The organism is Nonomuraea sp. IBHARD001 (assembly GCF_056106265.1).
Map to the genome: position 1 here is coordinate 6,709,872 of NZ_JBWBBW010000002.1, position 115,343 is coordinate 6,825,214.

Below are 115,343 nucleotides of genomic sequence, written 5' to 3' on the forward strand. Positions count from 1 at the left end.
CAGCTGGACCCGCCGCTATCCCGAACAGCCGGAGATCCTCGCCTACCTGCACCATTGCGCCGACAAATACGACGTCAGGCGAAAAATCCGGTTCGACAGCGCCGTCACCGCCGCCACCTTCGACGGCTCCCGCTGGCAGGTCACCACCGAGCACGGCACCGAACCCTACGATGTCGTCGTCACCGGCGTCGGCCAGCTCAACCGCCCCGCCCTCCCCGAGATCGAAGGCCGCGACACCTTCGCCGGCACCGCCTTCCACTCGGCCCGATGGCGGCACGACCACGACCTCACCGGCCGCCGCGTCGCCGTCATCGGCAGCGGCTCCTCCGCCGCCCAGCTCCTCCCCCGCGCCGCCGCGAAGGCCGACCGGCTGACGCTCTTCCAGCGCACGCCCAACTGGGTCATCCCCAAGCCGGACGCCGCCTTCGGCCCCGCCGCGAGGCTGGCCATGAAGCACGTGCCCGGCCTGCGGCGCGGCTACCGCGAATGGCTCTACAGGTACGCCGAGGCCACGCTCCTCCCGGCGCTGCGACGCGGCTGGTCGTCGGGGCCGCTGCGCCTGCGGGCGCTGGCCCACCTGCGCGCCCAGATCGACGACCCGGTGCTGCGAGCCAAGCTCACGCCCTCCTACCCGCCGGGCTGCAAACGCTTGATCGTCGACAGTGCGTTCTATCCGACCCTGACCAGGCCGAACGTCGAGCTCGTCACCGACCCCATCGCCAGGATCACCCCCGAAGGCGTCCGCACCACGACCGGCGACACGCACGAGGCCGACACGATCGTGTACGCGACCGGCTTCCACTCCACCGCCTTCCTGACGCCGATCGAGATCACCGGAAGGAACGGCCACACGCTGGCCGAGCGCTGGAAGGACGGCGCCGAGGCCTACCTCGGTCTCGCCGTGCCCTCCTTCCCCAGCCTGTTCCTGCTGTACGGGCCCAACACGAACCTGGGGCACAACTCCATCGTCTTCATGCTGGAGTGCCAGGTCCGCTACATCCTGGGCTGCCTGCCGTACATCGCGAGCAGAGGACCGATGGAGGTGCGCCAGGCGGCGATGGCGGCCTGGCGGGAGCGGCTGGAGGCGGAGCTGGCGGGCACGGTCTGGCAGGAGGGGTGCGCGAGCTGGTACAAGACGGCGGCCGGGCGCGTGACGAACAACTGGCCTGGTCCGAGCACGCTGTACCGGCGGCTCACCGGAAAGCCCCGGCTTTCTTCCTTCGCCTTCCCATCGGTAACGTCTCGGGGATAGCCCGACGTTCGAAGGGGAATTCGTGCTGCACCAACGCGCGGTCGTCGCCGACACTCACAATGACCTGCTCATGGCCGTCTCGGCCAGGCCGCCCGCGTTGTGGGCGAGTTTCTTCAGGGAGCAGTGGCTGCCCCAGCTCCTGGTCGGCGGTGTCGACCTCCAGGTGCTGCCGGTCTTCATCGACGACCAGTACCGGCCGGAGGGATCGCTGCGCCAGACGCTGCGCATGATCGAGTGCGCCCACGTCATCGCCGAGGGCAATGCGGACGCGGTGCGGCTGTGCCTGGACGGCGAGCAGATCGAGGCCGCACTGGCCGACGAGAAGATCGCCCTGGTCCTGGCTCTGGAGAGCATGCCTGGCCTCGACGCCAGCGTGGAGCTGATCCACACCCTGCACCGGCTCGGCGTGCGCGTGGCCTCGATCGCGCACTGGGGCCGTACCCCGCTGGCCGACGGCAGCGGCGAGGACGCCACCGGCAGCGGGCTGACCAGCTCGGGCGTGCTCGCACTGATGGAGTTCGAGCGGCTCGGCATCGTGTTCGACGTCTCGCACCTGGGCGCGTCCGGTGTCGCACACGTCCTTGAGCTGGCCACCAGGCCGGTCATGGCCACCCACTCGTCGGCCAGGGCGCTGCGCGACCACCACCGCAACCTCACCGACGAGCAGCTGCGCGGCGTGGCCGCGACCGGCGGCGTGGTCTGCGTGAACTTCGTGGCCGCCTTCCTGGCCAAGGACGCGCGCTCGGCGACCGTCGACACGCTGGTCGACCACATCGAGCACATCGCGAGCGTCGCGGGCATCGACCATGTCGGGCTCGGCCCCGACTTCATCAAGGAGGTCATGGCCGACCTCACCCCGCCGTGCTGCGAGGGCTTCAGCTTCAGCGGCATCGACACCGAGGCGGCGATCGAGGGGCTGGACGGGCCTTCGGGGCTGCCGCTGGTCACCGAGGGGCTGATCAGGCGCGGCTTCGAGGAGAAGGACATCCTGAAGATCCTCGGCGGCAATGTGCAGCGCCTGTTCGCCGCCGAGCTCGGCAGGCCCTCGTGAGCCTGGACGCGATGCTCGCCGACCTGGAGGAGCTCGTCTCGTGCGAGTCATACTCCAGCGACCACGCCGCCGTGGCCCGCAGCGCCAAGCTGGTCGCCGCCCTGGGCGAGAGGATGCTCGGCGCCGGGCCCGAGGAGATCGTCATCGAGGGCGCCACCCACCTGCGCTGGACGTTCGGCACGCCGAGGGTGCTGCTGGTCGGCCATCACGACACCGTGTGGCCGATGGGCACGCTGGCCACCAAGCCGTGGTCGCTGGTCGACGGCGTGGCCAGAGGGCCGGGCGTGTTCGACATGAAGGCGGGGCTGGTGATGATGTTCCACGCCCTGGCCTCGGTGCCTTCGCTCGACGGGGTCTGCGTGCTGGTCACCGGCGACGAGGAGGTCGGCTCGGTCACCTCGCGCGGGCTGATCGAGGAGACGGCACGCGGGTGCGCCGCCGCCTTCGTCCTGGAGGCGAGCGCCGACGACGGCGCACTCAAGATCGCCCGCAAGGGCACCTCGATGTACGACGTCACCGTGTACGGCAGGGCCTCGCACGCCGGTCTGGAGCCGTGGAAGGGCCTCAACGCCGGGATCGAGCTGGCCCACCAGATCCTCGCCATCTCCGGCATCGCCGCACGCACGGGCGAGGAGGGCGAGCACGGCACCACCGTCACGCCGACCGCGCTGTCGGGCGGCACCACGCTCAACACGGTGCCGGGCCAGGCCAGGGTCAGCGTCGACGTGCGCGCGGCCACGGTCGCGGCGCAGGAACGCGTGGACGAGCTGATCCGGGCGCTGCGGCCGGTGCAGGAGGGCGTCAGGCTGGAGGTGAACGGCGGGCTGAACCGGCCGCCGCTGGAGCTGTCGTCGTCGGCCGAGCTGTTCGAGCTGGCCCAGCGCATCACCGCCGAGCTCGGCCTGCCGCCGCTGACCGGCACCGCGGTCGGCGGCGCCTCCGACGGCAACTTCACCGCCGGAGCGGGGGTCCCGACGCTCGACGGCCTCGGCGCGGTGGGCGGCGGCGCGCACGCCGACCACGAGCACGTGATCGTCGCCGAGCTGCCGGGCCGCACCGCACTGCTGGGCGGCCTGGTCACCGCCGTACTGGAGCGCACCCGGTGACCACCGGGCAGGCCGACGCCGAGGCCGAGCAGGCGGCGCTGCGCAGTGGCGTGCGGATCCGCGAGCTGAGCACGTTGCGGGAGTTCGAGGAGGTCGTCGCCCTGTTCGACGACATCTGGCATCCGGACCCGGCCAACATGCCGATCACGGTCGAACTCATGCGCGCGCTCACCCACGCGGGCTCCTACGTGTCGGGCGCCTACCGCGAGGACGAGATCGTCGGCGCCTCGGTCGGGTTCCTGGCCAAGGACCGTGGCCTGCACTCCCATGTGACGGGCGCATCGGCCGGTCGTGGCATCGGCTATGCGATCAAGCTGCATCAGCGGGCGTGGGCGCTGGCCAGAGGGCTGGACAGGGTGACGTGGACGTTCGATCCGCTGGTGCGGCGCAACGCCTACTTCAATCTCGCCAAGCTGGGGGCCAGGCCGGAGGAGTACCTCGAAGGCTTCTACGGGTCGATGGCCGATGCGATCAACGAGGGCGACGAGTCCGACAGGCTGCTCGCGGTCTGGCGGCTCGACGCGCCCGCCGTCGGGCCGCCGCCGTACGAGGGTGCGGCCGAGGTGCTGGGCGAGGACGGCGACCGGCCGGTGCGCCCGGCGCTCGGGCCGCCGGGGCGGGGCGAGGTCGTCCTGGTGGCGACGCCCTCGGACGTCGAGGCGTTGCGTCAGCGCGATCCCAAGGCGGCGGCCGAGTGGCGGCTGGCCATGCGTGAGGTGCTCGGGTCGCTGCTGGCCGAAGGGGCGAGGGTGAGCGGCTTCACCAGGGAGGGGCGCTACGTGGTGGAGCGGGGGTGAGCCCCGCGTCGCGTGCCAGTACGGCCGCCTGCACCCGGTTTCCGGCGCCGAGCTTGGCCAGCACCCTGCTGACGTGCACCTTCACCGTGGCCACGCTCATGTAGAGCCGCTCGGCGATGTCGCCGTTCGACAGGCCGTCGGCGACCAGGACGAGCACCTCGCGCTCCCTGCACGTGAGCGTGGCCAGCCGTTCCCTGTCGCCGGGCGCCACCCTGGGCGCCTGCTGGTGCAGCTGCTCGACCACCCTGCGCAGGATGGCGGGCGACAGCACGGCCTGGCCGCTCGCGACGGCTCTGACACCCTCGATGATGTCGGCGGGCGCGGTGTCCTTGACCAGGAAGCCGATCGCCCCCGCGTACATGGCCTCGTCGACATAGTCGTCCAGGGCGAACGTGGTCAGGATGATCACCTGAGGCGCGTCAGGCATGGCGGCGATCTCGGTGGTGGCGGCCAGGCCGTCCTTGTGCGGCATGCGGATGTCCATGAGCACGATGTCGGGGGCGAGCGCCCTGGCCCGCTCCACGCCCTCGCCGCCGGTCGCGGCCTCTCCCACCACGTGGATGTCGCCCGACGACTCCAGGATGGTCCGGAGGCCGTGCCTGACGATGGCCTCGTCGTCGACGATGAGCACGCGGATCATCGCGCCGTCCCCGTGGCGAGCGGGAAGCGCGCGAAGACGCGGAAGCCGCCGCCCGGCAGGCCGCCCGTGTGGCAGCGCCCGCCGAGCAGGCGCACGCGTTCCCTGATGCCGATGAGCCCGTGGCCGCCGCCGGGCACGGGCGCGGGCGCGCGGTCGGGGCCGCCGTTGATGACGCCGATGTCGAGGCTGTCGCACCGGTAGGCGAGCGTCACCCTGGTGTCGGCGCCGGGCGCGTGCCTGACGACGTTGGCGAGCGCCTCCTCGACCACGCGGTAGACGCCCGAGCTCACCGCCTGCGGCAGCTCGCGCACCGGGCCCGAGGTGGTCAGCGTGATCCTGACGCCGAGCGCGCCCGCCTGCCTGACCAGCGCCTCCAGGTCGTCGACGGTGGCGGCGGGATGGCGTGGGCCCGGTTCGTCCTCGTGGGTGAGCACGCCGACGGCGGCACGCAGTTCGTCCAGCGCCTTGATGCCCATGGTCCGAATCTTCCCGATCTCCCTCGCCGCAATCTCCGGCTGCGCCAACCCTGTGACCTGCAACGATCCGGCGATGAGCACGATATGGCCGACCTGGTGCGCCACCACGTCGTGCATCTCCCTGGCGATGCGCCTGCGCTCCTCGGCGCGCACGCGCTCCACCAGCAGCGAGCGCTCCCGTACGGCCCATGCCGAGCGTGCGGCGAGCTGGCCCATGAGGTTGCGGCTGATCGCGGCCGTGCGCCCGGCGAACAGCGGCATGCCGAAGAAGGCCAGCACGTCGAGCACGTCGCCCACGTGCAGCACCGGGACCAGGCACACGACGACGGCCGCCGCCGCGACCGCCCACCGCCTGGGCCGCGACACGCAGTGCACGCCGACGCTGTAGGCGGCGATCATCAGCGCCAGCGGCGAGAACCCGAGGTGGCCGAGCACGAGGTACCCGGCCGCGACCAGCCCGAGCACGAGCACCGGCGCCCTCCTGCGTGCCACCAGCACCAGCCCCGAGAACACGGCGGCGAGCACCGCCGGGGTGTCGGGCGTCACACTCGCCGCGTCCGGCCACAGGATCTGCCCGCTGGCCCCGAACACGGTGTCGAGCAGCCCGAGCAGGGCCACCACCCCCGCCAGCACGATGTCTCCGCCCGGCGGCGGCCAGCCCTTCGCCTCGCTCACGCCGCCTCCTCCGGCCGCCGCCCGCTCTCCTCCGGCGGGCGCAGGCTCCAGGCGAGCGCGCGATCCATCAGGTCGGCCGCCGCACTGACCTCCCGCCAGCACGCCCTGAGCCTGCCCGCCACCCCACCCCCTCGGTACGGCGGGCGCAGCACGGCCAGCAGGGCGCGCAGGAACGCCGAGACGCGGCAGCACGGGCTGACGGGCACGGCGCCCTCGGTCAGCACGCGCATGAGGTCGATACGCCCGGTGAAGCGGCAGGCGTCGTCGACGACCGGCGCGCCGGGTTCGTCCTGGACGCGCAGCCACAGCGCGCCGTACCCCGAGCAGGCCCACACCCGCCGCCACAGCGGCAGCGCGTCGCCCTGCTCGGTCCAGTCGACGATGAGCGCGGAGGTGACGCCGCCCGCCTCGCACACGGGCGCCTGGATCGCGTCGATGTCCATGGCCGCGAGCGCGCCGAGCAGTGCGCTCTCGCCGCCGCTCATCCGCGAGGTTTTCTGTGCTGAGTGAACAAGATGTGAGCCCCCGATCGTCGCCAATGCCGCAGGGCGGCCGTGCCGACGCCGATTCCCCCGACTCGGCGTACGGCAGGCCGCCCGGCCGGGTCGCGGTAACGGGGAGAGGTGCTCTTCCATCCGTCCTGACCTGCGACCGGCCGGTCGCCGGTAGAGCATCGGCCCCCAGCGACAAAACTCAGTCAACCAGCGCACAAAACCTTTCCCGCTCCACCGGTCGGCCATCTTCTTATGCAGCGAAAGGAGTAGAAACTCCCCGCATTTCCATATCGATTGACAAAGCGATATTTCGGGTAATCAGCGGGTCTATGGCTTTCGCGGGAATCAACTGGCCGGCGACCTGGTCCATCGGCCCGCCCGTCAGGTCGTCCCAGCCGCTGTGGCGGGTGGCGGCGCTCGACGCCCTCATCGCCGCGCTCGCCGTCGCCGCGGCCTGGGACAGCTCCACCGTCAAGGCGTACTGCGTGCTGGCCGGGCTGGCACTGCTGCTGCGCAGGCGGCTGCCCGTCGTGGTCGCCGTCGTCGTCGCGGTGTGCGACGTGCTCGACGACGGCGGGGTGGCCAGTTTCGTCGCGCTCTACAGTGTGGTGGCCTTCCGCCGGAGCGGTCCGGTGTTGTGGGCCACCGTGTGCGGCGTGGTGCTCGCGGTGCTCTCGCACCTGGCGCCGTGGGCGGGCGGCGGGGCCGCCTGGGTGCCCACACTGGCCGTCTTCAGCGTCCCGGTGCTGGCCGCCCTGGTCGCGCGGGCCAGGCAGGGGCTCATCGACGGCTACCGTGCCAGCGCCGAGGGCGGCGCCAGGCTGCGGGCGGCGCAGGTCGCCCAGGCCAGGGCCGAGGAGCGACGCCACCTCGCCGCCGAGATGCACGACGGGCTCGGCCACGACCTGCTGCTCATCGTCCTGCAGGCGGGCGCGCTCAGCGTCGCCGACGAGGCGTCCCCGCGCACCAGGGCACGCGCCGAGTCGATCAGGAGCATCGGCAGGCACGCCCTCGAACAGCAGCGCGAACTGGTCGGCGTCATGCGCGGCGACGCCGCCGCCAGGCATCGGCCGAGCCTGGACGGCCTGCCGAGACTGCTGGCCACCTCACGCTCGGCCGGGATCGACGTCCGCCTGGTCGAGGAGGGCGAGCGGCTGCCGCTGCCCGAGTCGCTGGAGAGCCTGGCCTACCGCATCGTGCAGGAGTCGCTCACCAATGCGGGCAAGCACGCCACGGGCGCGGCGGTGACGGTCACCGTACGGCACGTGTGCGACGGCCTGGAGATCGTCGTGCGCAACGACAGGCCGCCCGCCGACGACCGGCACCCGCTGCCGAGCGGCGGCACCGGCCTGGCCGGGCTGGCCGCCAGGGTCAGGCGGTGCGACGGCCACATCGCCTGGCGGGTCACACCGGAGGGCGGTTTCGAGGTCGAGGCCGTGCTTCCGGCCCCCGTCGTGACCTGAGCGCGCTCAGCCGGGCCCGCCCGCCAGGTAGTCCTGCCTGACCTTCGACCGCGACAGCTTGCCGGTCGGCGTGCGCGGCAGCCGCTCGCGGTACTCGATCAGGCGAGGATGCTTGAACCTGGCCAGCCTCGGCCCGCAGTGCGCCAGCAGCTCCTCCGTCAGCGCACGACCGGGCTCGGCCGACTCCACCGGCTCCACCAGCGCCACCACGACGTGCCCCCACTCCTCGTCCGGCACGCCGATCACCGCGACGTCGGCGACCGAAGGGTGGTCGAGCAGGGCGGCCTCGACCTCGGCCGGGTAGATGTTCACCCCGCCCGAGACGATGAGATCGGTGCGCCTGTCGCACAGGAACAGGAAGCCGTCGGCGTCGAGGTAGCCGATGTCGCCGGGGGTGTACCACTCCCCTCGCATGCTGGAGGCGGTCTTGGCCGGGTCCTTGCGGTAGGCGAAGCCCAGCAGGCCGGACTTGAGGTAGATCAGGCCGGGCTCCCCCGCGGGCAGGTCCTCGCCCCGTTCGTCGAGGATGCGGGCCTCGAACGTCGGGGCCGCCCTTCCCACGGTGCCCGGCCTGGCCAGCCAGTCGTGCGGCTTGACGGCGAACGCGATCGCCGACTCGGTCGAGCCGTAGTACTCGTACAGGACCGGGCCCCACCAGTCCATGACGGCCTGCTTCACCGCCACCGGGCAGGCGGCTCCGGTGTGCACCACCTTGGTCAGGCTGGAGACGTCGTAGCGTGCGCGTGCCTCGGCGGGCAGTTGGAGCATGCGGTGCAGCATCGTCGGGACCATCATCGCGTTGTCCACCCGGTGCTCCTCGATCAGCGCGAGGACGCGTTCGGGCTCGAAGCGCGGCGTGAGCACCAGCGTGTTGCCCAGGTGCAGGGCGAACTGCGCGTGGGCGCACGGCGCCGAGTGGTACATCGGCGAGGTGACCAGGTGCGTCTCGGGACCGGGGCGCAGGTCGCACACCTCGCCCAGGAACCACAGGTACAACGGCACGATCGACTCCGGCTCGGCGTTCGCCAGCGGTCGCTGCACGCCCTTGGGGAAGCCGGTCGTGCCGGAGGTGTACCACATGACCGCGCCCGCCGTGCGCTCGGCGGGAGCCGTGCCCGGCCTGCCCTGGGCCAGTGGGGCCGCGCCGACGAGCACGGGGGCCAGGCCCCTCGACGCGGCGATGGCGCGCTCGGCGTGCTCGGGACCGGCCACCACGATCCCGGCGTCGCAGTCGGCGACGATGTAGGCGATCTCCGGCTCGGTCAGATGCCAGTTGACCGGCACGTAGTACAGGCCGATCTGCCCGGTCGCCATCATCATGACGAGCGCGTCGCGGCCGTTGGACAGCACGCCCGCGACCACGTCGCCGGGCCCGAGCCCTTCGGCGCGCAGCCCGTGCGAGACCTGGTTGACCAGCGTGAGCAGCTCGCCGTAGCTGGTACGGGAGCCGTCGGCGTCGACGATCGCGACGCGGGCCGGATCGGCGGCGGCCAGCCGGTAGAAGCCCTGGAGGTCGGCGGCGTCGTCCATCACAGCTCCAGCAGGGCGGCCAGGCGGGCCCGGTGGCGGCGGGGCGGGCCGAGCAGCACCTCGTCGGCCTTGGCCCGTTTGTAGTACAGGTGGGCGTCGTGCTCCCAGGTGAAGCCGATGCCGCCGTGCAGCAGCAGGTGGTCGCGCGTGACCTCGAAGCAGGCCCGGCCGACATAGGCCTGGGCCAGCGCCGAGGCGAGTGCGAGCTCCTGCGGCGCCTCGTCGGCCGCCCACGAGGCGTATCTCACGATCGACTCGGCCTGCTCCAGCGCGCAGTGCATGTCGGCCAGTTTGTGCTTGACGCCCTGGTAGGAGCCGATGAAGCGGCCGAACGCGACCCGGACCTTGCTGTAGGCCACGATCGCGTCGAGCGCGGCCCGCAGCACGCCGACCTGCTCGGCCGCGAGCGCCACGGCGTACAGGTCGTCCACCCTGTCGCCGACCGTGCCCACCCTGCGGGCGGCGACGCCGTCGAGGGTGAGGCGGGCCTGGCGGCGGGTGCGGTCGAGCGTGTCCAGCGGGGTGCGCGTGAGGCCGGGCGCGTCGCCGCGCACGGCGTGCAGCGTCTGGCCCGCCCGCAGCAGGATCAGGTCGGCCTCCATGCCGTTGAGCACGCCGGGCACATCGCCGGTGAGCAGGCCCGACCGCTCGGTGACGCCGGTGAGGGCGACGGTGGCGACCACCTGGCCGGACGCGATGCCGGGCAGCAGCTCCTCGCGTGCGGCCTCCTCGCCCGACTCGGCGAGTGCGATCGCGGCGAACACGGTGGCCAGCAGGGGGCCGGGCAGCAGGGCCGCGCCCGTCTCCTCAAGGGCGACGGCGAGATCGGCGTGACGCCCGCCGGCTCCGCCGTGCTTCTCGGCGACGATCAGGCCGGTGAGGCCGAGTTCGGCGGCGGCGCGGGTGTGCACGGCGCGGTCGTAGCCGTGCTCGCCCTCGATCGCCTCGCGCACGGCCGGGAGCGGCGAGGCGGAGGCGAGGAAGGAGCGCACGGCCGAGCGCAGTTCGCGCTGGTCCTGGTCGAGGACGAGTCTCACTCCTGGGTCCCCACCTTCAGGTCCTTGAAGGGCACGTTCTTGTCCACCCTCGGCTCGGGCGGCAGGTTCAGCACCCGGTCGCCGATGATGTTGCGCATGATCTCGTTGGTGCCGCCGCCGAGCGCGAGGGCGGGCGCCAGGGAGATGGCGTGGGCGAGCGTGCCCTCGCCCTGGCCGGTGACGGCCTCGGGACCGGCCAGCGAGGTGGCGAGGTCGGCCCTGAACAGCGTGAGCTCGGCCAGCAGCAGCTTGGCCGCACTGCCCCGCGCTCCCGGGAACAGCCCCGCCTTCGTCTCCTGCGCCAGGCGCTGGTTGAACAGCGACAGCGCGCGGGTGCGGATGTAGAGCTCGACCAGCGCGTCCCTGACGTACGGGTCGCCGGTGTCGGCGCTCTCGCGCAGCGCCTCGAACGAGGTCGGGTCGTCCTTCTGACCGCTCATGCCGACGCCGCTGGAGATCGACAGGCGTTCGTGCAGCAGGGTGGTGACGGCGGCGTTCCAGCCCTCGTCGACGCCGCCGACGCGGTGTTCGTCCGGGATGCGGACGTCGTCGAAGAAGATCTCGTTGAAGTGCGAGCGGCCCGTCATGTCCTTCAGCGGCCTGACCGTCACACCGGGCGCGCGCATGTCCACGACGAACATGGTCAGGCCCTTGTGCTTGGGCACGTTCACATCGGTCCTGGTCAGCAGCAGGCCCCAGTCGGCGTGCTGGGCGACCGAGGTCCATACCTTCTGCCCGGACACCACCCATTCGCCGCCGTCGCGCACCGCCCTGGTCTGCAGGCTGGCCACGTCGCTGCCCGCGCCCGGCTCCGAGAACAGCTGGCACCAGATCTCCTCGCCGCGCAGCAGCGGCCGGACGAACCTGGCCCGCTGCTCGTCGGTGCCGAGGTCGACCAGGGTGGGCCCGCACATGCCCAGACCGATCGAGAAGAGGTAGGTCGGCAGGGAGAAGTGACGCGCCTCCGCGGCGAAGGCCCGCTCCTCCGCCTGGGTCAGGCCCTGGCCGCCCCACTGCTTGGGCCAGGTGATCCCCGAGTACCCGCCGTCGTGCAGTGCGGCCATGAACGCCCTGGCGCGGGCGAGGGCGTCGGTGTCGGGGGGCGGGACGGGAGGGGCGTGCCCCACCAGCCAGTCCCTGGCGGCGCGCCGGTACTCGGCAAGATCCACATTCGCTCCTCGGCATCAGCGTGCACTTACTCTAATCAGCTGCCCCGGACACGTACAGAGCATTGCTCTGGATGGAGTTTTGTCCTCCTTTCGGGGTGAATCTCCGAAAAGTAGAGGGAACAACACCTAGTGTGATCATCTGATTACCGGGGGGATAGGTGTGATCACACGGTACGCGGGCTCTGTGCGGGTTCGCCTGTCTGTGCTGGCCAGCACGGTCATGGCCGTGCTGTGCCTCGCCGTGAACAGCCTTGTGCTCTACGCCGTGCACGACGCCGCGCTGAACGTGAAGACCAACGAGGTCGTCACCGAAGCCCTGCGCGTGGTCCACCTGGTCAAGCGCGGCGGGCTGCCCGCGGTGATCCAGACCGACATCGACGGGCTGCAGGTGCTCAATGTCGACGGCCAGCCCATCGCCTCCTCCCCCGGCCTGGTCGGCGAGCCGCCGATGAGCACGATCGTGCCCGCCGCCGACAACGCCAACCGCGACCAGGTGCAGTGCGACCTGCCCGCCTTCCCAGGCGAGTGCGAGATCGTCGTCGTCTTCCGCGTCTACCAGCCCGACGGCGACTGGATGGTCTACGCGGCCGACGAGATCGTGCCCTGGTACGTCCATCCGGGCGTGCTGGCCTTCCTCATCGGCATCTCGGTCGCACTCGTGGCGCTGACCTGGTTCGGAGTGTCACGAGTGGTCAGGCGTACGCTCGCTCCTGTGGACGCGATCCGCGGCAAGCTCGCCGAGATCACCGCGACCGACCTCGGCAAACGCGTGCCGGTCCCGCCCAACAGGGACGAGCTGCACGCCTTGGCGCAGACCGCGAACGCCACCCTCGACCGGCTGGAGGCGGCGGTCGAGCAGCAGCGCAGGTTCGCCTCCGACGCCTCCCACGACCTGCGCAGTCCGATCACCGCGATGCGCGCCCAGGTGGAGGAGGCGATGTTGCACCCGGACGAGACCGACTGGCCGCGGATGTCCGGCGCGATCCTCGACAGCCTCGACCGGCTGCAGGCCATCGTCGCCGACCTGCTCACCCTGGCCAGGCTGGACGCCGGGGGCGAGGGCAAGAGCGAGCCGATCGACCTCGGTGTGCTCGTCGCCGAGGAGATCGAGCGGCGCCAGCCGTACCGGCGGATCGTGCGTGAGCTGGAGTACGGCGTGGTGGTCGTGGGCGATCGGCTGCGGCTGGCCAGGCTGCTGACCAACCTGTTGGACAACGCCGAGCGCCATGCCGTCGACCTGGTCACGGTCTCCGTGCGCAGACAGGAGGGCGAGGCGGTGCTGGAGGTGCTCGACGACGGGGCCGGGATCACGGCGGACAAGTGGGAGGTCGTCTTCCAGCGCTTCACCCGCCTGGACGCCTCCCGCAACCGCGACGCCGGAGGCACGGGGCTCGGACTGCCGATCGCCCGCGAGATCGCCAACAGCCACGGCGGCAGCCTGTGCGTCGCCGAGAGCACGCGGGGCGCCAGGTTCGTGCTGCGACTGCCGACCCGCGGGAGCTGAGCCGATGTTCACCAAATGGTCGGTGCGCCGCCGCCTCACCACCCTCGCCGCCCTGGTCAGCATGCTGGTGTGCCTGTCGGGCATCCTGCTGCTCACGGTCGCCGGGCACGCGCTCACCCAGAAGTACGTCGTCGACCAGCTGGCCAGCGCCGCCAGGCGGGTCGCCTTCAACGTCGAACGCTTCGCCCCCGACATCAAACTGCAGACGCCCACCGAACAGGTCGACCTGCTCCAGGTGATCGACAACCGCGGCGACGTACGGCAGGCGAGCAAGGACCTGCTGGGCTATCCCGCGCTCACGTTCGCCCAGCCGTCGGGCGACGACGGCCGGGTGGACGGGCAGTCGTGCGGGGTCTACGACGACGGCTGCCTGCTCATGGTCGGCTTCCGCGTGCACGTGCAGGCCGACAACAGCTACTGGATGTCCTACGCCTACGCGCCCACGGTGCCCTGGTACATCCATCCGCTGTACGCCGCCGGGATGCTCACGGGGGCCGCGCTGCTCATCGGGCTGACGTCCTGGCTGACCTACAAGATCGTCGGCAGGGCGATGGCGCCGGTCAAGACGATCAAGAACGAGCTCGTCGAGATCACCTCGACCGATCTCGGCAGGCGGGTGCCGCCCGCGCCGTACCTCGACGAGATCGGCGAGCTCACCGGCACCGTCAACGAGACGCTCGACCGGCTGGAGGCGATGGTCGAGCAGCAGCGCAGGTTCGCCTCCGACGCCTCCCACGACCTGCGCACACCGATCACCGCGATGCGGGCCCAGGTGGAGGAGGCGCTGCTCTATCCCGACGACGCCGACTGGCCCGAGACGGGCAGGGCGGTGCTGGCCAGCCTCGACCGGCTCCAGGCCCTGGTCACCGACCTGCTCACCCTGGCCAAGCTGGACGCGGGCGCGCCCGCCAAGGCCGATCCGGTCGACCTGGGCGAGATGGCGGCGGCCGAACTGGACGGCAGGACACGCGGCAAGCAGGTGATACGCGACCTGCGGCCCGGCGTCGTGATCACCGGCGACCGGCTGCGGCTCGGCCGCCTGTTCACCAACCTGGTCGACAACGCCGAACGGCACGCGGTCGCCGCCATCCGGGTCACCGTGACCGAGCAGGACGGCTGGGCCGTGCTGGAGGTGGTCGACGACGGGGCCGGGATCGCCAAGGATCAGCGCGAACTCGTCTTCCAGAGGTTCATCAGGCTGGACGCCTCCCGCAGCCGCGACGCGGGCGGCACCGGGCTGGGACTGCCGATCGCGCGCGAAATCGCCCAGTCGCACGGCGGTTCGCTCAAGATCGAAGACTCGCCGCAAGGTGCCCGCTTTGTCCTTCGTCTTCCACTTCGCAGGGGTGACGCCGCACACTAAGGTGTGCCCTCGTGACACGGGCCTACAGCCGCATGCGGCGCGAGGATCTGCTCAGCGCGGCCTGCGAGGTGATCGCGGCCCGCGGGTTCGGACATACCCGAACACTCGACATCGCCAGGGCCGCGGGCGTCAGCCAGGCGCTGCTGTTCTACCACTTCGAGACCAAGGACAAGCTGATGGCCGCGGCGCTCGGCTACGCCGTCCGCTGCGACCTCGACCGGCTGAGCGCGCTCGAACGCTCCGGCGGCACCCCGCTCGAACGCCTGCGCGACCTGCTCAAGCTCTACCTGCCCGCCGGGTCGGCCACCTCCTGGCGGCTCTGGATCGACGCCTGGGCCGAGTCGATGCGCAATCCCGAGCTCGAACAGACCTCCCGCCGCCTCGACCTGCGCTGGAAGCAGGCCTTCCGCGCCATCGTCGAGGACGGCGTGGCGTGCGGCCAGTTCAGCTGCGCCGATCCCGAGGCCACCACCTGGCGGGTGCTGTCGCTCTACGACGGGCTCGCCGTCCAGGTCACCGTGCACCGCAAGGCGCTGTCGCGGCGCCGGGTGCACGACCTGGTCAGAACGGCCGCCGCCGCCGAGCTGGGCGTCGAGGCGGCCGATCTCTGACCCGCGCTCCTCGACCACGCAGCGTCACCGCACGCGACCTGTGCGTGCAATCGCCGTACAAGGCTATTGGATGCTTCATACAATTGCGGCGAGGAGAGGAGTGCACGCGATGTCAGCCGCACCGAGCTCTACCGCAGCCAGGGAGGGCGACGAGAGCGTCGCCGCACGGCGGGCCTACGAGGCGGTCATCGAGCGCCTGTCGAAGGCCTCGGTCGACAAGCACTGGGAGCCGTACGTCGACATCCCCTGGGACGATCCCGACTACCTCATCGACCGCGGCGATCCGCGCTGGGAGCTGCCGCCGATCGATCGCCTGTCCCAGCATCCGTGGTATCTCAGCCGCTCTCCCGCACTGCGGGCGGAGATCGGCCTGTGGCGGATCACGACCGCGATGAAGATCGGCCTGCAGTTCGAGAACCTTCTCAAGCGCGGCCTGCTCAACTATGCATACCGGCTGCCCAACGGCTCGCCCGAGTTCCGCTACGCCTACCACGAGACGATCGAGGAGGGGCAGCACGGGCTGATGTTCCAGGAGTTCGTCAATCGCACGAAACTCCCGGTGCGCGGCATGCCGGGGCCGCTGTCGCTGCTGGCGCAGATCGTGCCGGTGACGCCGCTGATCTCGACGGAGCTGTTCTTCGTGTTCGTGCTCGGCGGCGAGGACCCGATCGACCACGTGCAGCGCCGCACGCTCAGGAACGCGGCCGGACGGCATCCGCTGGAGCAGATGATCATGCGTATCCATGTCGCCGAGGAGGCCAGGCACATCTCCTTCGCCCGGCACTACCTCAGGCGCAGGGTGCCGATGATGCCGGCGCACCGGCGCTTCCTGCTCGGACTGGTCTCGCCGCTCGTGCTCGGGGTGATGGCCAGGATCATGCTCTCGCCGCCCGGGGCGATGATCAGGCGTTACGGGATTCCCCGGAAGGTGGTGGAGGAGATCTACACCGGGAGCCGGGCCGCCAAGCAGGACATCTGCGACTCCATCACCAAGACGCGTGAGCTGTGCGGGGAGATCGGGCTGATCAATCCGGTGAGCAGGCGGCTGTGGCAGGCGATGGGGATCTGGGCGCCGCCCGCGTCACGGGAAAGCGGATCCCAGGTTTGATTTCCGGGTAAAACGGACAGATGTCTGGTATGAGTTCCAAGTCACGGCAGACGCGCGAACAGCACGAGCACAAGCACGAGAGCCAGACGCCCAGCACCGCCTCGCCCCGCTCCAAGGTACGCGGCGCCTCGGGCGCGAAGACGGAGTTCACGTCGTCCGGCGGCGCGACGTCCAAGCGCATCGCCAAGGACTCCCTGCCACTGCGCCGAGGCCAGCGCTCCCAGAGCGGCAGCAGGAACGGCTGAGGCGGCACCCGCATCACTCTGGACGTGCACCGAAGCAGTCCCCGCATGACTTTGCAGGTGAATCCGTAGATACCGGTCCCGAGGCTCTCCTGACCGCCGCCGTGCTGACGACGGCCCGCCCCGGGACCGGTGCTCGCACTCCGGCCTCCCTCAGCCGCCCTCCGCGCTGAGGACGCCCTCAGCCGGTCGCTCGAGAACATGCCCCCTGGCCTCTGCGTACCGCGCGCGGACGCCGGGAGCCGCCTGCGCCTCGTACACCTCGCTCTCGCCGCCCGCCCAGCGTGGAGGAAGCGGCCCGCCCGCCGTCAGCCATGCGGCCTGCGCGGCGGCCCCGTCGGCGACGTACTCCCCCTGCGGTGGCACCACCACCGGCCTGCCCAGTACGGCGGGCGCGACGGCCCGCACGGCACGCGACGCCGCTCCCCCGCCGACCAGCAGCACCCGCCCCTCCAGACCGGGCACGCACCCGGTCAGGGCGTCCAGCGCGTCGGCCAGGCCGCACAGCAGGCCCTCGACCGAAGCCCTGGCCAGGTGGGCGGGCGTCGAGGTGGCCAGGCGCAGGCCGTGCAGCGAGCCGGTAGCGTGCGGCAGGTTCGGCGTGCGCTCGCCCTCCAGGTACGGCACCAGCACCAGGCCACCCGCGCCGGACGGCGCCCGGAGCGCCAGCTCGTCCAGGCGGTCCAGCCCCACGTCCAGCATCGAGGCCGCAGCCTGCAGCACCCTGGCGGCGTTGAGCGTGCACACCAGCGGCAGGAACCGGCCCGTCGCGTCCGCGAAGCCCGCCACCTGCCCGGACGCGTCGGCGCTCGGGCCTTCGGCGACGGCGAACACCGTGCCCGACGTGCCGATCGACACGACCACGTCACCGGCGAGCGCGCCCACGCCGAGCGCCGCCGCCATGTTGTCGCCCGTGCCCGCCGCGATCGGCACGCCGCCGGGCACCTGGCCTCCGGCGGCCGTCAGCCCGGCCTGCCTCGTTGGCCCGAGCACCCTCGGCAGCACCGGCGTGCGCCCGAACGCCGTCCGCAGCAGGTCGAGCCGGTAGGCCCCTTCGGCGGGCGACCAGTACCCGGTGCCCGACGCGTCGCCCCGATCGGTCGTCAGCTCGCCGATCCCCGGCGCCCCGGTCAGTCGCCAGGTCAGCCAGTCGTGCGGCAGGCACACCGCCGCCGTGCGCGCGGCATGGCCGGGCTCGTGCTCGGCCAGCCATCTGAGCTTGGTCACCGTGAACGACGCCGTCGGCACACTACCCACCGCCTGCGCCCACGCCCGCGGCCCGCCGAGCTCGGTCAGCAGGGCTTCCGAGGCGCGTGCCGAGCGCGTGTCGTTCCACAGCAGCGCCGGTCTGACCACCTCGCCGTCCTCGTCCAGGCACACCAGGCCGTGCTGCTGGGCGGCCACACCGATCGCCGCGACGTCGTCGAGGCCGCCCGCCGCCTCGATCGCCTCGCCGAGCGCCGTCCACCAGTGCTCGGGGTGCACCTCGGTGCCCGGCGGGTGTGCGGCGCGGCCGTGCCGTACCAGGGTTCCGGTTGCGGCGTCGCGGATGACGACCTTGCAGCTCTGGGTGGAGGAGTCGATACCGGCGACGAGTGTCATCGCCGTACGCCGAGCAGGTGTTCGACGGCGAGCTGGCTCAGCCTGGTGGCGTGCAGGCCCCTGGCGGCGGCGGTTTCGGCGTCGAAGGTGTCGGCGGCCAGGTCGGCCAGGCTCTCGCCCGGAGCCAGTGTCGGCACGGCCAGTTCCGCCACGCGGGAGTCGGCCAGCGCCTGCCGCACCTCGGGGTCGGCGCGGAAGGCCGCGGCGCGCTCGCGCAGGATGAGGTACGTGCGCATGTTGGCCTCGGCCGATGCCCAGACGTCGGCGGCGTCCTCGGTGCGCGAGGGCTTGTAGTCGAAGTGCCTCGGGCCCTCGTAGCCGCCATTCTCCAGCAGGTCGACCAGGAAGAAGGCGCTCTTGACGTCACCGTGGCCGAAGATCAGGTCCTGGTCGAACCTGGGGCCGTGCTGGCCGTTCAGGTCGATGTGGAAGAGCTTGCCGTGCCACAGGGCCTGGGCGACGCCGTGGACGAAGTTCAGCCCGGCCATCTGCTCGTGGCCGACCTCGGGGTTCAGCCCGACCAGGTCCGGGCGCTCCAACTCGTCGATGAACGCCAGGGCGTGGCCGATCGTCGGCAGCAGGATGTCGCCGCGCGGCTCGTTGGGCTTGGGCTCGATGGCGAACCGTATGGCGTAGCCGCGCTCGACGACATAGCCGGTGAGCAGGTCGAGCGCCTCCTTGTACCTGGACAGGGCCGAGCGCACGTCCTTGGCGGCGTCGGACTCGGCGCCCTCCCTGCCGCCCCAGCACACGTACGTGCTCGCGCCGAGCTCGGCGGCCAGGTCGAGGTTGCGCATCACCTTGCGCAGGGCGTGGCGTCTGACGTCCCTGTCGTTGCTGGTGAACGCGCCGTCCTTGAACACCGGGTGGGTGAACAGGTTCGTCGTGGCCATCGGCACCTTGAGCCCGGTCTCGGCCAGGACCCCGGCGAACGCGGCCACGGCCTTGTCCCGGTCCGGCTCGACGGCCAGCAGGTCGTCGTCGTGGAAGCTGACGCCGTACGCGCCGAGCTCGGCCAGCCTGCGGACGGAGGTCACCGGGTCGAGCGGCGCACGGGTAGCGTCTCCGAACGGATCACGGGCCTGCCAGCCCACGGTCCAGAGGCCGAAGGTGAAGCGGTCGGCGGGCGTGGGGTCGTACATGGAGGCGCTCCCGATTTAGTCTACGTTGTGGATTAAATACTGCGACCGCGTGAGGAGGAGGTCAAGAGGTGCCGTCAGCCATTCGTCACGACGCCATGCGCGCCCGCAACATGGCGCTCGTGCTCGGCCAGGTCCACCGCGCCGGTCCCGCGACCCGCGCCGAACTCGCCGAGGCCACCGGCCTGACCAAGACCACCGTCTCCAAGCTCGTCGGCGACCTGATCGCCGCGGGCGTCGCCAGGGAGACGGGCACGGTACGCGACGGCGAACGCGGCAGGCCCGGCGTCGCCGTCGCCCTCAGCGGGGCCAGGGTCGCCGCGCTGGGCATGGAGATCGACGTCGCCCGCGTGTCGGTGTGCGTCGTCGACCTGACGGGCGAGGTACGGCTGCGCCTGGCCGGCGACGTGGACGGCCGGGCCGAAGGCCCCGTGCGCACGGTCGCCGCGTTGCGCGCGCTGGCCGTCGAGGCGCTGGAGGCCGCCGCTGCCGCCGGGCTCGGCGTGGCCGGGGCCGCGCTCGCCGTACCCGGTCCCGTCGATCCGGCCGACGGCCTGCTGCGCCGTGCGCCGAACCTCGGCTGGCCGCAGGTGCGTCCCGCCGAGCTGCTCGGCCTGCCGTTCGAGGTGGGCGTGGACAACGAGGCGAACCTGGCCGCGCTCGGGGAGCTGTGGTTCGGGTGCGGGCTGCGCGACTTTCTGTACGTGTCAGGGGAGATCGGCGTCGGGGCCGGCCTCGTGGTCGACGGAACGCTGTTCCGGGGCGTCGGCGGCTTCGCCGGTGAGCTCGGGCACGTCGTCGTCGAGCCGTCGGGCCCGGCCTGCCGTTGCGGGGGCCGGGGCTGCCTGGAGCGCTACGCCGGGCTGGAGTCGCTGGCCTCCGGCGGGGTCGCCCGGGCCGGTCGGGCGCTGGGCGTCGCGCTCGCCTCGGCCGTGCACCTGCTCGACCCGGGAGCCGTCGTACTGGGCGGCGGCTACGCGCCGCTGTACGACTCGCTCGGCCCGGCCGTGCGCGAGGAGCTCGGCCGCCGCCTCGGCGCGATGCGCGAGCACCTTCCCCCGGTCCTGGCCGGTACGGCGGGGCCGGACGCCGCGTCGCTGGGCGCGGCGGGCACGGTGCTGCAGCGGGTGATCGCCGATCCGTCCCGGTTGGCGAGGGGCTTGAGCGCGTGAAGGACCTGAACTTGTGAGAGGCGACGGCCCTATCGCACGCTCTTGATCCTCCAGACCAGGCCGCCGCCGAGCAGCACCAGCGCCGCCGACGTCAGGTAGAGCACCGGATACCCACCGGCCCCCGCCACGATCGGCCCGGCGATCGCGGGCCCGAGCACCTGCGGCCCGGTGTTGGCCACATTGATCACCCCGAGGTCCTTGGCCCGTCCTCCGGCCGCGGGCAACACCTGCGTGACCAGCGCGTTGTCCACCGACAGGTACACCCCGAACCCCACCCCCAGCACCGCCGACGCCACCAGCGCGACCGGCCACTGCGGCCAGAACGCCAGCAGCACGGCGGGAACCGCGCTGATCACGCCGGACGCCGTGACCAGGGACCGGCGGCGGCCCAGACGGTCGGACAGCACGCCCGCCGCCACCGTGGTCAGCACGACCGCCGCCGTGTAGAGGAGGATGAGGACCAGCAGCCGGGCCCCGGCCTCGGACTCGGCGAACCCGACCCGGTCGATGAGGAAGTACAGCAGGTACAGCGTCGCCACCGCATTGCCGAGCTGCATGAGGAACCTGGTGATCCAGGCCCAGAAGAAGTCCGGATGCGCCTTCGGACTGATCCAGAACGACCGCAGGAACGACCTCTCCCCCGACGGTCCGGGCGGCAGAGGCGGATCGGCCGTACGCCACACGAAGGGCAGTGCGCACAACGGCACGAGCACGGCGATCAGCAGGTACCCGGACGTGGTGGTCGTGGCCACCGCCGTCACCAGCACGACGCCCAGCACCACGCCCAGCGACTGCGGAACGCCGATCCACCCCGACACCTGGCCGCGCTGCCCCACCGGCACGTGGTCGGGCACGCCCGCCGTCAGGGCGGCCTGCATGGCGTTGAGCCCGGCCTGGGCCAGGCACCAGCCGAGCGCGATGGCCGCGATCGAGCTCTGGAACGCCAGGAACACCAGCGCCAGCGCACCCGCCGACGCCCCCGCGAGCGTCCAGGGATGACGCCTGCCGTACCTCGATCGGGTGCGGTCCGACAGGGCTCCGGCCAGCGGGTTGGCCAGCATGGCCGCCGCCGCGCCGAGGCCGGTCACCAGGGCGAGCGCGGCCTCCTTGTGCTGCGGCGCGACCGCCGCCACCTGCTGCGGGAGCAGCACCTGCAACGGGCCGAAGTAGGCCATCCAGAGGGCCAGATTGGCCAGCGAGATGCCCGCGATCCACCACGGTCCGACCTTGCGGACCGGTTCGGCCAATGCCGCACTGGAGACGCCGCTCATGAGGCCTCGCCGTTCGTCATGGGGGGCTGGGGTGGCTCGGATGCTACGCCGGGTACGGGAGTGATGCATGGGTTTCGCCCTGGTTCACGGCCTCGCTCCCCTGCTGGGGTACGGCGTCGCGCCGCCGAAGTGCGAGGTCATCGGCTCAAGCCCGCCGTACCCAGTGGGACCATGGACAGGCCTCGGAAGGTTCAACGGAAGGTCAGGCTTCGGTGCGGCGGCTTCTCACGGTCCTGGTGCTCGCCTGTGCGGCGGTCGGTCTCGCGGTCGTGCCCGCGCAGGCGCACAACATACTGATCGGCAGCGATCCCCAGGACGGCTCCTCGGTGTCGGCGGCGCCGGCGACGATCACGCTGCTGTTCGACCAGGCGGTCAGGCAGGGCTTCACGGCCGTCAGCGTCACCGGGCCGGACGGGGGCTCGTGGGGGCAGGGCGAGGTCGTCGTCGACAAGGCGAAGGTGACGCTGGGGTTGCGGCCGCTGGGGCCCGCCGGGGCCTATGTGGTGGGCTATCGCATCCTGTCGTCGGACGGCCATCCGGTGTCGGGCAAGATCACCTTCACCCTCACCACGCCCGGTTCCTCCTCCTCGGCCGCCTCCCCGCAGGCCGTGCCCGCGCCGGGCGGCGACCTCAGCGCCAAGGCGGCCGAGGCCGCGGCCAACGGCGGCGCCGGCATGGCCGTGCTGTGGATACTCGGCGCACTCCTCGTCCTCGGCGCCGGCACCGTGATCGCCCTCCGCCGCTCCACACCCCCGACACCCCCCGAGCCCACCGAGCCCACCGAGCCCACCGACGCCATCGCTTCCGATGACGCCTCCACCCCCGAAAGCGCCCGGCGATGACCACCACCGGCCTCCCCCCTGCGCACTCCCCCGCCCCTGCCACCCCGATGCCCGCCAAGCTGCCGGCCGGTGGGTTCGTGTTCTGTGCGGTGCTGGCCGTCGTGGTGGCCAGCACGTTGACCGCGGAGGAGGCGGTGCCGGGGATCGTGCTGCCGGGGCCGATCGTCGCGTACGGGCTGCCGGTCGTGCGGGTGCTGCTCGATGTGGCCGCCGTGGCCGTGGTCGGGCTCAGCCTGCTGCCGAAGCTTCTCGGGTTCGACGACCCGGACGCCACCGAGCCGGTCATGCGCCGGGCACGGCCGCTGGCGGTCACCGCGGCGTGGGCGTGGGCGGTGGCGGCGCTGGTGACGATCGTGTTCCAGGCCGCCGAGCTGAACCCGGGCGGCGTCCCCACGCTGGCGATGCTCGCCGACTACGTCGGTTCGGTCGGCACGGGACAGGGGCTGCTGTTCAGCGCCGCCTGCGCGCTCACGGCGGCCGGAGTCGGGCTGATGGCGGTGCGTTTCGGGGAGAAGGTCCCGGCCGAGCTGCGGCTGATCGTGGCGCTGTTCGGCCTGATGCCGATCCCGGTGACCGGGCACGCGGTCGACTCGGTGTGGCACGACCCGATCATGGTCGCGATGGAGCTGCACGTCATGGGCGCGGCCGCCTGGACGGGCGGCCTGATCGCGGTGGCGGTGTTCGTCGCGCCGAGGCGCGAGCTGCTGGCCGTCGCGCTGCCCAGGTTCTCCAAGGTGGCGACCGTGTGCCTGGTGGTCGTGGGCCTGTCCGGCCTGGTCAGCGGTCTCGGCACGATGCTGCTGACGCCCGGTGTCGAACTGCCGGGGGCGATCCTCACCACGGAGTACGGCCTGCTGGTGGTGGCGAAGGTGGCGCTGACGCTGGTGCTGGTGCCGCTCGCGGCCAACATCCGCTGGCGGCTGCTGCCGGTCGTCGCCAGGGGCGGCGCCACCTCGATCCTGGCCTGGGCCGGAGCCGAGGTGGCCGTGATGGGCCTGGCCTACGGCGTCGCGGTCGCGATCACCCGGGCCTCGATCGGCTGACCGGCGGCCCCGGCCTCGGGCGCCCTGAGCCCGAACCTCCCGGTGAACCACTGCGCCCCCAGCCAGGCGAGCAGCAGCCCGGCCATCGCGTAGGGCGCGGTGGCGCTCGCCAAAGGAGGCGCGGCGAGCAACGCCTCCTGGGCCACCATCCCGCCGTACACGGCTCCGCCGACCAGCAGCGTGCCGCCGATCGCCCGCACGACCGGCTGCCCGACCAGGAACGCCACGTCCACCGCGAGCCCGGCCAGCACCAGGAAGAACGGCACGGCCGAGGGCGGGAAGTCGGCGACGGTCAGCAGCGGCCAGGCCAGCGCCCTGAACCCGACGAGCACCGCGGCGACCGCCGTCGCACTGCCGAACCTGCCGATCATCAGCCTGGCCATGACCAGCACGATCGCACCCGCGACGCAGAAGTACACCGGGTAGAGCGCGTCAGGCACCGGCAGCGCGAAGTTGACGAACATCGTCCTGTCGATCGAGCGCCCCATCTGGTCGGCGGCGAACTGCAGCAGGATCGGCTCGGCGTAGGTCTGGCCCCGGTCCCAGGCGGCGATGCCGAGCACGCCGTACTCCTGGTGCTGTGCGGGGAAGAGCATGTTCTCCAGGAAGAAGGCGAAGAAGCCGCCGAGCACGAGGGTACGGCGGCGTTCGCCGTGCGAGCCGGTGAACCAGCCCCGGATCACTCCGGCGATCATGAAGAACGTGCCGACGTACAGCATGATGTGCGAGGGGCTCCACGAGGTGATGTCGAGCCCGTTGACCCTGTGGTTGATCAGGTCGAGCGGCACGGCCACCAGGAAGATGCCGGTGCCCCACTGGATGAGACGCAGCGCGCTCCTGTCGACCCCGTAGCCGGTGTAGCCGTGGATCACGGTGAGCGCGACCGCCATCGCGGTGCCGGCGGAGTTGAGCAGATGCGGCGGAGCCAGGTCGTCGCGCAGCCACTTGAAGTGCCAGGAGACGTCCCACGCCGACCCGAGCACCTTGAAGGAGAAGGCCACGAGCCACCCGTAGTACAGCACCTTGAACAGCTCACGCGGCGTCTCGCGCCCGGCCTCGCCCCGCGTCCAGTACGGCAGGGCCAGGGCGATCAGGGCGCTCACCCCGCGCATGGCCCGAGGGCGTGGGGACTTGGCTGCTGCTTGTGGCGTCACGGCAGCAAATGATGCCCGCCCTTTACCTTGACCGCAATCGCGGCTCGTTCTGGGCCGAAAATCCGCTATGTCGCCGCCTGTCGCGAACGTGGCGGCGTCCTGCGGGCCACCGCGGTCCGCGCCCGGCATGATGAGCGGACGACTCCCGAAGACGGCGACGCGATCCTGAACGACTACTTCGCCCCCTGGGTAGGCGATCTCGGCCTGCGCGTGCAGGAGGTCGGGCAGCGGCGTGCGGTGCTGCGGCTGCCGTGGTCGCCGCGCCTGGCCAGGGAGGGCGGCGCGCTGTCCGGGCAGGCGCTGATGGCCGCCGCCGAACCCGCCGCCGAGGCCTCGACCGTCTACGCGCTCCTCGGCTGAGGGCCGCGACTCGCCGCGCACGGGCGTCTCAGTTGGCTCTCAGGTCCTGTCGTTAGGCTCCTGACCATGAACGTCAGCGGCGAGGTGCGATGAAGCGTGTGATCGCGGCGGTCCTGGTGGTGGCGGTGGGAGCGGCCGTGTGGCTGCTGTGGCCGTCGGCTCCCGAGGTACGCGGCCAGGACCTGAGAATCCCCGTCGTCGACGGGCCCGCCGACGACCAGAAGGTCGTGCTCGACGCCACCTTCTACCCGCCCGCGGGCGGCGGCAAGGCGCCCGCCGTCCTGCTCGGCCACGGGTTCGGCGGCAGCAAGCGCAGCGTCAGGGACCAGGCCCAGCGCCTGGCCCAGGCCGGATACGCGGTGCTCGCCTGGTCGGCGCGCGGATTCGGCGCCTCGACCGGCCAGATCGCCCTGAACTCACCCGACTACGAGGTCAAGGACGTCAAGCAGCTCATCGACTGGCTGGCCACCCGCCCCGAGGTCCTCCTCGACGCCGCGGGCGACCCCCGGGTGGGCATGGCCGGAGGCTCCTACGGCGGCGCCATCGCCCTGATGACCGCCGCGCACGACCCCCGCGTCGACGCGCTCGTCCCGCAGATCACCTGGTACGACCTGGCCGACGCGCTGTTCCCCAACGCCACGGGCGCCGGGCCGGACACCGGGGTGTTCAAGCGCATGTGGGCCGGTCTGTTCTTCAGCAGGGGCGGCCCCACTCAGGGCATCGAGGCGCTGACCGCGCAGCCGCGCCCGGTGAGCGCCGAAGAGGCCAGATGCGGGCGCTTCCTGCCCGCGATCTGCGACATGTACCAGCAGGTCGCCCAGACCGGCAAGGCCACGCCGTCGGCCGTCGAGACGCTGCGCAAGTCCTCGCCGATCTCCGTACCCGGCCGGATCAAGGCGCCCACGCTGCTCATCCAGGGCCAGCGCGACTCGCTGTTCCCGCTCGCCCATGCCGACGCCAACGCCGCCGCCATCGCCGCGACCGGCACACCCGTGCAGGTCGCCTGGTTCGACGGCGGGCACGACGGCGGCAACGGCGAGGCCGACTACCTGGCCGAGCGCACGCTGGCCTGGTTCGACCACTGGCTCAAGGCCCCCGAGGGGTCGGCCGTGCCCGGCAAGCAGTTCACGGTCACGCGTGACGGCGGGCGCGACCCCGGCACCCGCCAGCGCATCAGGCTGCACCCGGACGCCGACCGCTACCCGGGTCTGGACGGCACCGCCGCCACCTCCGTGCCGCTGGCGGGCCCGGCGCAGAACGTCGCCAACCCGCCGGGCGGCTCCCCCGCCTCCATCTCGGCCGTGCCCGGCATCGGCGGGCTGCTCGGCGGCTCGACCGGAGGTGGCCAGCCCAATATCGGGATCTCGCTCGACATGCCGGGGCAGAGCGCCTCCTTCGAGTCGGCGCCGCTGACCGCGCCGATCCAGCTCACCGGCAGTCCGAAGGTCCAGGTCAGGGTCGAGGGCGAGCCCGGCGAGGTGACGCTGTTCGCCAAGCTCTACGACGTCACCGACCCAATGCAGCCGCCGAACCTGCCCGCCGGGCTGGTCTCGCCGGTGCGCCTCACCATCCCGGAGGGCGCGAGCGGTGCCACCGCCACGATCGCGCTTCCCGCGCTCGACCACCGGTTCGAGATCGGGCACAAGCTTCGGCTGACGCTCACCACGACCGACATGGGCTACGCCTCGACGGCCGCGCCCGCGACCTACCTGGTCGGGCTGGCCGCTCCGGCCCTCTCGCTGCCGACCGACGCCGATCTCAGCGCCCCGGCGAGCGGGCCCGCCTGGTGGACGTGGGCGATGCCGCTCGCGGCCGTCGTGCTCGCCGCCGCCCTGCTGCTGACCGGACGCCGCCGCAAGGACGGCCAGGAGGACGGCGAGCCCGCCGACCCGGCCGTCCCGCTGCGCATCACCGGGCTGACCAAGGCCTACCGCAACGGCGAACTCGCCGTCGACGGGCTGTCGTTCACGGTCGAGCAGGGACAGGTGCTCGGCCTGCTCGGTCCCAACGGCGCCGGCAAGACCACGACGATGCGCATGATGATGGGGCTCATCCACCCCGACGCCGGTGAGATCCGCATCTTCGGCGACCGGGTCACGCCGGACGCGCCCGTGCTGTCCAGGCTCGGCTCGTTCGTCGAGGGCCCCGGCTTCCTGCCGCACCTGACCGGCACCGAGAACCTCGACCTGTACTGGAAGGCGACCGGCCGCCCGGCGGGCGACGCCCATCTGGCCGAGGCGCTGGAGATCGCCGGGCTCGGCAAGGCGCTGGATCGGGCCGTGCGCACGTACTCCCAGGGCATGCGCCAGCGCCTGGCCATCGCTCAGGCCATGCTCGGCCTGCCGGACCTGCTGGTGCTCGACGAGCCGACCAACGGCCTCGACCCGCCCCAGATCAGGGAGATGCGCGAGGTGCTCAGGCGTTATGCCGCCGACGGCCGTACAGTGATCGTCTCCAGCCATCTGCTGGCCGAGGTCGAGCAGACGTGCAGCCATGTCGTCGTCATGCACAGGGGCAAGCTGGTCAGTGCGGGGCCGGTGGCCGCACTGCTGCGCGACGCCACCTCCAACGGGCACAGCGCACGCCTGGAAGATGTGTTCCTCGACCTGATCGGCGACAAGTCATGACCCGAGTTGCGCCAGGAGGCGTTGTGAGCACCGCCGCGCCCGGCTACGCGCCCGGCCGTACCCTTCCGCTCAGGGTGGAGATCGTCAGGCAGTTCAAGCGGCGGCGCACGCTGGTGATGTTCGGGCTGCTGCTGGCGCTGCCGTGGGTGCTGGTGGTCGCCTTCCAGTTCGGCGCGGGCCAGGGGCAGGGGCAGCAGACGGCGCTGCGCATGTCGGACCTGGCGACCGCGAGCGCGCTGAACTTCGCCGCGTTCGCGCTGTCGGTGTCGGCCGGTTTCCTGCTGGTGGTGGCGGTGGCGCTGTTCTGCGGCGACACGGTGGCCAGTGAGGCGAGCTGGTCGTCGCTGCGCTACCTGCTGGCCGCGCCCGTGCCGCGCGACCGGTTGCTGCGCCAGAAGCTCATCGTCGCGCTCGGCTACTCGGCGGCGGCGGTGATCTGCCTGCCGCTGATGGCGATGCTGGCCGGGACGCTGGCCTTCGGCTGGCACGACATCCAGGTGCCGGGCACCGGGCAGACGATCGCGGCGCTCGACGTGCTGCCGAGGTTCGGGATCATCATCGGCTACGCGCTGGTGAGCCAGCTCGTGGTGGCGTCGCTGGCGTTCCTGCTCTCGACCGTGACCGACTCGCCGCTCGGCGCGGTGGGCGGCGCGGTCGGGCTGGTGATCGTCAGCAATATCCTGCAGGCGGTCGAGGCGCTGGGCGTGCTGCGGGAGTTCCTGCCCACGTTCTGGAACACGGCCTGGATCGACGCCCTCGCGCCGGAACTCGACTGGAGCGCGATGATCAAGGGCGCCTCGGTGTCGGTGACCTATGCGGCCATCCTCATCGCGATCGCGTTCCGGCGCTTCCGCAGGCGTGACGTGGTCGCCTAGCGGCGCCTCACAGCGGGGAGGGCCGCTCGGTCAGCACGTAGTCGAAGTTCGGCGGTGCGCCGACGGCCCGCTCCAGGTCACGGATGATCGCCCGCGGCTCGTCGAAGGGGCCGGAGATGTAGAACGGCCTGCCCTCGCGCCCGAACGTCAGGCGAGGACCGCCGTCCGGGCGCTCGCCCAGGTGCGCGGCGGCGGGCGCCAGCTCCTCGCCCGCGGGGAAGCCCAGCCCTTCGGCGTAGGCGGAGCCGCCCAGCACGAGCTCCCTGGCCAGCTCGAACGGCGCCTCCTGCCAGCCCTTGTAGTCGGAGAAGAAGTAGTCGCGAAAGCGCAGCAGCTCGCGCTCGTCCATGACGTCGGGCCCGACGGTGTTGCGCACGCCCAGGCAGTAGACGTCCACCAGGTAGCCGCACACCGACACCTTGTCCCAGCCGTGCCTCCTGGCCACCAGGACGCAGACCGAACCCGTCGTGGGCGCCTGCTCGGGGGAGGCGTCGTGCCAGCCGGAGCCGGGCTCGACGCCGAGGCCGACGCTCCAGCCGGTGCTGACCCAGGAGCCGACCACCTCGGTGTCGGCGGCGGTGGCGCCCCGCTCGGCGGCGACGGCGCGTACCAGTGGCGCGACGATCGAGGGCGCGACGCCCAGGGTGCGGGCGATCTGCTTGGGCGAGTGCCCTTCGGCCCGCAGCTCGCGGACGCGGGAGAGGAGTTCAGCGTTCTCGGTAGCCATAGGCGTGTGAGCCTAGCGGGCGGCCGGGCGCGGGCTCAGCCCCAGTGCGGGGGCCGGTTCTCCAGGTAGAACTCGTCGCCCTCTGGCTCTCGCCACTCGCCCCAGCCCTGATCGGTGTCGTCGGCGGTCTGTTCGGGAAGGTGTTCGCTCACGGCAACCATGCTATCCGGGTGGACAAACGTCACCCCTCGACATGGGCTGGGCAAAGGACAGTCAACGCCGTGCGGGGTACGATGCGGTGGCAGGTGTCAGCTACCCCTCGTAAGGGTGAGCGGGCGTCGGCCTCCTCGTCCGTTTCCGGTGTGACACCGGGTTGCGAAGAGGCACGCGCAGGCTCGCCCCGCTTACATTGTGTGAGGCTGCCCATGGCCACCCCGACAGGTTGGCGCCGAGAAGGAAATCTACCGGCCGAGCTCACGACCTTCGTGGGCCGGACGCGGTTGCTCTCCAATCTCAAGCGCCATCTGCAGGAGTCCCCTCTCGTCACTGTGACCGGCATCGGCGGTGTCGGCAAGTCCCGCACCGTGCTGCGCCTGGCCCACGAGGTGCGCGCCCAGTACGAAGACGGCGTCTGGTTCGCCGACCTCGCCAGGCTGCAGGACGCGGGCATGGTCAAGCACACGATCGCCTCGGCGCTCGGCATCGCCGACCACTCCTCACGTGCCGAGGGCGACTCGTTGTCGGAGTGGGTCGGCGACCGCAAGATGCTGCTGATCATCGACACCTGCGAGCACCTGGTGCAGGGCTGCGCCGAGCTGGTGTCGGAGCTGCTGGAGCGCGCCCCGAACCTGAAGGTGCTGGCCACCAGCCGCCAGTCGCTGCACCTGCCGTTCGAGCACGTCGTGCCGGTGCCGCCGCTGGCCGTGCCCGGCGACGACCCCAACGAGAGCCTGTTCATGAACGAGTCGGTGATGCTGTTCACCGCCAGGGCGGGAGCCGTCGTCCCCGACTTCGTGCTGGACGAGCACCTGGGCGCGGTGGCCGAGCTCTGCCGCAGGCTGGACGGCATCCCGCTGGCGATCGAGCTGGCCGCCGTGCGGCTGCGCGCGCTCTCGGTGGCGCAGATCCTCGGCCTGCTGACCGACAGGTTCAGCCTGCTGGCCGGGGCCAGCCGCACCGCGCTGCCCAGGCACCAGACGCTCAAGGCCGCGATCGGGTGGAGCCACGAGCTGTGCGAGCCGGAGGAGCGCCTGCTGTGGGCCAGGCTCTCGGTCTTCACCGGCGACTTCGAGCTGGAGGCGGCCCAGTACGTCTGCACCGACGACCGCCTGGAGAAGGGCGCGATCATCGACCTGATCCAGGGTCTGGTCGAGAAGTCGATCCTGCTGCCGCAGAGCAGCCCGGCGGGCCTGCGCTACAAGCTCATCGACACGCTGGCCGAGTACGGCGAGGAGTGGCTGGAGAAGCTCGGCCAGACGGCGGCGACCAGGCACCGGCACCTGGAGTACTACCTGAGCCTGGCCCGCAAGGGCGAGGAGGCGTGGTCGGGGCCGAGGCAGGTCTACTGGTTCGTCAGGATGAAGCAGGAGCACGACAACATCCGCGTCGCGCTCGACTACTGCCTGAAGACGCCGCACGTCGCGCCGCTCTCGCTCGAACTGCTGACGTCGTTGTGGTTCATGTGGGTCGGCTGCGGGTTCGTCCGCGAGGGCAGGCTCTACCTCGAACACGCCCTGCGCCTGAACCCGACGCCGAGCAAGGAGCGCTGCAAGGCGCTGTGGGTGCTGTCCTACGTGCGCAGCGCGCAGGGTGACAGCACGGGCGCGATGCAGACGGCCGAGGAGTGCGCGACCGAGGCGGTGCAGGTCGGCGACTCCAAGGCGGTCATCCTGGCCACCAAGATGCAGGGCACGGCCGCCTACCTCCAGGGCGACACCCAGAAGGCGAGCGCGCTGCTGGGTGTGGCGATCGAGTTCAACAGCGGCGGGCGCGAGATGAACCCCGGCCTGCTGCCCGCGGTGGTCGAACTGGCGCTGGTGCTGACGCTGCAGGGCGGTGTGTTCGAGGCCAGGAGCCTGCTGGAAGACTGCCTCAAGACCTGCAAGCAGCGTGGCGAGGTGTGGGTCAGCTCCTACGCGCACTGGGCGATGTCGCTGATCCAGCTGGCCACCGATCAGGCCGACGAGGCGTTGGTCAGCGCGCAGGAGGGGCTGCGGATCAAGCGCCACTTCCACGACGTGCTGGGCGCGCTGCTGTGCATGGAGACGATCGCCCGCATCGCCATCGCCCAGGAGGACACCGCCAGGGCCGCCAGGGTGCTCGGCGCCGCGACCGCCAACTGGCGCACCTACGGCCTGGCCCTGCTGGGCTCGCCGTTCCTCACGGCCGAGCACGAGAAGTCCATCAAGGAGTGCCAGAAGGCACTGGGCGAGGACGAGTACCGCAGGCTGTTCGAGGAGGGCGCGCGGATGGACCTGGACGAGGCGTCCACCTACGCGCTGAACGAGATGGACGCCTCGTACTGAGCGGTGTTCCGGTCCTCAGGCGGGACCGGAGGGCAACTCAGGCGGGCGGGGGCCAACGCGTTCCCTCGGGCCATGCGTGGATGTAGCGTGCGCTGCTCAGTGAGTACTCGATGTGGCCGCGCACCCAGAACTCCAGGCCCGCCACATAGGCGAGCACGCCGGGCGAGGCCCACGACTCGATCGAGCCGCGCAGGCCCACCATCGCGCCGACCGCCCTGTCGTGCATACGGGCGACCTCGTCGAGCGCCTGCTGCAGCGTCCAGTTGCGATGGGTGACCAGGACGTTCACCAGGTTGTGCCTGGCCTGGTCGTGCCGCTTCTCCTTGGCGTAGGAGAACAGGTCGTTGTCCCACACGACCAGGTCGTTGGCGTGCTCGGTCAGCGCGCGGATGTCGGGGTGGTGCCACTCCTCCGCGGTGAGCCGGTAGCCTCCGGCGATGTCGATGAGCGCGTAGACGGGATACATGGCCCCGGTACGGCGGCGCATGAACACGTAGTCCTCCGGGGTGGGCACGACGTCGCCCTCGCGGTTGGCCGCCTCCCAGACCTGGGCGAAGATGTACTCCTTGGTGGCGGTGCACCACCGGGCGAGCTGGTCGGCGCTCGCGTGCACGGCGATTCGGGCCTTGAGCTCACGCAGCGAGCGGGCGAAGACGTTGGTCACCTCCTCGTCGGGTTCCAGGTCGTGCAGGACCCTGAACATCTCGGGAAGGGCCCTGGCGATGAGGGCGGTGTGCCTGCTCATCCGGTCGGATTCGCAGAAGCCGTCGTCGAAGGCGAACAGCCAAATGCACCAGTCCATGAGAAGCTTGAGCATCTCGCGATCGACGAGCGGATAAGCTCGGGCTGTGAGCCAGCCGAATTTGGCCTCCCTGTAACGTTCCAGCATCGACGGATGATCGAGCATTCCTGACTCCATGAGCCAGTCGAAGCTCTCTTTGCTGGCCTGCTCGACGTGCGGGTTGACTTCGTTCGGGAACGGGCACAGCAGCGGTGGAATGCGGAGGGGCGCGACCTCAGACGCATGCGCAGACGTACTAGCCATGCCGTACAGCATGACAACGATCTTTCTTAAAGGCTATATCGCGCAAATAGCGAGTTTTCTTCCTATTCTGGCCATAGTTTGAACCAATCCTGTATGCCGAACATGTGAGCGGTCTCCAGAGCGGACGGAGTGCCCGATTCCGGGTCGGCTCCCGCCTCAAGGAGCGCCTCCACCACATCGCGTTCTTTCTTGAACACCGCTCCCGCCAATGGCGTCTGCCCTCTGTCGTTGGGCCGGGAGGGATCGGCGCCCAGGGCGGTGAGCATGCGCACGGTCGCGGCGTGGCCGTGATAGGCCGCCAGCATCACCAGCGTGTCGCCCCGGTCGTTGGCGAGGTTGACCGGCACTCCGGCCTTCACGTAGGCGCTCAGCGTCTCGGTGTCGCCCGTGCGGGCCATGCCGAACACCCTGGTGGCGAACTCCTCAAGCTCCGGATCTGACTCCATGAACATCATTCTGCCCCGGTAGGGTGCCCAGCACGGAATCCATCCGGCTCCCCCGTGGTTAGCCGGGTAGAGAACTCCACGAAAGGCTGGCCCGACGTGTTCGACCCGACGGATCTGTATCAGCTCAGCGAGGACGTGCCTGAGCTGGCCGATCCGGTGCTGCTCTACCACTTTGACGGTTTCGTTGACGCGGGCGGCGCCGGACGGCTCGCGATGGGCCATTTGCTGGCCGAGCTGGAGCACCGGGTTGTGGCCACCTTTGACGTCGACCGGCTGCTCGACTATCGGTCCCGGCGGCCGATCATGACGTTCGACACCGACCGGTGGGTGGAGTGCGAGAGCCCCGAGTTGGTCGTGCACCTGGCCGACGACGCGACCGGCACGCCGTTCCTGCTGATGAGCGGGCCCGAGCCGGACCGTGAGTGGGAGTTGTTCGCCAAGGCCGTCGCGGCGCTGACCGAGCGGCTCGGCGTGGGCAAGATGGTGACCGTGCACGGCATCCCGATGGCGATCCCGCACACGCGCCCGCTCGGCGTCACCGCGCATGCGAGCAGGCCCGACCTGATCAACTCGCAGACCAGCTCGTTCGGCCGGGTCCAGGTGCCGGGGAGCATGGCGGCGCTGCTCGAACTCAGGCTCGCCGGGCAGGGGCGTGACGCCCTGGGTTACGGCGTGCACGTGCCGCACTATCTGTCGCAGGCCGAATACCCGCACGCCGCGGTTGTCGCGTTGGAGTCGGTCACCAAGGGCACCGGGCTGGTGTTCCCGATGGACAATCTCCGTGAGGCGGCCGAGCGCACGACGGCCGAGATCGAGGAGCAGATCCAGGCCTCCAGCGAGCTGTCGACCGCCATCACCGGCCTGGAGCAGCAGTACGACGCCTTCGCCGCCGGCGCCGAGCGCGAGAACCTCATCGCCGAGTCGACCCCGATGCCGACCGGCGACGAGCTGGCCGCCCAGTTCGAGCAGTTCCTGGCCGAACGCGAGGACCGCGAGGGCTGAGAGCCGCCCGGACAGGCTGGCGCGCGGTTACGGGCTGTGCAAGATCGCGGGCGCTATCGTGGCGGGCATGAGCGAGCTCAGAGTCGGTCTGGTCGGTTACGGTCCCGCCGGGGAGTTCTTCCATGCGCCCCTGGTCCACGCGACACCCGGCCTGCGCCTCGAAGCCGTCGTCACCCGTGACCCCGGCCGTGCCGCCGCCGTCTCCGCCAGGTACGGCGCCGCCGCCGTGCCGTCGGCCGAGGCGTTGTGGGAGCGCTGCGACCTCGTCGTCATCGCCTCGCCCAACCGCACCCACGTGCCGCTGGCCGATGCCGCGCTGACGGCCGGGCTGCCCGTCGTGGTCGACAAGCCGCTCGCCGGCACCGCCGTACAGGCCAGGGCGCTCGTGCGCAAGGCGGCCGGGCGCGGGCTGATGCTGACGGCCTTCCAGAACAGGCGCTGGGACGGCGACTTCCTGACCCTGCGGAGACTGCTGGAGGACGGCGCGCTCGGCGGGGTGCACCGCTTCGAGTCGAGGTTCGAGCGCTACCGCCCGCAACCGCGCGGCGGCTGGCGCGACAGCGGCGGAGCCGACGAGCTCGGCGGTGCGCTCTACGACCTGGGACCGCATCTGGTGGACCAGGCGCTTCGGCTGTGGGGTCCCGCCGTCGAGGTGTACGCCGAGACAGGCGTGCTGCGGCCGGGCGTGGCCTCCGACGACGACGTCTTCGTCGCGCTCACCCACGCGGGTGGCGTGCGCTCACACCTGTGGGCGAGCGCGCTGGCCGCCCGGACCGGGCCGCGCTTTCGCGTGCTGGGCTCCGAAGGCGCCTACGTCAAGCACGGCCTCGACGTGCAGGAGGAGCGCCTGCGCGCCGGGCGCACGCCCGATGAGCCCGGTTTCGGCGCCGAGCCCGAAGACAGGTGGGGCCTGGTCGGCATCGACGGCGACGCCAGGCGCGTGCCGACGGCCGACGGGGCCTACCTCGACTTCTACACCGGCGTGGTCGCCACCCTGCGCGACGGCGCCCCGCCGCCGGTCGACGCCGCCGAGGTCGTCGACGTCATCGCGATCCTGGAGGCGGCCAGGCAGTCGGCGGCCGAACACCGCGTCGTCCACCTGGCCTGACGCCCCGGGCCCTCGCCTACCCCCGCAGGCGCGTGTGCATCGCCCGGCTGTCGGTGTCGGTCCAGCCGTTGGCGTGCAGCCAGGGCAGGGGGCCGCCGAACTTCTCGTCGAGGACGTCGAGGAACTGCTCCATGTAGGCGGCCCTCGGCCTGTGGTCGTCGGCGGGCCTGGAGTCGAGGTCGTCACGGTAGGTGGCGCTCGCGCGCAGCCGGTCCAGGATGAGTTCCAGGCGCTCGCCGGTCGCCACGTAGTCGGCGACGACCGCCTCGCGGGTGGCCCCGGCCACGGTCAGCGCGAGCGCGCACAGCACGCCCGTCCTGTCCTTGCCCGCGGCGCAGTGCACGAGGGTGGCGCCGTCGTCGTAGGCCATGACGCGCAGCGCCTGCAGCACCGAGTCCGGCCGGTCGCGCAGGTAGCCGTAGTAGAAGCCGGTCACCCTGAGCTCGGCCATCCCGGCCTCGTCGCGTACCTGCCAGGGAAGCACCCGGTCGCCGTCGATGCCCTTGTCGCCGGTGTCCGCCTCGACGTCGGTGTGCCTGCCGCCCTCGGCGAACAGCGTCAGGTGGTGCACGCTCACGCCGGGCGCCGACAGCAGCGGCCCCGGGCCTTCGAGCGCGACCTCCGCACCCGAGCGCAGGTCGACGACATGACGTAGGCTCAGCCCGCTCACCAGGAGGTTCACATCGGCGGGGGTGAGGCCCTGCAGGTTGTCGGAGCGCAGGATGCGGCCGGTCCTCGTGGTACCGCCGTCGGTCGTCGGGAGGCCGCCCAGGTCCCGGACGTTGACAGCGCCTTCAAGATCAATCCATCGCGTGAGGTTCATCGATTCGAGCCTATATGTCGAACTAATTCCGCGTGGAATGCGTCCACACAACGCAGGATGAAGAAACAGCGAAGCCGTCGAGAGGGGCACCGGTGTATCCACGACTGGTCCTCGACCCGTCCCTCCGCCCGGAGGTGTCGATCAGACTGCGCGCGGCGCCGGTCGAGTTGCGTGCCGTGCGTTTCGGCACGCCGCACGCGCACGACGACAAACCGCCCGCCTTCCAGAGCGGCCTCGGCTCGTTCGTGCTGCCGATCGCCTGGGTGGTGTTCGCCGTCGCGGTCGCGGGCAGCCCCGGCTTCCTCATCGGTATGCTGACATTCACGGTCTTCCTCCTGGTGCGTACGGGATCGCTCGGCAGGAGCCGGAGTAACAGGAGAACGATGCGTTTCGTGTGGGAACACCGCGACAGGTATGTTCTGCCGGAAGAGCTGGACAGACCCTGCCAGACCCTGTTGCGCCGCGCCCAACTCGCCGTCGACGCCATCCTGTCCTCCCGTGTGTACAAGGCCGGGCTCATCGACTCCATCGACAACGCGGTGACGCTGCCCGAAGAGGTGTGGCAGATCGCCGTACGCCTGGCCAAGCTGACCGCGATGCACCGCGAGCACCAAAGGATCGTGCCAAGGCACGTGCCCGACGGCCTCAAGGACGCCTTCGCCCCCTACACGGGCGCGCTCGACGCCGCCTGGACGTCGCTGGCCAAGCGGGTGCGCACACTGGAGAAGTACGCCAAGCAGGTCGTGCACGCCGACCAGATCTTCCACGCCCACATCAGGCTGCAGCAGCTGGCCGAGCGCACGCCCGACTACCAGCGCCTCATCGCCGACACCGTGCGCGACGACCTCGCGCTGCCGCACCTGCAACGCCTGTCGGAGCAGGCCAAGCACGTGCAGGAGCTGTTCACCAGGAGCATCGAGGAGGCCAGGCAGGCCGCGGGCCACCTGGCGCGCAACCAGCTCCCCGAGCGCCACACCCCGGCCCGCATCCCGCCTCCGTACTGACAGCCCGTACTGACAGCCCGTACTGACGGTGGCCGGTCAGGCGCCCGTCTTCCTGATCAGCGCGAGCGCCCTGCGCACGCCCGCCTCGTTGCCGAGGCTGCGGTAGATCTTCACCGCGTCCTGCGCCGGAAGGCGTGCGGCCTCGCGCTCGCCGCTCCTGAGCACGGTGTCGGCGAGGTACTCCTTCGACCTGGCCGTCCACGACCGGTCGTCGAGCGCCTCGAACGCGGCGACGGCCTGCGTCAGCGCCTCCAGCGCCTCCTCGAAACGCCCGAGCCTGGCATAGGTGCGGCCGAGCGACACCTCGGTGCGCGCCACGCCCCAGGAGTCGCCCAGCTGCTTGAGCATGCGCTCGGCCTGCTGCACCTTGCCCAGCTCCGGCAGGCCGTTGGCCGGGTTGCCGACCTCGCCGGCCGCCCGCAGGCAGCGCGCCTCCTCCCAGAGCTCGCCGCGCAGCTTGAACAGGTCGGCGGCGCGGTCGAGGCTGAAGCCGGCCCGGGTGAAGCCGTCGACGGCGGCGCTGCGGTCGCCCTCGCGCTGGTGCTCGCGCGCCTCGGCGGCCAGGACCTCGCCGTAGGCGCGCAGGGTCTGCGCCTCGGAGTAGCGGTTGCCGTCGCGCTCGAAGACGGCCAGCGCCTCCTCCAGCAACTCCTTGGCGTCCGTCAGGCCACGCTGGGCCAGCCTGAGCTCGGCCAGGTTGCGCTGGGTGCGCGCGGCCCACCAGGCGTCGTCCTCGGCCTTGAACGCGGTGATGGCGTCGAGCAGGTAGCCGGGCGCCCGGTCGAGGTTGCCCTCGCCGAACAGCGTCATGCCGATCGTGCGCCTGGCCCTGGCCGCCCACCAGTGCTCGCCCAGCTCGGCGAAGCCCTCAAGGGCGAGCGTGGCGTCGGCGCGTGCGCTCTCGTGCGCGCCGAGCCCGCCGGAGACGGCCGCCCGGTCCAGCAGGGAGATGGCCGTCGCCCGTCTGTCGTCCATGCGCATCGCGGCGGCGCAGGCGATGTCGGCGGCGACGCGCCAGTCCGACCAGTAGGCGCGCATGGAGTGGCACAGCGAGCTGACCGCACGGCCGAGCCCCCAGGCCAGCTCCCACATCTCCCGCTCGTGGGCCAGCCTGACCATGGCGATGAGGCTCGGCCGCTCGGAGGTGAGCCAGTCCGACGCCTTGACCTGCCCGGCCGCGATCCCGTGCACGGGTCCGGCCGCGTAGCGCCCGGCCCGGCCCCAGTCCTGCGGCCAGCGAGCCATCGCCGAGGCCTCGGCCCTGCGCCGGTAGCCGTGCAGCACCCGCTCCAGGGCGGCCCGTCTGCGCTCGGCCTCCTCACGCTCGGCGAGCTCGACGGCGAACAGCCTGACCAGGTCGTGCAGCCGGTAGCGCATGGTGTCGGTCTGGTCGGTGCCCGAGCACTCGGCGAGCTGGGCGTCGATGAGCGCCTCCAGCTGGTCGGCCCCGTCGAGCTCGGAGATGTCGAGCAGTTCCCCCGCCACCCAGCCGGGCACGTCGGGCGCGGTGACCTCGCTCAGCAGCCGCAGCAGGCGTTGCTGCAGGTCGGTGCAGTCGGCATAGCTGAGCTGGACCGACGCCCTGATCGACTTGTCGACGGCACGGGCGAGTTCGAGCTGGTCGAGGCGGCGGCGTTCGTCGCGCAGGCGGCCCGACAGCTCGCGCAGCGTCCAGTTGGCCCGGGTGGCCAGGCGCCCGCCGCAGATGCTGACCGCGAGCGGCAGGTAGTCGCACAGCCTGACGATCTCCCTGGCCGCGACCAGGTCGAGCCTGACCCGTTCGGGACCGGCGAGCCTGGCCAGCAGCTCGATGGCCTGCGCCTCGCTGAAGGCGGGCAGCTGGCTGTCGTAGGCGTTCATCAGGAACAGCGGCGGCCTCGACGTGACGACGACCGCGCAGCCGGGCTCGGCCGGGATCAGCGGTTTGACCTGCTCGGCGTCGTGGGCGTTGTCCAGGCCGATGAGGATCTTCCGGCCCTTGGTCCAGGTCAGCCAGAGCTTGCGCAGCTCGTCCAGGCCGCCCGGATCGGTGGTCAGCCGTACTCCCATGGCACGCAGGAAGCCGAGCAGCACCTCCTCGGGTGCGATGGGCGCGTCGACGCCGCCTCTGAGATCGGCGTACAGCCTGCCGTCGGGGAAGCGGTCGGCGATCTCCAGGCCGAACCTGGCGGCCAGCGCCGACTTGCCCACACCGCCTCGGCCGTAGATCGAGACGACCATGGGCGGGCTCAGCGGGTCGCGCCGCCTGCCGAAGGCCCGGCGCAGCTCGCCGAGCGCCTCGGTCCTGCCGGTGAAGTGCGCGGGCACGGGCGGCCACTGGTCGGGGGCGCGCAGCGGCTCGGCGCTCTCGTCCCCCGGCTCGCTCTTGGGCGTCACCGCGGTCGTCGCCCAGGTGGCCAGGCCGACCAGCAGCGCCGCGGCGGCGGTCACGCCGACCTTGGCGGCCACCGGCAGGTCCCACTCCAGCGTCGCGGCCAGGATGCTCGCCGCCGCGGCGGCGGCCCCCGCCGCCACGGGCGCGGCCAACGGCACCCGCCTGCGCCGCGAGCCCTCGTCCCCCTGGCGTTCGGGCAGTCGCATGACACCCCCTCAGGGGGTGATTCAAACCGATCGGGTACGGCCGGCGGTAGTCCTTTGACACCTCGTCTTCACCACACGCCCCGCACCCATGACGAAGCCCGGCCGGAGCGCGCTCCGGCCGGGCCACGCGGTGCTACAGGCCGATCACGTAGCAGTCCTTGCTCATCTTCTTGGTGGGGTCGCTCTCGGAGGTCGCCGTCAGCGTGACGGTGGCCAGCCTGCTGCCGCCGGAGCCGCGCAGCGCGTTGACCTTGACCAGGTCGCTCTTGCCGAACTCGACCACCGAAAGGGCGTTGGGCACCGAGGCGGTCCAGCCGCGTCCCGAGACCGTGGCCGTGAGGCGGTAGACGTCGGACTTGAGGTAGGCGCTGACGTCCTCGGGGTGCGTGCCTGCGGCGGGGGCCGCCTTGCCGGTGTTGAGCAGGCCGAAGGTGCAGGTGGACAGGTTCTTGCCGGTCGGCAGGCCGAGGCCGGGCAGCAGCTTCACGCCGCGCTTCTGCGGGCCCTTGCCGTCGAGGGAGCGGATGGCGACGCTGTAGGACAGCTGGCCCTTGCGGTCGCGCTCGACGTCGGTGACGTAGAAGTGCAGGCGGTTGGCCTGGTCGACGTACTCGTACTCACTGCCGGAGTCGGTCCCGGCGTGGAAGAGGGCGTCGGACAGCTGGCGGTAGTCGCCGACCGTGATGGGCACGGCGGTGCCGTCGGGCAGGACGTAGTCGGTCATGCCGATGTCCTGCGGGTTGGCGTCGACGACCCACTCGAAGGGCGCCCTGTCCTCGTTCTTGGTCTTGGCCAGGAGCACGCCGGAGTCGGGGGTGAAGGAGTCGGCGCCCATGCGGTCGACGACTTCCACGGTGTAGTTCTCGTAGCCGCCGCCGTCGCACAGCGGGTCGGTGTTGACGTTGCAGGCCGGGCTCTTGTCGCCGGTGTCGAACTGCACATTGATTCCGGCCAGGCCCTTATCACCGGGCTGTACGGTGCGCGCGGTCACCTTGGCGGTCACCAGACCGGACTCGTCGAGCGCCTCACGCGACAGGCGCAGGACGTTCTTCTCGTCGACCATCTGCAGCTTGATCTTGTTACGGAGCATGTGCTGCGCGCCCATGGAGCCGCCGCCGGTCGGCGGGATCATCCAGCGGCTGTGCGGGCCGCCGGGGCCGTTGAAGCTGCCTCGGCTGAGCATCTCCCAGATGCCGGTGTAGGCACGCCTCGGCGGCACGCCGTACGGGTTGTTGTAGTTGTCGCCGATGCCGAGGATGTGGCTCAGCTCGTGGGCGTATACGCCCTGGCCGGAGCTCTCGGCCTGGGTGGAGGAGCCGCCTCCGGCGTTGGGCCAGATGGAGGACGCGGCCGCCCAGGAGGTCCATTCGACATAGCGGGTGCGTGCCCAGTTGGGCAGCGCGTCGTCCGGCGGGCCGAACTCCTCGGTCACGGCCTCCTTGTTCGGGAACTTCATCATCCCGAACTCCTGCCAGGTGGCGGACTCGTCCTGGCCCGCGCTGAGGAAGAAGATGAAGTCGTACCCGGCCGGGACCGTCGGGCCCTGGTCGGCCACCCACGCGGCGCGGCCGTCGGTGCGGATGTTGCGGTTGCAGTTGTCGCCCGCCGGACAGCCGGTGCCCGCCTGGAACTCCATGGCGTACTCGTGGTCCTTGCCCGGCATCGTGTACGGGCCGAACGCGGTCAGGTCGACGCCGTAGCGGCCGCCCGAGTCCTCCATCCAGTACTCGTGGATGGTGTGACCACGGTTGATCTTGTTGGGCGTGTTGAGGAAGTCCTTGTAGAAGGTCGCGACCTGCTCACGAGGGATGTCGTGCGCCTCGGCCGACGGGTTCTTGAACACCGTCGAGCCCTTGGGCTGGGTGACGACGAAAGGCTGGTTCGGGTAGTCCAGCAGGACGAGCGCGCCCTTGAAGGTGCGCTGCGAACCCTTGACCGACGGGTCGGCCCAGTTGGTGCCGGGCGGCTTCTTGTAGTCCGCCCACGTCATGTGGTCGGGGTTCTTCCAGTTCTGCGGGTCGATCGGCTTGATCTCGGTGGTGGGGTGACCGGAGCGCAGGGCCTGGGCCTCGGCGGGTTCGTCGAGTTGCCAGGGCTGCGTCTGCGGCCAGTGATCCTGGCGCCAGGGGTGTTCGGGATCGGCGGCGGGGTCGGCGGAGGCGGGGGTGGCCACAAGCCCGAGCGGCAGCAGTACGACAGCAGCTACCACGGCTTTCAGCAGTGTTCTGGGGCGGTTCACGATTTAGGACGCTATAGACGGTATTGACGGAGATCACCGATCAGCTGTAGGGAAGGCGGTGGGTCCTTCCTTCTACAAGTGATGAAAAGTCCAGGTGACATGGCCGATCTTCAGCGCGCGGTCGACGACCTCGCCACGCGACTCAACCGGCCGCTGCTCCTGGAGGACAGGCTGCAGCGGGTGGCCGCCTACAGCGAGCAGAGCGGCACGATGGACGACATCCGCCGCGACTCCATCCTGCGCAGGCACACCACACCCGAGGTACGGCAGTGGCTGCGCGACGCGGGCATCCTGTCGACGGCGGGTCCGCTGCGCACCCGCGGCCACGCCGAACTCGGGCTGCTGCCCCGGGTGTGCGTGCCCGCCGTGCACGACGGCAGGCTGCTGGGCTTCCTGTGGTTCATCGACGTCGACCCGCCGATGACCGAGGCCGAGATCGCGGTCGCCAGCGCCGCCGCGCCCGCGCTCGCCGTCGCCCTCTTCCACGAGAGCCTGGCCACCGCCATGGCCTCGCACCGCGAACTCGACGCCGTGACCGGCCTGCTGTCGGGCGAGGGCGAGTCGGCCGCGCGCACGCTCATCGAGGCCGGGGCCTTCCCCCAGGCCGGGCCCGTCACCGTGCTGGCCGTACGGCCATTGGCGGCGGAGGCGGACGAGTCGATCAGGCTGGCGCTCGAACAGGGGCTGCTGACCGCGCGCAGGCGGCTGGCCAGCCATCATCCGCTGCACCTGGTGCGCTACGACCACGGCGTGCTGCTGGCCTCGGGCACCGTGCAGCCGGAGGAGGTGCACGCGGCGATGGTGCTGCCCGTGGTGATCGGCGTGGGCGGCGCCAGGGCCTCGCTCGCGGACGCGGGCCGCTCCTACGCCGAGGCGCTGCACGCCGCCGAGGTCGGTGCGCGCATCCCCGGCATGGGACGCTCGCTACACTGGTCGGAGCTGGGTGTCTACCGGCTGCTCACGCAGGTGCCCGCCGATCTGCATCCAGGTCTGGAGCGGATGCTCGCCGACGAGCAGCACCTGCCGCTGCTGGAGACCCTGGAGACCTATCTCGACCTCGCCGGAAGCGCGGTGGCCACCTCACGCGTGCTCCGGCTGCACCGGACGTCGCTGTACTACCGGCTGCAGCGGGTCGAGGAGCTCGCCCAGACCGACCTGAAGGACGGCGGCGAACGGCTCGCCCTGCACCTGAGCCTGAAACTCGCCCGGCTGTCCGGAAGGTACCACCCGCGTGGGTGATTGCCAGGTCTGTCCTTGCTGCCGTTTAATCGCCCAAAGACGGAAAGGCGGAAAGTCTTCATGCCGTTGGCGGTGCGAGCCGGACACCTCATGGGTACGAGCGCGCCCGCGCCTGTCGTGCTGCACTCGGCGCCGCTCGTGCTGCCCGTCGCCTCCGCTCCGCTGCCCGGCGGAGCCGTCGTCGTCAGAGGCGACCGGGTGCTTCAGGTGGGGCCGCGCGAGGAGTTGCTCGACGCCTTCCCCGTGCTGGAGGAGGTGTGCTGGCCGGGGGTGATCCTGCCCGGCCTGGTCGACGCGCGCACCCGGCTCGGCGACGTGCCTTCGGCCCTGCGCAACGGGGTGACCGCGATGGCCGACATCGTGCCGGACCCGATGGAGCTGCCGACGCTCGGCGCCGCCGGGCTGGCCGGAGTGGCCTACCTGGAGGCCCGCAGCGACGACGAGGCCGAGTGGGAGGCGTCCGGGCGCGACCTGCTCATCACCGCGATGCGCGAGGTCGACCATCTGGGCGCCGTCGGCATCGCCGCGCACAGCCGCGACCCCGAGGTGCTGGAGGATCTCGCGATCCTGGCCAGGACGTTCGGCCTGCGCCTGCACGTCGATCTGAGCAACCACCGGCCCGGCCTGCTGGACGAGAGCGGCGTGCTCGGCCCGCACTGCCACGTGGCCACCTCCGGCCATCTCGACACCGGCGAGCGCAAACTGCTGCGGCTGCGCGGTACGACCGTGACCTTGTGCCCGCCGCCCGAGTCCGGCTCGGCCGCGCACTCCTGGACGGCCGACCTCGACCCCTGGGCCGGGGAGGCGGGCGAGCCGGGCGGCGAGGCGTGGGATCCCACGCTGGACGCCACCGCGCTCCTCGAAGAGGGCGGCAGGGTCGCGCTGGGCACCGGCGACGACGGCTACGACCTGCTCGGCTGGGCGTCGGCGCTGCGCGATCTGGCCAGGGCCCGCGGCCTCAGGCGCACCGACCTGAACCGCCGCCTGGTCGAGGCGGCGACATCGGGCGGCGCCGTGGCGATCGGCATGGCCAAGGGGCCCGGGCGGGTCGGGTCGCTGGGGCCGGGAAGCAGGGCGGACCTGGCGGTGTTCGACGCAGGGGGACGCTATCCGTACGCGTCCCTGCTGGACGGCGCCGAGTGCGTCGGCACGGTCGCGGGCGGCGAGATCGTGCACCAGGCCTGAGGACGGCCCAGGCGCCCCGGACTTGAGGTCGTGCCGGGCGTCGGGGTCAGTCCGACTCGACGGCCGAGAGGGCGTCCCTGAGGACGGCCTGCTGCTGGGGGCTGAGCGGGCCGAACAGCTCCTGGGCGACGTGCCTGCGGGCCTGCCTGACCTGTTCGTAGGTCTCGCGGCCCTGCTCGGTGACCATGAGCAGGGTCGAGCGCCGGTTCTTGGGGTCGACCTTCCTGCGGACGAGCCCGGCCTCCTCCAGCGCGTCGACCACGGGCGTGACCGAGCGCGGCACGATGCGCAGCCGCTCGGCCAGTTCCACCATGCGCAGCGGCTCGTCGGTGTGGATGACCGCGCGCAGGGCCCTGGCCTGACCGGGGCTCAGGCCCATGGGTTCGAGGGCGTCGCGGTAGCCGTGCCGCAGGCGATGCCCGACCCTGTGGACGAGCTCGGCCAGTTCGCTCTCGATTCCCCCGGACTCCATGGGAGGAGTTTATCTTCGGGAATGATTATGAGGTAACCTCTGTTTGAGTAAGCATCAGCAAAGGAGTCCTGTATGACCGACGAACCCCGCGCGCCTATACGGCGCATCATCCGCCTCTTCCATCCCTACCGGGCCAGGCTCGCCCTCGTCGGCGGCCTCATCGCCCTGTCCTCGCTGGTCTCGCTCGCCTCGCCGTTCCTGCTGCGCGAGGTGCTGGACGTGGCGATCCCGCAGGGCCGCACCGGCCTGCTGACCGCGCTCGCCCTCGGCATGATCGCCGTCGCGGTCACCACCAGCGTCTTCGACGTGATGCAGACGCTCATCTCCACGACCGTGGGCCAGCGGGTCATGCACGACCTGCGCACCTCGGTCTACAGCCATCTGCAGCGCATGTCGCTGGCCTTCTTCACGCGCACGCGCACCGGTGAGGTGCAGTCGCGCATCGCCAACGACATCGGCGGCATGCAGTCCGTCGTCACCTCGACGGCGACCTCGATCGTCTCCAACCTGACCACCGTGATCGCCACCGTGGTCGCGATGCTCGCCCTGGACTGGCGGCTGACCGCCGTCTCGCTCGCGCTGCTGCCGTTGTTCGTGTGGATCAGCCGCAGGGTCGGCGCCGAGCGCCGCAGGATCACCTCCGAACGGCAGCGCAAGATGGCCGGCCTGTCGTCGATGGTCCAGGAGTCGCTGTCGATCAGCGGCATCCTGCTCGGCCGTACGATGGGCCGCTCGCCCGAGCTCACCCGGCAGTTCGGCGCGGCCTCCGACGAGCTGGCCGACCTCGAGGTGCGTTCCAGCATGGCCGGGCGCTGGCGGCAGTCGTCGATCCAGATCATCATGGCGGCGATGCCCGCGATGATCTACTGGGCGGCCGGCTACACCGGAGCGATCTCGGTCGGCACGCTGGTGGCGTTCACGACGCTGCAGATGAGCCTGTTCCGGCCCGCCGTCTCGCTGCTGCGGCTCGGCGTGGAGGTGCAGAGCTCGCTCGCGCTGTTCGGGCGCATCTTCGAATACCTCGACCTCGACGTCGACATCGAGCCGGGCGCCAGGACGCTTCCCGCGCCGCGCGGCGAGGTGCGCTTCGAGGATGTCGACTTCTCCTACGGCGAGTCGCCCACGCTCAGCGGGGTGAACATCACCGTGCCCGCGGGCACCAGTCTGGCCGTCGTCGGCGAGACCGGCTCGGGCAAGACGACGCTCAGCTACCTGCTGCCCCGCCTGTACGACGTGAGCGGCGGCCGGGTCACGATCGACGGCGTCGACGTGCGCGAGCTGAGCTTCGAGACGCTCGCCGAGACCGTCGGCGTGGTCTCGCAGGAGACCTACCTCTTCCACGCCTCCATCGCCGACAACCTGCGCTTCGCCAAGCCGGACGCCACCGACGAGGAGCTCGTCGCCGCGGCGCGCGCCGCACGCATCCACGAGCACGTCTCCTCGCTGCCCGACGGCTACGACACCGTGGTCGGCGAGCGCGGCTACCGCTTCTCCGGCGGCGAGAAGCAGCGCCTGGCCATCGCCCGCACACTGCTGCGCAACCCGCCCGTGCTCATCCTCGACGAGGCCACCAGCGCCCTGGACACCCAGACCGAGCGCGCCGTGCAGGAGGCGCTCGACACCCTGGCCGCCGGCCGTACGACGATCACCATCGCGCACCGCCTGTCCACCGTGCGCGACGCCGACCAGATCGTGGTGCTCGACCACGGCGTCGTCGTGGAGAGCGGCGAGCACGACACGCTCATGGAGCTCGGCGGCCACTACGCGGCCCTGGTCGACAGGGACCGGCCCCCGGCCCTGGTGTGAGCCGGAACACGCCCGTCCGCCAGCGCCTAACCTTGCTCGGGTGCACAACACCCGATACGCCCGCTCGGGCATGGTCTGCAGTGTCGACCATCTCGCCTCCGCCGCCGGGCTCACCATGCTGGAGCGCGGCGGATCGGCCGCCGACGCCGCCATCGCGACCAACGCCGTGCTGGCCGTCGTCGCACCGCACATGTGCGGCCTGGGCGGCGACCTGTTCGCCCTGGTCCACTCCGCCGAAGGCGTCACCGCGCTCAACGCCTCGGGCCGCGCCGGATCGGGCGCCGACCCCGAACGGCTGCGCGCCGAAGGCCACTCCCGCATGCCGCACCTCGACGACATCCGCTCCTCGCCCGTGCCCGGCGCGGCCGACGGCTGGCTGACCCTGCACGACAGGTACGGCAGGCTGGCGCTCGCCGACGTGCTGGCCCCCGCGATCCGGCTGGCCGAAGGCGGCTTCCCCGTCTCGCCGCTGCTGGCGCCCGGCGCCGCGCTGGTGGCGGCCAGGCCGGGCGGCGGCGACTTCGCATCGGTGCGCGCGCCGGGCGACCTGATGAGCAGGCCGGGCGTCGGCCGGACGCTGAGGGCGCTGGCCGCCTCCGGCCGGGACGGCTTCTACCTGGGCGAGTTCGGCGAGGGCCTGCTGGAGCTCGGCGCGGGCGAGTACACCGAGGCCGATCTGGCCAAGCCGGGCGCCGACTGGGTCGAGCCGCTGGCGGTGGAGGCGTTCGGGCACCGGGTGTGGTCGATGCCGCCGAACTCACAGGGCTACCTGCTGCTGCTGGCCCTCGGCATCCTGGACGGCCTCGACCTCCCGGCCGACCCCTCGGCATCGGCCTGGGCGCACCTGCTGGTGGAGGCGAGCAGGGCGGCGGGGCACGACCGGCTCGCCGTACTGCACGAACAGGCCGCCGGCCTGCTGTCCGATGCCGAGATCGCCAGGCGCAGGGCCGGGATCGACCCCGTGCGCCGGATGCGCGTGGCCGACCTGACCGGCGAGGGCGACACGACGTACCTGTGCGCGGTCGACGGCGACGGCATGGGCGTCTCGCTGATCCAGTCGAACGCCTCCGGGTTCGGCAGCCTGCTCTTCGAACCCAGGACCGGGATCAACCTTCACAACCGGGGCATCGGCTTCTCGCTCGTGCCGGGCCATCCGGCCGAGTACGGGCCGGGCCGCCGTCCTCCGCACACGCTGACGCCGGCGCTGATCACCAGGCCTGACGGCTCGCTCAGGTCGGTGCTCGGCACGATGGGCGGCGACTCCCAGCCGCAGATCCTGCTGCAGATCATCACCAGGCTGCTCGTGCACGGCGCCGAGCCGGGCCCGGCCGTGGCCGCGCCCCGCTGGCGGCTCGGCGCGGGCGGCACCGGCTTCGACACGTGGCTGCGGCCCGAGGAGTCGGTGGTGGAGTTGGAGCAGGGCGCACCCTGGGCCGACGGGCTGGCCTCGCGGGGTCATCCCGTGGCCGCGATGCCGTACGGGGCGGGGTTCGGGCACGCGCATGCGATCGACGTGCTGCCCGGTGGCGCGCTCGCGGGGGCCGCCGATCCGCGTTCGCTGGTCGGGGCCGCCGTGGGCAGGTGAGTGATCCGCTCTCCTGCGGGCAGTCGCAGCGGCATGGGAAACGACGTCATCACCCTCATCACCGACGACCATCGCAGGTTCGAGGCGCTGTTCGAGCGCCTGCGCGGCTCGGACGGCGACCGCGACTCGACCGTCGCCGAGCTGTCGGCGCTGCTCATCGCGCATGCCAGGGCCGAGGAGGACAGGATCTACCCGGCCCTGCGCAGCGAGGAGCCGAGCGAGGGCGAGCACGTGCACCACGGGGTGAAGGAGCACAAGGACATCGAGATCGCCCTCGACAGCCTGGTCGCCGCCGAGCCGGGCGCACCGGAGTTCGGCGAGCGCCTGAACAGGCTGGCCGAACTGGTCGGCCATCACGTCGAGGAGGAGGAGAGCGACATCCTGCCCGCCCTGGCCGAGGCGTTCGACGCGGCGAGGCTTGAGGAGCTCGGCCGCGTGTTCCTGGAGCGCAGGGCGGCCGAGCTGGAGGCCCTGCGCCCTTGACCCAGCAAAGCCGTCAAATGGGCTTAATCGTCAACAAAGAGGGGCAGGCGTACGGACATGAGTGAGATGCCGCCTGACCGTTTCGGGCTGAGTGACGAGCAGGAGATCGAGGTCGAGGAGTGGCACGACGACCTCGGGCGCGAGCACGAGATCGTCGGGGACGACCCCGCCGAGCGCGACAGCCTCGACGAACGACTGTGGCGCGAGTCGCCCGACCGGCCCGAGCGCGGCCCCCGCGAGGGGTACCGGCTCGTCCAGCCGGACGAGGGTCTCGGCTCGGACGTGGAGAGCGAGGAGATCGGCAAGGACAGCGGCGACGACGACGACCTGTCGGCCGAGGAACGCGCCATCCACCTCGAACCCGACAGGTGACCCGGCCCACCTACGTGAGGGTGGCCAGGGCCGGGAGCAGGGCGTGCAGGTCGTCGACGATCAGGTCGGCGGCCTTCGCCTGCGGGCGTTCGGCATGCAGGAAGCCCCAGGGGCCCCTGCGGATGAGGGCGGTGCGCATGCCCGCCCTTCCGGCCGGGAGCACGTCGTTGTCCAGCCGGTCGCCGACATAGAGGATCTCGCCCGGCGTCGCGCCCACCACCTGCGCCACCCTGGCGAAGAACGCGGGCTCGGGCTTGGCCAGCCCCCATCCCGCCGAGGTGTGCACGGAGTCGACCGGCAGGTCCATCGCGACGAGCGCGTCGTAGGCCTGCGCAGGCTGGTTGCCCGCCACGACCACCGCGTAGCCCGCCGCCCGCAGGCCGCCGAGCGCCTCGCGCACGTCGGGGTAGAGGTCGTCGCCGTCGAAGTTCTCGCGCAGGCTGCCCGGCTCGTCGAGCCGCCAGCGCTCGATCTCGGCGCTCACGTCGAGGCCGGGCCTGACGAGTTCGAAGGCGTCGCGGTGCGAACGGTCGAGCGCGGCCATCCCGCCGAGCGCGCCCATCACCACGAACGGGCTGACGCCCAGCCGGTGGGCCCACCTCGTCCAGATGCGCGTCTCGTCGATGAGCGTCTCCCCGACGTCGAACACCACGGCCCTGACCACGAACTCCCCCTTGCGACGGCTGCGCTGCGGCACCCACTTTACGCAGCGGCCCGCGCCGAGCCCGCGGTCAGGCACGCGACGGCGGGCAGCGGGAACAGCAGGAGATAGAGGTTGGGCGCCCACCAGGCGAGCGAGAAGTCCCCGCGCAACGTCCAGAACGCGATCGCCATCAGCCCGGACGCCATGGTCAGCACCAGCGAGACCAGCATCAGCGGCCCGCCCGCGCGGCCCCGGCGCATCAGCCACAGGCTGGCCAGGCCGGTGCCGCTCGCCGCCAGGTCGATCCACAGGAAGGACCAGTTCCAGTCGACCAGCACCGGGTCGGCGTAGTCGGCGAAGGCCCACTCGGGCGGGATCAGCCCGAGCCCGGTGACGGAGAAGTACACGACGAACGCGACGTCCGTCACCAGCATGAGCGCCTTAGTCGTCCTGAGCACGGTCGATCATCTCCATCAGGTGGGCACGCGTGCGTTCGTGCAGGCCGGGGCCAGGCTCCCCCAGCCCGAGCAGCCGCGCCGCCCACCAGCCGTCGACCGCGAGCCGTACGGCGGTGGCGGCGGCCGGGTCGAGGCCGTCGGCGGTGAGCCGGTGCTGCCATGCGGCGTAGCGCTCGCGCAGCGGGGCCAGGCCCGCCGGGTCGACCAGCACTCCGGCGAGCAGGGCGGCGCTCACCCGGTCGGGAGGCGCCGCGCCCGGATGCCGCTCGGGGATGGTGGCGGCGACATAGGCCCGCAGGTAGTCGCCCGGCCTGCCGCTCTCGGCCGCAGCGGCCAGAGCGGTGTCGAAGGCCTGGACCAGCCGCTCGACCATGGCGGCGACGAGGGCCTGCTTGGTGGCGAAGTGGTAGAACAGGCCGCCCTTCGACACTCCGGCCCGCTGGGCGACGGCCTCAAGGGTGAGCGATTCGGCTCCGTCGGACAGCAACACGTCGGCGGCGGCGTCGAGCAGCCGCTCGCGGGAACTCGGTCGTGGCACAGCTCGAAACTATACCGGTCAGCCGGTACAGTTTGCGAGACCCGTTGTGCGCCGGGGACAACACGGCCGCCCGACTCGGTGGACACCGGACGATGACGACCGGCCGTACCCTGCTGGAACATCACATGCCACCCCCCACGAACAGAGGAGGCGGCATGTCGCCACCGGACAACCAGAGCAACCTCAAGCGCACCCTCACCCTGCCGCAGTCGCTCGGCATCGCCTTCCACCAGATCGTGGGCGGCGGCGTCATCGCGCTCACCGGTGTGGCCATCGGCAAGACGGGCGGCGGCACGCCGATCGCCTTCCTCATCGCCGCCGGGCTGGTGCTGCTGTCGGGCGTCTCGTTCGCCGTGCTCGGCGCGGCCGCGCCCGTCACGGGAGGCACCTACGCCTATGTGACCAGGCTCGTGCATCCCATCGCCGGGTTCGCCAACATGTGGCTGTTCTCGCTGTCGGTGGTCTCGCTCAGCGTCTACGCGCTCAGTGCGGGCACCTATCTGCACGCGCTGAACGACTCGATCCCGCCGCAGGCCGTGTCGATCGGGATGGTGGCGTTCTTCTTCGTCTGCAACCTGTTCGGCGCCTCGCTGTCGGCCCGGGTGGGCGTGGTGCTGGCCGTCGTGATGGTCGCCGCCTATGTCAGCTACGGCGTGCTGAGCATGCCCGAGGTGGACTGGGCCGTCTTCGCCGACCCGGCGCCCAACGGGTTCAACGAGCTCATCGCCGCCTCCTCCATCCTCGTCTTCGCCACCGGCGGCGGGCACGTCATCGCCGAACTCGGCGGCGAGATGAAGAACCCCGGCCGCAACATCCCCATCGCCTTCTTCGGCGCCACCATCGCGGCCACCCTGCTCTACATCCTGATGGCGATCCCCTCCACCGGCGTGCTGCCGGTCGAGGAGGTGGCGTTCAAGCCGCTGTCGGTCGTCGCCGAGCACACGCTCTCGCGCGGCATGTTCGTCTTCTTCATCCTCGGCGGCGCGGTCGCGGCCGTCATCGGCACCATCAACGGCCAGCTCCTGTGGGGCAGCAAGAGCTTCCTCGCCGCCATCGACGACGGCTGGTTCCCCAAGGCGATCGGCCGGGTCAACCGCAGGTTCGGCACACCGCACTGGCTGCTGACGATCCTGTTCGTGGTCGGCATCACGCCCGCCGCGACCGGGCTGTCGGTGACCGAGATCGCCCAGGTGGCCTCGTCGGTGTTCGGCCTGACCACGATGCTGGTGATCGTCGCCTCCTACCGCATGCGCAAGCTGCATCCCGACCTGCTGGCGGCCTCGCCCTTCAAGATCGGGCAGCGCACACATCTGACGATCACGCTGGCCGCGATGGTGCTCAACGCCTACCAGAACGTGCTGCTGCTCATCGAGATCGTCGAGACGCCGGTCATGGGCGTGTCGTACGCGGTGTGGGTGCTGCTGGGCGCGGGCATCGTGGCGGTGCGCTGGAGCACGGTCAAGCGGCTCATCGCGGGCGGCGAGGTGCCGAGCGGCAGGCCCATGGTCCGCAAGGACGGCCGCGACCTCGTCGACACGCCCGCCTCCTGATCCCCTACCGCGACCCGCGAAAGGACGCAGCACGTGCCCCGCACCCGAAACGACGCCGAACGGCTGGACGCCGCCGATCCCCTCGCGCCCCTGCGCGACCGGTTCGACCTGCCGGACGGCGTCGTCTACCTCGACGGCAACTCCCTCGGCGCGCCCCCGCGCCGGGTGGCTCAGGCGCTGGCCGCCTTCGCGGACGACTGGCGTGCGGACCTGATCGCGGCGTGGGGCACGGCGGGGTGGGGGGCGCTCGCCTCCCGTCTCGGCGGCCGGGTCGCCGCGCTCGTCGGCGCCGCGCCGGACGAGGTGATCGTCACCGACACCACGTCGGGCAATCTGTTCAAGCTGCTGGTCGCCGCCTGCCGGATGCGGCCCGGCCGGGGCACGGTCGTCATCGACGCGGCCAACTTCCCCAGCGACCTCTACATCGCCCAGGGGGTGTGCGAACTGCTCGGCCTGCGCCTGGCCTACCTGGAGGAGGGCGCCGCGCTCGACGAGGACGTCGCCGTGCTGGTCCACTCGCACGTGGACTTCCGCACCGGCGAGATCGCCGACCTGGCCGGGCTGAGCGCCAGGGCGCACGAGGCGGGCGCGCTGGCCCTGTGGGACCTGTGCCACTCGGCCGGCGCCATGCCGGTCGACCTCGGCGCGGCCGGGGCCGATCTCGCCGTCGGCTGCGGCTACAAGTACCTCAACGGCGGCCCCGGCGCCCCCGCCTGGGCCTACGTGGCCCGCGAGCTGCAACCGGCCCTGCGCAACCCGATCACCGGGTGGGGCGGGCACGCCAGGCGCTTCGAGATGAGCAGGGACTTCGAACCGGCGGCCGGACTGGCCAGACTGCAGGTCAGCCAGGCGCCCGTCATCGGCATGGTGGCGCTCGACGCCGCGCTCGACGCCTTCGACGGGGTGAGCCTGGCCGACCTGCGGGCCAAGGCCGTGGCGCTCGGCACGCTGTTCACCGAACTGGCCGACGAGCGACTGCCCGGCTTCCGGCTCGTCTCGCCGCGCGACCCCTGGCGCAGGGGCAACCAGGTCAGCTACGCCCATCCGCGGGCCGAGTCCATCCTCAAGGCGGCGGCCGGTCTCGGCGTGGTCGGCGACCACCGGCCGCCCGAGGTGATGCGTTTCGGCTTCGCGCCGCTCTACCTCAGGTACGCCGACGTCTACGACGCCGTCGACAGGCTGGCGGCCGTGGCCCCGTGAGAACGTTCCAGGCCCGGTGAATACCCTGGACGGCATGCGGGAGATCTCGGTGTCCGGCCTGGCCGCAGCGCTCGGTCCCGCCTTGCTGCGACTGGTCGTGCCCGGCGGCGAGGCCGCGGTCAGGGATGTCGTGATCGCCGAGCCGGGCCTGCCCGTCGCGCCCGGCGACCTGCTGCTGGGCGTCGGCGTGCCGGAGGAGGCCGCGGCGCAGCTGCTGGAGCGGGCGACGAGGGCGGCGGGCGTGGTGCTCAAGGGCCCGCTCGCCGCCTCGCTGCGCCCGCCCGACGGCGTCGCGCTGGTCGAACTGGCCGCCGAGGTGTCGTGGACGCGGCTGCTGTGGCTGCTGCGCGACCTGGTCGGCCTGCTGGAGGACGACACGCTGGCCACACTCGCCGACGACCTCGCCACCGCACTCGACGGACCCGTCACCATCGAGGACGTCACCGGCCAGGTCGTCGCCTACTCCGCGCGCCAGGAGCCCAGCGACGCCGGTCGCATCTCCACCCTCGTCGGACGCCGCATCCCCGACGACGCCCTGGCCAGGCTGCGGACCAAGGGCATCTACCGCAGGCTCAACCGCGAGAGCGCGCCCATCTTCGTGCCCGCCGGGCCGCAGGGCAGGCTGCCCCGCCTGGTCATCCCGGTCAGGCACGGCGCCGAACTGCTCGGCAGCGTCTGGACTATCGTGGCGGGCCCCGTCGAACCTGCTCGGCTCGGCGGGCTCGGGCCGCTGCTCTCGGCCGTCGCGCTGCACCTGCTGCGCCGCCGCGCGCATGCCGACGCCGCGCGACGGGTGCTGGCCGACAGGCTCGCCGCCCTGTTGCGCGGGGAGAGCGCCGACCAGCACGTGCCGCTTCCCGCGCTGGTGGTGGCGGTGGGAGAGGTCGACGGACTGGACACGCTGCTGCGCTCCAGGGGGTGGCGCCAGCCGTACCTGACGTCGGTGGGTGAGGTGCGGTATGTCGTCATCGCCGAGCACGGCGACGCGCTGACGCCCGGGTCGTGGTCGTGGCTGCGCCGGATCGCGGCCGAGACGTCGCTGGTGGTCGCCGCGGGTTCGGCCGCCTCGACGGCCGGTGAGCTGTCGTTGTCGCGGGCGCAGGCGGCCGAGCTGCTCGGGCTGATGCGGTCGGGCGCGGTGGCCGGGCCGGTGGCGACCTACGAGGGGGCCTGGCCGCAGCTGGTGCTGGCCAGGGCCGCGGCCCTGCCGGCCGGACTGCAGGCGGGCGGGCCGCTGCCCGTGCTGCTGGCCCACGACGCGGCGCACGGCACGGCGTACGTGGAGACGCTGCGGGCCTGGCTGTGGGAGCAGGGCAATCCGACCGCGGCGGGCGCCAGGCTGCACGTGCATCCCAACACCTTCCGCTACCGCATGCGCAGGCTGCTCGATGCCGCGCCCTGCGACCTCGGGGCGGCCGAGGTACGGCTGGCGCTGACCCTGCAACTGCTCACGCTGCCGACCGGTTCCGGGCAGGCCGGTCCCGGGCAGGTCAGGGCCGACCGGCCAGGTAACCGGCAGGCACCATGAGCGCGCTCACGCCGACCATCACCACGAGGGAGGCGCTCCACGCCCCGGTGAGGTCGAACAGCACACCGGCGACGGCCGGTCCCGCCGCCGCCATCAGATAGCCGCCGCTCTGCACCCTGGCCGACAGCCGATCGGCCCCGCCGGGCCCCGCCCTGAGCGCGATCAGCGTGAGCGTCAGCTGGAAGGCCGCACTGCCCAGCCCCACCAGCCCCGCCCACAGGTACGGCGCCGCCGCGGGCGCCAGGAGCACGCCGGTCACACCCGCCGTGCTCACCACGCCGCACACCACCGCGTAGGCGGACTGGCTGCGCGCCCTGGCGGCGAGGTAGGGCAGCACGAGCGCCGCGGGCAGCCCCGCGAGCTGCACGACCGACAGCAGCAGCCCCGCCTCGTCGGCCGCGACCCCGGCCTGGACGAACACCGAGGGCAGCCAGGCGAGCATCACGTAGAAGAGCACCGACTGCAGCCCGAAGTACACCCCGAGCGCCCACCGCCGCGACCTCGCGGGCACGGCCGGCGCATGGGCCGCGACGGCGGGCACGACGGCCTCCCCCGCCGGGCGTGGCCGCCGCCAGGCCAGCACCGTCCAGCCGATCGCCGTCAACGCGGCGGGAACCGCCCAGGCGGCCAGGGCCGGGCGCCAGCCGCCGGTCAGCTCGGCCAGCGGCCTGGCCAGGGCGGCGGCGGCAGCGGCGCCACCGGAGATCATCGTGCCGTAGACACTGGTCATCAGGCCGACCCGGCCGGGAAAACGCCCCTTGACCACGCCGGGCACCAGCACGTTGCCCACCGCGATCGCCAGGCCGACCAGCAGCGTGCCCGCCAGCAGCGCGGCCACGCCTCCGGCGCTGCGCACCAGGATGCCGACGGCCAGCAGGCCCATCGAGCCCGCCAGCACCCGCTCGGCCCCCCAGCGCCTGCCCAGCGCGGGTGCGACCAGGGCGAAGACCCCGAAACACACCAGCGGCAGCACGATGACCAGCGACACCACGCCCGCCCCGAGCCCGAGGTCGGCCCGCACCTCCCCGGCCAGCGGCGAGAACGCGGCCAGCGCCGGACGCAGGTTCGCCGCCAGGGCGACCACCGCCACGCCGAGCGCCAGCGGCGCCGCCACCCGAGCGGGCGCGAGGGCCCGGCTCACCGGGACCCGTAGGCCGAGGCCGGAGCCGCACGGTAGAGCTCGGCCGCCTCCTCACGCAGCACGCCCGTCACCCAGGGCACGGGCGGGAACGGCGAGGCGGCCATGACCACGCCGGGATCCAGGCACATGCCCGACCAGCCGAGCTCGGCCAGCAGGGCCGCGTCGCAGCCGACCACGACGCCGCGCACCCTGGCCCACAGCGCCGCCCCTGCGCACATCACGCACGGCGCCGCCGTACTGACCAGGATCGCCGAGCGGAGGTCGACGCCCAGGGGGGCGGCGGCGCGCAGCACGTTGACCTCGGCGTGTGCCGTGGGGTCGCCGCTGGTGGTGATGGTGTTGCCCGCCCTGGCCAGGACGCGCCCGTCGGCGGCGTCGACGAGGACGGCGCCGAACGGGCGGTCGGCCGTGCGGGCCTCGGCGATCGCCAGCCGCATCGCGGCCTCGTACGCGGCCGTGTGGTCGTCGGTCATCTCTACCCCTTCTCCCGCTGCTGCGCGGAGGCTAACCGGTCTTGATCCGCATGTCCGTGCGGGGCGGCTTGGTGAAAGGCGGGCCGAGATAGGTGTCGAGCAGCCAGTCGAAGGCGTCGGTCGGCAGGTAGGTCTCCAGCGCGGTCAGGCCGGGAAGCGGCTCGACCTGGCCGGACACCACGTCGGCCAGGCTCAGGCCTTCGGGCACGACCTGGCCTCCCCTGTTGTCGGTGATCGGGCCGCGCCAGATGTCGAGCTCGCCGCGCCTGATCAGCTCGGCGGCCCGCACGGCCGGTGCGGCCACGTGCTCGGGCACGAACGCGGCGGGCTCGGTGTTGAACACGACCCCGTCGCAGGCATGGTAGTAGCGCCATCCAGCCTGCCAGCTCCCGGCCTCGACGGCCTCGACGGCGGCTATGAAGTGCGGGCTCCAGTCGACCAGGTTGCCGACCAGGACGTGGCCGGGTGCGAGGTGGCGTCTGTCGCTGTTGCGCACGGTGGTGTGGCAGCCCCGGGCGGCGGCGGTCAGGACGACGGTGTCGTTCTCGGTGAGCGCGCCGCCGATGACGTCGCAGCCGAGGTCGGCCAGCTCGTGCACGGCCGCGGCCTCACGCTCGGGCGCCATCCAGCTGCCCACGGTCCTGGTGTGCAGCCGGACGCCCGGATCGGCGGCGCGCACGCCGAGTGCGAACGCGTTGAGGTACACGACCTCGTGCCCGGTCGCGATCGGCACGCCGATCAGGCCGGACCTGGTCATGCCTCCGGCCAGCAGGCCCGACACGTAGGCGATCTCGTCGACGGCCTCGCGGAAGCTGCTGACGTTCGGCCGGAGGCGCATGCCCTGGCAGATGTCGAACCTGGTGCCAGGGTAGGCGTCGGCGATCTCCAGGACGAACGGCTGGTAGCCCTTGCTGCCCAGGAAGACGATGTCGGTCCCGTCGGCGGCCAGCCCTTCGATCAGCCGCCTTCCCGCCTCGTCCTCGCCCACGTTCTCGTACGCCGTGGTGACGACCCGGGCGCCGAGCACCTCCTGCGTGCGCAGCCTGCCCTCCTCGAAGGTCTGCGCCCAGCAGTGCGGATCGGGTACGGCGGTGCGGTAGACGAAGGCTGCTCTCACGGTCATGCGTCGTGCTCCTTTGCTGCGGCGGCGCCCTGGAGGAGGATCCGGGCGAGCTCGTGGCCGGTCGGCGTGCCGAGGCCAGGAATGATCAACTGGTCGAGCCCGGCCTGCTCGCCGAACTCGCTCAGGCGTCGTGCGCACGCGGCCGGGTCGCCGGTGAAGGAGAAGGCGGCGACCAGGTCGTCGGGCACCAGCTCGGCGGCGGCCTCGTGCCCCCGTTCGGCCCCCTCGGCGCGCAGCCGCTCCACGAACCCCTCCGGCACGCCGAGCCGCTCCAGCAGCTCGCGCGGCGAGTCGGGCAGGGCGTAGGCGAGTTCGACGCGCTGGCGCCGGTGCGAGGCCGCGTCCATGGCCAGCTGCGGCCGGAACGCCACCCGCAGGCCGGGCCGCCGTGCGCGGAGATCGGCGACCAGCTCACCGAGCATGACGAGCGGGAACCCGGCCAGCATCACGCCGTCGGCCAGGTCGGCGGCCAGGTCGAGCAGGCGTGGCCCCTTGGCCGCGACCCAGATCTGGGCGCCGGGCGTGCTCGTCCTGACCGCCTCGATCGCGGCGCGCACGGCCGCGAGGGGCGCGACCGGCGTGAGGCCGAGCGGCCCCAGCGCGAGTGTGCCTCCGGCCGCCAGGCACACGCGTACCCGGCCTCCGGTGTGCTCGGCCAGGCCTCTGGCCGCGTTCGCGGTGATCATCGGGTGCCTGGAGTAGGGATTGGTCGGCCCGAGCCCGATGTCGATGCGCTCGGTGCGCGCCGCCGCGGCTCCGGCCAGCACCCAGGGGTCGTGCGCCTTCACGCCTTCGTCCGGTATCCACACGCACCCGAGCCCCAGCCTGTCGGCCTCGGCCGCGAGCTCCACGACCCGCGAGAACGGGGCTCCGGGCACGAACACCGATGTGGCCAGCTCCATGGCCCTCCTCCCAGAAACGGACAGTTGCTTAATGTTCAGCAACTAGGGCGTGCGTCGTCAACGCCGGTTCCGCCTGAAGGAATGCGCCCTTCCTAGAGGAGCCCGCGCAGCGACGCCACGACCGGGTCGAGGCCGGGACCGAGCGCGCGCAGGGTCTCGGCGGGCAGGTGGGCGAACAGGTGCTCGTGCAGCATCGCCGCCACCTCGGCCCTGGCCCGCTCCACCACACGCTCGCCCTCGGCGGTGAGCACGGCGTAGGTGGTCTTGCCGCGCACCGGGTCCTCCTGCCGTTCGACCAGGCCCTGGGCGGCCAGCCTGTCGATCTGGTGGGCCAGCCTGCTGCGTGAGAACCACACCTGCTGGGCCAGCTCCGTCATCCTGACCCGGCCGGAGTCGGCGATCTGGCGCAGGACGCCGTAGTCGGCGTGCGTCAGGCCGTGGTCCTCCTTGAGCCGCCGGTCCAGCAGCGCGCCGGCCAGCCGCCCGCCCTCCAGGAAGTTGCGCCACGCGTGGAGCTCGTCCGGGCCGAGCCGGGAAGTGTCCGCCATGCGGGGCAGAGTAGAGCCTGGCCCGGCCCCGGGCGAACCGCCGCCCGGCTCACGGCAGGAGTTTCTCCATGGCCTTGGCGATGCGCTTCTCGGAGACCGGGGTGGGCGTGCCGAGCGTCTGGGCGAAGAAGCTGACCCTGAGCTCCTCGATCATCCAGCGGATCTCCGTCACGTCGGGGTCGCCCCGCCTGGCGGGCGGCAGGCGCTCCAGCAGGTCGAGGTAGTCGTCCTCGACCTTGTGCACCTTGGTCATCCACTCCTCGTCGCGCCACGGTTCGAGCGGCAGCTTCTCCAGCCGCCTGTCGATCGCACGCAGGTAGCGCAGCACGTCGGGCAGCCTGCGATACCCCGTCACGGTCACGAAGCCGGGAAAGACCAGCTTGCCGAGCTGGTCGCGCACGTCCTGCACCGACGCCGAGGCCCGCAGCCCGTCCAGGCGCAGGCCGATCGCATGCCACACGGCGAGGATCTGCTCCACCCGCGACACGACCTCACGCGAGACGTCGTAGAGCTCGGACCGCACGTGCTGGTACAGCCGGTCGAACCCGACCGGGTCCCACGCGGGACCGCCCACGTCGGCCATCAGCTTGTCGGCTGCAGCCGCGACGCAGTCGTCGAACAGCGCCACCGCGCCGCCGTGCGGACTGCGCGACAACGACAGCTTGGCCTGGTTGGACAGCCCGCCGAGCAACGACTTGGCCGGTGAGGTGACATTGAGCAGCAGCAGCCTGCGCGTGCCTTTCCACATGGAACGGCGCTGCTCGGCCTCGGTGTCGAAGATCCGGATCGCCACCGAGTCCGTGGTGTCGACCAGCGCCGGATAGCCCTTCATCCGCCCGTGCTCGAACGTCTTCGGCAGCGTGCCGAAGCTCCACGTGCGCAGCCCGGTGCGCTCCAGGTCGTCGGCGGCGGCCGACAGCGTCTGACGCAGCTTCGGCGCCAGCTTGCGCTTGAGCGCGGTGAGGTCCTTGTCCTCGGCGACCGTGCGCCGGTGGTCGTCGATCACCCGGTACGTCACCCGCAGGTGGTCGGGCAGCTGCTCCAGCTGCCAGGCGTCGTGCGGCACCCGCACCCCGGTCAGGCGCAGCAGCTCGCGTTCCACCGACTCCAGCAGCGGCTCGGCGCCGGGCCTGACCGAGGCGAGCACCTGCTTGGCGAAGTTCGGCGCGGGCACGAAGTTGCGGCGCAGATGCTTGGGCAGCGACCTGATCAGCGCCGTGACCAGCTCCTCGCGCAGGCCGGGGATCTGCCAGTCGAAGCCGTCGGCCGTGACCTGGTTCAGCATGGCCAGCGGCACGTGCACGGTGACGCCGTCGGCCTCGGTGCCCGGCTCGAACTGGTAGGTCAGCTTCATCCGCTGGCCGAGCTGACGCCAGGAGTCGGGATAGTCCTGCGCACTGACATCGGCGTTGTCGTTGACCAGCATGTCGGGCGAGAACGTCAGCAGCCCGGCGTCCTTCGCCTTGGCCTGCTTCCACCACGAGTCGAAGTGCCTGGCCGAGACGACGTCGGCGGGCACCCGCTGGTCGTAGAAGTCGTACAGGGCCTCGTCGTCGACCATGATGTCGCGGCGGCGGGCCCGGTTCTCCAGCTCCTCGACCTCCTCCAGGAGCTTCCTGTTCTCCTTGAGGAAGGCGTGGTGGGAGTCCCAGTCGCCCTCGACGAGCGCGTGCCTGATGAACAGCTCGCGCGACAGCTCGGCGTCGATCCGGCCGTAGTTGACCTTGCGGCCCACCACGAGCGGCACGCCGTACAGGGTGACCTTCTCCAGGGCGACGACCGAGCCCTGGTTCTTCTCCCAGTGCGGTTCGGAGTAGGTGCGCTTGAGCAGGTGCTGGGCCAGCGGCTCGACCCATTCGGGCTCGATCTTGGCATTGACCCTGGCCCAGAGCCTGGAGGTCTCCACCAGTTCGGCCGACATCACCCAGGCGGGCTGCTTCTTGGCCAATGCCGAGCCGGGGAAGATGGCGAAACGGGCGTTGCGCGCGCCGATGTACTCCTGAAGGGCGCGGCGGCCGTCGTCCTTCTTCTTGTCCACGACGTCCTTGACGCCGACATGCGACAGCAGGCCCGACAGCAGCGAGATGTGCACCTTGAAGGCGTCGGCGGGCTCGGTGTTGGGCTGCACGCCCATGGCCGAGCGCAACTGGCTGAAGATGTCCTGCCACTCGCGCACGCGCAGGTAGTTGAGGAACTCGGCCTTGCACAGGCGGCGGAAGGCGCTCGACGACAGCTCCTGCTGCTTTTCCCGCAGGTAGTTCCACAGGTTCAGATAGGAGACGAAGTCCGACTCCTTGTCGGCGAACCTGCGGTGCTTGTCGTCGGCCGCCTGCTGCTTGTCCGAAGGCCGCTCGCGCGGGTCCTGGATGGACAGGGCCGAGGCGATCACCATGACCTCGCGCACGCAGCCGTTGCGGTCGGCCTCCAGCACCATGCGGGCCAGGCGCGGGTCGACGGGCAGTGCGGCGAGCCTGCGGCCGAGCGCGGTCAGCTGCCCGTCGGCGTCGAACGCGCCGAGCTCCTGCAGCAGGTTGACGCCGTCGCGCACCTGGCGCTGGTCCGGCGGCTCGACGAAGGGGAAGGCGGCGATGTCGCCCAGGCCGATCGTGGTCATCTGCAGGATGACGGAGGCCAGGTTCGTCCTGAGGATCTCGGGATCGGTGAACTCCGGCCTGGTGAGGAAGTCGTCCTCCTCGTAAAGCCTGATGCACACGCCGTCCGACGTGCGGCCGCAGCGGCCCTTGCGCTGGTTGGCGCTGGCCTGCGAGACGGCCTCGATCGGCAGGCGCTGCACCTTCGTGCGGTGGCTGTAGCGCGAGATGCGGGCGAAGCCGGGGTCGACGACGTACTTGATGCCGGGCACGGTCAGCGAGGTCTCGGCGACATTGGTGGCCAGTACGATCCGGCGGCCGGTGTGCGCCTGGAACACGCGGTGCTGCTCGGCCGCCGACAACCGGGCGTAGAGCGGCAGCACCTCGGTGTTGCGCAGCTCGGCCTTGGTCAGCGCGTCGGCCGCGTCGCGGATCTCGCGCTCGCCCGACAGGAACACCAGGATGTCGCCGGGCCCTTCGAGCACCAGCTCCCGGCACGCGTCGACGATGCCCTGCGTCTGGTCGTCGTCCTGGTCGATCGGGCGGTAGCGGACCTCGACCGGGTAGGTGCGGCCCGACACCTCCACGATGGGGGCGTCGCCGAAGTGGCGGGAGAAGCGCTCGGGGTCGATGGTGGCCGAGGTGATGATCACCTTCAGGTCCGGGCGTCTCGGCAGCAGCTGCTTGACGTAGCCGAGGATGAAGTCGATGTTGAGGCTGCGTTCGTGCGCCTCGTCGATGATCAGCGTGTCGTACTGTTCGAGCAGTCTGTCGGTCTGCAGCTCGGCCAGCAGGATGCCGTCGGTCATCAGCTTGACCAGGGTACGGTCGCTCGCCTGGTCGGTGAAGCGCACCTTGTAGCCGACCACCTCGCCCAGCGGCGAGCCCAGCTCCTCGGCCACGCGCTCGGCCACCGTGCGGGCGGCGATGCGGCGCGGCTGGGTGTGGCCGATGACGCCGCGCACGCCCCGGCCGAGCTCCAGGCAGATCTTGGGGATCTGCGTGGTCTTGCCGGAGCCGGTCTCACCGGCGATGATCACGACCTGGTTGTCCCTGATCGCGGCGAGGATGTCGTCCTTGCGCTGGGAGACGGGCAGCTGCTCGGGATAGACGATCGCGGGGACGACCTCACGTCTGCGGGCGACCCGCTGCTCGGCCTTCTCGACGTCGGCGAGGATCTCGCCCGCGATCTTCTGCTGCGCCTCCCTGCTGCGCACGCGACGGGCGCCGTCGAGTCGTCGGCGCAGCCTGCGCTGGTCGCGCGGCATCAGCTCGGGCAGGCGTTGCCCCAGCTCATCGAGCGGAGATTTCAAGCTGACTTTCCCCTGATCACCTAGAGGCGCCCGGCCAGGACGCCCAACAGGCAAGGATAGGCACCCGGCCCCGGGGCTCCGCCACCGATTATCCCGCCACAGGCGGCAACACCCCGCACCGCACGCCCATTCCCCCCCGGGCGCGGTGGTTCAGGCGTGCCGGGAGGCGATCATGGCCGCGCCGATGATGCCCGCCTCGTTCTGCAGGGTCGCCGCGACGACGGGCACGTCGAGCTTGATGTGCGGCAGGAACTTGTCGGCCTTCTTGCTCACGCCCCCGCCGATGACGATCAGCGAGGGCGACAGCAGCATCGCCACGTGCTCCAGGTACTCCTGGACGCGTTCGGCCCACTTCTCCCAGCTCAGGTCGTGCTCCTCCCTGGCCCGGTCGGAGGCGCGGTGCTCGGCCTCCTTGCCGCGTATCTCCAGATGGCCGAGCTCGGTGTTGGGCACCAGGACGCCGTCGACGAACAGCGCACTGCCGATCCCCGTGCCGAACGTCAGCATGAGCACCGTGCCGCCCTTGCCCCGCCCCTGCCCGAACGCCATCTCGGCGATCCCGGCCGCGTCGGCGTCGTTGAGCACCAGCGCGCCGCCGAACAGCTTGGAGGCGTCCTCCTCCACCCAGGAGTCGTGCACGTTGGCCGCGGTCTTGACCACACCGTCGACGACCACTCCGGGGAAGGTCACCCCGACCTTGCCCTTCCAGTCGAAGTGCTCGACGATCTGGGCCACCACGTCGGCCACGTCGTGCGGCTTGGCCGGGTGCGGGGTCGGGATGCGCAGGCGGTCGCGCGTCAGGTCGCCGCCAGCCGTGTCGACCGGCGCTCCCTTGATGCCCGAGCCGCCGATGTCGATACCGAGAACGTCCATGCAGACGACCTGCCCACCGAACAGCAAAGAAACCCTGCCGAACCCGTCCTCATCCCTCCCGGTACGGCTCGCGCCAAGGCGTGCGCCACCCGCCGTTCACACGTGCCCCCGTCCTTCACGCGCCCCCGGCAGGACGTGGCCGGGCGCCGCGACGCCAGGTCCGCCGAGGTGGTCATCTCCCGCTGCGGATGACGTCCGGTGCGGTGGAGGTGAGGTGGTCGTCGTCGTGGTACAGCCGGATCTGCAGGCCGTCCGGGTCGCGGAAGCCCATGGCGAAACCCCTGGACGCCTGGATGATCGGACTGTGCTCGATACCCAGGGCGTCCAGGTGGGCGCTCCAGGCGTCGAGGCCCGCACGGGTGGTGGACAGGGCGAAAGGGTCGGCGTCGTACAGGGCCGAGGCCAGGGCGGGGTTCTCGCGCAGGGCCAGTTCGAAGGGTTCGCCTGGCAGGCGGAAGGCCATGCCCCTGACGACGCCGTCGTCGTCCTGGAAGCTGATGACGTGTTCGAGGCCGAACACCTGCTCGTACCACCGCCTGCTCACGGCCAGGTCGCTCACCCAGATCTTGAGATGGCGCACACCGTCGATCGTCGGAGTCATGCCGTCAGTGTGGGCCATGCGGGTCGGTGTGGGCTATGCGCCGTCCTTGTCGGAGTCGACGGCGAAATTCATCGCGCCCTGGTAGCCGTCCGCGGCCTTGACGGTCTTCATCGGCATCGTGTCGCGGTAGATGGAGTCGCCGTCGTTGAAGGTGTCCCTGCCGGTGTGGGCGGCGTAGGGCTCGGCGGTGAACACCTCGGTGTTGGCCGCCTCGTCGAACATCACCTGGGTGGTGAGCGTGCGGTCGTTGCCGACGTGGACCATGGCGTGGATGTGCACCGTACGGCCTCGGTACCAGCCCGGCCAGACGGTGGTGAAGGCCACGACTCCCGAGTCGTCGGTGACCTGGGCGCCGCGCAGGTAGCGCTTGTCGTCCTGCGGTTCGAGATCGGCGGCACCGCCACCACCACCGCCGTCGCCGGGACCACCGCTCGGCGGGGCGCCGCCTCCGGGGCCGCCGCTCGGGGGCGGGCCCTGCGGAGCGCCGCCGCCTCCACCGCCTCCACCACCTGACAGGGATTCGGCTCCCGAGTACAGGCCGCCCGCGTCGCAGTGCCAGATCTCCACGACGGCGTTGGGCACCGGCTCGCACGTCTCGCTGTCCTGCACCCGGAAGGCCAGGTCGAGCCGGGTGCCCTGCCGGTCCTCGCGGATGTCGCTGCGGATCTTGTCGGCGTCGAAGTAGTAGGGCCCCTGGGTCGTCGAGGCGGTGAGCGCACAGGTGCCCGCGTCGGTCAGCATGGCCCTGGCACCGCCGGTGGACCCCGTCGCCATCGGCGAGACGCTCGCCTTGGCGCCCGTCGTCGTGGTGGCGGTCGGCTCACCTGAGGCGCAGGCCGCCAGCAGGGCGGTCAGCCCCACCGAGCCGATGCCCGCCAGCGCCGTGCGGCGGCTCACTCGTCTGCCTTCGTCGTGCATGTGTTTCCTCCCAGGTCCGGCCTACCCCGCACGTTAGGTACGCCACATGAGGAATGCCTTAGACCTGGTCTGTAAGGTGCCTGGAGTGACCCAAGAGCCTTTCAGCGCCTGGCTGCGCGCCCAGTGCGAACCGGAGTGGAACGCGGTCGTCGAGCACCCGTTCGCCGCCTCGATCACGACAGGGCTGGTCGCCGACGCCGACATGCGGCGCTACCTGGAGCAGGACTTCCAGTTCGTCGACTCCTTCACCGCCCTGCTGGGCGCGGCGGTCGCCTCGGCCGACACGTTCGAGGCGCGGGTGCCCTACGGGCAGTTCCTCGGCCTGGTCGCCACGACCGAGGAGAAGACGTACTTCCACCGGGCACTCGCCGCGCTCGGCGGCACGCTCACCCCCGTGCTCGAGCCCGTGACGGCCGACTTCAGGGCCCTGATGGACGAGGTGCGCTCGACGCAGGACTACCCGCTCGTCGTCGCCGTGCTGTGCGTCGCCGAGTGGACCTACCTCGGCTGGGCCTCCCGCGCCGAACCACCCCTGCCCACCCACTTCGTCCACCGCGAGTGGATCGACCTGCACGAGGGCCCGGCCTTCAGGGCCTGGGTCGCCTTCCTCCGCACCGAACTCGACCGCCTCGGGCCCACCCTGGACGCGGGACGCAGGGAGCGGGTGCTGGCCGTGTTCAGGAGGGCGGTCACCTTGGAACGTCGCTTCTTCGACATGGCACAGGGACTCTGAGCAGCGACGACGCCTCCGAAGCGGGGTTCACAGCCAGCCGTTGTGCCGGGCCAGGCGGGCGGCCTCGATGCGGTTGCGGGTGTGGGTCTTGCCGATGGCGGAGGACAGGTGGTTGCGGATGGTGCTTTCCGACAGGTGGAGGCGGGCGGCGAGGGCGGCGATGGTGGTGCCGTCGAGGGCGGCGGAGAGGATCTCGCGTTCTCGTTCGGTGAGCGGGTTGCGGCCGGTGTTGAGGGCGGCGGCGGCCAGGGCGGGGTCGATGACGCGCTCGCCCGCCACCGCGCGCCTGATCGCGTCAGCGAGTTCCTCGACGGGGCCGTCCTTGACCAGAAAGCCGGCCGCGCCCGCCTCCATGGCCCTGCGCAGGTAGCCGGGCCTGCCGAACGTGGTCAGCATCAGCACCGTGCACGAGGGCAGCCTCTCGCGCAGGTCGGCGGCCACCTCGAGACCGCCACGGCCGGGCAGCTCGATGTCCAGCAGCGCCACGTCGGGCCGGGTGTCCAGCGCGGCGGGCACGATCTCGGGGCCTGATGCCACGCTCGCGACGATCTCCAGGTCGGGTTCGAGGCCGAGCAGCAGGGCCAGGGCGTCGCGCATCATGCCCTGGTCCTCGGCGATGAGCACCCGGATCGGCGGCCCGCTCATCGCCCGGCCCTGACGCGGAGCCGGAACCCGCCGCCGGGCAGCGGCCCCGCCTGTACGGTCGCCCCGGCCGGTTCGGCCCGTTCGGCCAGGCCGCGCAGCCCGTGGCCGTGCGCCTGCCGGGACGCCGGGCCCGTGCCGTCGTCGGTCAGCTCCAGCACGTCGTCCTCACCTTCCCGCCGTAGTGCGATCACACACCGGGTGGCCCGCGCGTGCCGCAGCACGTTCGTCGTGCCCTCCCTGACCGCCCAGCCGAACAGCGCGTCCACCTCGGGCGACAGGAGCGTGCCGCCGTCCTCGACGGTGACGGCGACTCCCGCCTCGCCCAGCGCGGTGCGCGCCGCCGCGAGCTCCTGGGCCAGGCCCCTCCCCCGGTAGCCGGTGACCGCCTCGCGTACCTCGGCCAGCGCGGTGCGGCCGATGGCCTCGATGTCGGCGGCCTGCCCTGCGGCGGCCGAGGCGTCGCGCGGGGCCAGCCTGCGCACTGCCTCGGCCTTGACCACCATCACCGAGAGCGTGTGGCCGAGCAGGTCGTGCAGATCGCGCGAGAAACGCAGCCGCTCGCGCGAGACCGCCACGGCGGCCAGCTCACGCCGGGTGGCGCGCAGCTCGTCGATCGCGGCGTACAGCTTCAGCGTGACGTGCACCAGCACCCCGGCGGCGGCGGTGCCCCAGGCGACGGCGGCGACCGCGTCCTCGCCGCCGCCGGTCGCGACGGTCACCAGGATCGACACCAGCGTCACGGCCGCCAGCCCCCACCTGATCGCCGTGCCCCGCAGCACCACCCCGCACGCGATCGACACCAGCGGGCACAGGTAGAGCCACTTGCCGCCGAAGGCCAGACACGCCCCGAACGTCAGTACGGCCAGCACCGCGAGCCCGGCGGGCGCGAGCCACCGAGGACTCCCGGTGACGGCCGAACGCACGGTGAGCAGGTAGACGCCCGCGAACGCGACGAGCGCGAACGCGGGCGCGAGGGCCGGATCCCTGACCACGTCGTAGCCGGGAAAGTAGGCCAGCACGAGCCAGAACCCGAACGGCCGCCAACCCCTCTCCATGACGACCACCCTGTCACGACCAGAAGCCGAGCCGATGCTCCGCCGCGTAGTCGATCGGCCCCACCTTGCCCGGCGCCAGCGACTGCGTGCCCTCGGGCAGCAGGGGCCAGGCGGGCAGGCCGGGCGTGTTGGGGTCGCCGGTGCGGGCGAAGGCGGTCCAGTACGCGGCCATGCGGTCGGCGAGTTCCTCCTGCGCTGGCGCGAAGTCGGCCTTCGCCTCGGGGAACAGATAGGGCAGCTCCCCCGCGTGGTAGGCCCCCCAGGCGAAGTCCGTCTCGAACGGCAGGAACATCGGCGCGTCCCGGTCGGCGAACTCGTAGCCGTACACGGGCACGTGCTCGGCCAGCAGCGTGTTCTGCTCGGTGATGCCGTGCGCCCACATCCGGTCGGTCAGCACGGCGGCCCACGCCAGACTGGGCGTGCCGTGCGCGGCGACCGGATAGGCGGCCTCGATGCGGGCCGCGTCGTCGCCGAACGCGGTGCGCAGCAGCTCACGGTACTGCGACGCGGTGACGGGCTTGCCGCTCACGTCGTGGTTCATCCCGACGAAGATGCGGTGTTCGTCCTTGGTCGCCCCGGCGAGCACGGGCACCCGGTGGAAGCGTCCGGCCCGCAGCGCCTGCGGGGGCGCCTGCGGCAGCACGTCGTTGCCGTAGGCGAACACCTGGAAGGCGTTCATGATCTGCGGCACCGCGAGGACCTTGGCGGCGGGCAGGGCCCGCAGGCAGGCCAGGTCGGCGCAGCCGAGTTGCCCGGCGAACAGCTTGCCCATGCCTTCGACCTCGGCCGTGCTGCGCCACCCGAACGACGGCTGGGCGGCGAGGCCGGGCACCATGCTTCCGGCGGGCATGTCGAGCATCGTCGGCGAGCTCTGCAGGATCACCTTGTCGAACAGTCCCTTCGCGTCCGGCGAGGTCAGCTGCCCGCCCAGGGCGAGCGCGCCGAACGAGACGCCGAACGCCGTGACATTGGCCGGGTCGCCGCCGAACGCCGCCGCGTTGCGCCTGACCCAGCGCAGCGCCTCCTGCTGGTCCTGCAGGCCGTACGTGCCGGAACCGGTGAGGCCGGGGAAGCCGAAGGCGCCGAAGACGCCGAGCCTGTAGTTGATCGTCACCACGACCGCGCCCTTGGCGGCCAGCCTGCTCGCGTCGGTGAAGTGCCCGGCGCCGAGCGCGCCGTCGCCGTGTATCCACACCAGGACGGGACGGCCTGAGCCGGGTTCGCGCGGTGTGGTGACATTGAGGACCAGGCAGTCCTCGGTGGTGCTGGAGATCTTGGCGTAGTCGGAGCCGACCTGCGGGCACATCGGGCCCGGCTCGGTGGCGTCGCGCACGCCCTCCCAGGCGGCGACCGGAGCGGGCGAACTCCAGCGCACCGGCGCTCGCGCGTACGGGATGCCCTGGAAGGTGCGCCCGGCCTGGCTCACGACGCCCTTGACGACGCCGGTGTCGGTCGTGACGAGGGCGGGATCGCGCTCCTGCGCGGGGGCCGGAGCGGCGGCGCATCCGGCGATCGCGGACGCGGTCAGCAGTGCGGCGAAGACGGTGAGTTTCATACCGTCCACGCTTCCAGCCGTCCCCCCTCCGGCCCCAGAGCCGAAAATCCGGGATGGTCCACGACAAAAGTCCTGGCCCTCGCCTCACGCTGATCCACTCCGGACTACCATCTCGGGGGCATCAAAAATCTGGAACGGTTTCGAAAAATGGACGATCTTCTGCTGCTGTTCGAGGACGGAGGTCGCGGGCGGACACTGTCCGTGCCGCTGCCCTTCGGCGACCTCGTCTGGCCCGATCCCGCCTACACCCGCCTGCCTCCGGCCAAGCACCCGGCCTTCTGGATGAGCGACGATCCGGTGCCGGGCGAGTTGTGGGCGGCCGTCCGGGCCGAGCACCCGCGCTCGGGGCTGTGGCCGGTGCTGCTGGACGAGTCGGCCCAGCCGTGGTCGGCCGGGCAGGTCATCCCCGACCCGGCCTCGATGATCGACGGCTTCACCGCCGCCGCGTTCATGAGCGAGGTGTGGAGCGAGTGGGTGGCCCAGGTGAGCGACGCGGCCCTGGAGGAGATCGCGCCCTTCGGCCCGCTCTGCCCGGGCCTGGCCGACCCCGGGGTACGGCAGGCCGATCCCGACCGGGTCGCCGACTGGTACGCGGGGGTGCTCGCCACCCGTGGCATGCCGCTCGGCCTGGCCGCGGCCGAACGCGGGGCCGACGCGCTGGCCGTGATGGGCTGGCAGGGCGCGCTGCACCACAACGAGTGGGCGGTGCCACTGGCCGCCGTGGTGCGCAGCTGGGAGGACAGGTTCGGGGCCAGGGTGGTCGGCATGGGCTTCAACACCCTCGACCTCAGTGTGGCCGCCCCGCCCGTCTCCGAGGAGCACGCACTGCACGTGGCGGCCGAACACTGGGCCTTCTGCCCGGACAACATCGTCCAGGGGCCCGGGGACCTGCTCGGTTACGCCGAGCAGATCCGCGGGCAGTACTCCTGGTCCTTCTGGTGGGACTAGCCGCCTTCCTTCCTCAGGCCGTTCCCAGAGGAGCCGTCTTCTAGAAGAACGGGAAGGACGGCACCGACAGGTCGACCTCGGCCGGGCCGGTGAAGGCGCTCTTGGCCTCGGGCACGTCGGCCGTGGTCAGCGGGCGGCCGAGCACGAACGGCACCGAGATCTTGCTCCTGGACAGGTCGACCGTCACATTGGCCCCCGTGGGCGCCTCAGAGGTCATGCTGGCGTCGGTCCCGGCCAGGATCAGGCCGATCCGGTGCCCCTTCTTGAACGTGTAGTCCTGCGGGAGCGTCTCCCACTTGACCCGGCCGTACGTCCCGGCGGGCAGCGGGGTCGAGGTGCTCAGCGAGTCGCGGTTCTGCACGTCGATCCAGCCCCTGGCGACGATCTCCAGCGGGCGGTTGGCCAGGTTCGTGACGGTCTTGCGGTAGCAGCCGTCGTCCGGCCCGGCGGCCTCACCGTGGCAGCTCTCCTCGGTCAGCGTGCTGATGCCCTGGCCGCGCCGCCAGTCCACACGCACGTCCTCGCCGAAGTCGACCAGCAGGGCGGTCAGGTTGGAGGTCGGCTTGTCCAGCGCGACCCGCAGGTCGACGGTGGGCGTACCGGAAAGGCGCAGGTCGAGCGGGATCGCCCCGGTCACGAAGGCGGCCCTGCCCGGCTTGGGCGTTCCGGCGTCGGCGACCATGGCGTCCTGGGTCTGGCGGATGTCGGCGTACGTCGCGGTGTTGCCCCGGCGGTCGGGCAGCAGGCCGAGCGAGCCATCACTCTTGGGGTGCAGCGGGACGTTCAGGGCGAAGGGCGCGGGCCAGTCGCGCTGGGTGATCCAGCTTTCGCCGTTGAGCTGCACGTCCGCGCGCGGCTCACGCATGATGTCGTTGCGCACGCCCTGCAGCCAGTAGTCGAACCAGCGGTGCAGCGTGTCCACCCAGACCTCACGGCGGAAGTCGAACGGGTCCACGTGGTGGTACTGCCCGACCCAGATCTTGCGCGGCACCCCGCGCTCGCCGAGCGCCTTCCACCAGGCCGAGAAGTTGTCCGGCCTGACGTTGTAGTCGTTGACCGTGTGCACGGCGAACACCGAGGCCTTGACCTTGGACACATCGGCCAGCGTGCCCTCGATGTAGTCGCGCTCGGCCCAGAAGGCGTTGTAGTTGCCGCTGTCGTCGCCGTCCTCGGCGTCCAGCCTGGCGCGTACGGCGGCGCACTTGGCCTCGGGGTCGGTGTCGACGTAGTTGGCCAGCCAGGAGGCGTAGTCGTAGTTGTAGACCTGGCCGTTGGCGCGCTGGTACTTGTACCAGGAGCTGATCGCCGAGATCGGCACGATCGTCTTGAGCCCCTCGACGCCCGTGGCGGCGACGGCGTTGGCCAGCGTGCCGTCGTAGGACTTGCCGATCATCGCGGCCTTGCCGTTGGTCCAGCTCGCCCGTACGAGGGAGCCGTCGGGGCCGTAGGCCTTGGCCCGGCCGTTCAGCCAGTCGATGACGGCCTTGCCGCCCAGCACGTCGGCCTTGCCGCCGGTGTCGGGGCAGCCGTCCGACCTGGTGGTGCCGAGCATGTCCACATTGAGCACGGCGTAGCCACGTGGCACGAAGTAGTTGTCGTAGTACAACGGGAAGCGCGTGACATTGCCTGCGGCGTCGTACAGCTTGCGCTCGGCCTCGTTGCCTCGGCCCGAGTTGTCGTAGTAGGGGCTCTCATCGATGATCACGGGAACTTTGAGCCTCGGCCCCGATTCCTTGGGCCTGATGATGTCAACGCGAACCCGGTCACGCTTGCCGTCGCCGTCGCTGTCCACACTGGACTCGACATAGACGTGCTCGCGTACGGCGTCGGCGTAGGAGAAGACCGGCTGGGTGCGGCCGCCCGCGACGGTGATCGCGGTATCGGCCGACGCGGTGCCGGCGGGGATGATGCCGGCGACGACCAGGGCTAGTGCGGTGAGGGCTGACCGTAAAGGTGGCACGCGTTCCTCCAGTGGCGAACGTGGTGAAGCATGCGCAATGTCTCAGGTGAGACTCGTCCTGACAAGATCCCCCTTGGGGTGAAGAGGGTCGTGTGTCACAATCCCGAAAATGGTCGAGTCGCGTTCGCTGGCCGTACGAGTGCTGGGCCTGCCCGACGTCACGCTGTGGATCGTGGCGGTTTCGGGCGGTGCGCTCAGCACCGCCCTCGTCCTGTTCGGCAGGGGCGGCGCCGCGGCCGGGGTCGCGGGCGTCGTGGCCGGGCTCGTGCTCGCCGTACTCGGGGGCAGGGCGGCCAGTGCCGAGCACCGGGCCGAGGCCGAGCGGCTGACCGGGCTGGTGGAGCGCAGGGCCGAGCAGGTCAGCGCGCTGAGCCACGAGTTGCGCACACCGCTCAGCATGATCAAGGGAGCGGCCGACCTGCTGCTCGAAGGCGGGCCTGGGCCGCTCACCGGCACCCAGACGACCTTCCTGCGCACGATCGACCACCAGTGCGCCCAGGTCATCCATCTGTGCGAGAGCCTGCTCATCCATGCCAAGATCGAGTCCGGCCTGTTCACACCCGCGTTCGAGGCGGTGGACATGTCGGCGCTGACCCGTGACGTGGTGATCGCCATGCGGCCGCTGTGCGGGCAGCGCGAGCAGCGCATCACGCTGGACACCCCGCAGGTGACGCCCGACGTGCACGCCGACCCCCGGCTGCTGGTCCAGGCGGTGACCAACCTGCTGTCCAACGCGAGCCGCTTCACCACCGTCGGCGGCCGGATCGCGGTGCGCGTCGCGGTCATCGACACCGGCATCGCCCTGTACGTCACCGACGACGGCGCCGGTATGACCAGGCAGCGCAGGCGTGAGCTGTTCCGGCCGTTCGTCACCAGCGGGCCGCTGGGCGACGGCACCGGGCTCGGCCTGGTCCTCACCAAGACGATCGTCGAACTGCACGGCGGCTCCATCATGGTGGACACCGCGGCCAGGCTCGGCACCACGATCCTGCTCACGCTGCCGTTCGGAGGAGTGCGATGAGCGTCGCCCTGGTCGTCGACGACGAGCCCCAGATGACGATGATCGTGGCATTCGCCCTGGAGACGCAGGGCTTCACCGTGCTCCAGGCGCACGACGGCGCGACCGCGCTGAACCTGCTGCGCACCCGCCGGGTCGACCTGGTCGTCCTCGACGTCGTCATGCCGACCATGGACGGCCTCAGCCTGTGCCGGGCGATCAGGAGCAGGTCCGAGGTGCCGATCATGCTGCTCACCGCGCTCGGCCAGCCCGACCAGGTCATCTCCGGCCTCGAGCACGGCGCCGACGACTACGTCGTCAAGCCCTTCCACCCGCGCGAGGTCGCCCTGCGTGCCCAGGCCCTGGTCAGGCGCGGCCAGAGCGGCACCGTGCTCACCGTCGGCCGGCTCTCGCTCGACCTCGGCGCGCACGTCGCGACACTCGCCGGACGCCGGTTGGACCTGCCCTACACCGAGTTCAAGCTGCTGGCCCAGCTCGCCTCGCACCAGGGCGTGCCGCAGTCGTGGCAGGAGCTGCTGCGCTCGGTGTGGGGCACGGCCGAACTGCACGGCGGGCGCGACGTGGTCAAGTCGGCGGTGTACCGGCTGCGCTCGCGACTGGCCTCGGTCGACGGCGCCACCACCTATATCCGCACGTTGCGGGGTGTCGGCTATCTCATGCCGCCCTTGGATGAATCCTCCAGGTGACAGCCTCGTCACCCAGCCTCACCGGCCGTTCACGGGGAGCGTCTCGGCCTCGCCGTACGTTGACGGCACAGGCAGCCACCGACATTGGAGATCCGATGACGGCCATCGCACCCCCAGCTCGCCGTTCTTCGCTCGTGCTCGCCGCTCTGCTCGTTCCCGTGCTCCTCTCCGCCTGCTCGGCGCATGCCGGGCCCGCCGGGGTCACCGTCGCCTGCGGTTCGATCGAGGCCTGGTGCTCGGCGATGACACGCAGGTTCACCGAGGTCACCGGTGTTCCGGCGGACTTCGTCCGGCTCTCCAGCGGGGAGGCGCTGGCCAGGATCAAGGCGGGCAGGGACGAGCCCGAGTTCGACGTCTGGCACGGCGGTCCCGCCGACGCCTATGTCGCGGCCGCAGCCGTCGGGCTGCTCGATCCCTACCTCTCGCCGAACTCCCGCATGATCAAGGCAGGCTGGACGGACCGGCGCGGCCTGTGGAGCGGCGTCTACGCGGGCGTGCTGTCCTTCTGCAACAACACCGAGGTGCTGGCCGCCAAGGGCCTGCGGCCCGTCACCTCCTGGCAGGGCCTGCTCGACCCCCGGCTGCGCCGCAACGTCGGCATCGCGCATCCCGCCACCTCGGGCACCGCCTACACCGCGCTGTGGTCGCACGTCACGCTCAACGCGGGCTCGCAGGAGGCCGCGCTCGCCTACATGCGCAGGCTCCACCCCAACGTGCTGCAGTACAACAAGTCGGGCGCATCGGCGGCCCAGCAGGTGGCCAGGGGCGAGGTCGCGGTCGCCGTCGTCTTCTCCCACGACTGCGTCGCCACCCGTGAGCAGGGCTTCGACTTCCTGCGCGTGACCTACCCGGCCGAGGGCACCGGCTACGAGGTCGGCGGCGTGGCCGTGATCAAGGGAGCGCGCAACACCGCGGGAGCGCGCAGGTACGTCGACTGGGCGCTCACCGCCGACGCGCAGCGGCTCGGCCCCGCGGCCCGCTTCTACGCCCTTCCCACCAACACCTCGGTCACCCCCGACCCGCGTTCGGCGGATCTGAGCGCACTACGCCTGCTCGACTACGACTTCGGCGAGGCGGGAGCCGCGAAATCAGCCCTGTCCAGGCGTTTCGACGCCGAGATCGCACCCGCGCCCAAGTCATGAGGCGCGACGCCGGGGTCAGGATCGCCATCGGGGCCGCCGTCCTGCTGGTCCTGGCCGCAACGGTGTACCCACTGGTCAACGTGCTGGCCGAGGCGCTCGGCCCGGACGCGCTGCCGCGCTACGCCGAGTTCGCCACCTCCCCCGTCGATCTCGGCATCCTGCGCAACACGCTCGTACTCGGTCTGCTGGTCGGCCTGACCGGGACCGCGATCGGGCTGCTGTTCGCCTTCGTGCAGACCAGGCTGGCGGTGCCCGGCAAGCGCGTCCTGCACGTCGTCGCCCTGCTGCCGCTGGTCAGCCCGCCGTTCGCGGTCGCCACCGCCGCCATCGTGCTGTACGGCAAGGGCGGGCTGATCAGCCACGACCTGTTCGGCCTGGACAACGACATCTACGGGCTCGACGGACTGGTCCTGGTGCTGTCGCTGTCGTACTTCCCCGTCGCCTATCTCGGGCTGCTCGGCATGATGCGCGGCCTCGACCCGGCGATGGAGGAGGCGGCGATGAACCTCGGCGCGAGCCGCCGTCGTGTCTTCCGCACGCTGATCCTGCCGCTGCTCGCACCGGGGCTGGCCGCGCCCTTCCTGCTGCTGTTCGTCGAGGCCATCGCCGATCTGGCCAATCCGCTCGTGCTCGGCGGCGACTACATGGTGCTGGCCAGCCGGGCCTACGTGGCGGTGATCGGTGAGTACGACACCAGGTCGGCGGCCGTCTACAGCCTCATCCTGCTGGTGCCGGCCATCGGCCTGTACTTCGCCCAGCGCCACTGGATCGGGCGCAGGACCAGGGCGACGATCACCGGCAGGCCGTCCGGCACCGTGCACCTGATGCGCGGCGCCGCCCGCTGGCCGATCTACGCCCTGGCCGTGCTCGTCGCCCTCGTCGTCGTCAGCCTGTACGGCACGGTGCTCGCGGGGGCGTTCACCGAGGCGTTCGGCGCGAACAACACGCCTACGCTGCGGCACCTGGAGGAGGCGCTGTTCGGGGCCGGGCGGCAGGCCTTCCTCGACACCACGGTGCTCGCCGCGCTCGCCACACCGGTGGCGGCGCTGGCCGGGCTGATGCTCGCCTGGCTGGTGGTGCGTCATCTCGGCCGGGCCGGCGCGTGGCTGGACTTCGGCGCGACGCTCGGCGCCGCCGTACCCGGGACGGTGCTCGGGATCGGCTACGTGCTGGCCTATCGGGGGGACGTCGAGGTGGCGGGGGTGAGCGTGCTTCCCGGGCTGGTCGGCGGCGGGGCGCTCGCCGGGGGCGCCGCCGGGATCGTCCTGGCCTATGTGGCGCGCAGTGTGCCCGCCGGGCTGCGGACCGGGACGGGGGCGCTGGCGCAGTTGCACCGGCATGTCGAGGAGGCGTCGGCCGATCTGGGGGCCAGGCCGCTGCAGACGTTCAGGAGGGTGACGCTGCCGATCATCAGGCCCGCGCTGCTGACCGGGGTCAGCTACAGCTTCGCGCGATGCATGACGTCGCTGTCGACGATCGTGTTCCTCGTGCCGCCCAACACCAAGATCATTACGTCGCAGGTGCTCAACTCGGCGGGCATGGGCGACTACGGCCTGGCCTTCGCCTACTGCGCCGTGCTCATCGTGATCGTCCTGGTCAGCCTGGCGCTGATCAGGCTCGTCGTCGGCGGCGCGACCGTCCACACCCGCACCGCCGTGGAAAGGTGAATGTGAACCTCATCGATCTGGACCGCGACACCCGGGCGGGCGAGCTCAACCTCGACGGCCTGACCAAGACCTTCACCGGGACGTGCGAGGACGTGCTCGCCGTCGACGGCGTCAGCATCGACATCGCGCCCGGCGAGTTCATCACCCTGCTCGGGCCCTCCGGGTGCGGCAAGACCACCACACTGCGGATCGTGGCCGGGTTCGAGCAGGCCACGTCCGGCACCGTGCACCTGGACCGCGAACGCATCGACGCCGTGCCGCCGCAACGCCGGTCGATGGCGATGGTCTTCCAGAGCTACGCGCTGTTCCCGCATCTGAACGTGCACGAGAACATCGCGTACGGCCTGCGGCTTCGCGACGGCACCAGGAGCGAGATCGACGAGGCCGTGAAGATCGCGATGACCAGTATGAACCTCGTCGGCATGGGCAGACGCCACCCGCACGAGCTGTCGGGCGGCCAGCAGCAGCGCGTCGCCCTGGCCAGGGCCATGGTCGTCCAGCCCAAGGTCCTGCTGTTCGACGAGCCGCTGAGCAACCTGGACGCCAAGCTGCGCGACGCCATGCGGGCCGAGATCAGGCGGGTGCAGCACATGCTCGGCATCACCGGGCTCTACGTCACCCACGACCAGGACGAGGCGATGAGCATGTCCGACCGGATCGTGGTGATGAACCGGGGCCGGGTCGAGCAGATCGGCGCACCGGCCGAGATCTACCTGCGCCCGGCCAGCGTGTTCGTCGCCGACTTCATCGGGCGGGCGAACTTCCTCGAGGTGTCGGCGACTCCCGCCGGAGGCAGGGCCGCGGTCACCGTACTCGGGCGGCGGATGACCGTACCCGCTCACCCCGGTGTGTCACCGCACGACACGGCGCTGCTGATGGTCAGGCCGGAGGCGGTGGCTGTCACCCCGACCGGGGTCGACGGGGACGGGGCCATTCTGAGCAGCACGTTTCATGGGGCGAGCGTGGATTACGAGATCGAGACGGCTGGGGGAACGCTCACCGCTTCGGTGCCGGGGCCGCATCCGGCTGACCTGCTGAAGGAGGGGACGAATGTGTCGGTGATGTTCGCGGCGGAACGCGCTTACGTGCTGCCTCGTCGGTGAGGGGGTGTGTTCCGGGGTGGGTTTTCGGGGGGTTCGGGACTTGGGTCGGGGTCTGATTTCGGGAGTGCTTGTGGGGCTGGTCTTGGGACTGCGTGTGGGGCTGGATTCGAGGGTGCCTTCGGGAGTGATTTCGGGGGTGCTTTCGAGGGTGTGTGCAGGGCTGACTGCGGGAGTGATTTCGGGAGTGTGTGCAGGGCCGGTTGTGGGGCTGCCGCTTGTGGGGCTGTTGGCGGGAGTGCTTGTGGGGCTGTTTGCAGGGCTGTGGTGGGCGAGGAGGGATGGGTAATGGTTGGTCTCGGGAGGGCGTTCATGGGTGGGGGCGGATTGTCGGTCGGCTTCGCCGGGGAGTTGGAGACGCTGTTTCATCCGCCTTCCCACAGTCCGCTCGTACCTGACCCCGAAGGCCTGCTCGACCTGCCCGCACGCTTCGGCTACCGCGTACTGTCGGCCGAGGGTGACCCGCTCGGCCAGGGCCGTACCCCCGGCTCCCACCACGCCATGGCCGCCTTCGCCAGACCGGGCCGAGGCGGTCTCGCCCTCGTACGCAACCACGACCAGCGGCACCGCCCCGGCGGCATGAGCGGCCCACCCGAGCTCACCTACGACCCCGCGGGCTTCGGCGGCGTCACCACGCTCTACCTCGGTACCTCCGGCGACCTGCTCGGCCAGCGCGTCGGCCTGGCCGGTACGGTGGCCAACCGCGCCGGAGGCCGGACCCCGTGGGGCACCTGGCTGACCTGCGAACACACCGACACCCTCGCCGGGCAGACCAGGCCGCACGGCTGGGTGTTCGAGGTCGACCCGTTCTGCGCGTGCGAGCGCCGCCCCGAACCGCTCACCGCACTCGGACGCTTCGGGCACGGCGCACTCGCCATCGACCCCGTCACCGCCGTCTGCTACCTGACCGAGAGCGCCTCCTCCCCCTCCGGCCTCCTCTACCGCTTCCTGCCCGACTGCCCGCACGAGAGGTACCGGGGCCCCGGCCGTCTTGAGGCCCTGTACGTGCCCGGCGTGGCCGACCTGGGCGAGGTCGAACAGCCCGGCACCGTCTTCCCCGACGTCCTGTGGACCAAGATCCCCGACCCCGCCGCCACCACGACCCCCACCCGAACCCAAGTGGAACGCGCCACCCGCGTACACCTGCTGGAAGGGGCTTGGTGGTCCGGCGACTCGGTGTACTTCACCGCACGCTACGAACGCGGGGACTCGCGTGGGCTTGGACAGATCTGGCGGTACCGGCCCGGTCGGCACGCGTTGCGTTTGGAGGCTGTGTTCCGGCCCGGGGGGTTGTTCGGGGGGCCGGAGCGGGTGGAGGTGTCGCCGTACGGGGGCGGGCTGGTGCTCACCGACAACGGGGACGGGGATCGGCATGTCGCCGGGGTCTCGGCCGGGGGCGTCGCCGTGCCCATCGCCCGCAATGCGGTCAACGATGCCGAGTTGACCGGGGCCACGTTTTCGCCTGACGGGGGGACGTTGTTCGTCAACCGGCACACGCCCGGAGTGACGTTCGCGATCCGGGGACCTTGGCGTGGGGGGTGAGGAAGGGGGGGCGGCGGTGGAGTGGGCGCGTTTGGTCTTCGACCTGGAGCGTCGTCGGGGGGTTCTGGGAGACGTTGACTTGACGTCTGGCGCGTGGCTCCAGGTGCATCCCAACGCCCCAAGCACCGAAGCCTTGGACGACTCCCGCACACCCGCCCCTTCGACGACTCCCGCACGCCCGCCCCCTTTGCCCGACGTCACAGACGCAGGTCAAAGGGGGCGGCTCCCGCTCGGGCTGCGCCCGGCATCTCAGACATGCACCCCAGGCAACTCCCGCCCAGCCTCGACCTGCCCTTCCAGCGGAGGCGTACCGCGCCTGCGCAGGAGCCCGAACGCCACGGCAGCAGCGGCGAGCACACCGAACGCCCCGACCAGGAACGTCGTCGACATGGCCTCCCCGAAGGCGGCACGCGCCGCGCCCGCCAGCGCAGGATCGGCGACGGCCTCGGCGATGGAGCCCGGTGCCCCGGCGGGAAGCGCGCCGACGAAGCCCGCGGTCGTGATGCTGCCCAGCGCGGCCACCCCCAGCGCCGCCCCCGCCTGCTGAATGGTGTCGTTGAGCGCCGACCCGACCCCCGCCTGCTCGGCCGGCACCGCCCCCATGAGCGCCGAGATCGCCGACGGCATCGCCAGCCCACCCCCCGCGCCGAGCACGAACTGCCCCGCCACCACCATGACGACCCCGTCCCCCGCGAACGCCAGCAGCACGAACCCACCCGCCATCACCAGCATGCCCACCGCAGCCGTGACGCGATTCCCGAGCCGCGCCCCGATCGCGGCCCCCACCCCGTTGAACACCAGCGAAGCGATCGCCATCGGAATGAAAGCCAGCCCCGCCTGCATAGGCGTGTACCCCAGTACGAACTGCAGGTACTGCGTCAGCACCAGCAACAACCCCCCGTTGCCGACCTGCACCAACGTCAGCGAAAAACTCCCACCCGCGAAATCCCGATCCCGGAACAACCCCAACGGCACCATCGGGTACGGCGTCCGCACCTCCCACACCACGAACCCCACCAGCGCAACGACCGTGACCCCCAGCGCGACCCATGACACCCCGTGCGCGAGCTCGTTGATCGTCCAGACGAGCCCCGCCATCCCGACCATCGACAGTACGGCGCCGACGGGGTCAGGCCTGGTCTTGGGCCCCTTCGACTCCGGCATCAGCGTGAGCGCCGCGACCACGGCGACCGCGACGATCGGCACGTTGATCCAGAACACCGATTCCCACCCGAACGAGGCGATCAACACCCCGCCCAGCACCGGCCCCCCGACGAGCCCCACCATCGCGACCGCCCCCCACGCGGCCATCGCCTTCCGCCGCTCGTTCTCATCGGTGAACGCCGTGATGAGAATCGACAACGTACTGGGCATGACCAACGCCCCGCCCACCCCCATCGCCACCCGAGCCGCGACGAGCTGCCCCGGATCCCCCACCATCGTCGCCACCCACGACGCGACCCCGAACACCACCAGCCCGATCACCATCACCTTCCGCCTGCCGTACCGATCGGAAAGCGACCCAGCCGTCAGCAACAGCCCCGCGAACACCAACATGTAGGACTCCAGCACCCACTGCACATCCTGAGCACTCGCCCCCAGATCAGCCGCCAACGAAGGCACCGCCACAGTCAGCGCCATGTTGTCCACCACCAGCACCAACGTGCTGAGACAGAGCACAACAAGAACCACCCACCGCCGCGACACCGAACTTCCACTCACATCCATGCGCCCTCCCAAGTACACCGTCTTCTATTGCGAACACTGTACGCACAAGCAATCACCGTACGCAAACGACACCTGCCACCGTGGGAACTCCTCCATGCCGCCGCACCCGAGGCCGCGAACATGCGCGAACACCGACCCGCGCCACCTTCGACCACCGGCGGCAAATCCCAGCTCAGGGACTCTCGGTACACGAGGCGCGAGGCCAGAGACTCAAGGGTCGCGGCGGACCTCAACGCATAGAGGCTCGACGCATCCACCTCAGAGAGCGTCTGACAGTGAAGCTCGTGGTTGATCGTCGACTATGCGTCACGCCAGGTTGGGGCAGTTTCGCCGATCGCGCGTCACCAAGGCTGTCGACGAACGCGATGCGCATCACGGCTGCGACGCGGTCGGCGCGAGCTACATATCCTCAGGCAAGTCGGCGATAGAGCATGAGCCAGCCGAAACGCACCCAATCACCCATCGACGCTTGCCCACACCAACCAGAACCGGCCCCGCCCCTGCTCCTCCAGACGCCACCCCGCCCCCGCCGACCATCCCCCATCCGCACGCCCTGCTCCGCCCAGCACTCCACCACGCCGCCCACAAAGACGAGACGACCTGCCCCACAACACCCAAGTCAGCACCAGACGGCAACCACAAGCAGCGCCCATCACCACCGACGAAGCCTGGCAGCAACTCGATACGGCGCGAGGTGATCGATTGTGCGCGCTCTACGAACTCGCCTTGCGTACCGGCATGCGGCGCAGGGAACTCCTCGACCTACGTTGGAAGGACCTGGACCTGGCCTGCGACCCCCTGACCATCCGCAAACCCACCAGCACATCCCGACAAGGGTCTGATCACCGCACCTACCAAGATCGCAAACCCTGGGCGACGCATTGCCGTGCCCGCCCCCTGTATCGATGCCCTCACCGCCCCATCGTGACCAGCACGACAGCGAACGCGCACCCCTCAGCGCAGACAGGCCCCGACACCGGGCTCGTCTTCACCCCCCCCGTCGGCGCCCCCGAGCAACCTAGGCTGCCACTTCCGAGCCCTAGTACCCCAGCCGCACTTATCGATCTTTGAGGTGTTGTCGCTGGTAGTGGCTTCGTCGGGAGCGGGCTTGATGGCGTCGTCGCCAGCGTGACCAGTGCAGGATGTGAGACCGGCTGATGGGCGGCCGGGTCAGCAGGCCGAAGAGGCGGCGGATCTCGTTCGCGGACATCTCGATGAGCTGGCCGGTGCCGGCCGGTGGGACGGGTGCGGCGCTGAGGACTGCACGAGTCACGGCCAGGAAGGCCAGGGCGAGCATGGCCAGAGTGATGTAGCGATACCAGGCGGTATAGAGCCGCACCTGGTACTGGTCGAAGGCGGCTTCGTTCTTGCCGGTCTGGAAGCATTCCTCGATCGTCCAGCGAGCGCCGGCCACCTCGACCAGGCGCTGTAGTGGCACCGGTCGCGGAGTGTGACACAGGTAGAAGGCAGGTCGCGGGGATTGCTGAGCGAGCGGCGGATGAGCAGGCGGCGCGCAGGGCTGTCAGTGGCGATCAGCGCCCAGTCGTAGCGCCGTTCGCCCTTGGCTCCAGGGCCGCAGGACAGGCGCTGCCATCCGCTCTTGGGCACCTTGACGGCCATGACGTCGGCGCGGACCTTGCCCACGCCGGTGGCGATCTGGTGGGCACGGGAGACCGCGAACACGTAGGAGATCTGCTGGTCTTCCAGGTAACGGCGCAGGGGTCCGTTGTCGCCGTATGCCTCATCGGCGGTCACCCAGCCGAACGGCACGCCGGCCGCGAGCGCCCGTCCGATCATGGCCTGCAGGAGTTGGGGTTTGGTGGCGAAGCCGACCTGCTCGGGGACATGAGCGCTCGCGCAGCGGTCCGGCCGGGCGATCCAGGAGTCTCTGGGCAAGTAGAGCTCACGATCCAGCACTGCCCGGCCACGGCTGGAGGCGTAGCCGAGGAACACGCCGATCTGGCAGTTGGTGACCTTGCCGAGGGTGCCGGTGTATTGCCGCTGCACCCCTGCCGAGCGGGTGCCTTGTTTGGCGAAGCCGGTGTCGTCGCCGACCAGCACCCCATCGGGCTCGCCCAGATACCGCATCAGGTAGGTGCGGATATCGTCGCGCACGCCATCGACGTCCCACTTGGCGGCGTTGAACAGCCGCTGCATGCCATCCGGGGTGGCCTCACCGGCGTACTCGGCCAGCGACCAGCCGTTCTTACGCTCCAGCCCGGACAGCAGCCCGCCGAGGCAAGCACGTGCACGCTGTCGAACTTCGGGACGTTTGAACCGGTCGGCTACCAGCGCGAAGGCGTCATCCAGACCCGCTTGCAGACCAGCGGCGCTGACATGTTCTACCCTGGCCAACGCGGCCACCGCATGATCTTCAGTTCCAACACACCTGAATGATCACAGCGGTGGTCGCTCGTCTTTCACCCGGCTACAAGCATGGACGAGCGTGCTCAAGCATGGACGAGCGCGCTACAGCACGACGCAGGCCGTTGCCGCCCAACTCTGAAGTGCGGCTGGAGTACTAGTCCATCACGCCAACACGTCTCATTCCGGGAGAACGAAACCATGGCAGACCATCCGGGGTATTCTCTTTCAGAATTCGTGACCGAACCATCTTTCGGAAAGCGATCTCACACCGGAATCTTCGAATCGATCTACCACTTGCCTGCCTTGACGGCAATGAAAGCAGCCACCAGCATAGCCCGCTACTTCTTTGAGACCACCGAAATACCACCCAGCCCGAGGGAGAAAATTCGGACAAGCGCCTTCCGGACATCCGGGTCTCGATCGAGCCTCTCTAGTGATTTGAACCTTTCCGGATCAAGATCGATTGTGGCAATTCCGCCAGCACCCCCATCATCCACGGCCGAAAAAAGCACGAGACATCGATAGGTCCGCACAGCCCCCCCTCGCTCCTCGCGCATCAGCGACTGGAGGACGACGGTTTCCTCCTTAACCTGGCTACGGAGCGCGTCTACCGAGGTCCACCGAGTCCCCCAGCCTCGCCCCTCCGCCTCCAACTGGATCTCGAGCAGCGTATCGAAACTGATCTGACACACGCGAAAGTCAGGGTCAGTCGAATGAATTATTGGCATCAGAGCACTATTCCCCACTGTAGACGTCGAGACGGATTCTCGTCCTTGGATCAATACGCCCATCTTTGATTCTTCGCAGGAGTTCATCCAAGCGATGATGACCCCCAACAATCTTCCCGCTACGCAAGACGACAATCCCGTCACCAACTGCGGCATTGTTGATCGCGTCTAGGAGTTCTTCATTTGTCAGCTCTTCGTGATACCACTGCGATGCTGGATCCCGAGTCGACTGCCCCACCTTGTATTTCTCAGCAAGATCGCCAGCATTCTCATGGATTTTCGACCAACAGCCGGCGTTATGAACGAGGACGTCGTTGCCCCCTACAGTCACATGGTAGGTGTGAATGTCGTCGACGGTGAGATTGTGGACGCGCTGATCGGCGGTCGTTCTGGTGGCGGCTGCTGCGACCTGGACGTAGGTGCCCGTGCTGGTTTGGAGCCAGTCGCCTGCCTGAAGGCTTGATGCCTGTCGCCACTCTCTCAGGTTTGGGACCCAGAACGGATGCCTATCGGTGGCGATGACCACGCCGGTTTTGTTGCCCTTGGGGCCGTCGGTGTCGACGGTGAGGTGGACGAGGTTCTTGGTGCCCTTGCTGGTGATCAGGGCGATGACGGGCTTGGCCTCGGTGGTGCCGGATTGCGGGTCGGTGGCCAGGACCTTGTCGCCGACCTTGATGTCTTCGATGGGTTTGCGGGTGCCGTCGGCCATCAGGACCAGGGTGCCGGGGACGAAGCTGCTCTTGACGCTGTTTACGGTGCAGCCTGTGGCCTTCTTGATCACCCGGCTGGCCTTGGCGTACAGCTCGCGGGCGGTGGACAGGCGGCCTCGGGCCTCGAACCAGCCCTTGAGGGCCGCGAGGGCACGCTCGCCCAGTTTCCATACCGACTTGGCGAGGCTGGCGAGCTTGCTCCACTTCCACGGTGCGCCGTACTTAAGCGCGAGCTTTCCGAGCAGACCGCCCACCGCGGCACTCAGGACGTTGACCGCGGTCTCGGTGCAGGCGCTGACGCTGCCCTTGGTGAAGCACTCCAGGCCGGCGGTGATGCCGAGCTCGTCCATGACGATCTTGAGGAGTTCCTTGCCGACCGCGAGCAACTCGTTGAGCATTTTGTTGGCTTCGGCGTCGGCGCCGTGAATGAGGTTCGCCGCCTGCCACTGCTTGCATTCCTTGCTCGACTTGTTCTTGGCGCAGGGGTCGGCATCCTTTGGACCCTTGAGCGGGTACAGGCCGGTCGGGTCAGACAGGCCGATCGGGTTGTTGGCCGCGTAGCTGTACGGGTTCGCCCACTGGGGTGGGTCGAGGTTGAGGAGGGGGTCGGTGCTGAGGAACTTGGCGATGGTGGGGTCGTAGTAGCGGGCGGAGAGGTAGGACAGGCCGGTGGTGGCGTCTTCGGTCTTGCCGAGGAAGCCTCGGTCGGTGAAGGGGAGGTCGTCGGTGCCTCGGCGGGCGCCGTACGGGAGGTAGCGTTCGCGGGTGATCTGGCCGGTGGTGTCGTCGATGGCCAGTTGCTGGCTGCCGTGCAGGCCGGAGGTGAGCCAGTTCAGGCCTTCGGCGCTGGTGCGCATGGCGACGGTGGCGCCGTCGACGGTGGTGTAGTAGCGGGTGGCGGTGACCTGGGTCGCGGCGGCGTGGACTTCCATGGCGCCGAGGTAGAGGGTGGCCTTGCCGTCGGGGGTGCGGCGGATGAGGCGTTCGCCGTCGGCGTCGTACACCATCGTGGTGTCCTGGCCGTCGACGGTGGCCTTGTCGAGTTGGCCGAGCGGGTTGTAGGTGTAGGTGGACTGCTTGCCCGCGACGGTACGGCCGGTCATCTGGCCGGTGTTGTCGTAGGTGTAGGTGTCGGTGCCGCCGGGGCGGGTGATGGAGGTGACGGCGTTCGGGCGTACGGCGGAGGCGCCGGGTGCGGGGTAGGCGTAGGTGGCGCTCTGGCCGTTGTCGGTGAGGGTGGTGAGGTTGCCCGCGCCGTCGTAGGTGTAGCTCTGCTGGTAGGGGTCGATGCCCTGGCCGTCGGCGCTGCCCTCGGCACAGCCGGTCGTGGTGGTGGTCCAGGCGGCGCTGAGGCGGTTCAGATTGTCGTAGGTGAAGCACTCGGCCTGGCCCGCGGTCGCACCGGGCACGGCGGAGGCGGCGTCCAGGATGCGGGTGATCTCACCGGACAGGTTGTAGGTGTAGTGGTCGTCCTGGGCCACCTGGGGGGTGGGCGTGTCGGCGTTGGACGTGGTGGTGATGCGGTTCAGCCAGCCGGTGCTCTGGTCCCAGGTCAGGGTGCGGTTGATCTTGCCGTTGGCGCCGTAGGCACGTGAGGTCATACGGCCGGTGGGCGAGTACGCCGTGCTCTTGACGTACGTGGTGCCGCCCGCCAGGTCGGACGTGAGGCCGTCGGCCAGCCCGAGTGCGGTGAACGTCGAGGTGAGCGTCTCGGCGGCGAGCCCTCCCGCGGCGGGCATGGTCGTCTGGGTGACCGCGCCGATCGTGTTGTACGCGACGGAGAAGGTGTAGTCACCGGCCAGCGCGCCCTCGCTCGCGGGCACGGTCAGCGTCGAGCCGGTCGGACGGCCGAGCGTGTCGTAGCCGTTGACCCGATCGGTGTAGGCGTTGCCGTCGACGAAGCGGGCCGCCGAGGTCAACTGCCCCTTGGCCAGGGTGTCGTAGACGCGTTCGGTCAGCTTGGTCCCGGCGCCGACCTCTCCCGACCACGTGGTGACGGGACGACCGAGATCGTCGTAGGCGTAGGACAGCTTCGCGCCGTTGCCGTCGAGCGTCCAGGCGACGCGACCGGCGGTGTCGTAGCCGATCTCGCTGTCGCCCGCGTCAGGGTCGTGCGCTGAGACGCGCCGACCGGCGAGGTCGTAGGCGAACGTACGCTCGTTGCCGTTCGCGTCCAGCATCGAGCTCAGGCGGCCCGACAGGTCGTAGGCGTAGACGGTGTCGTGATGGGTGAGCGCGTCGGCCCACTCCTCGACCTTGGTGACCTTGTCGGCCAGGTCGGTGTGGGTGACGGTCTTGCCACCCGTCGGCGGTTGCACCTCGGTGCGGTCGCCGGTGTAGGTCATCGTGGTACGGCGGAGCTCGGCGGCGCCGTGGAAGTCGACGCCGAGCGTGGTACGGGCGAGAGTGTCGTAGGTCGGCATCGACCACTGCGGCACGTCGGCGAGGTTCGGGTTGAGCAGGCCGGAGCCGGGCTGAGCCGCGTTGTGGAAGGGCGCGGTGGCGGCCGATTCCAGGCCGCGTCCGTCGTAGCTGGTCATGGAGACCATACGGCCACCGGCGGGCGAGGGGGCCTGGCGCTCGCGAGGCCTGCCCCAGCCGTCGACGTAGGTGTGCTCGGTCAGCCAGGACGCCCCGGCCCCGGTGCCGCCGCGCAACCGGTTCACGGTCGTCATCGCCGGGCCGGTCGGCTGCAGGACGCCGCCGCCGTACGGGATGGAGTAGGTGACCTTGGCCGCCGGGGTCCCGGCCTGGCGGGGCTCCTCGGGAGTCCAGAGGGTGAGGGTACGGCCGAGCTGGTCGTAGTCGATGTTGATGTCGTTGTTGTTGGCGTCGCGCAGGCCGAGGAGCTGGCCGTGCAGCGGCGAGGCCCAGCTGGTGACCGCGTGGCCGAGTGTGTTGGTCACCGTGGTGCCGCCGGTGGGCCAGCCGACAGCCGGGGTGTAGGCGCTGGTGGTCACCTTGCCGGCCTCGTCGGTGCTGGTCAGGATGCGACCGTAGGAGTCGTACGTCGCGTGGGTACTGAGATGGGCGGTGGCACTGGTGTACGTGCGCGTCTGGGTGGGGTTGCCGGTCGTGACGGTGCCCGCGGCAGGCGAGGTCTCGCCGTCGTACAGCACGACGGTCTTGTCCAGCAGGGTGCCGTTCTCGCAGTCGTCACCGGCTCGGCGTTCGCCGCCGATGCGGTAGTTCAGCATCCACTTGGCGCTGTTGCGGGCGTAGGCGAGGGTGGCGCAGGTGTTGTCGGAGGCGACGCCGCGCTGGCCGTAGTCGTTCACCTTGATGGGCAGGCCGTCGGCGTTGTAGGTGGTGAGGGACTCGGCGTAACGCTGCCCGGTGGACACCTTCTCGCGCGACACCTGGCGTACCTGCTGCACCCTGGCCGGGTCGTACTCGCCGGGGCCCTGGCCGGTGACCACACGCTCGTGCTCGTAGCGGCTGGCGGCCAGTTCCTCGTACGTCCAGCCGGAGGGCGGCGTCGGGGCGGTGTCGGCGAGCGTGACGATCAGGCGTGGGGGGTGGCCCGCGCCGCCGATCTCCTCGCTGGAGCGGAAGTCCTGGATCGCGTTGGGGCCGGTGGTGAGGTCGGGCTCCTGGCCGCTCACGGACAGGCCGTAGTTGGGGTCGCCCGCTGCCCACGCCCTGGCGATCGGGGTGAGCGACCACTGCATCGTCTTCTCCGGGGCGCAGTCGCCGGTGATGGACTGGCCGACCGGCGGGCGACTGGTCCAGTAGATCTCTTCGGGACGCCAGACGCTGATCGCCTGGCCGATGCTGACCTTCGGGTACTGCGTGTTGCACGTGGGCATCGTGTTGTACAGCTCGAGGCGGGCGTCGACGACATAGCGGCCGCGCAGCTTGGAGCCGTCGAAGCGCAGGTAGGCCTTGTGGTCCTCGATGACGGCCGAGGCACCGGCACCGGTGCGGGTACGGCCGACCATCAGCGACGTCTCCGTGGGGTCGTCGGCGTGGCCGCCGATGGAGTGCACGGAGGTGTCGAGGAGCAGCGGCAGGGTGAGGGTGACCTCGTTGGTACCGCCCGCGACGGGGGCCGGCAGGGTGGTCGGCGGGCACACGCCCATGTCGGCCCAGGCGTTCGCGTTGGTGCCGGGCTCGATGCCGCGGTTGGGGATGCGGGTGTTGGCCCACAGGTGTCCGTTCCAGAACACCGTTTCCTTGCCCGTGTACGTCTCCTGGGAGGACCACTGGGGGACGTCACAGGACACACCGGGGGTTCCGGGAGTGGTCGTGGGGGTTGGCGTCGGGGTGGGGGTGACCGTGGGGGTCCCGGTGGGGGTGACCGTGGGGGTGGGCGTGACCGTGGGCGTCGGAGTGGGGGCCGGGCCGCAGGGGCCGAGGTCCTGCCACATGTTCGCGCTTGAGGGGCCGCCGGGTTCGACGCCCGAGCCCTTGGACTTCGCCTGCCACTCGTGGCCGTTCCAGCTGACGCGCTGGCCGGACAGGTAGTTCGTGCCCGCCGACCACACGGGGTTCGTGCATACGACCGAGGTGGGGGTGGGCGTGGGCGTGGGGGTCGGCGTCGGCGTGGGAGTCGGGGTCGGGGTGGGAGTCGGGGTGGGAGTCGGCGTGGGCGTCGGCGTGGGCGTTGGGGTGGGCGTTGGGGTGGGCGTTGGGGTGGGCGTTGGAGTTGGAGTGGGAGTCGGCGTCGGGGTGGGGGTCGGCGTAGGCGTCGGGGTCGTGCCGCAGCTGCCGAGGTCCTGCCACATGTTCGCGCTGGAGGGGCCGCCGGGTTCGACGCCCATGCCCTTGGACTTCGCCTGCCACTCGTGGCCGTTCCAGGTGACCTTGGCGCCGGTCGAGTAGTTCCTCGTCGCACTCCACTGCGCGGCCGTACACGCCGCCGTCACGCCGAGCGCGACCGAAGGCGGGGAGACGACGCGCGCGAACGAGGTCGTACCGCTGCCGGGAGCCTTGCGGCGCAGGGTGCGTTCCTGCAGAGTCTGGCCGGCCAGCCACCAGTGGTCGGTGTGCGCGGTGCCGTCGAAGTCGGTCACCGTGACGGGGGAACCGCTCCGGTGCAGGCCCCGGTAGAAGGTGCTCTCCGAGACGGAGTACCCCTCGGGGTCGGTGCCGGTGCCCTTCACCGTCCGCACCGAGGTGTAGCCGCGGTAGTCGCTCCACGTGCGCTCGGCGACGTCGTCGGTCAGGAAGGTGCGCGGCAGCGTCCAGGCGGGCGTGCCGACGTACTCGTAGCGGGTCAGGACGGTCGGGCTGCCGCTCACCATGTCGCGTTCGGCGACCGAGGCGACCAGGAACTTGGGATGCACGGCCATCGAGGCACGGCGCAGCAGGACGGCGCCACCGGCCGGGATCCACGCCCAGCGCCTGAACTCGGGGAAGCAGTCCCAGGCGTTGTCGGACCAGTCGCGGGTGCGCAGGCCACTGGTGGGACACGGATTGGTCTGGCCGTAGGCGACCTCGACCTGGCCGCCGAGCCCGTTGTGCACCCTGGCGATCCTCGGCAGCGACACCTCGTACAGCCGCTCGCCCCGGTAGTAGGCGTCCACCTCGGCGGGCAGGTCGCCCGCGTAGAACTCGTTGCGGTACCCGAACGGCTTGACGGCGTCGAACTCCACCACCGGCAGCCGGATCTCGCCGTCACCCGCGAGGCCGACGGGCCGGATGTACTCCAGCCACATGGCCGGGTCGTTGCCTCCGGCCACACTCCAGTCACCCTTGGTCAGGTACAGCTGGCGCAACTGCAGCTTGGCCACGTCCTGCCAGGGCTCGGCCGCCGCCGTACGGGAGTAGGTCGTGATCGAGTCGAGGCGCTGGGAGAGGAAGAAGACCGGCGAACCGGGCAGTGTGCAGGTCGTGTCGCTGGGCGGGCACGACAGATCGGCGGGTACGTCCCAGTACGTCGTGCAGACCTGGCCGGAGCATTCGTGCTGCCAGGAGCCGGGCGCCGCGGTGGGTGTGGGCTGCGTCGGCGCGGCGGCGCACGGGTCGGCCACGGGCGTGGCGAGCGGGTCGTCGACGGCCATGCCCTGGGCGCAGCGGCGCACGGAGGTGAACACGGTCCTGGCCGTGGCGGCGCTGCCCGCGACGTTGACGTTCGAGCCCCAGGTGACCTCCTTCAGGAAGCCGCCCCTGTCGTACTCGACCGGCACCCGGCAGGGCACGCCGGAGCAGACGGAGAACTCCTTGACGTACCGGTTGATCTCGCGGGTCCAGGAGAACTCGATCTGGTTGCCCCTGGCGTCGACCTCACGGTCGAGGTTCCAGCGCCACACACCCGTGCAGGTCGGCTTGGGGTCGGGCTCGTCGGGCTCGTAGTCGGGCAGCGGATCGGTCGGCCAGCCTCCGGCGGGCGGGAGCGGGTAGGTCGCATGGCACGGCTCGCCCGGGTCGTCGCCGACGAACGGCACCTGCCAGCGCGACTCGCGACCGGAGCCGAACGAGTAGACGGTGCCGTCCTGGGAGGTGATCTCCCAGTGTGAGGAGGTGCCGCCGGTCGTGTCGTCGTCCAGCAGGCGGATCTTCCACCCGAAGTCGTTCTCGGTCTTCCACTCCCCCGACGTGCCGTCCTTGAGCAGGCGCGAGGAACGGCCGTCGAGCGAGAGCACCAGTTCCGAGGCCGTGGCGTCGTTCGTGCCGGGGTCGCCGTCGTTCTCGTCGGGCGACTCCCAGCACAGGTGGCCGCTGTCCTTCTGGTACGGGTGCTTGGACGCCTTGGGCAGGATGTCGGTGGCGCATCCCTTGAAGCGGCGTTCGATGAAGCCCGCGCCGCCGACGTCCCAGCCGAGCCCCACCCAGCCGGACTGGGCGTTGGAGATCGTCGTCATGCCGTCGACCGAGCCCGAGTCGTAGGCCAGCGCCAGGTTCGGCCCCTTGCCCGCGACCGTCGGAGGCTCGGCGATCGGGTAGGAGTAGGAGAACGAGCCGGACGACAGGCCGGCCGCCCAGGTGCCGGTGGGCTTGAGGTCGGTGGCGGCGAAGTTGCCCGCCGTACCCTCCGCCGAGGTCGTCGCGGCCGAGGAGGTCAGCACGTAGACCGACCGGCTCGACGCCTCGACCTGGGCCACAACCGTGCTCGTACGGGTGTCGTTGGCGTAGGGCACGTCCTGCGGACGCCAGCGGCACGCATCGGCGTCGGTCTTCGGGTCCAGCACGCACAGCGGCAGGCGTACGACCTTCAGCCGGTCGGCGAAGCCGCCGCCGAACGCCTGGCCGAAACCGGAGTAGTCGAATGCCATCCATACCGGGCCTGGGTCGGTGCGGCCGTCCGTCCGGGTGAGCGTGGCGGCGATGCCCACTCCGCCGAGCCGGTCGGCCGCCTGGGCGCCGAGGACGTCCACGCGTACCTTCGACACCGTCTCGGCGGCACGCAGGCGGGTGGCCGCCTTCGGCCGGGGGCCGTGCAGCTCGGCATTCTTCAGCCGGTCGGGGACCACCGCGCCTCGGGCGACCGCGACCGGCCTGCCCGGCAACGGCGCCAGTCCCGAAGGCGGCAATGTCACATCATCGCCACCAGCCGTCGGCCACACCGGGGGCGCCAGGCGCGTCCGCGGCGCGACGGCCTCCTCGGGCCCACGCACCTCGCTCGCAGCGGCGACAGGCCGAGTGGTAACGGAACGTTCCAGATTGCGCGCGGCACCTTTCTCGGGCACTGCGGGCTCGACCATCTCCCCGGTCACCACCAGCCCCGAGGCGACCAGTACAGTCGCCAGGCCAGTCAGCATCCACATCTGGACACGCGAGATTCCCACCGCTGCAACCCCCGGCAGTCGACATAAGATCCACATAAAGGGACCGGCCGACATCGTGTACCAAGCCCCACAAACAGGACAAGAGCTTTTTCCGCTGTCCAGTCGCTACGGAAAGTGACAATTGCCGTTGAGGCAGGGCGGTGTGGCGGAAAGGCGTCAAGGGCCTTCCTGGGGGTGTTCTCAGCCTTGAAACGCTTGCCTGCTAGCGTTTTTGCGGGGGTGGGCTGTGGGTTTTCGACGGGAATCGTTGACGCCTGAGGCGGCGGTTTTGCGGGCTTCGGTGGATGCCGGGCGGTGTGGGTTCCTTTTTGACTTCGACGGGATGCTGGCGGCCATTCTTGAGGATCCGGCGGCGGTTCGGCCGGTGGCGGGGGTGGCTGAGCGGCTGGCGGAGCTGGTGGCGTTGACGGCGGGGGTGGCGATCGTTTCGGCGCGGCCTGTGGAGTTTCTGTACGGGCGGCTGGGGCGGGTGCCGGGGATCTCGCTGTTCGGGGTGTACGGGCTGGAGCGGTGGGTGGACGGGCGGGTCGTGGTGGCGGCCGAGGTGGAGGGGTGGTTGCCGGTGATACGGGAGGCGGTGCTGCGGGCGCGTCGGGAGTTGCCGGGCGAGGTGCGGGTGGAGGACAAGAGTGGGGCGTTGGCGCTGCACTATCGGGCGGCGCCGCATCGCCGTACGGAGGTGGAGGCGTGGGCGGCGGCGGTGGCGGGTGAGACGGGGGTGGTGTTGCAGGGCGGGCGGATGGTGGTGGAGCTCAGGGCGCCCGTCGGGATGCACAAGGGGGCGGTGGTCGAGCGGGAGGCCGTGGGGCTGGGCTGCGCCTGGTACTTCGGTGATGATCTGTCCGACGTACGGGCGTTCAGGGCGTTGGAGGATCGGGAGGCGGTCGATCCGGCGTTCACGGGGGTGAAGGTCGCGGTGGCCAACAGCGAGACGGGGCAGGAGTTGAGGCAGCGCGCCGACTTCGAGATCGCTTCACCGGGGGCCGTACCTGGATTCCTCGATGAGGTGATCGCGGTATTGCGGAGATAGCTCCGCCCCCGGAGGCGGACACGCTGATCAGCGTGGGTATGGATAGCGGAACTCCTCCTTCACCGCGCTCATGTCGGGAGGTGCTTCCCGGTCCTCGACGGTGTCCAGGTGGAGGGCGTACAGCAGGTGGAACTCCTCGGTGTGGAAGTCGTCGAGGAGGTGGGGCCAGCGGGAGAGGCGTTCGAGGGCGGCGGCGGTGGCTCCGCTGCAGGTGCCTGCGCAGAGGAAGAGGAAGCCGTCGTCGGTCTTGAGCTTCTCGACGACGAAGTACTCGGTGTACGGGCCTTCGTGCTGCTGCAGGGGGTCGCTGCGGCTGAACTCCTTCGACTTGCCGTTGTGGTGGTATTTCAGAACGACGACGCCGCGTTCGGCCAGGCCGGTGCGGGGGTCGACGCGGCGGAAGAAGCGGAAGCGGGAGCCGCCTTCCATGATGTCCAGGCCGTGTTCGAGTACGGCGTGCACGAGTTGGTGGTAGATCGTCCCGCCGACGAGGATCGTGCAGCGCCACCGATGGGCACGCAGGACCGGCAGGTGGGTGTGCTGGCGCCCGGCGGCGTGGTCGACGGCGCGCAGCAGTCCGACTCCCTAGCCCCAATACCCCAAAATTTCCGGATCCTTCGATGCCTGGCCCGTGTTGTCAGCCAGATCGCCGCCAAAGCCAGCAACACCGCGAAAAGCAGGTCGGTCAGGAGGTTGACCCCAAGGTCGGAAAGAAAGTCCACCGCCCAACACCATCCTCACCTCCTTTCATGCTAGGTCCGATATCCGACTATCAGACGATTTTCCGCAACGAGTTATCCCGACTATCCATCCTTACCCCGACTATCCATCCGCCCGGCAGTCAGCCGCAGTTTCAGCCACACCAACAGCCGCCGATCCGGGTCGTCGAGGTCGTACCCCTGCTCGGCCAGCCGCCGGACACGGTAACGCAGCGTGTTCGGATGCACCCCGAGCCGCCGCCCGGCCGCCGCCACGTCGCCGTGCGCCTCGATCCAGGCCAGCGCCGTCTCCCATGCCGCCTCCGGCAGCGCGCCCTGACCGTGGGCGAGCAGATCCTGATGCCCGGCGACGAGATCACCCAACTCCCGCAGCGCCGCCTCGACCCGCACCTCGTCAATCGTCGCCGCCACCCTTCCCCCGGGCCCAGACCCAGCACCGGCACGCAGAACAGCGAGCGTGAGATCCGCATGGTGCCGCGAGCGCGGCAACTCCTCGGCCCGTACGGCCGGCCCGCCGACGCCCGCCACCAACGCCACCCGGCTGCCGATCCGCTGCGTGATGTCGGCGGCCAACTCCCCCAACGCCCGCAGATCCTTGGCCGCGAGCAGGCAGTACACCGTCTCGCCCCGCAACACACACGCCGACGAACGCCGATACACATCCAGATAGGTCGCCACGCCGTCCAGCAACGCCTCCCCCGCCTCGGCCGCCTGCCTGGCGAAGGAGTCGGCGGGCACGGCGGGACCGACGGCCAGCACTGCGGCGCCCGCATCGGGATCGAGGCCGAGCCTGCGGCACGCGTCGCGTGGGTCCCGGCCGTCGAGCGCCTGCCCGACGAGCTCGCCACGCCGCTCCCTCGCCACACTCCTGGCCGCGCGATGCCGTACCAGATGGGCGGCGCACAGCCGGGCGAACTCCTCCATCAGCAGCAGCCGGTGCTCGGGCAGCGCCTCGTGGCCTTCGAGCAGCCACAACATGCCGAGCGGCTCCTGACCGCTGCGGATTCCGGCGCCGACACGGGCGATCGGCCGGTGCGGGTCCTGGCCCGCGGTGCCGAAGCGCAGGGCCCTGCCGCCCGACAGCAGCAGCCGCCTGGTCTCGGGCCTGGCGTGCTCGGCAGGCACCGAACGGGTCAGGATCACCTCGCGCTGCAGGTCGTCGAGCCACTGACCGGGCACGGCCGAGTACGCGAGCAGGCGCCACTGCGTGTCCACGATGGCGGCGGGCCGTTCGAGGGTACGCGCGATGGCGTTGACCAGGGCCGACAGATCGCCGATCGGCACGCCGCTCATGTCGGCCGCGGCCTCGACCGGCGGTGTGTCGAGCAGGTCGCCGGTGGTGACGGCCTGGTCGAGCAGGGTGTGCAGATGGCTCCACGACAGCCGGGCGAGCAGCACGACGATCGCGATCCCGGCGGCCCGCGCGGCGGCCACGGCCTCGGCGGGGAGGGCGGCCAGTGTTCCGGCGACGATCTCGGCGGTGCCGTCGGGTGTGGTACGCGCCGCGACCACGTCGTCCTTGACGACCGAGCGCACGAGCCCGGCGGCCGGCCGTACGATGATCGCGGAGGCTCCGGCCAGGGACGCGACGACGTCGGCGTCCGGTGGGCCGCCGACCATGAGGACGACCGATCCGGGTCTGGGCGGCGTCGGGTCCTCGCGGTCGTGGATGGCCGGTCCGGCGACCGGCACGTCGAGCCCGCGCGGCGCGAGTGCGACCGCGACCATGATCTGGCCGATGCGGTCGATCACCTGGGCCAGCGACGGCTCGGTGTACTCCGCTACCTGGTGCGTCTCTGCCATAATCGAGTATGACCGATCGGCCAAGGTGAACCGCTCATCCTCATCCGTTCGGCCAAAGCACGACGGCCGGGTCCTGCGGCATGCTGCCCGTACTCCACCACGAGAGGGCGGCTTCGCGTGACACCCACCGGTTCCCTGGGCACCAGCTCCTTGGGCGAGGTCGGACATGCCCCGACCCGCGACGGCAGGCGGCTGCACCATGTCAGCCAGGGACAGGGCGACACGGTCGTGGTGTTCGAGGCCGGGCTCGGCGCCTCGCGCACGGAATGGGCGCTCGTCCTGCCCGAGGTGGCCAGGAGCACCAGGGTGGTGGCCTACGACCGGTCGGGGCTCGGCCGCAGCGCACCCGACCCGGCCGTACGCGATCTGGCCAGGATGTCCTGCGACCTCGGCGACCTGCTCGACCATCTGGACGCGCCCTCCTACGTCCTGGTCGGGCACAGTCTCGGCGGGCCGATCATCCGGCATCTGACGATGACCAGGCCGGAGCGGATCGCCGGACTCCTCCTGCTCGATCCCGCCGCCGAACAGCTCGACCTCTACTACCGGCAGGGCCCGCGCCTGGCCTCGATCGGCATGCTCCGGCTGGCCGAACTGCTGGCCCGGGCCGGCGTGCCGATCGTCCAGGCGGAGATACGCCGGGTGCTGGAGCTGTTCCCCGCGCCGATGCGGGCGGAGGCGGCGGCCGAGATGTTCACCGCCGAGGCCAGGCGGGCCTCCCGGCGGGAGTTCGAGCCGCTGGCCCGGAGCCTGCTGGCGCTGCGTGCCCTCACCGCCGCCGAGCCGCCCGTCGCCGTGCCGACCACAGTGATCTCCGGCGCCCTCGAACCCGGCCGCCGCAAGGAGACCCGCCGCCGCTTCGTCCAGTGCCACCGCGACTTCACCGCCACCCTCCCGTACGGCAGGCACGTCATGGCCGAGCACTCCGAGCACATGGTCCCCCAGGACGACCCCGACCTGGTCATCGCCGAAATCCTCCGCCTCCTCCCTTGACCCGCGCCGGAGGCGTCAGCGCCGCCAGGTGTCCCAGGGCTGGGCGGCGATCCAGTCGGTGACGGGTGTCGGCTTGACGCCCAGGACACCGGTCAGGGCGGCGCCTCCCGCGTTGATCATCGCCCCGGCCGGGGTGGCGGCCAGGTGGTACACCCCGGCTACCCCGGCGGCGACCTCCGCCCCGAACACCTCGGTCAGCCCGGCCTCGAACGCCGCCGGATCGATCGCTGCATAACGCACCTCACGCCCCCACACCTGGGCGAACCGCTCGGCCAGCTCCCCTCCGGTCAGCGACTCCTCTCCCCCGACCTCCAGCACCCGGCCCTCCAGACCCGGCGTGTGCAGCGCCGACACGGTGGCCGCGCCGAGATCGACATGCGACAACCACGCGGCGGCCGTTCCCTCGCCCAGCGGGTAGGCGAGCACCCCGTCGTTGACCAGCGCCGGTCCCACGAACGGGCTGAACAGATTGTCCAGATAGACCGGCGGCCGCAGCACCACGACCGGCAGCCCGCTCTCCAGCACCGCGTTCTCGGCCCGCCTGCGCACCTCGACCCCCGGGTACGGCGTGGGGCCGCCAGGCAGACGGGTGGTCGAGTTGAAGACCAGCCGTTCGACCTCGACGGCCTTCGCGGCGTCGAGCACGTGGGCGACGTACGCGGCGACCAGGGCGGGGTCGAACGTCAGCGGGAGCGTCACCGACACGTGCGTGACGCCGTCGAACGCGTGCCGTACCGAGGCGGCGTCGGCCAGGTCGCCTTCGACCCACCGTACGCCGGGCTCGGGGTCGGTCCCGCCGCCGTGCCTGGCGAACCCGGTCACCGCGTGCCCGCGCGCCGCCAGCAGCCGGGTCACCGCGCCTCCCTGGTGTCCGGTCGCGCCGATCACGAGATGGTCAGCCATGCTTTTCGCCTCTCCGTCGGTGGTCAGGGCTCCAGCTTTGCGGCCGATCGGCGTATCTTCCATTAAGAGGGAGGGCTCGTACTTTAAGAATCGTCCAGCGGGCACGGGTCTGATCATGAGTGATGCGCTGACCGAGGTACTCGCCCCGTTACGGCTTCGCGGGGTGTTCCACAGCCATTGGCGTGCCGAAGGGGCGTGGGGGGTGCACGGGGACGAGGAGCATTGCGCCGTGCTGCACTACGTGCTGGAGGGGACCTGCTGGCTGACGCCGCCGCCGGGGGCCGCGTGGGAGGCGGTGCTGTTGCGGGCCGGTGATCTGGCCGTCTTTCCGCACGGCTCGGCCCATGCGCTCAGCGATCGGCCGGGCCGCAGCACGCTGCCGCTGGACGCCGTGCTGCCCGACCGGGCTCCCGGGACGTCGGCTCCGCTGGACTTCGGCACGGCGTCGGCCCCGGAGCCCGGTGCGGTCACCGTCATGATGTGCGGCGGGCTGCACTACGACCCGGACGGGGAGTCGCTCATCTATCGGGCGTTGCCGCCCGTGCTGGTGCTGCCCGCCGAGGTGGTGGCGCGTGAGCCGCTGCTGGAGTTCACCTTGCGCAATCTGGCCAAGGAGAGCGGGCAGCCGGGGCCCGGGGCCGAGTTGGTGGCGTTGCGCGGGTTCGAGATGGCGTTCGTGCTGGCGTTGCGGTTGTCGTTCGAGGAGTGCCCGCACACGCATTCGGCGTTGCGCGCGCTCGGGCATCCGGCGATCGGCCGGGCGTTGCACCTGATACACGGGCGTTTCGCCGAGCCGTGGACGGTGGCCGGGCTGGCCAGGGAGGCGGGCATGTCGCGTTCGGCCTTCGCCGCCACCTTCCGCGACCTGGTCGGCGACAGCCCCGGCCGCCACCTCACCGACCGCCGCATGCGCGAGGCCGCCCGCCTGCTGCGCGAGAGCGCCCTGCCGATCGCCACCGTCTCCACCCAGGTCGGCTACGCCAGCGTCGTCGGCTTCCACCTCGCCTTCCACACCTGGTCCGGCCTCCCCCCGGGCGAATTCCGCCGCCGGACCTCCCACACCACCGCCCGCCCCTGAGGACCTCGGACCGGCCGCCTAAAGATCAAGCCCCTCCTGCTCGCCCCCGGCCGCGTCCACCCTGATCTTGCCCTCGCCGCCGCCGAGCACGTCGAGGAGTTGCTCGCCGTACTTGGCCAGTTTGTTCTCGCCGACGCCGCTGACCGTGGACAGCTCGGACAGCGTGGCGGGAGCGCGGGTGGCGATCTCGCGGAGGGTGGCGTCGTGGAAGATGACGTAGGCGGGGACGGCCTGTTCCTTGGCACTGGCGGCTCGCCAGGCGCGCAGGCGCTCGAAGACGGGAGTGGCCTCGGCGGGCATCTCGGCCGCGGGGGTGGCGGTGCGGGTGCCGCCGGACTTGGCGGAGCGGGACGAGCGGGCCGGTTTGGCGCTTTCGCGGCGCATCGAGACCTGGCGCTGACCCCGCAGGACGTCGGCGCTGGCGTCGGTCATGACGACGGTGCCGTAGTCGCCCTCGACGGTGAGCAGGCCCTGGGCCAGGAGTTGGCGCACCACACCACGCCACTCGGCCTCGCTCAGCTCGGTGCCGATGCCGAACACGGTGAGCGTGTCGTGGTCGTGCTGGATGACCTTGTCGGTCTTCTTGCCGAGCAGGATGTCGATGAGCTGGCCCGCGCCGAACTTCTGGCGGCGCTCGCGCTGCAGCCGCAGCACGGTGGACAGCAGCTTCTGCGCCGCGATCGTGCCGTCCCAGGCCTGCGGCGGGGTCAGGCAGGTGTCGCAGTTGCCGCAGCCGGCGTCATGCGGCTCCTGCGGCTGGCCGAAGTAGGCGAGCAGCCGCGAACGGCGGCAGTCGACGGTCTCGCACAGGGCCAGCATCGCGTCGAGGTGCCCGCCGAGCCTGCGGCGATGGGTCTCGTCGCCCTCAGACGTCTGGATCATGCGGCGCTGCTGCACGACGTCCTGCAGCCCGTAGGCCAGCCAGGCGGTCGAGGCCTGTCCGTCACGCCCGGCGCGACCGGTCTCCTGGTAGTAGCCCTCGACCGACTTGGGCAGGTCGAGATGGGCCACGAACCGCACGTCCGGCTTGTCGATGCCCATGCCGAACGCGATCGTCGCGACCATGACCAGCCCGTCCTCGCGCAGGAAGCGGGACTGGTTGTCGGCACGCGTGCGCGCGTCGAGACCGGCGTGGTACGGCAGCGCCTCGATGCCCTGCTCGACCAGGAAGGCCGCGATCTTCTCCACCGACGCCCTGGACAGGCAGTAGACGATGCCCGCGTCGCCCTTGTGCTCGGTGCGCAGCAGGTCGAGCAGCTGCTTCTTCGGCTCGTGCTTGGCCACGATGCGGTATTGGATGTTGGGCCGGTCGAAGCTGGAGACGAAGTGGCGCGCCTGCTCCAGATTGAGCCGGGAGGCGATCTCGGCCCTGGTCGCCTCGGTCGCCGTCGCGGTCAGCGCGATGCGCGGGATGCCGGGCCAGCGCTCGTGCAGGGCGGAGAGGGCGAGGTAGTCGGGCCTGAAGTCGTGGCCCCACTGCGCCACGCAGTGCGCCTCGTCGATGGCGAACAGCGAGATGCGCCCCCGGTCGAGCAGCCGCAGCGCCTGCTCGCTGCGCAGCCGTTCGGGGGCGAGGTAGAGCAGGTCGAGCTCGCCCGCGACGAAGGCCGCCTCGACCGTGCGGCGCTCGTCGGCGTCCTGGGTGGAGTTGAGGAACCCGGCCCGCACGCCGAGTGCGGTCAGCGCGTCGACCTGGTCCTGCATGAGGGCGATCAGCGGCGAGACCACCACACCCGTGCCCGGTCTGACCAGGGCGGGGATCTGGTAGCACAGCGACTTGCCGCCGCCGGTCGGCATGAGCACGAGCGCGTCGCCGCCTTCGACGACGTGGTCGATGATCTCCTGCTGGCCCGGCCTGAAGGAGTCGTAACCGAACACGCGGCGCAGCACGCCCAGCGGCCCCTCGGGGGCGATCTCAGCCGATGACATCGCGCCAGTCTACGAGCCGTGCGGAGCCGCAAAGCGGTATGCGGAGATCTGTGGACAACTGAGTGATCTTGCTGCCCCCTGTGGAAAAGGCCCCCGCCGGGACAGCCCAAGATCCGGGCCCCGCGTACACGAGGCCCGGATCTCAGCTCACCGCGCGGACGCGGCTACCGCAGACCGGCGTCGACGGCGGTGGTCAGGGTGGCGTTGGCGGTGTCGCCGGACATCTCCCAGATCATCGCGCCGAGCAGACCCTTGCTCTTCAGCCAGGCGGTCTTCTTCTGGATCGACCAGACGTCGTCGAAGGTCCACCACTGCCCACCGGCTCCGGTGTAGCAGTACGTGGCGATGGATACCTCGTCGTGCCTGGGGGTGCAGTTCGGCACGCTGGCCAGCAGGTTGCTGTACCCGCGCGTGCCCGCCTCGGCCGCGAACTGGCCGGGCGCGGCGCCGGTGGCCGACTGCCACTCGCCCGCCTTGCCGCCGTCGGCGACTCCCTGCCAGCCCCGGCCGTAGTAGGCCAGGCCGACCGTGATCTTGCGCGGCGGCACGCCTGCCTGCAGGTAGGCGTTGACCGCGTTCTCCACGCTGAAGTGGAAGTTGTAGGGGTCGTCGGCGTCGGCGTACAGGTTGCCCTGGTGGCCAGTGCGGTTCGGCTCCCACGAGTTGTCGCTGCCCGAGCCGTGGAAGTCGTAGCCCTGGACGTTGAAGATGTCCATGGACTTGGCTACCTCGGCCAGGTCCCAGCCGGACTCGATCTTGGCCGGGTCGGCGGGGGTGAAGGCGGTCAGCTGGTAGCGCTTGCCCGTGGTGAGGGTGAGCGCGTCGAGCTGCTTCCTGAACTCGGCGATCAGCAGCGTGTTGTTCGCCTTGTCGTTGGCCCCGATGTGGTTGCCGGCGTGTCCTTCGGCGCCGGGCCACTCCCAGTCGAGGTCGATGCCGTCGAAGATGCCGGCGCCGGTGCCGGGACCGCCCGCGGCGTTGTACACGGGCAGGTTGCCCTTGATGTAGATGTCGATGCAGGAGGCGACGAACTTCTTGCGCGCGGCGTCGGTGGCGGCCACGTCGGAGAAGTACTTGGAGTAGGTCCAGCCGCCGAGCGAGATCAGCACCTTGAGGTGCGGGTGCTTGGCCTTGAGCTTCTTGATCTGGTTGTAGTTGCCGCGCAGCTTCTCCCAGCCGGTGTCGGCGACGCCGTCGACCGACTGGCCCGAGGAGAACGGACGGCCGTAGTCGGCGTCGGCGTCACCGGCGCCGTCGCCCTCGTTCGGGTCCTGGGGCTGGCCCGACGTGCCCTTGGTGACACCCTGCAGACAGGTCAGGTTGACCGGGTCGATGTTGCCGAAGGCGTAGTTGATGTGGGTGAGCTTGGCGGCGGCGCCGCTGGTGTCCAGGTTCTTGATGAAGAACTGGCGGCCGTAGATGCCCCACTGGACGAAGTAGCCGACCCTGGCGTAACCGCTGCCGATGATGTCGGCGGTGGTGACCTTCAGGGCGTTGCTGGCGCCGGACACGTTGTCGTACAGGTCGCGGGCCTTGACGGTGAAGGTGTACTCCGTCGAGGGCGACAGGCCGGTGATCGTGGCGGTGGTGCCGGAGGCGAGCGAGTTCAGCGTGGTGCCGATGTAGATGTCGTAGCCCGCGATGCCCGAGTTGTCGGTCGAGCCGTCCCAGGCCAGCGTGACCGTGTCGGACGACTTGGCGGTGCTGCGCAGGTTGCTCGGCGTGGTCGGGGCCTGCGTGTCGTCCGCGGGGTTGCGGGTGCGCACGGCCAGCGCGGCGCTGGCGGCCGACAGGTTGCCCTTACGGTCCTTGGCCTTGACGGTGAAGGTGTAGTCGGTGTTGGGCGTCAGGCCGGTGACCGTGGTGGCGGTGCCGGTGACGCTGGCGACCGAGGTCGTGCCGCTGTAGACCTCGTACCCGACGATGGGCAGGCTGCCCGCGACCGCGGCGTCCCAGGCCAGGCCCACGGTCTTGGTGGTCTTGACCGGGGAGCGGAAGTTGCCCGGCACGCTCGGAGGCGCGTCGGCGCTGCCGTCGCAGTTGACGTCGTTGACGCGGCAGCTGGTGGGCTGGGCGCCCGACTGGCTGACGGTGAAGGACGGGCTGTACGGCTCGGTGGTGCCGCCCGCGGCGACGTTGGTGTTGTAGTGCGCGGGGGTGAGGGTCACCGTACGGCCGGTCTGGCTGAGGCTGCCGTTCTGGGCGTTGGACGCGGTGACGTTGGCGGGCAGGTCGAAGACGACCGACCAGCCGTTGAGCGCGGTCGTGGAGTTGTTCTTGATCACGAACTTGGCCGAGGTGCCCGAGACGGTGTACTCCGCCTCGACGGGCGCCGACGGAGGCGGCGGGTCGCCGCTGCCGTCGCAGGCCGCGTTGTTGATCTTACAGTTCGCAGGCTGTACGGCCTGGCTGAGCGTGACGATGGGGCTATATGGATCGGTGTTGCCACCGGCCCTGACCGTGTTGATGTAGAAGGCGGGCACGAGCTTGACCTTCGTGCCGTTCTGCGTGATGGAGGCGTTCTGCGGGCTGGACGCCGTCACACCGGCAGGCAGGTCGAATGTTATCGACCAGCCGGTCACGGCGGCGGTGCCCGGGTTGCTGACGACGAACTTGCCCTGAGTTCCGGTCAGGGTGAAGTTCGCGATCAGGCGCGTCGCAGCTTGCGCGGGAACCGCGATAGCCGTGAGAGCTAGGAGGACGGGGAGAAGCATGAGGCCGATTCTGCGTCGCATCGGAACTCTTTCTATAAGGAAAGTTTCCTAAGAATTACGCGGATCGTAAGCATGCTTCCGGCCCGCCGCAAGGCCCAATTGCGCGAGCAACGGCTATATCACCGCGGTATGAAAATTTGGAGGGTACTGCATGGCCAGATGGCGATGTCAGCGTGAAAGCGGCTCACAAAGCCAGTCAAGCCAGTCACGCTCCCCCCGCAAGGCCATGGAGGCCCACCGTGGAAGCCGAGAACACCGGCGGCATCACCCGCAAGACCCTTCTCCGTGCAGCTTTGGTAGCAGCGCCACTGCCGCTCATCGCCGGAGTACCGGCCCTGGCCCGCACCGCCAGGGACACCGGTCTGCCGCTGGAGCCGACCCCTTTCTGCGACGATGACGACGATCCCACCATCGCGCAGACCGAGGGCCCTTACTTCAAGCCCAACTCGCCCCTGCGCAGCACTCTGACAGGGACGGGCACCGCGCTCACCGTGAGCGGATATGTGTTCGGCCTGGCGTGCCAGCCTCTCGCCAACGTCCTGCTCGACTTCTGGCAGGCCGACAATGCCGGCAACTACGACAACACCGGATTCCGGTTCCGCGGACACCAGTTCACCGACGCCAACGGCTACTACAAGCTGACGACGATCGTGCCCGGCCTCTACCCCGGCCGTACCCGGCACATCCACGTCAAGGCGCAGGCCCCGAACCGGCCGATCCTCACCACCCAGACGTACTTCCCCGGTGAGCCGCGCAACAGCACCGACACCATCTACGACCCGCGCCTGCTCATGAACGTGCGCACCGTCGGCAACGGCCGCGAGGCCACGTTCGACTTCGTGCTCAACGTTCCCGGCGTGCCGCCCACCACCCGCCCGCCGACCAGCCCCCCTCCCACCACCACGCCGCCCACCACCCAGCCCCCCACCACGGCTCCGCCCAGCGGGACCTGGCGTGCGGGCACGGCCTACGCCACGGGTGCGACGGTGTCCTACAACGGGCTGAACTACCGCTGCCTGCAGGGTCACACGGCCCTCGTCGGCTGGGAGCCCCCGAACGTCCCCGCGCTCTGGCAGCGCATCTGACCTCGGGTGCCCTTTTCCTCCCGCTGAGCTATGGTCAAGCCGATGACTGCTCGGCGGCGGGAGATGCGCAGGCCGGCTGCCGCTCAGGCGGCGGCCGGTCTGCTCCTGCTCGCCCTGCTCTTCGTCGCACTCTCCCCCGCCTGGTACGGCGAGAGCACGGGCCAGCGCGCCTCCAGCGCCACCGCCGACCTCTGGGTGCCCGGCTCCTGGGACGCCCAGACCACCACGCCGCCCCGCCTGTCGCCCACGGGCGCCGAGCACCAGCCGCCCGCCGGACTGGCGCGCCTCGTCCTGCCCTTCGAGGACGGATCGGCCCCACTGCTGCTGGGCTGGCGCAATCCCGGCCTGGTCACGGGGCCACAGCACGTTCCCCACCTCATCGCGGGCTCACGCAGCCCGCCGCTCGCCTGACTCCTTCCGACTGACACCCCGCCGTACGGCCAGGGTGTGCTCCGCCGTACCCATCCGGTGTCGAGCTCTTCTTCCAGCATCGAAGGAACCCTCATGACGAGCACAACGCTCAGCAGCGTGCAGCTGTCGGCCCTCCGCGACGAACTCGACGAGCAACTGCTCTGGTGGGCCAGGCACCTGGCCGAACTGGAGGCGACGATCGGCGACGGCACGGTCGACGGCAGTGCCAAGTCCGCGATGATCGCCGACATCGTCTCGGCCGAGCGGCACATCGTGGCCATCCGCGTGGCCCTTTCGGACCTGGCCGACGGCAGCTACGGCCGGTGCGACGCGTGCGGCTTCGCCGTGCCGTTCGACCGGCTCAAGATCAGGCCGCTGACCCGGCACTGCGTCGAGTGCGTGCGGAGCGCGACGCCCCGCTGACCGCTCAGCCCGGGAAGTGGCAGGCCACCCGCCCTCCGCCGAACTCCCGCAGGTCAGGCCGCTCCACCACGCAGATCGCGGCCGCCTTCGGGCAGCGCGGATGGAAGGCGCAGCCCGAAGGCGGCGCGGCGGGCGAGGGCGGGTCGCCGCGCAGCACGATGCGCTCACGTGCCCGCTCGGCCTTCGGGTCGGGCAGCGGCACGGCCGAAAGCAGCGCCCGGGTGTAGGGATGGGCCGGACTGTCGTATACGGCGTGCTTGTCGCCGATCTCGACGATGCGTCCCAGGTACATCACCACCACCCGGTCGCTGACCCGGCGCACCACCGACAGGTCGTGCGCGATGAACACGTACGTCAGGCCGAGCGTGCGCTGCAGTTCCTCCATCAGGTTGACGATCTGGGCCTGGACGGAGACGTCGAGCGCCGAGACCGGTTCGTCGGCGATGACCAGCTTCGGGCGGGTGGCCAGCGCCCTGGCGATGCCGATGCGCTGGGCCTGGCCGCCTGAGAACTCGTGCGGGTACCTGTCGATGTGCTCGGGGATGAGACCGACCAGCTCCAGCAGCTCGGCGACCTGCGGGCGCGGGTCGCGCACCCCCTGGACGACGAGCGGATTGGCGACGATCTGCCCGACGGTCTGCCGGGGGTTCAACGACGAGTACGGGTCCTGGAAGATCATCTGCAGGTCCCTGCGCAGGGGGCGCATGGCGTTCTGCCCGATGTGGGTGATGTCGCGCCCCTCGAAGGCGATCGACCCGCCGCTCGGCTCCAGCAGCCGGACGATCATCCGCCCGGTCGTGGACTTCCCGCATCCCGACTCGCCCACCAGCCCCAGCGTCTCGCCCTGCCGTACGGTGAACGACACCCCGTCAACGGCCCGTACGGCCAGGCCGCGGCGGCGGGCGAAGGGCGCCTTGAGCGGGAAGCTCATCCGCAGGTCGCGCACGGTCAGCAGGTCGCTCACGGGGTTCCTCCCAGGTGACAGGCGGCGAGCCTGCCGGGCAGCGGCTCGGCCAGTGCGGGCAGTTCGCTCGCGCAGCGGTCCATGCGGTGCGGGCAGCGCGGATGGAAGGGACAGCCGCCCGGCGGCGCCAGCAGCGAGGGCGGCGAACCGGCGATGGCGGGCATGGGCTCGTCGTCACCAGCGTTCAGGCGGGGCAGCGACTCCAGCAGCGCCGCGGTGTAGGGATGGCGCGGCGCGGCGAACAGGTCGTCGGCCGCGGCCCGCTCGGCCACCCGCCCGCCGTACATGACCAGCACCTCGTCCGCCGCCCTGGCCACGACGCCGAGGTCGTGGGTGATGAGCACGACGGCCAGGCCGCGTTCGCGCTGGATACGGGCGATGAGGTCGAGGATCTGCGCCTGTACGGTGACGTCGAGGGCGGTGGTCGGCTCGTCGGCGATGAGCAGGTCGGGCTCGCAGGCCAGCGCCATCGCGATCATCACACGCTGGCGCATGCCGCCGGAGAACTGGTGCGGATGGTCGCCTGCCCGCCTGCTCGGGAGCGGGATGCCGACCTCGCCGAGCGTCTCGACCGCGCGTTCGCGGGCGGCCCTGCGCGAGGTGCGGAAGTGCAGCCGGTAGGCCTCGGCGATCTGCTCGCCGACGGTGTAGTAGGGATGCAGCGACGACAGCGGGTCCTGAAAGATCATCGCCATCCGGCGTCCGCGCAGCCCGCGCAGCCGTTCCTCCGGCGCGCCGACCAGCTCCGTGCCGTTGAAGCGGATCGAGCCCGTCACCGTGGCCGTGTCGTGCAGGCCCATCACGGCCAGGCTGGTGACCGACTTGCCCGAGCCTGACTCGCCGACGATACCGAGCGTGCGCCCCCGCTCCAGGCCGAAGCCGACGTCCTGGACCGCGCGCAGCCCCTTGAAGGCCACACCGAGCCCGCTGATCTCAAGAAGCATGACGCACCCTCGGGTCCACGACGCCGTAGAGCAGGTCCACGACCAGGTTGGCGATGACGATGAAGAACGCGGCCAGCAGGGTGGCGCCGAGTACGACCGGATGGTCCTGCGCGGTGATGCTGCCGACGGTGAGCTTGCCCACGCCCGGCAGACCGAAGATCGACTCGGTGATGATCGCCCCGCCGAGCAGCCCGCCCAGATCCATCCCGAAGATGGTCAGCACCGGTGTCAGCGCCGCCCGCAGCCCGTGCTTGACCACCACGGTGCGCCGCCGCAGCCCCTTGGCCCTGGCCGTGCGGATGTACGGCTCGGCCATCGTCTCGATCATCGACGAGCGGCTCTGCCTGGCGTACATCGCGGCCGAGAGCAGGGCCAGCGCGATCCAGGCCAGCACCAGGCTCTGCGCCCAGGCCAGCGGCCCCTCCGACAGCGGAACGTACGTGGGGTACGGAATGAGCTGCCACACCGTGACCACGACGTAGAGCAGCATCGGCCCGACGAAGTAGACCGGCAGCGCCGCCACGGCCACGGTGACGGTCACCAGCGTGCGGTCCAGCGCCGTGTCCTTGCGCAACGCCGATGCCACCCCCACGCTCAGCCCTCCGGCCAGCCACAGCGCGGCGGCGCCGAACGCCAGCGAGGCGGTGACGGGCAGGGCCTGCATGAGCAGGTCCCAGACCGGCTGGCCGCTCTGCCAGGAGTAGCCGAGGCACGGGAAGCCGCACTCGATGGCGTACTGCCCGGTGCCGAGCGTGCGCCCGGCGAAGATACCGGTGACATAGGCGGCGAACTGCGCCAGGACCGGCCGGTCCAGCCCCATCTGGTTGCGGATCTCGGCGATGCGCTCGGGCGAGCAGCTCTTGCCGCACGCGATGATCGCCGGATCGGTGGGCAGCAGGTAGAAGATCGTGAAGGTGACCACGCAGATGACCAGCAGCACCCCGGCCACCCCGCTCAGGCGCCGCAGCAGGAACATCGTCACGTGCGCGCCCCCTTCGGGTCGAGCGCGTCGCGCAGCCCGTCGCCGAGCAGGCTGAAGCCGAGCACGACGAGGAAGAGGCAGAGGCTGGGCACGACGAAGTACATGGGGTCGATCTGGTAGTAGACGACGGCCGAGGAGAGCATCTCCCCCCACGACGGCGTCGGCGGCCTGACCCCGATCCCGAGGAAGGACAGCGCCGCCTCCGCCGAGATCAGGCCGGGCACCAGCAGGGTGGAGTAGGCGATGATCGGCCCAGCGACGTTGGGCAGCACCTCGCGCAGCAGGATGCGCCGGTCCCTGGCCCCGCTGGTCCTGGCCGCGTCGACGAACTCCCTGCGCCTGACCGACAGCGTCTCCCCGCGTACGATGCGCGCGACGCCAGGCCAGCTGAACACACCGATGACGGCGATCAGCATGACGATCCGGTTGACGTCGGGCAGCACGGCCATCACCGCGATCATGAAGATCAGGCCAGGGAAGGACATGAGCAGGTCGATCAGACGGCTGATCACGGCGTCGACCCAGCCGCCGAAGTACCCGGCCGCGATGCCGAACAGGGTGCCGAGCAGCACCACGACCACGGCTCCCGCGAAGGCGATGAACAGCGAGATCCGCGTGCCGTGCACGATGCGGCTGAGGATGTCGCGGCCGCTGACCGGTTCGACGCCGAGCCAGTGCTCGGCGCTCACCCCGCCGAAGGCGCCCTTGGGCACTCCGGCCAGGTTGGCGTCGATGGCGGTGCGGTCGGGGGTCGCCGGGTCCCAGCCGCCCACCGCGGTGAGCAGCGGCGCGGCCAGGGCGACGACGACGAAGAAGGCGACGACGGCGAGTCCGGCCATCGCGGCCCGGTTCCTGCGGAGCCGCCCCCAGGCCAGGCGCCAGGGGGAGCGTCCCGCCGGGACGGCGAGTGCCGCCCCGGCGGTCTCCGCGAGCTGCGGAGTCACGCTCATGACAGGCTCGGGTCCTTCAGGCCGATCACCCCGAGGTCGGGATTGCCCTCCCAGATCGGGTGACCGACGGCTCCGGCGACGTTGGAGCCGAACAGGTTGTTCTGCTTGCCCCACTGGTAGGGGATCGCCGGGGACTTGGCCATGATCATGTCCTCGAGGTCGAGCCAGGCCCTGGTCGCGGCCTCGCCGTCCGACATGGCGTTGATCTCGTCGATCTTGGCCATGACCTCCTTGTCGGTGAACAGCGAGTGGTTGCCGCCGTCCCAGTTCTCGGTGATGGTGCGTCCGTCGAAGATGATCGGCAGGAAGGTGGAGCCCGACGGGTAGTCCGGGCACCAGCCGCCCATCTGCAGGTCGGGCGCCTTGGCCGGGTCGCTGGTGATGCCGCCGATCGCCGAGGCCTCGACCAGGTCGATCCGCATGTCGATGCCCACGCGCTTGAGCGCCACCTGGACGGCCTCGGCATTGGTCTTCCCGGCTCCCGCCGAGGCGACCATCTTGATCGTGAGTCCGCCCGCGTGCCCGGCCTCGGCCAGCAGGGCCTTGGCCCTGTCCACGTCGCCGGTCGGCGCGATGGCGAGAATGTCGCGCTTCTGACCGCCCGCCAGGCCCGGCGGCAGGATGGCGCCCGCGATCTCGGCCACCTGCGGTCCGCCCGCCGTGGTCTGCAGCGCCTCCTTGTCCACGGCGTAGTGCACGGCCAGCCGGGTCTTGACGTCGTCGAAGGGCGGGCGCGAGGTATTGAGGTGGATCATGCCGGTGCAGCCGTCGACCGTACTGGTCATGCGCTTCTGCAGTTGCGGGTTGGACAGCACCTTGGGCAGGGTCGCGAGCTGGACGTCGACATAGCCGACGGCCGAGCGGTCCGGGCCCTGGTCGGCGATCAGGCGGTCGTCGTTGGTCGCGCCGCCGCTGGTCTGCCTGACCACGATGCGGTCGGGATAGGCCTTGCGCACCTGGTCGGTCCCGGGGTCCCAGTGCTCGTTGCGCACCAGCACCATCTCGGACTTGCGGACGTACTTCTCGATCTTGTACGGGCCTGAGGAGAACGGGCGGTTGTCGTAGTCGACGCCGGTGTCCTTGGCCTGCGGGACCGGGGCGAACGTCGGCAGGGTGACCGTCTGGCCGAACTCGGCGACCGGGCGCTTGAGGGTGAAGACGATCGTGCGGTCGTCCGGGGTGGCGATCGAGGACAGGTGCTCGCCCTTGAGCGGGCCCTTGTACTTCTCGCCGCCCTCCAGGTAGAGGATGGCGTAGTTGGGGCCGCCGGGCAGTTCTGGGGAGAAGGAGCGCTCGACGTTGTACTTGACGTCCTGCGCCTTGACCGAGGTGCCGTCCTCGTACTTCACGCCTTCCTTGAGGGTGAAGGTCCACACCTTGCCGCCCTCGCTCGGCGTGCCGAGGTCGGTGGCCAGGTCGGGGACGATCTCGGAGCTGCCCGCCTTGTAGGTGGTCAGCGTGCGGTACAGCAGGCGGGTGCCGAATCCCATGTCGCGCATGGTCCAGTTGCGCGTCGGGTCGAGGTGCACGAAGTCCTGGTTGGCCAGGACGTAGAGGGTGCCGCCCTTCACCGGTCCGCCGCCCGCGGCGCTCTGCGGGGCGGCCTGCGGTTGCCCGCCGCCGCCTCCGCATCCGGCGAGGGCGAGCACTAAGACAGCGGCAGGCAGGCCGGATCTGCGGATCATTCAGTCACCTCATTGTGATCGTGAAGCCCAGGTGACGAGCAACATAAAATGTGAAATATTACATATCAAGTACTGTTACCAACCCGACACTTACCTGTCCGGAAGGAATCCCCCCACATGCGCAAGCCCTTAGCGGCTCTCTTCGGCGTGCTCTTAGCCGCCTCGGCGCTGCCCGCCCACGCGGCGCCGATGCCCGTTCCCTCAGGCGAAGGCCGCCATCCCGACGTGGTCAACCCCGTCGCCGTCGAGGAGCAGTCGCTCAGGAACAAGGCCATGCGCCAGGCGCTGGCCGCCTCCCCCGCCTCGGCGGCCAAGACCGGCGGCAAGGTCAGGATCGGCCGCCAGTACGTCGAACTCGCCCTCGAACGCAAGGACCGGGTCTTCACCGTCCTGTCGGAGTTCGGCGACCGGATCGACAACACCACGACACACGAGGGCGCGATCCGCTACGGCGGCGTGCCCGGCCCCAGGCACAACCGCATCCCCAGGCCCGATCCCAGGTACGACAACCACACGCTGTGGCGCAAGGACTTCAACCGCGCCTACTACCAGGCCGCCTACTTCGACGACAGGCCCGGCGCCAACTCGCTGCGCGCCTACTACCAGGTCCAGTCGGCGGGCCGGTACGACATCGACGGCTACGTCTCGGACTGGGTGCGGGTGCCCTACAACGAGTCCAGGTACGGCACGCCGCGCTGCGCCGACGGCCTGGACTGCGACACCCCGCTGTTCGACTTCGTGAAGGACTCGGCCAACGCCTGGTACGACGCCGAGCGGGCCAAGGGCCGCAGCAAGGCCGACATCGTCGCCGAACTGCGGACCTTCGACGTGTGGGACCGCTACGACCACGACTTCGACGGGAACTTCGACGAGCCAGACGGCTACCTCGACCGTTTCCAGATCATCCACGCGGGAGTCGACGAGACCTGGGGCGGCGGCGCGCAGGGCGAGGACGCGCTCTGGGCGGTCAACCACGACGCCTACTGGAACCTGCGCGGCGAGGCCGGCCCCGAGGGCAATCTGCGCGGCGGCACCCAGATCGGCGACACGGGCCTGTGGGTCGGCAAGTTCCTCACCGCGGGCGAGAACAGCGGCGTCGGTCTCATCGCCCACGAGTACGGCCACGACCTGGGCCTGCCCGACCTGTACGACGGCGGCGGCGGCAACAGTGTGGAGTTCTGGTCGCTGATGTCGAGCGGCTCCTACCTGAGCAGGAGCGGCGGGCCGACCGGCGAGTACCCGGGCGACCTCGACGCCTGGAGCAAACTACGCCTCGGCTGGCTGTCCTACGAACGGGCCACGGCGGCCACGCGCTCCACGCACACGCTCGGCGTGAGCTCCTACAACACGGCCGATCCGCAGGCCGTGCTCGTCGACCTGCCCCCGCGTACCGTGCGCACCGAACTCGTCGACCCGGCGCAGGGCGCCACGATGTGGTGGAGCGGCAAGGGCGACTACCTCAACGAGACGCTCACCCGCGACCTCGACCTCACCGGCCACTCCTCCCCCGTCCTGAACGCCAAGGTCTGGTACCAGATCGAGCAGGACTTCGACTTCCTGTACGCCGAGGTATCGCGGGACGGCAGGACCTGGACGCCGATCGGCGGCACGGTCGGCGGCGTGCCGATCCCCAGCGTGAACGGCGTGCCCGGCATCACCGGCTCCAGCGGCTGGGCCGATCTGAGCCTGCCGCTCGACGCCTACGCGGGCGAGCGCGTGCGGTTCAGGTTCCGCTACGCGACCGACACCAACACCGTGGAGAACGGCTTCCTGCTCGACGACGTCACCGGCGTGGTGAGCGACGACGTGGAGGGCGGCGAGGGCGACTGGACGGCGGTGGGCTTCAGCCGTACCGGCAGGACGGCCGTCAAGGAGCATCCCCGCGCCTACATCGCCGAGAACCGGCGGCACACCGGATACGGCGCCTACCTCAGGACCGGCCCGTACAGCAGGGGCTTCGCCACCGAGGTCTACGAGCACTACCCCTACCAGGAGGGCGTGCTGGTGTGGCTGTGGGACACCTTCCACACCGACAACGCCACCCGCTCGCATCCGGGCGAGGGCATGATCCTGCCGATCGACGCCCATCCGGTGCCGTTGCAGTGGAGTGACAACACGCCGGTCAACGGGCGGTTGCAGGTCTTCGACGCGCCGTTCGGCCTGGAGCGGACCGACCGGCTCGTCCTGCACAAGAACGGCGTCAGGACGGTCTTCCCGGCGCGGGCCGGCGTTTCCTCCTTCAACGACCGGACCGGCGTGTACTGGTACAGCACCAATCCGCTGCAGGGTGTGCGACCGCCGGACACCAACACCCGGATCGACGTGGTCAGGGACGGCGCCCGTACCAAGATCAAGGTTGGTCCGGTCTCGCCATCTTGAATGTGATGTGATATTTCACATTGCATGACCTTGGATGCCTCGCTCGCCCGTATGGCCGCCACCGGGCGGTTCACCCACGGCTCGCCCCGAGCCCTGACCGTCACGCCCGACGGCTCGCTGGTGCTGTTCCTGCGCTCCAGCGGGCCCGAGGACCCCGCCGACGGGCTCTGGGCGCTCGACCTCGGCACCGGCACGGAACGGCTGCTCGCCTCCCCCGGCGAAGGCCCGCACCCGCTGCCGCCGGAGGAACGGGCCCACCGCGAGCGGGTACGCCTGCATGCGCCCGGCATCGGCTCCTACGCCGTGTCCGGCGACGTGGCCGTCTACGCGCTCGGCGGGCGGGTGCACCGGGTCGGGATACGGACAGGCGAGGCGCGTGAGGTGCCGGTCGCGGGACCCGCGTTCGACCCCAGGCCGTGCGGCGAGCGCGTCGCGTACGTCAGCGGCGGGCGCCTGCACGTCGGCGAAGGCGCGGTCGACCGGGTGCTCGCCGCCGAGGAGGGCATCACCTGGGGAGTGGCCGAGTTCGCCGCCGCCGAGGAACTCGGCCGCTCGCGCGGGCACTGGTGGTCGCCCGGCGGCGACGCCCTGCTGGCCACCCGGGTCGACGAGTCGCACCTGCCCAGGCGGCTGCTGGCCGATCCCAGCACACCGGAGGCCGAGGCCGAGTCGCGTGCCTACCCGCAGGCCGGCGGGCCCAACGCCGAGCTGCGACTGCACCTACTGCGCCTCGACGGGACCCGGCTGCGCGTGCGCTGGGACGCAGGCGCCTATCCCTATTTGACCGACGTCGACTGGACCCGCGCCGACCGGCCGGTCCTCACCGTGCACGACCGCCTCCAGCAGCACGCCAGACTGCTGGCCGCCGACCTCACCACCGGCGCGACCAGTCCGATCGCCGAACTGTCCGACCCGCTCTGGCTCGAACACGTGCCGGGCACACCCTGCCTGCTGCCCGACGGCAGGGTCCTGAGCACACTGGAGGCCGAAGACGTGCGGAGCCTGGCCGCCGACGGCGTCGCCATCACCCCGCCGTGGATGTACGTACGCCGGGTCGCGGGGGCGCTCGGCGACGACCTCGTCATCGAGGCGCACGAGAGCGAACCCGCCGAGCAACACGTCTACCGCCTCAAGCCCGGCGGCACGCCCACACGCCTCACCCACGCGCCCGGCGTGCACACCGCGGTCACCGGCGGGTCCACCCTCGTCCTCGTCAGCGCCTCGCTCGCCGAAGGGCTCGTCACCTGCGTCGCGCACCCCGAAGGCGGGCAGGCCGTCCGGCTCGGCGACCTGTCCGCGGCCTCGCCGTACCGGCCGGAGCCGATCTTCGAGCGGGTCACCGCGCACGCGCTGCCCGCCGCCGTGCTCTACCCCGCAGGGCACGTGCGCGGGGAACGGCTGCCGGTGCTGGTCGACGTGTACGGCGGTCCCGGGTTCCAGGCGCTCGCCGCCG

Annotated in this window: 89 protein-coding genes and 2 pseudogenes (1 of these 91 only partly in view); 45 read left to right on the plus strand and 46 right to left on the minus strand. The window is 70.9% G+C overall.

The genetic code is table 11. From position 1 onward, the window contains the following. The 4 genes in view from ACTWNK_RS32295 to ACTWNK_RS32310 are tightly spaced (at most 22 nt apart) and all read left to right on the plus strand, a layout consistent with a single transcriptional unit that may run on beyond the window. On the plus strand, positions 1-1,252 hold the 3' portion of the coding sequence (locus ACTWNK_RS32295; protein ID WP_474308692.1) for a flavin-containing monooxygenase. It extends 200 nt beyond the left edge of the window; only the last 1,252 of its 1,452 coding nucleotides appear in the window; its start codon lies beyond the left edge, outside the window; its stop codon occupies positions 1,250-1,252. A 22-nt stretch (positions 1,253-1,274) separates the two neighbouring features. Then, entirely contained in the window at positions 1,275-2,303 is a 1,029-nt protein-coding gene (locus ACTWNK_RS32300) for a dipeptidase (RefSeq protein WP_474308693.1), read from the plus strand. Then, positions 2,300-3,409 (plus strand): M20 family metallopeptidase, encoded by a 1,110-nt coding sequence (locus ACTWNK_RS32305; RefSeq protein ID WP_474308694.1) that lies wholly within the window; start codon positions 2,300-2,302, stop codon positions 3,407-3,409. Before ACTWNK_RS32300 ends, ACTWNK_RS32305 begins: the two co-directional genes overlap by 4 nt. Next, complete coding sequence (locus tag ACTWNK_RS32310; protein WP_474308695.1) at positions 3,406-4,206, plus strand: GNAT family N-acetyltransferase; 801 nt, start codon at positions 3,406-3,408, stop codon at positions 4,204-4,206. The genes ACTWNK_RS32305 and ACTWNK_RS32310 overlap by 4 nt, the downstream gene beginning before the upstream one ends. Here the strand turns inward: ACTWNK_RS32310 and ACTWNK_RS32315 are convergent. The 3 genes from ACTWNK_RS32315 to ACTWNK_RS32325 are packed head-to-tail and all read right to left on the minus strand — an operon-like array spanning position 4,169 to position 6,482. After that, the gene (locus ACTWNK_RS32315) at positions 4,169-4,846 is read right to left on the minus strand and encodes a response regulator (protein ID WP_474308696.1); all 678 of its coding nucleotides are present in this window, start codon (positions 4,844-4,846) and stop codon (positions 4,169-4,171) included. The two genes, ACTWNK_RS32310 and ACTWNK_RS32315, sit on opposite strands and share 38 nt — an antisense overlap. Beyond that, the gene (locus ACTWNK_RS32320; RefSeq protein WP_474308697.1) at positions 4,843-5,997 is read right to left on the minus strand and encodes a sensor histidine kinase; all 1,155 of its coding nucleotides are present in this window, start codon (positions 5,995-5,997) and stop codon (positions 4,843-4,845) included. The genes ACTWNK_RS32315 and ACTWNK_RS32320 overlap by 4 nt, the downstream gene beginning before the upstream one ends. Continuing rightward, positions 5,994-6,482 carry a hypothetical protein gene (locus ACTWNK_RS32325; RefSeq protein WP_474308698.1) on the minus strand — a complete coding sequence of 163 codons (489 nt, stop codon included), beginning with the start codon at positions 6,480-6,482 and terminating at the stop codon, positions 5,994-5,996. Before ACTWNK_RS32325 ends, ACTWNK_RS32320 begins: the two co-directional genes overlap by 4 nt. A gap of 338 nt (positions 6,483-6,820) precedes the next feature. Here ACTWNK_RS32325 and ACTWNK_RS32330 point away from each other — a divergent pair, with 338 nt between their 5' ends. Next, positions 6,821-7,954 carry a sensor histidine kinase gene (locus tag ACTWNK_RS32330; protein WP_474308699.1) on the plus strand — a complete coding sequence of 378 codons (1,134 nt, stop codon included), beginning with the start codon at positions 6,821-6,823 and terminating at the stop codon, positions 7,952-7,954. 6 nt (positions 7,955-7,960) lie between these two features. Here ACTWNK_RS32330 and ACTWNK_RS32335 read toward each other — a convergent pair whose 3' ends face one another. The 3 genes from ACTWNK_RS32335 to ACTWNK_RS32345 are packed head-to-tail and all read right to left on the minus strand — an operon-like array spanning position 7,961 to position 11,690. Further along, positions 7,961-9,484, minus strand: coding sequence for an AMP-binding protein (locus tag ACTWNK_RS32335; protein ID WP_474308700.1), 1,524 nt, complete (start codon positions 9,482-9,484; stop codon positions 7,961-7,963). Then, on the minus strand, positions 9,484-10,521 hold the full coding sequence (locus tag ACTWNK_RS32340; protein WP_474308701.1) for an acyl-CoA dehydrogenase family protein: 1,038 nt from the start codon (positions 10,519-10,521) through the stop codon (positions 9,484-9,486). The genes ACTWNK_RS32335 and ACTWNK_RS32340 overlap by 1 nt, the downstream gene beginning before the upstream one ends. Continuing rightward, positions 10,518-11,690 (minus strand): acyl-CoA dehydrogenase family protein, encoded by a 1,173-nt coding sequence (locus ACTWNK_RS32345; protein WP_474308702.1) that lies wholly within the window; start codon positions 11,688-11,690, stop codon positions 10,518-10,520. The genes ACTWNK_RS32340 and ACTWNK_RS32345 overlap by 4 nt, the downstream gene beginning before the upstream one ends. A gap of 184 nt (positions 11,691-11,874) precedes the next feature. Between ACTWNK_RS32345 and ACTWNK_RS32350 the strand changes: the two genes are divergently transcribed. The 5 genes from ACTWNK_RS32350 (at position 11,875) to ACTWNK_RS32370 (ending at position 16,521) form a co-directional block, all read left to right on the plus strand. Next, positions 11,875-13,194: a sensor histidine kinase gene (locus ACTWNK_RS32350; protein WP_474308703.1), complete on the plus strand. Its 1,320-nt coding sequence runs from the start codon at positions 11,875-11,877 to the stop codon at positions 13,192-13,194. Between the two features lie 4 nt (positions 13,195-13,198). Continuing rightward, entirely contained in the window at positions 13,199-14,557 is a 1,359-nt protein-coding gene (locus ACTWNK_RS32355) for a HAMP domain-containing sensor histidine kinase (RefSeq protein WP_474308704.1), read from the plus strand. Between the two features lie 11 nt (positions 14,558-14,568). Further along, positions 14,569-15,168 carry a TetR/AcrR family transcriptional regulator gene (locus ACTWNK_RS32360; RefSeq protein ID WP_474308705.1) on the plus strand — a complete coding sequence of 200 codons (600 nt, stop codon included), beginning with the start codon at positions 14,569-14,571 and terminating at the stop codon, positions 15,166-15,168. Between the two features lie 109 nt (positions 15,169-15,277). After that, on the plus strand, positions 15,278-16,276 hold the full coding sequence (locus tag ACTWNK_RS32365) for an AurF N-oxygenase family protein (protein ID WP_474308706.1): 999 nt from the start codon (positions 15,278-15,280) through the stop codon (positions 16,274-16,276). 29 nt (positions 16,277-16,305) lie between these two features. Then, positions 16,306-16,521 carry a hypothetical protein gene (locus ACTWNK_RS32370; RefSeq protein WP_474308707.1) on the plus strand — a complete coding sequence of 72 codons (216 nt, stop codon included), beginning with the start codon at positions 16,306-16,308 and terminating at the stop codon, positions 16,519-16,521. Positions 16,522-16,671: 150 nt separating this feature from the next. Here the strand turns inward: ACTWNK_RS32370 and xylB are convergent, their stop codons facing one another. Together xylB and xylA are read right to left on the minus strand one after the other, a co-directional pair. After that, positions 16,672-18,120, minus strand: a complete 1,449-nt coding sequence (gene xylB, locus ACTWNK_RS32375; protein ID WP_474308708.1) for a xylulokinase — start codon at positions 18,118-18,120, stop codon at positions 16,672-16,674. Beyond that, positions 18,117-19,262, minus strand: coding sequence for a xylose isomerase (xylA, locus tag ACTWNK_RS32380; RefSeq protein ID WP_474308709.1), 1,146 nt, complete (start codon positions 19,260-19,262; stop codon positions 18,117-18,119). The genes xylB and xylA overlap by 4 nt, the downstream gene beginning before the upstream one ends. Before the next feature lie 68 nt (positions 19,263-19,330). Between xylA and ACTWNK_RS32385 the strand changes: the two genes are divergently transcribed. Next, on the plus strand, positions 19,331-20,431 hold the full coding sequence (locus ACTWNK_RS32385; RefSeq protein WP_474308710.1) for an ROK family transcriptional regulator: 1,101 nt from the start codon (positions 19,331-19,333) through the stop codon (positions 20,429-20,431). A gap of 29 nt (positions 20,432-20,460) precedes the next feature. On the opposite strand, the gene ACTWNK_RS32390 is transcribed toward ACTWNK_RS32385, so the two are convergent. After that, positions 20,461-21,702: an MFS transporter gene (locus ACTWNK_RS32390; RefSeq protein WP_474308711.1), complete on the minus strand. Its 1,242-nt coding sequence runs from the start codon at positions 21,700-21,702 to the stop codon at positions 20,461-20,463. Positions 21,703-21,914: 212 nt separating this feature from the next. Between ACTWNK_RS32390 and ACTWNK_RS32395 the strand changes: the two genes are divergently transcribed. After that, a complete protein-coding gene (locus ACTWNK_RS32395; RefSeq protein ID WP_474308712.1) occupies positions 21,915-22,544 on the plus strand; it encodes a copper resistance CopC family protein in 630 nt (209 codons plus the stop codon). Continuing rightward, a complete protein-coding gene (locus ACTWNK_RS32400; RefSeq protein ID WP_474308713.1) occupies positions 22,541-23,587 on the plus strand; it encodes a copper resistance D family protein in 1,047 nt (348 codons plus the stop codon). The genes ACTWNK_RS32395 and ACTWNK_RS32400 overlap by 4 nt, the downstream gene beginning before the upstream one ends. On the opposite strand, the gene ACTWNK_RS32405 is transcribed toward ACTWNK_RS32400, so the two are convergent. Then, positions 23,545-24,699, minus strand: coding sequence for a hypothetical protein (locus tag ACTWNK_RS32405; protein ID WP_474308714.1), 1,155 nt, complete (start codon positions 24,697-24,699; stop codon positions 23,545-23,547). The two genes, ACTWNK_RS32400 and ACTWNK_RS32405, sit on opposite strands and share 43 nt — an antisense overlap. Positions 24,700-24,768: 69 nt before the next feature. On the opposite strand from ACTWNK_RS32405, the gene ACTWNK_RS32410 reads away from it, so the two are divergent. The 3 genes from ACTWNK_RS32410 to ACTWNK_RS32420 all read left to right on the plus strand — a co-directional run bounded on the left by ACTWNK_RS32410 (position 24,769) and on the right by ACTWNK_RS32420 (position 28,603). Continuing rightward, positions 24,769-25,101, plus strand: coding sequence for a hypothetical protein (locus tag ACTWNK_RS32410; protein ID WP_474308715.1), 333 nt, complete (start codon positions 24,769-24,771; stop codon positions 25,099-25,101). 89 nt (positions 25,102-25,190) lie between these two features. Continuing rightward, on the plus strand, positions 25,191-27,728 hold the full coding sequence (locus ACTWNK_RS32415; protein WP_474308716.1) for a CocE/NonD family hydrolase: 2,538 nt from the start codon (positions 25,191-25,193) through the stop codon (positions 27,726-27,728). Between the two features lie 23 nt (positions 27,729-27,751). Next, positions 27,752-28,603: an ABC transporter permease gene (locus ACTWNK_RS32420; RefSeq protein ID WP_474308717.1), complete on the plus strand. Its 852-nt coding sequence runs from the start codon at positions 27,752-27,754 to the stop codon at positions 28,601-28,603. Positions 28,604-28,610: 7 nt separating this feature from the next. Here the strand turns inward: ACTWNK_RS32420 and ACTWNK_RS32425 are convergent, their stop codons facing one another. Continuing rightward, the gene (locus ACTWNK_RS32425; protein WP_474308718.1) at positions 28,611-29,330 is read right to left on the minus strand and encodes a helix-turn-helix domain-containing protein; all 720 of its coding nucleotides are present in this window, start codon (positions 29,328-29,330) and stop codon (positions 28,611-28,613) included. Between the two features lie 488 nt (positions 29,331-29,818). Here ACTWNK_RS32425 and ACTWNK_RS32430 point away from each other — a divergent pair, with 488 nt between their 5' ends. After that, complete coding sequence (locus ACTWNK_RS32430; RefSeq protein ID WP_474308719.1) at positions 29,819-31,795, plus strand: ATP-binding protein; 1,977 nt, start codon at positions 29,819-29,821, stop codon at positions 31,793-31,795. A 37-nt stretch (positions 31,796-31,832) separates the two neighbouring features. On the opposite strand, the gene ACTWNK_RS32435 is transcribed toward ACTWNK_RS32430, so the two are convergent. Then, a complete protein-coding gene (locus tag ACTWNK_RS32435) occupies positions 31,833-32,597 on the minus strand; it encodes a terpene synthase family protein (protein ID WP_474308720.1) in 765 nt (254 codons plus the stop codon). A gap of 305 nt (positions 32,598-32,902) precedes the next feature. Then, positions 32,903-33,286, minus strand: a complete 384-nt coding sequence (locus ACTWNK_RS32440; RefSeq protein WP_474308721.1) for an ankyrin repeat domain-containing protein — start codon at positions 33,284-33,286, stop codon at positions 32,903-32,905. Between the two features lie 96 nt (positions 33,287-33,382). On the opposite strand from ACTWNK_RS32440, the gene ACTWNK_RS32445 reads away from it, so the two are divergent. Beyond that, positions 33,383-34,288 carry a proteasome assembly chaperone family protein gene (locus tag ACTWNK_RS32445; RefSeq protein WP_474308722.1) on the plus strand — a complete coding sequence of 302 codons (906 nt, stop codon included), beginning with the start codon at positions 33,383-33,385 and terminating at the stop codon, positions 34,286-34,288. A gap of 67 nt (positions 34,289-34,355) precedes the next feature. Next, positions 34,356-35,396 (plus strand): Gfo/Idh/MocA family protein, encoded by a 1,041-nt coding sequence (locus ACTWNK_RS32450; RefSeq protein WP_474308723.1) that lies wholly within the window; start codon positions 34,356-34,358, stop codon positions 35,394-35,396. Positions 35,397-35,412: 16 nt separating this feature from the next. Here ACTWNK_RS32450 and ACTWNK_RS32455 read toward each other — a convergent pair whose 3' ends face one another. After that, on the minus strand, positions 35,413-36,219 hold the full coding sequence (locus ACTWNK_RS32455; RefSeq protein ID WP_474308724.1) for a tyrosine-protein phosphatase: 807 nt from the start codon (positions 36,217-36,219) through the stop codon (positions 35,413-35,415). A 92-nt stretch (positions 36,220-36,311) separates the two neighbouring features. Between ACTWNK_RS32455 and ACTWNK_RS32460 the strand changes: the two genes are divergently transcribed. Further along, positions 36,312-37,223: a hypothetical protein gene (locus ACTWNK_RS32460; protein WP_474308725.1), complete on the plus strand. Its 912-nt coding sequence runs from the start codon at positions 36,312-36,314 to the stop codon at positions 37,221-37,223. 36 nt (positions 37,224-37,259) lie between these two features. On the opposite strand, the gene ACTWNK_RS32465 is transcribed toward ACTWNK_RS32460, so the two are convergent. Together ACTWNK_RS32465 and ACTWNK_RS32470 are read right to left on the minus strand one after the other, a co-directional pair. Continuing rightward, positions 37,260-39,803, minus strand: a complete 2,544-nt coding sequence (locus tag ACTWNK_RS32465) for a tetratricopeptide repeat protein (RefSeq protein ID WP_474308726.1) — start codon at positions 39,801-39,803, stop codon at positions 37,260-37,262. 133 nt (positions 39,804-39,936) lie between these two features. After that, positions 39,937-42,042 (minus strand): M6 family metalloprotease domain-containing protein, encoded by a 2,106-nt coding sequence (locus ACTWNK_RS32470; RefSeq protein WP_474308727.1) that lies wholly within the window; start codon positions 42,040-42,042, stop codon positions 39,937-39,939. A 99-nt stretch (positions 42,043-42,141) separates the two neighbouring features. Here ACTWNK_RS32470 and ACTWNK_RS32475 point away from each other — a divergent pair, with 99 nt between their 5' ends. Together ACTWNK_RS32475 and ACTWNK_RS32480 are read left to right on the plus strand one after the other, a co-directional pair. Continuing rightward, entirely contained in the window at positions 42,142-43,281 is a 1,140-nt protein-coding gene (locus ACTWNK_RS32475) for a PucR family transcriptional regulator (protein WP_474308728.1), read from the plus strand. 60 nt (positions 43,282-43,341) lie between these two features. Next, entirely contained in the window at positions 43,342-44,466 is a 1,125-nt protein-coding gene (locus tag ACTWNK_RS32480) for an amidohydrolase family protein (RefSeq protein ID WP_474308729.1), read from the plus strand. A gap of 46 nt (positions 44,467-44,512) precedes the next feature. On the opposite strand, the gene ACTWNK_RS32485 is transcribed toward ACTWNK_RS32480, so the two are convergent. After that, positions 44,513-44,938 carry a MarR family winged helix-turn-helix transcriptional regulator gene (locus ACTWNK_RS32485; RefSeq protein WP_474308730.1) on the minus strand — a complete coding sequence of 142 codons (426 nt, stop codon included), beginning with the start codon at positions 44,936-44,938 and terminating at the stop codon, positions 44,513-44,515. Positions 44,939-45,010: 72 nt separating this feature from the next. On the opposite strand from ACTWNK_RS32485, the gene ACTWNK_RS32490 reads away from it, so the two are divergent. The 4 genes from ACTWNK_RS32490 to ACTWNK_RS32505 are packed head-to-tail and all read left to right on the plus strand — an operon-like array spanning position 45,011 to position 49,184. Next, a complete protein-coding gene (locus tag ACTWNK_RS32490; RefSeq protein WP_474308731.1) occupies positions 45,011-46,744 on the plus strand; it encodes an ABC transporter ATP-binding protein in 1,734 nt (577 codons plus the stop codon). A gap of 40 nt (positions 46,745-46,784) precedes the next feature. Further along, positions 46,785-48,329, plus strand: coding sequence for a gamma-glutamyltransferase family protein (locus ACTWNK_RS32495; protein WP_474308732.1), 1,545 nt, complete (start codon positions 46,785-46,787; stop codon positions 48,327-48,329). 33 nt (positions 48,330-48,362) lie between these two features. Beyond that, entirely contained in the window at positions 48,363-48,812 is a 450-nt protein-coding gene (locus ACTWNK_RS32500; protein WP_474308734.1) for a hemerythrin domain-containing protein, read from the plus strand. A 57-nt stretch (positions 48,813-48,869) separates the two neighbouring features. Continuing rightward, entirely contained in the window at positions 48,870-49,184 is a 315-nt protein-coding gene (locus ACTWNK_RS32505; RefSeq protein ID WP_474308735.1) for a DUF5709 domain-containing protein, read from the plus strand. A gap of 10 nt (positions 49,185-49,194) precedes the next feature. Here ACTWNK_RS32505 and ACTWNK_RS32510 read toward each other — a convergent pair whose 3' ends face one another. Genes ACTWNK_RS32510 through ACTWNK_RS32520 form a run of 3 tightly spaced genes read right to left on the minus strand, consistent with a single transcriptional unit; the run spans position 49,195 to position 50,823 of the window. Beyond that, positions 49,195-49,836 carry an HAD family hydrolase gene (locus tag ACTWNK_RS32510; protein ID WP_474311040.1) on the minus strand — a complete coding sequence of 214 codons (642 nt, stop codon included), beginning with the start codon at positions 49,834-49,836 and terminating at the stop codon, positions 49,195-49,197. Positions 49,837-49,886: 50 nt separating this feature from the next. Continuing rightward, positions 49,887-50,285: a DUF5360 family protein gene (locus ACTWNK_RS32515; protein WP_474308736.1), complete on the minus strand. Its 399-nt coding sequence runs from the start codon at positions 50,283-50,285 to the stop codon at positions 49,887-49,889. After that, complete coding sequence (locus ACTWNK_RS32520; protein ID WP_474308737.1) at positions 50,269-50,823, minus strand: TetR/AcrR family transcriptional regulator; 555 nt, start codon at positions 50,821-50,823, stop codon at positions 50,269-50,271. Before ACTWNK_RS32520 ends, ACTWNK_RS32515 begins: the two co-directional genes overlap by 17 nt. 155 nt (positions 50,824-50,978) lie before the next feature. On the opposite strand from ACTWNK_RS32520, the gene ACTWNK_RS32525 reads away from it, so the two are divergent. Genes ACTWNK_RS32525 through ACTWNK_RS32535 form a run of 3 tightly spaced genes read left to right on the plus strand, consistent with a single transcriptional unit; the run spans position 50,979 to position 55,101 of the window. Then, positions 50,979-52,373, plus strand: a complete 1,395-nt coding sequence (locus ACTWNK_RS32525) for an APC family permease (RefSeq protein ID WP_474308738.1) — start codon at positions 50,979-50,981, stop codon at positions 52,371-52,373. Between the two features lie 33 nt (positions 52,374-52,406). After that, complete coding sequence (gene kynU, locus ACTWNK_RS32530) at positions 52,407-53,573, plus strand: kynureninase (RefSeq protein ID WP_474308739.1); 1,167 nt, start codon at positions 52,407-52,409, stop codon at positions 53,571-53,573. Positions 53,574-53,607: 34 nt separating this feature from the next. Then, positions 53,608-55,101, plus strand: a complete 1,494-nt coding sequence (locus ACTWNK_RS32535; RefSeq protein ID WP_474308740.1) for a PucR family transcriptional regulator — start codon at positions 53,608-53,610, stop codon at positions 55,099-55,101. On the opposite strand, the gene ACTWNK_RS32540 is transcribed toward ACTWNK_RS32535, so the two are convergent. The 9 genes from ACTWNK_RS32540 to ACTWNK_RS32580 form a co-directional block, all read right to left on the minus strand. Further along, complete coding sequence (locus tag ACTWNK_RS32540) at positions 55,064-56,242, minus strand: MFS transporter (RefSeq protein ID WP_474308741.1); 1,179 nt, start codon at positions 56,240-56,242, stop codon at positions 55,064-55,066. The two genes, ACTWNK_RS32535 and ACTWNK_RS32540, sit on opposite strands and share 38 nt — an antisense overlap. After that, positions 56,239-56,715 carry a nucleoside deaminase gene (locus ACTWNK_RS32545; RefSeq protein ID WP_474308742.1) on the minus strand — a complete coding sequence of 159 codons (477 nt, stop codon included), beginning with the start codon at positions 56,713-56,715 and terminating at the stop codon, positions 56,239-56,241. Before ACTWNK_RS32545 ends, ACTWNK_RS32540 begins: the two co-directional genes overlap by 4 nt. A 31-nt stretch (positions 56,716-56,746) precedes the next feature. Next, positions 56,747-57,838, minus strand: a complete 1,092-nt coding sequence (locus tag ACTWNK_RS32550; protein WP_474308743.1) for a BMP family ABC transporter substrate-binding protein — start codon at positions 57,836-57,838, stop codon at positions 56,747-56,749. After that, positions 57,835-58,740: an LLM class flavin-dependent oxidoreductase gene (locus ACTWNK_RS32555; protein ID WP_474308744.1), complete on the minus strand. Its 906-nt coding sequence runs from the start codon at positions 58,738-58,740 to the stop codon at positions 57,835-57,837. The genes ACTWNK_RS32550 and ACTWNK_RS32555 overlap by 4 nt, the downstream gene beginning before the upstream one ends. Before the next feature lie 92 nt (positions 58,741-58,832). After that, positions 58,833-59,288, minus strand: a complete 456-nt coding sequence (locus ACTWNK_RS32560; RefSeq protein WP_474308745.1) for a MarR family winged helix-turn-helix transcriptional regulator — start codon at positions 59,286-59,288, stop codon at positions 58,833-58,835. 49 nt (positions 59,289-59,337) lie between these two features. Further along, the gene (hrpA, locus tag ACTWNK_RS32565) at positions 59,338-63,192 is read right to left on the minus strand and encodes an ATP-dependent RNA helicase HrpA (RefSeq protein ID WP_474308746.1); all 3,855 of its coding nucleotides are present in this window, start codon (positions 63,190-63,192) and stop codon (positions 59,338-59,340) included. Between the two features lie 150 nt (positions 63,193-63,342). Further along, positions 63,343-64,065 carry a polyphosphate--glucose phosphotransferase gene (ppgK, locus tag ACTWNK_RS32570; protein WP_474308747.1) on the minus strand — a complete coding sequence of 241 codons (723 nt, stop codon included), beginning with the start codon at positions 64,063-64,065 and terminating at the stop codon, positions 63,343-63,345. 172 nt (positions 64,066-64,237) lie between these two features. Then, positions 64,238-64,666, minus strand: a complete 429-nt coding sequence (locus ACTWNK_RS32575) for a VOC family protein (RefSeq protein ID WP_474308748.1) — start codon at positions 64,664-64,666, stop codon at positions 64,238-64,240. A 33-nt stretch (positions 64,667-64,699) separates the two neighbouring features. After that, positions 64,700-65,584, minus strand: a complete 885-nt coding sequence (locus tag ACTWNK_RS32580; protein ID WP_474308749.1) for a peptidase associated/transthyretin-like domain-containing protein — start codon at positions 65,582-65,584, stop codon at positions 64,700-64,702. Positions 65,585-65,669: 85 nt separating this feature from the next. On the opposite strand from ACTWNK_RS32580, the gene ACTWNK_RS32585 reads away from it, so the two are divergent. Next, entirely contained in the window at positions 65,670-66,317 is a 648-nt protein-coding gene (locus ACTWNK_RS32585; RefSeq protein ID WP_474308750.1) for a TenA family protein, read from the plus strand. Between the two features lie 27 nt (positions 66,318-66,344). Here the strand turns inward: ACTWNK_RS32585 and ACTWNK_RS32590 are convergent, their stop codons facing one another. Genes ACTWNK_RS32590 through ACTWNK_RS32600 form a run of 3 tightly spaced genes read right to left on the minus strand, consistent with a single transcriptional unit; the run spans position 66,345 to position 69,572 of the window. Beyond that, positions 66,345-66,962, minus strand: a complete 618-nt coding sequence (locus tag ACTWNK_RS32590) for a response regulator transcription factor (RefSeq protein ID WP_474308751.1) — start codon at positions 66,960-66,962, stop codon at positions 66,345-66,347. Further along, positions 66,959-68,017 (minus strand): sensor histidine kinase, encoded by a 1,059-nt coding sequence (locus ACTWNK_RS32595; protein ID WP_474308752.1) that lies wholly within the window; start codon positions 68,015-68,017, stop codon positions 66,959-66,961. The genes ACTWNK_RS32590 and ACTWNK_RS32595 overlap by 4 nt, the downstream gene beginning before the upstream one ends. Positions 68,018-68,030: 13 nt before the next feature. Then, positions 68,031-69,572, minus strand: coding sequence for a carboxylesterase/lipase family protein (locus ACTWNK_RS32600; protein WP_474308753.1), 1,542 nt, complete (start codon positions 69,570-69,572; stop codon positions 68,031-68,033). A gap of 147 nt (positions 69,573-69,719) precedes the next feature. Here ACTWNK_RS32600 and ACTWNK_RS32605 point away from each other — a divergent pair, with 147 nt between their 5' ends. Next, positions 69,720-70,520 carry a DUF4253 domain-containing protein gene (locus tag ACTWNK_RS32605; RefSeq protein ID WP_474308754.1) on the plus strand — a complete coding sequence of 267 codons (801 nt, stop codon included), beginning with the start codon at positions 69,720-69,722 and terminating at the stop codon, positions 70,518-70,520. Between the two features lie 40 nt (positions 70,521-70,560). On the opposite strand, the gene ACTWNK_RS32610 is transcribed toward ACTWNK_RS32605, so the two are convergent. Continuing rightward, complete coding sequence (locus tag ACTWNK_RS32610; protein WP_474308755.1) at positions 70,561-72,480, minus strand: Xaa-Pro dipeptidyl-peptidase; 1,920 nt, start codon at positions 72,478-72,480, stop codon at positions 70,561-70,563. Positions 72,481-72,589: 109 nt separating this feature from the next. On the opposite strand from ACTWNK_RS32610, the gene ACTWNK_RS32615 reads away from it, so the two are divergent. The 6 genes from ACTWNK_RS32615 to ACTWNK_RS32640 all read left to right on the plus strand — a co-directional run bounded on the left by ACTWNK_RS32615 (position 72,590) and on the right by ACTWNK_RS32640 (position 79,635). Beyond that, on the plus strand, positions 72,590-73,501 hold the full coding sequence (locus ACTWNK_RS32615) for a sensor histidine kinase (RefSeq protein WP_474308756.1): 912 nt from the start codon (positions 72,590-72,592) through the stop codon (positions 73,499-73,501). Beyond that, positions 73,498-74,184, plus strand: coding sequence for a response regulator transcription factor (locus tag ACTWNK_RS32620; protein ID WP_474308757.1), 687 nt, complete (start codon positions 73,498-73,500; stop codon positions 74,182-74,184). The genes ACTWNK_RS32615 and ACTWNK_RS32620 overlap by 4 nt, the downstream gene beginning before the upstream one ends. 95 nt (positions 74,185-74,279) lie before the next feature. Beyond that, positions 74,280-75,326 carry an ABC transporter substrate-binding protein gene (locus tag ACTWNK_RS32625; protein ID WP_474308758.1) on the plus strand — a complete coding sequence of 349 codons (1,047 nt, stop codon included), beginning with the start codon at positions 74,280-74,282 and terminating at the stop codon, positions 75,324-75,326. Further along, complete coding sequence (locus tag ACTWNK_RS32630; RefSeq protein ID WP_474308759.1) at positions 75,323-76,993, plus strand: ABC transporter permease; 1,671 nt, start codon at positions 75,323-75,325, stop codon at positions 76,991-76,993. Before ACTWNK_RS32625 ends, ACTWNK_RS32630 begins: the two co-directional genes overlap by 4 nt. A 2-nt stretch (positions 76,994-76,995) precedes the next feature. Continuing rightward, complete coding sequence (locus ACTWNK_RS32635) at positions 76,996-78,096, plus strand: ABC transporter ATP-binding protein (RefSeq protein WP_474308760.1); 1,101 nt, start codon at positions 76,996-76,998, stop codon at positions 78,094-78,096. 309 nt (positions 78,097-78,405) lie between these two features. Beyond that, complete coding sequence (locus ACTWNK_RS32640; protein ID WP_474308761.1) at positions 78,406-79,635, plus strand: alkaline phosphatase PhoX; 1,230 nt, start codon at positions 78,406-78,408, stop codon at positions 79,633-79,635. A 249-nt stretch (positions 79,636-79,884) separates the two neighbouring features. Here ACTWNK_RS32640 and ACTWNK_RS32645 read toward each other — a convergent pair whose 3' ends face one another. The 3 genes and pseudogenes from ACTWNK_RS32645 to ACTWNK_RS32655 all read right to left on the minus strand — a co-directional run bounded on the left by ACTWNK_RS32645 (position 79,885) and on the right by ACTWNK_RS32655 (position 92,649). After that, positions 79,885-81,342 (minus strand): MFS transporter, encoded by a 1,458-nt coding sequence (locus ACTWNK_RS32645; protein WP_474308762.1) that lies wholly within the window; start codon positions 81,340-81,342, stop codon positions 79,885-79,887. Between the two features lie 1,078 nt (positions 81,343-82,420). Then, positions 82,421-83,718, minus strand: a pseudogene (locus ACTWNK_RS32650) (IS701 family transposase). 747 nt (positions 83,719-84,465) lie between these two features. Further along, positions 84,466-92,649 (minus strand): polymorphic toxin-type HINT domain-containing protein, encoded by an 8,184-nt coding sequence (locus tag ACTWNK_RS32655; protein WP_474308763.1) that lies wholly within the window; start codon positions 92,647-92,649, stop codon positions 84,466-84,468. A gap of 529 nt (positions 92,650-93,178) precedes the next feature. On the opposite strand from ACTWNK_RS32655, the gene otsB reads away from it, so the two are divergent. Continuing rightward, positions 93,179-93,928 (plus strand): trehalose-phosphatase, encoded by a 750-nt coding sequence (gene otsB / locus ACTWNK_RS32660; RefSeq protein WP_474311042.1) that lies wholly within the window; start codon positions 93,179-93,181, stop codon positions 93,926-93,928. Between the two features lie 27 nt (positions 93,929-93,955). Here the strand turns inward: otsB and ACTWNK_RS32665 are convergent, their stop codons facing one another. Next, a complete protein-coding gene (locus tag ACTWNK_RS32665; RefSeq protein WP_474308764.1) occupies positions 93,956-94,390 on the minus strand; it encodes a hypothetical protein in 435 nt (144 codons plus the stop codon). A gap of 341 nt (positions 94,391-94,731) precedes the next feature. After that, the gene (locus ACTWNK_RS32670) at positions 94,732-96,450 is read right to left on the minus strand and encodes a PucR family transcriptional regulator (RefSeq protein ID WP_474308765.1); all 1,719 of its coding nucleotides are present in this window, start codon (positions 96,448-96,450) and stop codon (positions 94,732-94,734) included. A gap of 117 nt (positions 96,451-96,567) precedes the next feature. Here ACTWNK_RS32670 and ACTWNK_RS32675 point away from each other — a divergent pair, with 117 nt between their 5' ends. Then, positions 96,568-97,443: an alpha/beta fold hydrolase gene (locus ACTWNK_RS32675; protein WP_474308766.1), complete on the plus strand. Its 876-nt coding sequence runs from the start codon at positions 96,568-96,570 to the stop codon at positions 97,441-97,443. A gap of 15 nt (positions 97,444-97,458) precedes the next feature. On the opposite strand, the gene ACTWNK_RS32680 is transcribed toward ACTWNK_RS32675, so the two are convergent. Next, complete coding sequence (locus ACTWNK_RS32680; protein WP_474308767.1) at positions 97,459-98,346, minus strand: SDR family oxidoreductase; 888 nt, start codon at positions 98,344-98,346, stop codon at positions 97,459-97,461. A gap of 115 nt (positions 98,347-98,461) precedes the next feature. On the opposite strand from ACTWNK_RS32680, the gene ACTWNK_RS32685 reads away from it, so the two are divergent. After that, positions 98,462-99,424, plus strand: coding sequence for an AraC family transcriptional regulator (locus ACTWNK_RS32685; protein ID WP_474308768.1), 963 nt, complete (start codon positions 98,462-98,464; stop codon positions 99,422-99,424). A gap of 18 nt (positions 99,425-99,442) precedes the next feature. Here the strand turns inward: ACTWNK_RS32685 and recQ are convergent, their stop codons facing one another. Then, positions 99,443-101,353 carry a DNA helicase RecQ gene (gene recQ, locus ACTWNK_RS32690; protein ID WP_474308769.1) on the minus strand — a complete coding sequence of 637 codons (1,911 nt, stop codon included), beginning with the start codon at positions 101,351-101,353 and terminating at the stop codon, positions 99,443-99,445. A 164-nt stretch (positions 101,354-101,517) separates the two neighbouring features. Beyond that, the gene (locus tag ACTWNK_RS32695; RefSeq protein ID WP_474308770.1) at positions 101,518-104,067 is read right to left on the minus strand and encodes a glycosyl hydrolase family 18 protein; all 2,550 of its coding nucleotides are present in this window, start codon (positions 104,065-104,067) and stop codon (positions 101,518-101,520) included. A gap of 239 nt (positions 104,068-104,306) precedes the next feature. Between ACTWNK_RS32695 and ACTWNK_RS32700 the strand changes: the two genes are divergently transcribed. From ACTWNK_RS32700 to ACTWNK_RS32710, 3 genes are all read left to right on the plus strand, one after another. Continuing rightward, on the plus strand, positions 104,307-105,152 hold the full coding sequence (locus ACTWNK_RS32700; RefSeq protein WP_474308771.1) for a dioxygenase family protein: 846 nt from the start codon (positions 104,307-104,309) through the stop codon (positions 105,150-105,152). A gap of 42 nt (positions 105,153-105,194) precedes the next feature. Further along, positions 105,195-105,563 (plus strand): hypothetical protein, encoded by a 369-nt coding sequence (locus ACTWNK_RS32705; protein WP_474308772.1) that lies wholly within the window; start codon positions 105,195-105,197, stop codon positions 105,561-105,563. A gap of 93 nt (positions 105,564-105,656) precedes the next feature. Then, entirely contained in the window at positions 105,657-105,986 is a 330-nt protein-coding gene (locus tag ACTWNK_RS32710; protein ID WP_474308773.1) for a TraR/DksA family transcriptional regulator, read from the plus strand. Between the two features lie 4 nt (positions 105,987-105,990). Here the strand turns inward: ACTWNK_RS32710 and ACTWNK_RS32715 are convergent, their stop codons facing one another. From ACTWNK_RS32715 to ACTWNK_RS32735, 5 genes are read right to left on the minus strand one after another with little or no spacing between them, the layout of a single operon-like run. After that, positions 105,991-106,917, minus strand: coding sequence for an ABC transporter ATP-binding protein (locus ACTWNK_RS32715; RefSeq protein WP_474311043.1), 927 nt, complete (start codon positions 106,915-106,917; stop codon positions 105,991-105,993). Positions 106,918-106,946: 29 nt separating this feature from the next. Continuing rightward, positions 106,947-107,894, minus strand: a complete 948-nt coding sequence (locus ACTWNK_RS32720; RefSeq protein WP_474308774.1) for an ABC transporter ATP-binding protein — start codon at positions 107,892-107,894, stop codon at positions 106,947-106,949. Beyond that, positions 107,884-108,870: an ABC transporter permease gene (locus ACTWNK_RS32725; protein ID WP_474311045.1), complete on the minus strand. Its 987-nt coding sequence runs from the start codon at positions 108,868-108,870 to the stop codon at positions 107,884-107,886. Before ACTWNK_RS32725 ends, ACTWNK_RS32720 begins: the two co-directional genes overlap by 11 nt. Positions 108,871-108,872: 2 nt before the next feature. Then, on the minus strand, positions 108,873-109,826 hold the full coding sequence (locus ACTWNK_RS32730) for an ABC transporter permease (RefSeq protein ID WP_474308775.1): 954 nt from the start codon (positions 109,824-109,826) through the stop codon (positions 108,873-108,875). Beyond that, positions 109,823-111,511 carry an ABC transporter substrate-binding protein gene (locus tag ACTWNK_RS32735; protein ID WP_474308776.1) on the minus strand — a complete coding sequence of 563 codons (1,689 nt, stop codon included), beginning with the start codon at positions 111,509-111,511 and terminating at the stop codon, positions 109,823-109,825. The genes ACTWNK_RS32730 and ACTWNK_RS32735 overlap by 4 nt, the downstream gene beginning before the upstream one ends. Positions 111,512-111,628: 117 nt before the next feature. Between ACTWNK_RS32735 and ACTWNK_RS32740 the strand changes: the two genes are divergently transcribed. Both ACTWNK_RS32740 and ACTWNK_RS32745 read left to right on the plus strand, forming a co-directional pair. Next, positions 111,629-113,890 (plus strand): immune inhibitor A domain-containing protein, encoded by a 2,262-nt coding sequence (locus tag ACTWNK_RS32740; RefSeq protein ID WP_474308777.1) that lies wholly within the window; start codon positions 111,629-111,631, stop codon positions 113,888-113,890. Between the two features lie 51 nt (positions 113,891-113,941). Then, positions 113,942-115,009 (plus strand): annotated as a pseudogene (locus tag ACTWNK_RS32745) (DPP IV N-terminal domain-containing protein); the annotation flags it as partial. Positions 115,010-115,343: the final 334 nt, after the last annotated feature.

What these genes read in the sequence shown, in the direction of transcription:
- ACTWNK_RS32315 (WP_474308696.1), bottom strand. Translation starts at nt 4,846, where the DNA reads ATGATCCGCGTGCTCATCGTCGACGACGAGGCCATCGTCAGGCACGGC.
- ACTWNK_RS32325 (WP_474308698.1), bottom strand. Translation starts at nt 6,482, where the DNA reads ATGAGCGGCGGCGAGAGCGCACTGCTCGGCGCGCTCGCGGCCATGGAC.
- ACTWNK_RS32330 (WP_474308699.1), top strand. Translation starts at nt 6,821, where the DNA reads ATGGCTTTCGCGGGAATCAACTGGCCGGCGACCTGGTCCATCGGCCCG.
- ACTWNK_RS32335 (WP_474308700.1), bottom strand. Translation starts at nt 9,484, where the DNA reads ATGGACGACGCCGCCGACCTCCAGGGCTTCTACCGGCTGGCCGCCGCC.
- ACTWNK_RS32355 (WP_474308704.1), top strand. Translation starts at nt 13,199, where the DNA reads ATGTTCACCAAATGGTCGGTGCGCCGCCGCCTCACCACCCTCGCCGCC.
- ACTWNK_RS32365 (WP_474308706.1), top strand. Translation starts at nt 15,278, where the DNA reads ATGTCAGCCGCACCGAGCTCTACCGCAGCCAGGGAGGGCGACGAGAGC.
- ACTWNK_RS32370 (WP_474308707.1), top strand. Translation starts at nt 16,306, where the DNA reads ATGAGTTCCAAGTCACGGCAGACGCGCGAACAGCACGAGCACAAGCAC.
- xylB (WP_474308708.1), bottom strand. Translation starts at nt 18,120, where the DNA reads ATGACACTCGTCGCCGGTATCGACTCCTCCACCCAGAGCTGCAAGGTC.
- xylA (WP_474308709.1), bottom strand. Translation starts at nt 19,262, where the DNA reads ATGTACGACCCCACGCCCGCCGACCGCTTCACCTTCGGCCTCTGGACC.
- ACTWNK_RS32390 (WP_474308711.1), bottom strand. Translation starts at nt 21,702, where the DNA reads ATGAGCGGCGTCTCCAGTGCGGCATTGGCCGAACCGGTCCGCAAGGTC.
- ACTWNK_RS32400 (WP_474308713.1), top strand. Translation starts at nt 22,541, where the DNA reads ATGACCACCACCGGCCTCCCCCCTGCGCACTCCCCCGCCCCTGCCACC.
- ACTWNK_RS32405 (WP_474308714.1), bottom strand. Translation starts at nt 24,699, where the DNA reads ATGCGCGGGGTGAGCGCCCTGATCGCCCTGGCCCTGCCGTACTGGACG.
- ACTWNK_RS32415 (WP_474308716.1), top strand. Translation starts at nt 25,191, where the DNA reads ATGAAGCGTGTGATCGCGGCGGTCCTGGTGGTGGCGGTGGGAGCGGCC.
- ACTWNK_RS32425 (WP_474308718.1), bottom strand. Translation starts at nt 29,330, where the DNA reads ATGGCTACCGAGAACGCTGAACTCCTCTCCCGCGTCCGCGAGCTGCGG.
- ACTWNK_RS32435 (WP_474308720.1), bottom strand. Translation starts at nt 32,597, where the DNA reads ATGGACTGGTGCATTTGGCTGTTCGCCTTCGACGACGGCTTCTGCGAA.
- ACTWNK_RS32440 (WP_474308721.1), bottom strand. Translation starts at nt 33,286, where the DNA reads ATGGAGTCAGATCCGGAGCTTGAGGAGTTCGCCACCAGGGTGTTCGGC.
- ACTWNK_RS32450 (WP_474308723.1), top strand. Translation starts at nt 34,356, where the DNA reads ATGAGCGAGCTCAGAGTCGGTCTGGTCGGTTACGGTCCCGCCGGGGAG.
- ACTWNK_RS32455 (WP_474308724.1), bottom strand. Translation starts at nt 36,219, where the DNA reads ATGAACCTCACGCGATGGATTGATCTTGAAGGCGCTGTCAACGTCCGG.
- ACTWNK_RS32465 (WP_474308726.1), bottom strand. Translation starts at nt 39,803, where the DNA reads ATGCGACTGCCCGAACGCCAGGGGGACGAGGGCTCGCGGCGCAGGCGG.
- ACTWNK_RS32475 (WP_474308728.1), top strand. Translation starts at nt 42,142, where the DNA reads ATGGCCGATCTTCAGCGCGCGGTCGACGACCTCGCCACGCGACTCAAC.
- ACTWNK_RS32480 (WP_474308729.1), top strand. Translation starts at nt 43,342, where the DNA reads ATGCCGTTGGCGGTGCGAGCCGGACACCTCATGGGTACGAGCGCGCCC.
- ACTWNK_RS32485 (WP_474308730.1), bottom strand. Translation starts at nt 44,938, where the DNA reads ATGGAGTCCGGGGGAATCGAGAGCGAACTGGCCGAGCTCGTCCACAGG.
- ACTWNK_RS32490 (WP_474308731.1), top strand. Translation starts at nt 45,011, where the DNA reads ATGACCGACGAACCCCGCGCGCCTATACGGCGCATCATCCGCCTCTTC.
- ACTWNK_RS32500 (WP_474308734.1), top strand. Translation starts at nt 48,363, where the DNA reads ATGGGAAACGACGTCATCACCCTCATCACCGACGACCATCGCAGGTTC.
- ACTWNK_RS32505 (WP_474308735.1), top strand. Translation starts at nt 48,870, where the DNA reads ATGAGTGAGATGCCGCCTGACCGTTTCGGGCTGAGTGACGAGCAGGAG.
- ACTWNK_RS32525 (WP_474308738.1), top strand. Translation starts at nt 50,979, where the DNA reads ATGTCGCCACCGGACAACCAGAGCAACCTCAAGCGCACCCTCACCCTG.
- ACTWNK_RS32535 (WP_474308740.1), top strand. Translation starts at nt 53,608, where the DNA reads ATGCGGGAGATCTCGGTGTCCGGCCTGGCCGCAGCGCTCGGTCCCGCC.
- ACTWNK_RS32545 (WP_474308742.1), bottom strand. Translation starts at nt 56,715, where the DNA reads ATGACCGACGACCACACGGCCGCGTACGAGGCCGCGATGCGGCTGGCG.
- ACTWNK_RS32550 (WP_474308743.1), bottom strand. Translation starts at nt 57,838, where the DNA reads ATGACCGTGAGAGCAGCCTTCGTCTACCGCACCGCCGTACCCGATCCG.
- ACTWNK_RS32555 (WP_474308744.1), bottom strand. Translation starts at nt 58,740, where the DNA reads ATGGAGCTGGCCACATCGGTGTTCGTGCCCGGAGCCCCGTTCTCGCGG.
- ACTWNK_RS32560 (WP_474308745.1), bottom strand. Translation starts at nt 59,288, where the DNA reads ATGGCGGACACTTCCCGGCTCGGCCCGGACGAGCTCCACGCGTGGCGC.
- ppgK (WP_474308747.1), bottom strand. Translation starts at nt 64,065, where the DNA reads ATGGACGTTCTCGGTATCGACATCGGCGGCTCGGGCATCAAGGGAGCG.
- ACTWNK_RS32575 (WP_474308748.1), bottom strand. Translation starts at nt 64,666, where the DNA reads ATGACTCCGACGATCGACGGTGTGCGCCATCTCAAGATCTGGGTGAGC.
- ACTWNK_RS32580 (WP_474308749.1), bottom strand. Translation starts at nt 65,584, where the DNA reads ATGCACGACGAAGGCAGACGAGTGAGCCGCCGCACGGCGCTGGCGGGC.
- ACTWNK_RS32590 (WP_474308751.1), bottom strand. Translation starts at nt 66,962, where the DNA reads ATGAGCGGGCCGCCGATCCGGGTGCTCATCGCCGAGGACCAGGGCATG.
- ACTWNK_RS32595 (WP_474308752.1), bottom strand. Translation starts at nt 68,017, where the DNA reads ATGGAGAGGGGTTGGCGGCCGTTCGGGTTCTGGCTCGTGCTGGCCTAC.
- ACTWNK_RS32600 (WP_474308753.1), bottom strand. Translation starts at nt 69,572, where the DNA reads ATGAAACTCACCGTCTTCGCCGCACTGCTGACCGCGTCCGCGATCGCC.
- ACTWNK_RS32605 (WP_474308754.1), top strand. Translation starts at nt 69,720, where the DNA reads ATGGACGATCTTCTGCTGCTGTTCGAGGACGGAGGTCGCGGGCGGACA.
- ACTWNK_RS32615 (WP_474308756.1), top strand. Translation starts at nt 72,590, where the DNA reads ATGGTCGAGTCGCGTTCGCTGGCCGTACGAGTGCTGGGCCTGCCCGAC.
- ACTWNK_RS32620 (WP_474308757.1), top strand. Translation starts at nt 73,498, where the DNA reads ATGAGCGTCGCCCTGGTCGTCGACGACGAGCCCCAGATGACGATGATC.
- ACTWNK_RS32625 (WP_474308758.1), top strand. Translation starts at nt 74,280, where the DNA reads ATGACGGCCATCGCACCCCCAGCTCGCCGTTCTTCGCTCGTGCTCGCC.
- ACTWNK_RS32630 (WP_474308759.1), top strand. Translation starts at nt 75,323, where the DNA reads ATGAGGCGCGACGCCGGGGTCAGGATCGCCATCGGGGCCGCCGTCCTG.
- ACTWNK_RS32640 (WP_474308761.1), top strand. Translation starts at nt 78,406, where the DNA reads ATGGGTGGGGGCGGATTGTCGGTCGGCTTCGCCGGGGAGTTGGAGACG.
- ACTWNK_RS32670 (WP_474308765.1), bottom strand. Translation starts at nt 96,450, where the DNA reads ATGGCAGAGACGCACCAGGTAGCGGAGTACACCGAGCCGTCGCTGGCC.
- ACTWNK_RS32680 (WP_474308767.1), bottom strand. Translation starts at nt 98,346, where the DNA reads ATGGCTGACCATCTCGTGATCGGCGCGACCGGACACCAGGGAGGCGCG.
- ACTWNK_RS32685 (WP_474308768.1), top strand. Translation starts at nt 98,462, where the DNA reads ATGAGTGATGCGCTGACCGAGGTACTCGCCCCGTTACGGCTTCGCGGG.
- recQ (WP_474308769.1), bottom strand. Translation starts at nt 101,353, where the DNA reads ATGTCATCGGCTGAGATCGCCCCCGAGGGGCCGCTGGGCGTGCTGCGC.
- ACTWNK_RS32695 (WP_474308770.1), bottom strand. Translation starts at nt 104,067, where the DNA reads ATGCTTCTCCCCGTCCTCCTAGCTCTCACGGCTATCGCGGTTCCCGCG.
- ACTWNK_RS32705 (WP_474308772.1), top strand. Translation starts at nt 105,195, where the DNA reads ATGACTGCTCGGCGGCGGGAGATGCGCAGGCCGGCTGCCGCTCAGGCG.
- ACTWNK_RS32710 (WP_474308773.1), top strand. Translation starts at nt 105,657, where the DNA reads ATGACGAGCACAACGCTCAGCAGCGTGCAGCTGTCGGCCCTCCGCGAC.
- ACTWNK_RS32715 (WP_474311043.1), bottom strand. Translation starts at nt 106,917, where the DNA reads ATGAGCTTCCCGCTCAAGGCGCCCTTCGCCCGCCGCCGCGGCCTGGCC.
- ACTWNK_RS32720 (WP_474308774.1), bottom strand. Translation starts at nt 107,894, where the DNA reads ATGCTTCTTGAGATCAGCGGGCTCGGTGTGGCCTTCAAGGGGCTGCGC.
- ACTWNK_RS32725 (WP_474311045.1), bottom strand. Translation starts at nt 108,870, where the DNA reads ATGTTCCTGCTGCGGCGCCTGAGCGGGGTGGCCGGGGTGCTGCTGGTC.
- ACTWNK_RS32730 (WP_474308775.1), bottom strand. Translation starts at nt 109,826, where the DNA reads ATGAGCGTGACTCCGCAGCTCGCGGAGACCGCCGGGGCGGCACTCGCC.
- ACTWNK_RS32735 (WP_474308776.1), bottom strand. Translation starts at nt 111,511, where the DNA reads ATGATCCGCAGATCCGGCCTGCCTGCCGCTGTCTTAGTGCTCGCCCTC.
- ACTWNK_RS32740 (WP_474308777.1), top strand. Translation starts at nt 111,629, where the DNA reads ATGCGCAAGCCCTTAGCGGCTCTCTTCGGCGTGCTCTTAGCCGCCTCG.